This window comes from Priestia sp. MDV22-iso46 (assembly GCF_058629175.1).
On the sequence record NZ_JBZVWT010000001.1, the window covers coordinates 1,783,666 to 1,899,008 of the forward strand.

At 38.3% G+C, this 115,343-nt stretch carries 101 protein-coding genes, 2 pseudogenes and 1 riboswitch (2 of these 104 only partly in view); of the genes and pseudogenes, 22 read left to right on the forward strand and 81 right to left on the reverse strand.

What is annotated here, in order from left to right:
• Nucleotides 1-133, reverse strand: partial view of a DUF554 domain-containing protein gene (locus tag AC4NPH_RS09165; protein ID WP_013055884.1) — the 5' portion only. The gene continues 587 nt to the left of window position 1, outside the view; 133 of the gene's 720 nt are visible here — the first part of the coding sequence; it begins with the start codon at nt 131-133; its stop codon lies off the left edge, out of view.
• Nucleotides 134-296: 163 nt separating this feature from the next.
• On the reverse strand, nt 297-2,174 hold the full coding sequence (gene nagE, locus AC4NPH_RS09170; protein ID WP_053486989.1) for an N-acetylglucosamine-specific PTS transporter subunit IIBC: 1,878 nt from the start codon (nt 2,172-2,174) through the stop codon (nt 297-299).
• Nucleotides 2,175-2,501: 327 nt separating this feature from the next.
• On the opposite strand from nagE, the gene nagA reads away from it, so the two are divergent.
• The 4 genes from nagA (at nt 2,502) to AC4NPH_RS09190 (ending at nt 6,031) form a co-directional block, all read left to right on the forward strand.
• Nucleotides 2,502-3,686 (forward strand): N-acetylglucosamine-6-phosphate deacetylase, encoded by a 1,185-nt coding sequence (gene nagA, locus AC4NPH_RS09175; RefSeq protein WP_013055882.1) that lies wholly within the window; start codon nt 2,502-2,504, stop codon nt 3,684-3,686.
• 2 nt (nt 3,687-3,688) lie between these two features.
• Nucleotides 3,689-4,420: a glucosamine-6-phosphate deaminase gene (nagB, locus tag AC4NPH_RS09180; RefSeq protein ID WP_029325042.1), complete on the forward strand. Its 732-nt coding sequence runs from the start codon at nt 3,689-3,691 to the stop codon at nt 4,418-4,420.
• A gap of 144 nt (nt 4,421-4,564) precedes the next feature.
• Nucleotides 4,565-5,290 carry a GntR family transcriptional regulator gene (locus AC4NPH_RS09185; RefSeq protein WP_013055880.1) on the forward strand — a complete coding sequence of 242 codons (726 nt, stop codon included), beginning with the start codon at nt 4,565-4,567 and terminating at the stop codon, nt 5,288-5,290.
• A 15-nt stretch (nt 5,291-5,305) separates the two neighbouring features.
• Entirely contained in the window at nt 5,306-6,031 is a 726-nt protein-coding gene (locus tag AC4NPH_RS09190; protein ID WP_053486988.1) for an SIS domain-containing protein, read from the forward strand.
• A gap of 215 nt (nt 6,032-6,246) precedes the next feature.
• On the opposite strand, the gene AC4NPH_RS09195 is transcribed toward AC4NPH_RS09190, so the two are convergent.
• From AC4NPH_RS09195 to AC4NPH_RS09210, 4 genes are all read right to left on the reverse strand, one after another.
• Complete coding sequence (locus tag AC4NPH_RS09195) at nt 6,247-6,732, reverse strand: hypothetical protein (protein ID WP_063670910.1); 486 nt, start codon at nt 6,730-6,732, stop codon at nt 6,247-6,249.
• Between the two features lie 476 nt (nt 6,733-7,208).
• Complete coding sequence (locus tag AC4NPH_RS09200; protein ID WP_013055878.1) at nt 7,209-7,667, reverse strand: GNAT family N-acetyltransferase; 459 nt, start codon at nt 7,665-7,667, stop codon at nt 7,209-7,211.
• A gap of 1 nt (nt 7,668) precedes the next feature.
• A complete protein-coding gene (locus AC4NPH_RS09205) occupies nt 7,669-7,947 on the reverse strand; it encodes a YesK family protein (protein ID WP_013055877.1) in 279 nt (92 codons plus the stop codon).
• 132 nt (nt 7,948-8,079) lie between these two features.
• The gene (locus AC4NPH_RS09210; protein WP_231101795.1) at nt 8,080-8,589 is read right to left on the reverse strand and encodes an SUKH-4 family immunity protein; all 510 of its coding nucleotides are present in this window, start codon (nt 8,587-8,589) and stop codon (nt 8,080-8,082) included.
• Between the two features lie 452 nt (nt 8,590-9,041).
• Here AC4NPH_RS09210 and AC4NPH_RS09215 point away from each other — a divergent pair, with 452 nt between their 5' ends.
• Nucleotides 9,042-12,233: a S8 family peptidase gene (locus tag AC4NPH_RS09215; protein ID WP_098197089.1), complete on the forward strand. Its 3,192-nt coding sequence runs from the start codon at nt 9,042-9,044 to the stop codon at nt 12,231-12,233.
• Nucleotides 12,234-12,272: 39 nt separating this feature from the next.
• Here AC4NPH_RS09215 and corA read toward each other — a convergent pair whose 3' ends face one another.
• A complete protein-coding gene (gene corA, locus AC4NPH_RS09220; protein ID WP_013055874.1) occupies nt 12,273-13,244 on the reverse strand; it encodes a magnesium/cobalt transporter CorA in 972 nt (323 codons plus the stop codon).
• A gap of 549 nt (nt 13,245-13,793) precedes the next feature.
• Between corA and AC4NPH_RS09225 the strand changes: the two genes are divergently transcribed.
• Both AC4NPH_RS09225 and AC4NPH_RS09230 read left to right on the forward strand, forming a co-directional pair.
• Complete coding sequence (locus AC4NPH_RS09225) at nt 13,794-14,165, forward strand: PilZ domain-containing protein (RefSeq protein ID WP_013055873.1); 372 nt, start codon at nt 13,794-13,796, stop codon at nt 14,163-14,165.
• A 76-nt stretch (nt 14,166-14,241) separates the two neighbouring features.
• On the forward strand, nt 14,242-15,072 hold the full coding sequence (locus AC4NPH_RS09230) for an LCP family glycopolymer transferase (RefSeq protein ID WP_098197088.1): 831 nt from the start codon (nt 14,242-14,244) through the stop codon (nt 15,070-15,072).
• Between the two features lie 50 nt (nt 15,073-15,122).
• Here AC4NPH_RS09230 and AC4NPH_RS09235 read toward each other — a convergent pair whose 3' ends face one another.
• The 7 genes from AC4NPH_RS09235 to AC4NPH_RS09265 all read right to left on the reverse strand — a co-directional run bounded on the left by AC4NPH_RS09235 (nt 15,123) and on the right by AC4NPH_RS09265 (nt 21,769).
• Nucleotides 15,123-15,758, reverse strand: a complete 636-nt coding sequence (locus tag AC4NPH_RS09235; protein WP_029325035.1) for a cupin domain-containing protein — start codon at nt 15,756-15,758, stop codon at nt 15,123-15,125.
• A gap of 110 nt (nt 15,759-15,868) precedes the next feature.
• Nucleotides 15,869-17,191, reverse strand: coding sequence for an MATE family efflux transporter (locus AC4NPH_RS09240; RefSeq protein WP_199866500.1), 1,323 nt, complete (start codon nt 17,189-17,191; stop codon nt 15,869-15,871).
• Between the two features lie 62 nt (nt 17,192-17,253).
• On the reverse strand, nt 17,254-18,387 hold the full coding sequence (locus AC4NPH_RS09245) for a DUF2087 domain-containing protein (protein ID WP_098197086.1): 1,134 nt from the start codon (nt 18,385-18,387) through the stop codon (nt 17,254-17,256).
• Nucleotides 18,388-18,553: 166 nt separating this feature from the next.
• Nucleotides 18,554-18,691, reverse strand: coding sequence for a hypothetical protein (locus AC4NPH_RS09250; RefSeq protein WP_170959564.1), 138 nt, complete (start codon nt 18,689-18,691; stop codon nt 18,554-18,556).
• A gap of 99 nt (nt 18,692-18,790) precedes the next feature.
• Entirely contained in the window at nt 18,791-19,249 is a 459-nt protein-coding gene (locus AC4NPH_RS09255) for a VOC family protein (RefSeq protein ID WP_491938691.1), read from the reverse strand.
• Nucleotides 19,250-19,512: 263 nt separating this feature from the next.
• Nucleotides 19,513-20,376: a GRP family sugar transporter gene (locus AC4NPH_RS09260; RefSeq protein WP_013055866.1), complete on the reverse strand. Its 864-nt coding sequence runs from the start codon at nt 20,374-20,376 to the stop codon at nt 19,513-19,515.
• Nucleotides 20,377-20,791: 415 nt separating this feature from the next.
• Entirely contained in the window at nt 20,792-21,769 is a 978-nt protein-coding gene (locus AC4NPH_RS09265; protein WP_013055865.1) for a carbohydrate kinase family protein, read from the reverse strand.
• 461 nt (nt 21,770-22,230) lie between these two features.
• Here AC4NPH_RS09265 and AC4NPH_RS09270 point away from each other — a divergent pair, with 461 nt between their 5' ends.
• Nucleotides 22,231-22,557: a cyclic-phosphate processing receiver domain-containing protein gene (locus AC4NPH_RS09270; protein WP_025749520.1), complete on the forward strand. Its 327-nt coding sequence runs from the start codon at nt 22,231-22,233 to the stop codon at nt 22,555-22,557.
• Nucleotides 22,558-22,772: 215 nt separating this feature from the next.
• Here the strand turns inward: AC4NPH_RS09270 and AC4NPH_RS09275 are convergent, their stop codons facing one another.
• The 5 genes from AC4NPH_RS09275 to AC4NPH_RS09295 all read right to left on the reverse strand — a co-directional run bounded on the left by AC4NPH_RS09275 (nt 22,773) and on the right by AC4NPH_RS09295 (nt 28,590).
• Entirely contained in the window at nt 22,773-23,609 is an 837-nt protein-coding gene (locus AC4NPH_RS09275) for a formate/nitrite transporter family protein (protein ID WP_098598498.1), read from the reverse strand.
• A gap of 24 nt (nt 23,610-23,633) precedes the next feature.
• Nucleotides 23,634-24,404, reverse strand: a complete 771-nt coding sequence (gene cobA / locus AC4NPH_RS09280; RefSeq protein WP_098197083.1) for a uroporphyrinogen-III C-methyltransferase — start codon at nt 24,402-24,404, stop codon at nt 23,634-23,636.
• A gap of 71 nt (nt 24,405-24,475) precedes the next feature.
• On the reverse strand, nt 24,476-24,802 hold the full coding sequence (gene nirD / locus AC4NPH_RS09285; RefSeq protein ID WP_013055862.1) for a nitrite reductase small subunit NirD: 327 nt from the start codon (nt 24,800-24,802) through the stop codon (nt 24,476-24,478).
• An 18-nt stretch (nt 24,803-24,820) separates the two neighbouring features.
• Nucleotides 24,821-27,235 carry a nitrite reductase large subunit NirB gene (gene nirB / locus AC4NPH_RS09290; RefSeq protein WP_061859637.1) on the reverse strand — a complete coding sequence of 805 codons (2,415 nt, stop codon included), beginning with the start codon at nt 27,233-27,235 and terminating at the stop codon, nt 24,821-24,823.
• A 608-nt stretch (nt 27,236-27,843) separates the two neighbouring features.
• On the reverse strand, nt 27,844-28,590 hold the full coding sequence (locus tag AC4NPH_RS09295) for an SGNH/GDSL hydrolase family protein (protein ID WP_061859635.1): 747 nt from the start codon (nt 28,588-28,590) through the stop codon (nt 27,844-27,846).
• A gap of 469 nt (nt 28,591-29,059) precedes the next feature.
• Here AC4NPH_RS09295 and AC4NPH_RS09300 point away from each other — a divergent pair, with 469 nt between their 5' ends.
• Entirely contained in the window at nt 29,060-29,551 is a 492-nt protein-coding gene (locus AC4NPH_RS09300) for a sigma-70 family RNA polymerase sigma factor (protein ID WP_098197082.1), read from the forward strand.
• A 101-nt stretch (nt 29,552-29,652) separates the two neighbouring features.
• On the opposite strand, the gene AC4NPH_RS09305 is transcribed toward AC4NPH_RS09300, so the two are convergent.
• From AC4NPH_RS09305 to garR, 4 genes are all read right to left on the reverse strand, one after another.
• On the reverse strand, nt 29,653-30,132 hold the full coding sequence (locus AC4NPH_RS09305; protein ID WP_098197081.1) for a competence protein ComK: 480 nt from the start codon (nt 30,130-30,132) through the stop codon (nt 29,653-29,655).
• A gap of 140 nt (nt 30,133-30,272) precedes the next feature.
• Nucleotides 30,273-31,631, reverse strand: a complete 1,359-nt coding sequence (locus AC4NPH_RS09310; RefSeq protein WP_013055857.1) for a GntT/GntP/DsdX family permease — start codon at nt 31,629-31,631, stop codon at nt 30,273-30,275.
• 106 nt (nt 31,632-31,737) lie between these two features.
• On the reverse strand, nt 31,738-33,177 hold the full coding sequence (locus AC4NPH_RS09315; protein WP_053486975.1) for a four-carbon acid sugar kinase family protein: 1,440 nt from the start codon (nt 33,175-33,177) through the stop codon (nt 31,738-31,740).
• Complete coding sequence (gene garR / locus AC4NPH_RS09320; RefSeq protein WP_491938692.1) at nt 33,174-34,076, reverse strand: 2-hydroxy-3-oxopropionate reductase; 903 nt, start codon at nt 34,074-34,076, stop codon at nt 33,174-33,176. The genes AC4NPH_RS09315 and garR overlap by 4 nt, the downstream gene beginning before the upstream one ends.
• Before the next feature lie 292 nt (nt 34,077-34,368).
• On the opposite strand from garR, the gene AC4NPH_RS09325 reads away from it, so the two are divergent.
• Nucleotides 34,369-34,995, forward strand: a complete 627-nt coding sequence (locus AC4NPH_RS09325; RefSeq protein WP_029325019.1) for a GntR family transcriptional regulator — start codon at nt 34,369-34,371, stop codon at nt 34,993-34,995.
• Between the two features lie 24 nt (nt 34,996-35,019).
• Here AC4NPH_RS09325 and AC4NPH_RS09330 read toward each other — a convergent pair whose 3' ends face one another.
• From AC4NPH_RS09330 to AC4NPH_RS09350, 5 genes are all read right to left on the reverse strand, one after another.
• Nucleotides 35,020-36,600 carry an FMN-binding glutamate synthase family protein gene (locus AC4NPH_RS09330; protein WP_491938693.1) on the reverse strand — a complete coding sequence of 527 codons (1,581 nt, stop codon included), beginning with the start codon at nt 36,598-36,600 and terminating at the stop codon, nt 35,020-35,022.
• A 43-nt stretch (nt 36,601-36,643) separates the two neighbouring features.
• Complete coding sequence (locus AC4NPH_RS09335; RefSeq protein ID WP_491938694.1) at nt 36,644-38,365, reverse strand: pyruvate oxidase; 1,722 nt, start codon at nt 38,363-38,365, stop codon at nt 36,644-36,646.
• A 100-nt stretch (nt 38,366-38,465) separates the two neighbouring features.
• Nucleotides 38,466-39,233, reverse strand: a complete 768-nt coding sequence (locus AC4NPH_RS09340; RefSeq protein WP_098896601.1) for a tyrosine-protein phosphatase — start codon at nt 39,231-39,233, stop codon at nt 38,466-38,468.
• Nucleotides 39,234-39,512: 279 nt separating this feature from the next.
• Nucleotides 39,513-40,265, reverse strand: a complete 753-nt coding sequence (locus tag AC4NPH_RS09345; protein WP_308334301.1) for a CpsB/CapC family capsule biosynthesis tyrosine phosphatase — start codon at nt 40,263-40,265, stop codon at nt 39,513-39,515.
• Between the two features lie 210 nt (nt 40,266-40,475).
• The gene (locus AC4NPH_RS09350; RefSeq protein ID WP_308334302.1) at nt 40,476-41,264 is read right to left on the reverse strand and encodes an SGNH/GDSL hydrolase family protein; all 789 of its coding nucleotides are present in this window, start codon (nt 41,262-41,264) and stop codon (nt 40,476-40,478) included.
• A gap of 196 nt (nt 41,265-41,460) precedes the next feature.
• Between AC4NPH_RS09350 and tagU the strand changes: the two genes are divergently transcribed.
• Nucleotides 41,461-42,411 carry a polyisoprenyl-teichoic acid--peptidoglycan teichoic acid transferase TagU gene (tagU, locus tag AC4NPH_RS09355; protein WP_491938741.1) on the forward strand — a complete coding sequence of 317 codons (951 nt, stop codon included), beginning with the start codon at nt 41,461-41,463 and terminating at the stop codon, nt 42,409-42,411.
• 37 nt (nt 42,412-42,448) lie between these two features.
• Here the strand turns inward: tagU and tagH are convergent, their stop codons facing one another.
• The 21 genes from tagH to AC4NPH_RS09460 all read right to left on the reverse strand — a co-directional run bounded on the left by tagH (nt 42,449) and on the right by AC4NPH_RS09460 (nt 69,163).
• On the reverse strand, nt 42,449-44,161 hold the full coding sequence (tagH, locus tag AC4NPH_RS09360) for a teichoic acids export ABC transporter ATP-binding subunit TagH (protein ID WP_308334303.1): 1,713 nt from the start codon (nt 44,159-44,161) through the stop codon (nt 42,449-42,451).
• Nucleotides 44,162-44,177: 16 nt separating this feature from the next.
• Nucleotides 44,178-44,984: an ABC transporter permease gene (locus AC4NPH_RS09365; protein ID WP_491938695.1), complete on the reverse strand. Its 807-nt coding sequence runs from the start codon at nt 44,982-44,984 to the stop codon at nt 44,178-44,180.
• Nucleotides 44,985-45,037: 53 nt separating this feature from the next.
• On the reverse strand, nt 45,038-46,603 hold the full coding sequence (locus AC4NPH_RS09370) for a DUF6270 domain-containing protein (protein ID WP_491938696.1): 1,566 nt from the start codon (nt 46,601-46,603) through the stop codon (nt 45,038-45,040).
• Between the two features lie 120 nt (nt 46,604-46,723).
• Nucleotides 46,724-48,886 (reverse strand): CDP-glycerol glycerophosphotransferase family protein, encoded by a 2,163-nt coding sequence (locus AC4NPH_RS09375; protein ID WP_491938697.1) that lies wholly within the window; start codon nt 48,884-48,886, stop codon nt 46,724-46,726.
• The gene (locus AC4NPH_RS09380) at nt 48,849-50,036 is read right to left on the reverse strand and encodes a glycosyltransferase family 2 protein (RefSeq protein WP_328253358.1); all 1,188 of its coding nucleotides are present in this window, start codon (nt 50,034-50,036) and stop codon (nt 48,849-48,851) included. Before AC4NPH_RS09380 ends, AC4NPH_RS09375 begins: the two co-directional genes overlap by 38 nt.
• Nucleotides 50,033-52,759, reverse strand: a complete 2,727-nt coding sequence (locus tag AC4NPH_RS09385) for a bifunctional glycosyltransferase/CDP-glycerol:glycerophosphate glycerophosphotransferase (RefSeq protein ID WP_491938698.1) — start codon at nt 52,757-52,759, stop codon at nt 50,033-50,035. The genes AC4NPH_RS09380 and AC4NPH_RS09385 overlap by 4 nt, the downstream gene beginning before the upstream one ends.
• A 76-nt stretch (nt 52,760-52,835) precedes the next feature.
• Nucleotides 52,836-54,119, reverse strand: a complete 1,284-nt coding sequence (locus AC4NPH_RS09390; protein WP_491938699.1) for a glycosyltransferase — start codon at nt 54,117-54,119, stop codon at nt 52,836-52,838.
• A 52-nt stretch (nt 54,120-54,171) separates the two neighbouring features.
• Nucleotides 54,172-55,425 carry a glycosyltransferase family 4 protein gene (locus tag AC4NPH_RS09395; protein WP_340597874.1) on the reverse strand — a complete coding sequence of 418 codons (1,254 nt, stop codon included), beginning with the start codon at nt 55,423-55,425 and terminating at the stop codon, nt 54,172-54,174.
• 66 nt (nt 55,426-55,491) lie between these two features.
• On the reverse strand, nt 55,492-56,373 hold the full coding sequence (galU, locus tag AC4NPH_RS09400; RefSeq protein ID WP_013055839.1) for a UTP--glucose-1-phosphate uridylyltransferase GalU: 882 nt from the start codon (nt 56,371-56,373) through the stop codon (nt 55,492-55,494).
• Nucleotides 56,374-57,039: 666 nt separating this feature from the next.
• Nucleotides 57,040-57,714 carry a CpsD/CapB family tyrosine-protein kinase gene (locus AC4NPH_RS09405; RefSeq protein WP_491938742.1) on the reverse strand — a complete coding sequence of 225 codons (675 nt, stop codon included), beginning with the start codon at nt 57,712-57,714 and terminating at the stop codon, nt 57,040-57,042.
• 25 nt (nt 57,715-57,739) lie between these two features.
• Complete coding sequence (locus AC4NPH_RS09410) at nt 57,740-58,492, reverse strand: YveK family protein (RefSeq protein WP_491938700.1); 753 nt, start codon at nt 58,490-58,492, stop codon at nt 57,740-57,742.
• Between the two features lie 201 nt (nt 58,493-58,693).
• Nucleotides 58,694-59,707, reverse strand: coding sequence for an endo-1,4-beta-xylanase (locus tag AC4NPH_RS09415; RefSeq protein WP_491938701.1), 1,014 nt, complete (start codon nt 59,705-59,707; stop codon nt 58,694-58,696).
• Between the two features lie 196 nt (nt 59,708-59,903).
• The gene (locus AC4NPH_RS09420) at nt 59,904-60,965 is read right to left on the reverse strand and encodes a glycosyltransferase family 4 protein (protein ID WP_491938702.1); all 1,062 of its coding nucleotides are present in this window, start codon (nt 60,963-60,965) and stop codon (nt 59,904-59,906) included.
• 24 nt (nt 60,966-60,989) lie between these two features.
• Complete coding sequence (pssE, locus tag AC4NPH_RS09425) at nt 60,990-61,469, reverse strand: PssE/Cps14G family polysaccharide biosynthesis glycosyltransferase (RefSeq protein ID WP_491938703.1); 480 nt, start codon at nt 61,467-61,469, stop codon at nt 60,990-60,992.
• Nucleotides 61,466-61,924: a PssD/Cps14F family polysaccharide biosynthesis glycosyltransferase gene (gene pssD, locus AC4NPH_RS09430; RefSeq protein WP_074894150.1), complete on the reverse strand. Its 459-nt coding sequence runs from the start codon at nt 61,922-61,924 to the stop codon at nt 61,466-61,468. The genes pssE and pssD overlap by 4 nt, the downstream gene beginning before the upstream one ends.
• 60 nt (nt 61,925-61,984) lie before the next feature.
• Entirely contained in the window at nt 61,985-63,214 is a 1,230-nt protein-coding gene (locus AC4NPH_RS09435) for a polysaccharide pyruvyl transferase family protein (RefSeq protein ID WP_491938704.1), read from the reverse strand.
• Nucleotides 63,215-63,220: 6 nt separating this feature from the next.
• Nucleotides 63,221-64,765, reverse strand: coding sequence for a murein biosynthesis integral membrane protein MurJ (gene murJ, locus AC4NPH_RS09440; RefSeq protein ID WP_491938705.1), 1,545 nt, complete (start codon nt 64,763-64,765; stop codon nt 63,221-63,223).
• A 117-nt stretch (nt 64,766-64,882) separates the two neighbouring features.
• A complete protein-coding gene (locus tag AC4NPH_RS09445; RefSeq protein WP_491938706.1) occupies nt 64,883-66,097 on the reverse strand; it encodes a hypothetical protein in 1,215 nt (404 codons plus the stop codon).
• A gap of 233 nt (nt 66,098-66,330) precedes the next feature.
• The gene (locus AC4NPH_RS09450) at nt 66,331-66,966 is read right to left on the reverse strand and encodes a sugar transferase (protein ID WP_074894564.1); all 636 of its coding nucleotides are present in this window, start codon (nt 66,964-66,966) and stop codon (nt 66,331-66,333) included.
• Between the two features lie 220 nt (nt 66,967-67,186).
• On the reverse strand, nt 67,187-68,080 hold the full coding sequence (gene galU, locus AC4NPH_RS09455) for a UTP--glucose-1-phosphate uridylyltransferase GalU (RefSeq protein WP_491938744.1): 894 nt from the start codon (nt 68,078-68,080) through the stop codon (nt 67,187-67,189).
• 315 nt (nt 68,081-68,395) lie between these two features.
• Nucleotides 68,396-69,163 (reverse strand): tyrosine-protein phosphatase, encoded by a 768-nt coding sequence (locus tag AC4NPH_RS09460; protein WP_491938707.1) that lies wholly within the window; start codon nt 69,161-69,163, stop codon nt 68,396-68,398.
• A gap of 542 nt (nt 69,164-69,705) precedes the next feature.
• On the opposite strand from AC4NPH_RS09460, the gene AC4NPH_RS09465 reads away from it, so the two are divergent.
• Complete coding sequence (locus AC4NPH_RS09465; protein ID WP_080967549.1) at nt 69,706-70,164, forward strand: VanZ family protein; 459 nt, start codon at nt 69,706-69,708, stop codon at nt 70,162-70,164.
• Between the two features lie 53 nt (nt 70,165-70,217).
• Here the strand turns inward: AC4NPH_RS09465 and AC4NPH_RS09470 are convergent, their stop codons facing one another.
• From AC4NPH_RS09470 to AC4NPH_RS09520, 11 genes are all read right to left on the reverse strand, one after another.
• The gene (locus AC4NPH_RS09470; RefSeq protein ID WP_098597976.1) at nt 70,218-72,260 is read right to left on the reverse strand and encodes a SpoIID/LytB domain-containing protein; all 2,043 of its coding nucleotides are present in this window, start codon (nt 72,258-72,260) and stop codon (nt 70,218-70,220) included.
• Between the two features lie 244 nt (nt 72,261-72,504).
• The gene (locus AC4NPH_RS09475) at nt 72,505-74,037 is read right to left on the reverse strand and encodes a pectate lyase family protein (RefSeq protein WP_491938708.1); all 1,533 of its coding nucleotides are present in this window, start codon (nt 74,035-74,037) and stop codon (nt 72,505-72,507) included.
• 99 nt (nt 74,038-74,136) lie between these two features.
• A complete protein-coding gene (locus AC4NPH_RS09480) occupies nt 74,137-75,204 on the reverse strand; it encodes a glycosyltransferase family 4 protein (RefSeq protein WP_491938709.1) in 1,068 nt (355 codons plus the stop codon).
• A gap of 13 nt (nt 75,205-75,217) precedes the next feature.
• The gene (locus AC4NPH_RS09485) at nt 75,218-76,003 is read right to left on the reverse strand and encodes a glycosyltransferase family 2 protein (RefSeq protein WP_013055818.1); all 786 of its coding nucleotides are present in this window, start codon (nt 76,001-76,003) and stop codon (nt 75,218-75,220) included.
• Nucleotides 76,000-77,202, reverse strand: a complete 1,203-nt coding sequence (locus tag AC4NPH_RS09490) for an O-antigen ligase family protein (protein WP_491938710.1) — start codon at nt 77,200-77,202, stop codon at nt 76,000-76,002. The genes AC4NPH_RS09485 and AC4NPH_RS09490 overlap by 4 nt, the downstream gene beginning before the upstream one ends.
• Nucleotides 77,195-78,640: a lipopolysaccharide biosynthesis protein gene (locus AC4NPH_RS09495; RefSeq protein WP_013055816.1), complete on the reverse strand. Its 1,446-nt coding sequence runs from the start codon at nt 78,638-78,640 to the stop codon at nt 77,195-77,197. The genes AC4NPH_RS09490 and AC4NPH_RS09495 overlap by 8 nt, the downstream gene beginning before the upstream one ends.
• A gap of 9 nt (nt 78,641-78,649) precedes the next feature.
• The gene (locus AC4NPH_RS09500; RefSeq protein ID WP_098325821.1) at nt 78,650-79,600 is read right to left on the reverse strand and encodes an NAD-dependent epimerase/dehydratase family protein; all 951 of its coding nucleotides are present in this window, start codon (nt 79,598-79,600) and stop codon (nt 78,650-78,652) included.
• Between the two features lie 12 nt (nt 79,601-79,612).
• Entirely contained in the window at nt 79,613-80,251 is a 639-nt protein-coding gene (locus tag AC4NPH_RS09505) for a sugar transferase (protein WP_013055814.1), read from the reverse strand.
• 31 nt (nt 80,252-80,282) lie between these two features.
• Nucleotides 80,283-80,915: a CpsD/CapB family tyrosine-protein kinase gene (locus AC4NPH_RS09510; protein WP_013055813.1), complete on the reverse strand. Its 633-nt coding sequence runs from the start codon at nt 80,913-80,915 to the stop codon at nt 80,283-80,285.
• A complete protein-coding gene (locus AC4NPH_RS09515) occupies nt 80,905-81,639 on the reverse strand; it encodes a YveK family protein (RefSeq protein WP_013055812.1) in 735 nt (244 codons plus the stop codon). The genes AC4NPH_RS09510 and AC4NPH_RS09515 overlap by 11 nt, the downstream gene beginning before the upstream one ends.
• Before the next feature lie 41 nt (nt 81,640-81,680).
• The gene (locus AC4NPH_RS09520; protein WP_013055811.1) at nt 81,681-82,853 is read right to left on the reverse strand and encodes an acyltransferase family protein; all 1,173 of its coding nucleotides are present in this window, start codon (nt 82,851-82,853) and stop codon (nt 81,681-81,683) included.
• A gap of 321 nt (nt 82,854-83,174) precedes the next feature.
• Between AC4NPH_RS09520 and AC4NPH_RS09525 the strand changes: the two genes are divergently transcribed.
• Nucleotides 83,175-83,510 (forward strand): helix-turn-helix domain-containing protein, encoded by a 336-nt coding sequence (locus AC4NPH_RS09525; RefSeq protein WP_013055810.1) that lies wholly within the window; start codon nt 83,175-83,177, stop codon nt 83,508-83,510.
• Between the two features lie 111 nt (nt 83,511-83,621).
• A riboswitch (cyclic di-GMP riboswitch) is annotated at nt 83,622-83,708 on the forward strand.
• Between the two features lie 20 nt (nt 83,709-83,728).
• On the forward strand, nt 83,729-83,851 hold the full coding sequence (locus AC4NPH_RS09530; protein ID WP_013055809.1) for an anti-repressor SinI family protein: 123 nt from the start codon (nt 83,729-83,731) through the stop codon (nt 83,849-83,851).
• Nucleotides 83,852-83,928: 77 nt separating this feature from the next.
• Here AC4NPH_RS09530 and AC4NPH_RS09535 read toward each other — a convergent pair whose 3' ends face one another.
• A complete protein-coding gene (locus AC4NPH_RS09535) occupies nt 83,929-84,720 on the reverse strand; it encodes a histidinol-phosphatase HisJ family protein (protein ID WP_075421423.1) in 792 nt (263 codons plus the stop codon).
• Between the two features lie 232 nt (nt 84,721-84,952).
• Between AC4NPH_RS09535 and AC4NPH_RS09540 the strand changes: the two genes are divergently transcribed.
• A complete protein-coding gene (locus AC4NPH_RS09540) occupies nt 84,953-85,510 on the forward strand; it encodes an HPP family protein (protein ID WP_097813316.1) in 558 nt (185 codons plus the stop codon).
• A gap of 107 nt (nt 85,511-85,617) precedes the next feature.
• Here the strand turns inward: AC4NPH_RS09540 and AC4NPH_RS09545 are convergent, their stop codons facing one another.
• Nucleotides 85,618-87,087 carry a zinc ribbon domain-containing protein gene (locus AC4NPH_RS09545; protein ID WP_097813317.1) on the reverse strand — a complete coding sequence of 490 codons (1,470 nt, stop codon included), beginning with the start codon at nt 87,085-87,087 and terminating at the stop codon, nt 85,618-85,620.
• 64 nt (nt 87,088-87,151) lie between these two features.
• The gene (locus AC4NPH_RS09550) at nt 87,152-88,063 is read right to left on the reverse strand and encodes a zinc ribbon domain-containing protein (RefSeq protein WP_055989198.1); all 912 of its coding nucleotides are present in this window, start codon (nt 88,061-88,063) and stop codon (nt 87,152-87,154) included.
• A 376-nt stretch (nt 88,064-88,439) separates the two neighbouring features.
• On the opposite strand from AC4NPH_RS09550, the gene AC4NPH_RS09555 reads away from it, so the two are divergent.
• The 5 genes and pseudogenes from AC4NPH_RS09555 to AC4NPH_RS09575 form a co-directional block, all read left to right on the forward strand.
• Nucleotides 88,440-89,144: a DUF969 domain-containing protein gene (locus AC4NPH_RS09555; protein WP_013055804.1), complete on the forward strand. Its 705-nt coding sequence runs from the start codon at nt 88,440-88,442 to the stop codon at nt 89,142-89,144.
• Nucleotides 89,145-90,110 carry a DUF979 domain-containing protein gene (locus AC4NPH_RS09560; protein WP_055989202.1) on the forward strand — a complete coding sequence of 322 codons (966 nt, stop codon included), beginning with the start codon at nt 89,145-89,147 and terminating at the stop codon, nt 90,108-90,110.
• Nucleotides 90,111-90,124: 14 nt separating this feature from the next.
• Nucleotides 90,125-90,766: a pyroglutamyl-peptidase I gene (gene pcp / locus AC4NPH_RS09565; protein WP_013055802.1), complete on the forward strand. Its 642-nt coding sequence runs from the start codon at nt 90,125-90,127 to the stop codon at nt 90,764-90,766.
• A gap of 229 nt (nt 90,767-90,995) precedes the next feature.
• Nucleotides 90,996-91,724, forward strand: coding sequence for a flagellin N-terminal helical domain-containing protein (locus AC4NPH_RS09570; protein ID WP_061859612.1), 729 nt, complete (start codon nt 90,996-90,998; stop codon nt 91,722-91,724).
• Between the two features lie 346 nt (nt 91,725-92,070).
• Nucleotides 92,071-92,184, forward strand: a pseudogene (locus tag AC4NPH_RS09575) (flagellin); the annotation flags it as partial.
• Nucleotides 92,185-92,290: 106 nt separating this feature from the next.
• On the opposite strand, the gene AC4NPH_RS09580 reads toward AC4NPH_RS09575, so the two are convergent.
• The 4 genes from AC4NPH_RS09580 to AC4NPH_RS09595 all read right to left on the reverse strand — a co-directional run bounded on the left by AC4NPH_RS09580 (nt 92,291) and on the right by AC4NPH_RS09595 (nt 98,707).
• Nucleotides 92,291-93,412, reverse strand: coding sequence for a class II histone deacetylase (locus AC4NPH_RS09580; protein ID WP_098197039.1), 1,122 nt, complete (start codon nt 93,410-93,412; stop codon nt 92,291-92,293).
• 38 nt (nt 93,413-93,450) lie between these two features.
• Nucleotides 93,451-94,323 (reverse strand): carbon-nitrogen hydrolase, encoded by an 873-nt coding sequence (locus AC4NPH_RS09585; RefSeq protein WP_097813319.1) that lies wholly within the window; start codon nt 94,321-94,323, stop codon nt 93,451-93,453.
• A gap of 52 nt (nt 94,324-94,375) precedes the next feature.
• A complete protein-coding gene (locus tag AC4NPH_RS09590) occupies nt 94,376-95,755 on the reverse strand; it encodes an APC family permease (protein ID WP_013055797.1) in 1,380 nt (459 codons plus the stop codon).
• Nucleotides 95,756-96,262: 507 nt separating this feature from the next.
• Nucleotides 96,263-98,707: a sensor domain-containing protein gene (locus AC4NPH_RS09595; RefSeq protein ID WP_013055796.1), complete on the reverse strand. Its 2,445-nt coding sequence runs from the start codon at nt 98,705-98,707 to the stop codon at nt 96,263-96,265.
• A gap of 206 nt (nt 98,708-98,913) precedes the next feature.
• Here AC4NPH_RS09595 and AC4NPH_RS09600 point away from each other — a divergent pair, with 206 nt between their 5' ends.
• Nucleotides 98,914-99,192, forward strand: coding sequence for a hypothetical protein (locus AC4NPH_RS09600; protein ID WP_013055795.1), 279 nt, complete (start codon nt 98,914-98,916; stop codon nt 99,190-99,192).
• A 36-nt stretch (nt 99,193-99,228) separates the two neighbouring features.
• Here the strand turns inward: AC4NPH_RS09600 and AC4NPH_RS09605 are convergent, their stop codons facing one another.
• From AC4NPH_RS09605 to AC4NPH_RS09625, 5 genes are all read right to left on the reverse strand, one after another.
• Entirely contained in the window at nt 99,229-100,158 is a 930-nt protein-coding gene (locus tag AC4NPH_RS09605) for an NAD(P)/FAD-dependent oxidoreductase (protein WP_097813321.1), read from the reverse strand.
• Between the two features lie 48 nt (nt 100,159-100,206).
• On the reverse strand, nt 100,207-100,851 hold the full coding sequence (folE, locus tag AC4NPH_RS09610; protein WP_013055793.1) for a GTP cyclohydrolase I FolE: 645 nt from the start codon (nt 100,849-100,851) through the stop codon (nt 100,207-100,209).
• Between the two features lie 57 nt (nt 100,852-100,908).
• Entirely contained in the window at nt 100,909-103,440 is a 2,532-nt protein-coding gene (locus AC4NPH_RS09615; RefSeq protein ID WP_098780564.1) for an EAL domain-containing protein, read from the reverse strand.
• A gap of 267 nt (nt 103,441-103,707) precedes the next feature.
• Nucleotides 103,708-103,977, reverse strand: coding sequence for a hypothetical protein (locus tag AC4NPH_RS09620; RefSeq protein ID WP_097813323.1), 270 nt, complete (start codon nt 103,975-103,977; stop codon nt 103,708-103,710).
• On the reverse strand, nt 103,974-104,192 hold the full coding sequence (locus AC4NPH_RS09625; protein ID WP_041816506.1) for a hypothetical protein: 219 nt from the start codon (nt 104,190-104,192) through the stop codon (nt 103,974-103,976). Before AC4NPH_RS09625 ends, AC4NPH_RS09620 begins: the two co-directional genes overlap by 4 nt.
• A gap of 321 nt (nt 104,193-104,513) precedes the next feature.
• On the opposite strand from AC4NPH_RS09625, the gene AC4NPH_RS09630 reads away from it, so the two are divergent.
• A complete protein-coding gene (locus tag AC4NPH_RS09630) occupies nt 104,514-105,506 on the forward strand; it encodes a DUF3231 family protein (protein WP_013055790.1) in 993 nt (330 codons plus the stop codon).
• A gap of 149 nt (nt 105,507-105,655) precedes the next feature.
• Here the strand turns inward: AC4NPH_RS09630 and AC4NPH_RS09635 are convergent, their stop codons facing one another.
• From AC4NPH_RS09635 to AC4NPH_RS09675, 9 genes and pseudogenes are all read right to left on the reverse strand, one after another.
• On the reverse strand, nt 105,656-106,294 hold the full coding sequence (locus AC4NPH_RS09635) for an SdpI family protein (RefSeq protein ID WP_098197036.1): 639 nt from the start codon (nt 106,292-106,294) through the stop codon (nt 105,656-105,658).
• Nucleotides 106,295-106,558: an autorepressor SdpR family transcription factor gene (locus AC4NPH_RS09640; protein ID WP_013082079.1), complete on the reverse strand. Its 264-nt coding sequence runs from the start codon at nt 106,556-106,558 to the stop codon at nt 106,295-106,297.
• A gap of 105 nt (nt 106,559-106,663) precedes the next feature.
• A complete protein-coding gene (locus tag AC4NPH_RS09645) occupies nt 106,664-106,837 on the reverse strand; it encodes a Fe3+ hydroxamate ABC transporter substrate-binding protein (RefSeq protein WP_097813325.1) in 174 nt (57 codons plus the stop codon).
• 17 nt (nt 106,838-106,854) lie between these two features.
• A pseudogene (locus tag AC4NPH_RS09650) lies at nt 106,855-107,082 on the reverse strand (hypothetical protein); the annotation flags it as partial.
• 141 nt (nt 107,083-107,223) lie between these two features.
• A complete protein-coding gene (locus AC4NPH_RS09655) occupies nt 107,224-110,253 on the reverse strand; it encodes an efflux RND transporter permease subunit (protein WP_098597934.1) in 3,030 nt (1,009 codons plus the stop codon).
• Between the two features lie 331 nt (nt 110,254-110,584).
• Nucleotides 110,585-111,922, reverse strand: coding sequence for an MFS transporter (locus AC4NPH_RS09660; protein WP_053486926.1), 1,338 nt, complete (start codon nt 111,920-111,922; stop codon nt 110,585-110,587).
• Between the two features lie 99 nt (nt 111,923-112,021).
• On the reverse strand, nt 112,022-112,486 hold the full coding sequence (locus tag AC4NPH_RS09665) for a CBO0543 family protein (protein WP_053486925.1): 465 nt from the start codon (nt 112,484-112,486) through the stop codon (nt 112,022-112,024).
• A 110-nt stretch (nt 112,487-112,596) separates the two neighbouring features.
• The gene (locus AC4NPH_RS09670) at nt 112,597-114,006 is read right to left on the reverse strand and encodes a sodium:solute symporter family protein (protein ID WP_029324969.1); all 1,410 of its coding nucleotides are present in this window, start codon (nt 114,004-114,006) and stop codon (nt 112,597-112,599) included.
• A 64-nt stretch (nt 114,007-114,070) separates the two neighbouring features.
• Nucleotides 114,071-115,343, reverse strand: the 3' portion of a protein-coding gene (locus tag AC4NPH_RS09675) for an aspartate aminotransferase family protein (RefSeq protein ID WP_098597935.1). It continues 44 nt past the right edge of the window; only the last 1,273 of its 1,317 coding nucleotides appear in the window; its start codon lies off the right edge, out of view; it ends in the stop codon at nt 114,071-114,073.

Genomic DNA, 115,343 nt, shown 5'->3' on the forward strand with positions numbered 1-115,343 from the left:
GCGTGATAACCGATAAACCCATCACTTGCATCACCGTCACGCTTACCTTTTCAGGAATGCGGTGAGCAAGCTTGCCCATTAATGTTCCTACAACAATCGCTAATCCATTCACTAATGCTCCTATAATAAACATGTTGTCACCTTTACTGCAAATAATACCGCTTCTTTTTTCATTTGCTCTACTTCCTCTCTGCTCCGCACTAGCTGTATCAAACACACTAAATTTTAACACAAAATTCTTTCAATTATGAAAAAAAGAAAAAAAGCATAAGCTCAGACGAGCTTATGCTTTTTTATTAAAATGTAATAACGTCTTTTGTGCCTTGCTTTTGGTAGCCTGTTTTTAACAGCTTCACTTCTTTATCTGCAGGCAAATTGGTAAATACAACTGGTGTCACAATCGACGGTGCATGCTTTTTAACATACTCTAAATCCACTTTTAAAAGAGGCGTTCCTTGTTGAACGCTGTCCCCTTCTTGAACAAGCGCTTCGAATCCTTCTCCTTTTAAATTCACCGTATCTAATCCAACGTGAATCAGGATTTCAATTCCTTCTGCTGTTTTTAATCCAATCGCATGTTTTGTTGGGAATACGGTCATCACTTTACCGTCAATCGGTGATACGAGCGTTCCTTCAATAGGTTCAATCGCAAAACCGTCGCCCATCATTTTTTGTGAAAACACTTGATCTTCTACTTCACTAAGCGGCTTTACAACGCCTTCAAACGGTAACACAAACTCTGTGTGTGCGTCTGCTTGGACAGCCTGTTGTTCAACAGGTGCAGCGGTTGACGCTGTGCCGTATTTAACTAATTGATTCATTGCGTCTGCAACAAACTCTACTTCTGTTCCGACAATTACTTGAACATTTGTTTTGCTGAGCTTCATGATTCCTCTCGCTCCGTGACGCTTTAAGGCAGCTTCGTTAATGTTGCCGGCATCAGCTACTTGTAAACGAAGACGAGTCGCACAGTTATCAATTACGGTTAAGTTTTCTTTTCCGCCTAAATCTTCAATAAAATAAGACGCCATATCCACATATTTATCGCCTGTTGCAACAATTGTTTCGTTTGATGTGTCTACTTCTTCATCATCTTCACGTCCCGGTGTTTTTAAATTTAATGCTTTGATCAGCGTGTAGAAAATGACAAAGTAAATGACTGCATACACAATTCCAATTCCTGCTAACAGCAGCGGTTTTTGTGAAATTCCGTAGTTTAAGAAGAAATCAATGGCCCCTGCTGAAAATCCAAATCCAGCGTGAATACCAAGTGCAACGGCTAAAGCCATCGAAATTCCCGTTAAAACGGCATGAATAACGTATAATAGCGGTGCTACGAACATAAATAGAAATTCAATTGGTTCCGTAATTCCCGTTAAAAAAGAAGTAACAGCAAGTCCGATTAACATACCGCTGACTTGTTTGCGTTTTTCTTTTTTAGCTGCTGCAACCATCGCAAGCGCAGCTGCCGGTAAACCAAACATCATAACCGGGAAGAATCCAGACATAAATGTTCCTGCCGTTGGATCGCCTTTAAAGAAGCGGTTCAAATCTCCCGTTACGCCGTGATAGTCTCCGAATACAAACCATACTAAGCTGTTTAACACGTGATGCAGTCCAATTGGAATCAACAGACGGTTTAAAAATCCGTATATACCTGCACCAAGCGCTCCTGCTCCTGTAATCCACGTTCCTAAGTTGTTAATTTGATCTTGAATCGGCGGCCAGATAACCCCAAAGATTCCTGCAAGCGCGAGCATAACGACTGACGTAATAATCGGTACAAACCGCTTTCCTGCAAAGAAGCCGAGCCACTCTGGCAGCTTAATGGCTGAGAAACGATTGTATAGTAAACCAGCCGTTACCCCCGAGACAATCCCGCCGAGTACACCCATGTTAATATCTTTATCAATAGCTACAGTCCCTTTTGTTAACACAAAATAACCGACCACTCCGGCAAGTGCTGCTGCACCGCTTCCATCTTTTGAAAGCCCTACAGCAATTCCGAGTGCAAACAGTAGTGCTAAATTCGCAAAAATCGCATCTCCGGCTTGAGCCATAAATGGAATATCCAATAAGTCCTTTTGACCCAAACGAAGAAGCAATGCCGCAGCAGGTAATACTGCGATTGGCAGCATAAGCGATTTACCAATACGTTGTAAAAAATTCAGCATGTTTCTATCCCCTTTGTATAACGTATTTAACCCGATGTTACGAGCAAGGATTTTCGTAACAATATTTATCGGATGACAAGTTACCGCATTCATCCCGGCCTATGATTACATCATCAGCTGACATAACGGCGGTTTTACTGCATGGACTCATACTAGCACATAAAATATATAGTTGTCTATACCAATTTTCTTTTTAAAAACCTTTCTATATCAATGTTAAAAGCCCTTACAAAACTTTCTAGTTCACAAAAAAAAATCAACTGGTCTAGACAACTATTCCAAAAAGCGTTACACTTAAATCAATACAACGAGCAAAGGAGTGTATGTATGGATACACATTCATCCATCATTATTTATAATGTAACCGTTTATAGTGAAAATCAGACATTAAAAAATGGGTATATTAAACTAACGAACAAAAAAATCACTGAAATCGGAGAGATACATCAATACGTACGTCAGCCAAAAGACCATGTAATTGAACTTTCTCCTTCCTATAAAGTGATTCCGGGTGCCATTGATGTGCATATTCATGGCGTTAACAATGCCGATGCGATGGACGGTACAGCAGAAGCATTAAAAACAATGGCGCGCACGCTCCCAAAAGAAGGTACAACAAGCTTTTTAGCAACCACTATGACGCAGTCGAATGAAGCGGTTGAAAAAGCGCTTCGCAATGCCGGCACTTATATCGAAGAGCAAACAGATGCGGATGCTGAAGTAGTTGGTATTCACTTAGAAGGTCCGTTTATTTCACCGAAACGTGCGGGCGCACAGCCGCCTACTCACATTCAAGATCCGAATGTGACACTGTTTCAAGAGTGGCAAAAAGCAGCCGGAGGACATATTAAACTTGTTACATTAGCTCCGGAGCAGCCAAACGGCTTAGCGCTTACTTCTTATTTAAAAGAAACAAACGTCGTCGCTTCTATTGGCCATTCCGACAGCACATACGATCAAGTTGGTGAAGCCATCGAAGCAGGAGCGTCTCATATTACGCACTTATATAACGGCATGCGCGGTCTTCACCATAGAGAGCCGGGCGTATTAGGGGCCGCGTATTTGAGAGATGAATTATTTGTAGAGCTGATTACAGACGGCATCCACTGCCGACCTGAAATGGTCAAGCTTGCGTACGATCAAATTACAAGTGAACGCATGATTCTTATCACGGATTCTCTTCGTGCCAAATGGCTAAAAAACGGTACGTATGATTTAGGAGGGCAGCCTGTTCACGTAAACGACACAACCGCTACACTTGCAGATGGAACATTAGCAGGAAGCATCTTAAAGATGAACGATGCGATTAAAAACACGATGAGCTTTACGAACTGTTCATTAGAAGACATCGTAAAAATGACTGCTGAAAACCCAGCAAAACAGCTTAATCTATTCGATACAAAAGGAAGCATCAAAATTGGAAAAGATGCGGATATCGTGGTGTTAAATGAAAACTTAGATGTTGAAATGACATTTTGCCGAGGCACATTGAGCTTTAAAAAGGAGGACTAACAATGAATATCATCCAAGTGAAAAATTACAGTGAAATGAGCGCAAAAGCAGCTGATATGCTGATTAGCAAACTTCATGAAAAACCAAATATGAATCTGGGACTTGCAACGGGAGGCACGCCGAAAGGATTATATGATCGTTTAATTCAAGATCATAAGGAGCACGGCACGTCTTACAAACACGTTACTTCATTTAACTTAGATGAATATGTCGGAATGAAGCCGCAAGATCCAAACAGCTATCACTACTATATGGCAGATGCGTTATTTAATCATATTGATATTGACGTAAGCAACACGCACGTTCCTAACGGCCTAGCTGATACGCCTGAAGAAGAATGCCGCCGCTACGATGAAATGATTCAAAATCACGGAGGCATTGACCTTCAGATTCTTGGAATCGGCCAAAACGGACATATTGGCTTTAACGAACCTGGTACGTCATTCAACTCTCCTACTCATATTGTGACGTTAGAAGAGTCAACGCGAAAAGCGAATGCGCGCTACTTTAATTCTCTTGACGAAGTGCCTACTCAGGCTATTACAATGGGAATTGAATCGATTATGAAAAGTAAAGAAATTTTACTGCTTATCTCCGGGGAAGCCAAAGCAGAAGCGATGTATCAGCTGCTTAACGGAGAAATCACAGAAGACTTTCCTGCTTCTATTTTAAAGAAGCATCACTGTGTTACAATTATTGCGGACCAAGAAGCTTTAGCTAAAGTGAGCCTTTGAAAGAATAGTCAAGTAGGCTGTCCCGACTATAATCAATCCGTCTTTATGAAAGAAAGGTGTCTGGCTATTAGTTAGAGTATATATAGATAACATACCTCCTCGTCTTTTTTAGATGAGGAGGTTTACATAAAGGAGAGAACTTAAGTGATTGATAAAAGCTCACCTCTTCCGATTTATTATCAAATTGAAGAACAGTTGAAAAAACAAATTGAAAACGGAGAGTTAAAACCAAATGATTCGCTTCCTTCTGAACGAGAGTTTGCAGAACGATTTGAAATCAGCAGAATGACCGTTCGCCAAGCGATTAACAATTTAGTAAACGACGGTTATTTATACCGTCAAAAAGGCCGGGGCACCTTTGTGTCTGAAAAAAAACTGGAGCAGCAGCTCGTTGGATTAACGAGTTTTACAGAAGATATGAAAGCGCGCGGAATGGTGCCAAGCAGTAAGCTGCTGAGCTTTGAAATTATTGCGGCTTCAGAAAAAATTGCCGAGCAGCTGCAAATTTCTCTTCATGCACCTGTTTATGAAATCAAGCGTATTCGTTTAGCTGACGACGTGCCAATGGCGCTTGAAAGCGTGTATGTATCCGCTAACTTAGTCAAAGGCTTAACAGAATCCATTGTTAATGACTCGCTCTATCGCTATATTGAAGAAGAGCTCGGGCTGAAAATTGGCGAAGCCAATCAAACGTTAGAATCCATTTTAGCTTCTGAAACCGAAGTGAAGCATCTTGGAATCAGCTCATATTCACCCGTTCTATTGATTCAAAGAAATACGTATTTGCAAGACGGCACGCCGCTTGAAGTGGTGAAGTCTTCGTACCGAGCAGACCGCTATAAGTTTACGATTAACATGACACGATCTTAACTAAGGAGTTTTTTTATGTCTAGTTTATATCTACAGGAACTAACAAAACTGCTTGCCAAAGTGGAGGCGCATGAACAGCAGGCAATAGAATCCGCAGCCGAGAAAATTTCACAGCAATTAGCTTCTCATCACCTCATTCATTTATTTGGGTGCGGTCATTCTCATATTTTAACGGAAGAAGTGTTTTACCGGTCCGGAGGGCTTGCACCGATTCATCCTATTTTTGCAGAAGAACTGATGCTTCATAAAGGAGCTTCGCGCTCTTCACAGCTAGAGCGTAAAAACGACTATGCCTCCACCTTTATGGAAAAAGAAGATATCGTACCAGGCGATATCATGATTGTGATTTCTACGTCGGGCGTAAATCCCGTTCCGATTGATGTGGCTTTAATTGCAAAAGAAAAAGGCGCCTTTGTTATCGGGCTTACCTCTCCTTCTTATGCCACGAGTCGGGCTTCGCGACATAAAAGCGGAAAATACCTTCATGATGTCGTGGATCTTGTAATCAATAATCACATTCCAAAAGGAGACGTTCTTCTTCATCAGCAAGACATTTCCTTCGCTTCTGGTTCTACTGTAATTGGAGGCGCTATCTTAAACGATATCCTATCTAGAACCATTCAAAAACTGCTCAGCCGCGGCATCACGCCTCCTGTCTTTTTAAGCGGAAACATGGAAGGTTCAGATGAACATAACCAGCGGTTGATTGATGCTTACAAAGGAAGAATTACTGCCCTATAACAGCCCCTGCGGCTGTTTTTTTGCAAAAAAAAAGATGCTTGAAAGCATCTCATCAAAGTCGGACTGTACGATTTGGACTAGATCTCCTCTTTATCAGTAGAAGTCTTGTTCACAGCACCATAACCTACTTATCCGACATAATTACTATGTTTAACACAAGTATACTCTTTTATACCTTAGGTGTCAAATAAGTTATAAGAAATTTTGTAATGCCTTCATTTGAGGATTTTCTTACGGTAATGTTCCAGCTGGCTTTTAGCTTCTTTCATAATTGTTGTATGTATGATTTCATCCGTGATGTTAAAATAATTGTCTCCGTACTGATAGTCATCTATCATATCACTAATTTCAAGCCAACCTACTAACTCAGTCGGACAGTCGAGCTGAATGAACATGGTGTATAAGTGGTTGGCTTCTGTTAGCGCCATTTCTTCATGCTGCACAATTGTTTGAAGCCGCATATAGATCAGGTAATCTGTACATTCCTGTTCACTCGGTTCCGATAAGGAAAGCTCTTTTAAAGTACGCTGAAAATAATCTTCTATTTCAAAGAGATTATAAGGTGGGCGGAGAGAAGCTAAAATAGAAAGAGACAAAGAATCCTGTTCATGTTCCAGCATAGAAAGTGCCCATGGCAAATAATGTTTTTCCGCTGTGACACTCTTTTGATAAATGTAATAAAAGAGCTCGCGTGTATCCATAGAACTCCTCCTTCCTTTTTCGTGCCGATACAATTTCAAATAGTTTATCATATCTATAAATTCTATCTATAAATTCCTTCCAAAATTTTGTATAAGATTTCCTGCCGCATCTCACAAAAAAGAACCTGCATCAAAACTGATGCAGGTTCTTCCCTTCATATCATGCTACTTATTTCATGTTCATTTGCCCTTGTGAGGCCCTTTCGCTACGTATATCGGTTCATAACGAGAGTGCCAATTGTCAGATCAGAATATCTGCTTTTCATGTGAGGTAATACGTTTGCTGAAGTTGCTGTTAAGTATTCCAAAACGAAACCAGTCCCTTCATGAAGCTAAGTATTTACCTTTCACAGTAGCCTTAGAAAAATTTCTATCGGCTCTGTACTATTTGTATACCACGTTTCAATTGAACTAAACTAAAAAATTCATTTTAATCAAAAAATTCTTACCACAGGGATACAACCATTAACAGCGAATTACAAATGAAGCTTTAATCCTTCGTGAGAAGCTGTGAATCCAAGCTTTTGATAAAAACGCAAAGCCTCTGACCGTTCCTTGTCAGTTGTTAATTGTACTAACTGACAGTTACGTTCTTTCGCTCGTTCAATCGCCCATGTAATCAGCTGATATCCAACCCCTTTTCCGCGCTGTGACGAAGCGGTTCGAACTCCTTCAATCGTTGCTCTCCACCCGCCTTGTCGTGCAATGTGGGGCGTAAAGGTTATTTGTTGAACACCTATTACTTCACTATCTTTACATGCGACAATCAGTTCATTGTTTGGGTCCGCATCAATTGCCTGAAATGCTTGAACATAACAGTCTGGAAGCGGTAATTCGTAGCGCTCTCGTTTGCTTCCAAGCATATCATCAGCGAGCATTCCAACAATTTGATCTAAATCTTCCCGCACTGCTTCTCTAAAGGTTATTTCTCCCATTTCAAACAGCACCTTTCCCGTGTCTATTTATGATATTAAAAAGAACACTGACGAACAAGCTCAGAACCGACGCCAAGAACAAAGCAGCCGCTAAAGCACCAAGACCCATTCCTTCAAAGCCGCCAACTCCAAATATGCTATATAGAAATAGAAATATGCTTATTAGCATGCTGCTAAGTGAAATTCCGTACTGCACGGGCGAGTTCCTTCTATAGAAGAAATACGACGCACCAGCAAGCAGCACAAAGAAAGCACCCATTAATCCAAATAAAGAAATCATTTACACCTTCCTCCCTCTTCAAAAAAGGAATTTATATCCATTATATACTATCATTTTTATTTATTCTATCTAGCCCTGCAGCCACAACTAAATAGACATGACCAAAACGGCCATGTCTATTTTTCTACTATATTAAAAAGAAAGTTCTTTGAACCAAAAAGAATAAGGGGCTAAGCAAGCTTCATCAATTTCATTCATACGTTTTTTGCATCGCTGCAGCACCTCAGCAGGAATGTGTCTCTCTAAGTATGCAGATTCTCCGTTAGCTTGAATCGTTTCTTCTACTAGCTCTTCAAACACATCTAAGCATGCTAAAAACTGCGGAAAAGTTGTATTAATAAAACGCTCACAGTCATCGTTGGACGTATCGAGCAGCACAACCGAACCGTTTTTTTGATGAAGACAAATTGGATCTCCAGCGCCTGTTGTTCCTAAAAACCAATAGTGCTGGTAGCGAGATGATAACTCAAATGTTTCGCATAGCGTTGTTAGCTTTCCTTTGGATGAAACGAACTCTAGAAATGGTGAAGCTTCTTTGGGCAATCCTTTTTCTGTTAGCAACTTCTTTGTCTCTTTATCAATATCAAGGGGTGCAAGCTGTTCGGCATCAAACTTCATTCGTTTTTCCTGTCGTTGCATCACATTTGACAACTTCTTTCACTCCTTTTCACCATTTGCTCTTTCTTTGCTTTTGTTTATTATAAAAGAAATCCAGCTCGTATTATATGCTACAAATGAACTTAATTAGACTGAAAATTCTTCCAATCTTTATTTATATAGCCCGATCTCCTCTTTATAAACACAGGTAAAAAGAAACCGATCAAATTTTCTCCGCTGAATGCTGTTTTTAAAAATAATCCTCATTCCCTTCTTTCCTTTTAAGCGTGCCCTCGCCTTTTATAGACAGGTCACTCTTTATTCTGCCAATTTTTTCTACCTTTTGCAACTAGGACTTATCTCACTATTTATTTTACGAGATTAATAACTTTACAGAATTTCAAAATAAGAAACAGTAATTATTTACATTTTTTCAAACTTTATGGTTTAATAGGTATGTAATTCCTATTTTTTACTATATTTTTTGGAGGTTTAACATGAAAAAAGGGTCAATTTATCGTTTTATTGCTTTTGCTTTAATGTTCACCTTGTGTTTTAGCCAATTAGGCTTACTGAAAACACAAGCAGCAGGCAATCCCCCTGCTAATGAAAAAACATTAAGCATTGGTAAAGCAGCAAAAGGAACATTTACAGAACCAGAACAAGCACATTGGTACAAGATTAATCCTTCTAAACAAGATGTAGCAAAGTTTTCACACTACCGAATTAAGCTGCAAAGTGATGATGAAGTAAACATCACGGTTTACTCTAGTCTTGAAGATGCCAAAAACAACGTGGCATTTGACCGTTATATGGGATACTCTTACAAAGATGAGCCTGCTCAGCTTGATTTCCCAATCGCTTGGACTGGCCCTTATTATGTGAAAGTTGAGTATTACGGAGATGGAGATCTTATTGTTGAAGATGATACCGAAGAAGGTGGACAAACTCCTTCTGAACCTCAGCCGGAATTAAAAACAGAAGTTCCTTACACAATCAGCTATGAAGGCGCTTCACTTCCTCCTTCTCAAATGATGGAAGAAGAATGCCCGGCTGAATTAAGTACAAGCCAAAAAGAAAACGGAAAAGGTATTTTAAAAGATTTGCGTACAATTCGCGACGCTGTGCTTTCAAAAACAGCAAGCGGAAAAGACCTTTCTTCTCTTTATTACAAAGCCGCTCCGTTTATCAGCTCTAAAATGATTATTGATAAATCGATGCGCGAACAAGTATACAAAGATTTAGTTCAGCTAAAAGGTTTATTTACAGATGTGGCAAAAAACGGCGCATCAAGCACATACATGATTACAAGTGCTGACCAAAAAGCAATCAATGATTTATATAACATCGCGTACAAATCTGTTCCAGCTGCTTTAAAGAAAGACTTAGAAAAAGTAGCAGCACAGACAAAATTAAAAGACGTAACGGACTTAAACGTATCGTCTGTATTAGTAAGAGCTAAATTAGTCAGCGCAAACAGCGTTTCAACAAAAGCTGAAACTCGCTATATTGTTAAATTAAAAGATGGTGCAAATGCTAAATCATTCAAAACAAAAGCACAGTCAAAATCAGCAGGCATTGAATCTATTAATCCATTAAAACAATCAGCTGCTTCTTTTGATAATATGTTTGTTATTCAATTAGATGACAGCAATGCAAAAAGCTTCAGCACGTCGTCTGCTCAAGGTAAAATGACGGCAAAACAAATTCAGGCACTTCCTGAAACTGAATTTATCGAGCCGGTTCAAGAGTACCACGCTCTTTCAATGGATTCACAATATCCGTATCAATGGTCATTAAACAATACGGGTAAAAATGACGGTACGCAACATGCCGATATTCAATACGAATCGCTTGAAAAATTACTGAACGGTCAAAAATTAAAAGATACGGTTATTGCCGTTGCGGATACGGGCGTCGATTCATCACTAGCTGATTTAAAAGGCGTGGTGGATACAAAAACAGGCTATAACTACGTGGATCGTTCGTCGAATGCAACAGACGACAACGGACACGGAACTCACGTAGCAGGTATTATCGCAGCCTCTGCAAACAATAACTATTCAATGGCTGGCATTAATTCTCATGCAAAAATTTTACCGGTTAAAATTCTAGACGCATCTGGAAGCGGAGATACAGAACAAATTGCGTACGGTATTAAATACGCGGTTGATCACGGTGCAAAAGTCATTAACTTAAGCCTTGGCGGATCTTACAGCCGCGTGCTTGAATATTCGTTAAAATACGCATACGATCATAACGTAACGGTTGTAGCTGCAAGTGGAAACGACGGTATGGAAGAGCTCTCTTACCCTGCTTCATCTGCCTATGCGATTTCAGTAGGCGCATCAAACCGTTTAGATATCGTATCTGACTACTCAAACTATGGAAAAGGATTAGATATTACAGCTCCTGGCTCTGATATTCCAAGTCTTGTTCCAGACGGGAACGTCACTTATTTAAGCGGAACATCAATGGCAACACCTCACGTGGCAGCCGTTGCGGGATTATTACTATCACAAAACCCAGGCTTAAAGCCAAAAGACGTTGAAAAACGCCTAACGGATACAGCTAAAGATATTAAATTCGATGAAAAAGATGCTCCTGTATACGATGATGAAGAAAGTCCGTTAGAGCCCCCTGCTCCAGGCTACGATTACGTATCAGGATGGGGACGTTTAAATGCGTACAGCGCGGTAAGTGCACAGCAGCTGCAAGCGCAGGTAAATACATTTGTCAGCACGCAAAAAATTGTTACAGGTAAAGCTCAAAGCGGTTCAACTGTTAAAGTAATGAACGGCTCAAAAACACTTGGCACAGTTAAAGCTGATGCAAAAAATACGTTCTCTGTGAACATTCCAGCTCAAAAAGCTGATACCGTTTTACAAGTGGTTGTCACAAATGGAAAAGCAAGTACGAGCATTCGTGCAGTTGTTCAAAAAGCACCTGCCAAACCAGCGGTAAAAGCCGTAACGAATAAAGATGAGTACGTAACAGGAACGTCTAAAGCGAATTTTACGGTAAATGTTAAAAACAGCGCTAAGAAAGTGATTGCTTCAGCAAAAGCTGATGCAAAAGGCGCGTTCAAAGTGAAAATTCCAAAACAAAAAGAAAACACAGTCTTGTACATCACGGCTACAAACAGCCAAAAACAAGAAAGTGAAGAAGTAAAAGTAACGGTGCGTGACGTTATTGCTCCAAATGCCCCTAAAGTAAATCCAGTCAGCGACGCGGATACAACTATTAAAGGAACAGCTGAAGCAAATGCATCTGTTGTAGCGAAAGTGAACAACAAAGAAATCGGCAAAGCAAAAGCCAATGCAAAAGGTCAGTACAGCATAACAATTAAAAAACAAAAAGCAGGTACAGCAATCAGCGTAACAGCAGCAGACGCAGCCAACAACACAAGTAAAGCTACGACTGTAAAAGTGAGCGATAAAACTCCCCCTGCCGCACCAAGCGTAAATGCTGTCACAACAAAAAGCACGGCTGTAACAGGTAAAGCAGAAGCAAATGCTACCGTAACGGTAACAGTAAACAAAAAAAGCATTGGCTCTGCTGCTGCTAACAGCAAAGGACAATACTCAGTAAAAATTAAAAAGCAAAAAGAAAAAACAGTCTTAAGCGTAACCGCAAAAGACAAAGCGAACAATACGAGTAAAGCAACAGCAAAAACGGTGACAAAATAAAGAAAAAAGGCGCTTGGCTTATGGCCAAGTGCCTTTTGGTTATAAAAGCTGTTTGTTTTTAAAGTATTTCCACATTCCCCACGTTAACACAATTAACATAACGATAATAACAGCAGTAGCCCAGTGGGAATTTTGATATGGAATCGGTACGTTCATCCCAAAAAATCCGGTTACGAACGTCAGCGGAAGCATAATCGTTGAAATCAGCGTTAAGACGTTCAGCTTTTCAGATGAAGTTGCATTGGTAATAGAATAATACGTATCAAGTGCACTGTTTACGAGGTCTCTAAATGTTTCAGCAGAGTCTACAATACGCTCTAAGTGGTCAAGCAAGTCAATGTAGAAAGGAACATTTTCTTCTCGTATGTCGAATTTCCACTTTCCATTAACCGTTAAGAAAATTCGGCGCTGAGGCAGAATAACGCGACGGATTAAGATAATCGTTCTTTTTAACGCCAAGAACTCTTCCGTCACTCCGCGCACTTCTTTGTTGTAGATTTCATCTTCTAATTCATCAATACGCATGTCAATTCGGTCTAAAATCGGAAAGTATTCGTCCGTGATGCCATCAATCAAAGCATACAGTAAAAAGTCGGCGCCGCGGTTCATAAACTTTGGATAGCGTGAGCACACAGCATCCATTTTGCGAAGCCAGCCCATTTTATGTTTATGAATCGTCACTACGTAATTTGATCCGACAAAGGCATTTAACTCAAGCGTCGTAATCTCGTCATCACTTTCTTCGTTATAGCGAAGCGCGTGAAAAACGAAAAATTTATAGTCTTCGTAATCATCCATTTTAGCGCGAGGACTGTCGTGTAAGCAGTCTTCAATTGCCAATGGGTGAAAATCGAATAATTTAGCAATTTGAGCAAGCTCTTGTCCGTGGACATCATACAAATCAATCCACAGCAAATTATCAGGATTGCGCAATTTTTCATGCACGTCTCCTAAATCAAGATTCGTTACCATTTCTTTTGTTTCATCATCATATAAGTATGTTTTAATCATTGATTTTTCACCTCACATCATTGAGGCATTAAGGAGTATTTTCCTTCGTTGAAATGAGAGGAACATATACACCTTTGTTGCCCCTATCTTGTTTTGCAGTAACCTTCATCGAAATGGGGTCATCAGTGCCCATTCATCTCACCTCCTAATTAGTTGAAGGAACGCTGACTTGTAATACAGCTACTTCACAAAGTTTAATTTTAACATACAATCTAACTCTAGCGTAGCGCTTTTTTCAAAACCTTTCCCTCTCTATTTAAAGTTTCAAACAAAACTTCCGATACTATAAAAGCAGTTATAAACGGCAATCGATAACTAAGACCGCTTGAATCCTCCCACAAAGGTTCACCTAATCGTAGGCGATCAACCCCGCAAGGGGGATCGCCTACGATTAGGTCTAGAAAATCTCACATGACCGGTCTGTGGTCATATGAGATTTTCTACACCAATAAACATTATATGGGTGATGTGGAAAAACGTGTAGGAATTTTTAGACTTTCATCGAATACTTACTTAACAAACTTAGATTACGAAAAGGACTGATAATACATGCATTTTAAACGTGAAGAACCGTTTCGCTTTTTATTTGAGACCCCCATTGTTGGAACGTTTTCCATTGCTAAATACGACAACAAAGAAATCGATTCTAAGCCAGGTCCTTTGTCTGTTATCGACCTTTCACCGAAAGGAATCAAAATAATTACGCCGCTTGATTTACCTATTTTCAACCATCAAATTCAGCTAAAAATCAGCTTTTATTTAAATGAAAAACCCATCCATATTACCGGACTTTGCGTGTGGAAAGAAAAACGGCACACCGAATACCTTTATGGCATCGAAGCGTTTAACGATGTGGAAGAACAAGCGATTTTAATTACAGAGCTCAAAACTTACGCCAAGAAAAAGCGAGATACGCAATAAAAATAGCGCTCATTTGTTTTACTACCCTTTTAAGATGGCAATACTACGAACGACTTCGATAGAAAAAGGTGATACGATGAGCAGCAAAGCAAAAAAAGAGTGGATTGGCGGTCTCGTACTATTTTTACTCGTCAGTTTTGTCAGCATCACATTTGTAGGCTATCATACGGTGAAAGCTGCCGTTGATCAAACATATGTACCGCTTGAGCATGGTAACAAAACACACGTCAATTTAAAAAAAGGGCAACCGTTTTCCCTGCTTTTAATTCAAGAAAACCATCAAAATACGTCATTTGTGTATATGACTGTTAATAAACAGCATGAATCAATAAAAATGACCCACTTGCCAGGGTCAACTCAGCTCGGCAATGAAACACTGCGAACCATTTATCACCGAGGAAATATGAATGCTGTCGTAAAGAACGTCGAAACGTGCGCAAAGCTTCCTGTTGATTATTATGTCAAAATGGATCAGCAGTCAGTCGTCGATGCTGTAAATAAATTAGGCGGCATTATCGTCACAAACAAACGTGCTTTTGAACATAGCAACATTGTTTTTCCAAAAGGATCGATTCGCCTTAACGGAGAAGAAGCGCTTGTTTTTTTAAAGGAGCGTAATGAGCAAGACATCTTTACTGCGCATGAAAGACAGCTGTCCGTCGCGAAAGCCATTTTCAGCCAAGCAGCTACGATTCCCAATGTTGCAAAGCTGCACTCTCTTGTATTTACGCTCGCTGATCACATTGAAACCAACGCAACCTTTAATGATATCAAACGGATTCAAAAAACCTACAAACCGGCCGTTTCTCACGTAGACAAGCAGCAGTTTCCGCAAAACGAATGGAACCAAAAACAAGTCACAACGCGGCTGTATAAGCATTTAGAACGCAACGAGCTGTTTTTATAAAAAAAGCCTCACGAAAAAACCATTGACCATAGGCTCAATGGTTTTTTATGCTACTTATCTTCAGCAGGCACTACTTTTTCATTTATTTTAATAACAACTTTTTCATCACGTTCATAGCCCTTCTTATAAGAAGAATGATCATTAGGCGGCCCAATCACAACCGTATCCGTAATTGGCGCTACGGCTTCTGCTACTTCGCCTGCGCTTACTCCGTATGCTTTTTGAAACACGATCGGAGGCGTTAAGCGCAGCACGTCGGATCCTTCTGTAGATTCGAATTGATCATTGTTAAAAAAGAGATGAAGATGCGCTTCTTCCGATAAGGGCTCAATCCAATGCCACCAGCCCATCGGTATAAACACAACTTCCCCTTGTTTTATCCGGTAATTGTGCATGCTGCTTGTATCAGGATCCAAGACAGACACCTGCACTTCACCTGAAACGACGACATCTAATTCCCACGCGTTTGGATGCCAGTGGGGTTCTCTCATATGCCCTTTCGTCATATATAAATCAACAAAAGCACCTCCAAGCATAGCAGGCAGCTGAGTTGAGGTTAGTTGATACGCTATATTTTGATCATTTCGTTTGAACAGGACGTTTTGCTTATAGTTCACTGACAGATTAGGCGTTCCTGAGCTTTTTTTAATATTTGAATTATCCGGCACAAATCCAGATTTACTCATAGTGTCATACCCTCTTTTCATCAAAAAGTTATATGCACTATCCTATTAAAACTCTTAGCTAAGGGTGTTTTAATTAGGAAAAATAAAAAACGAGCGTTTCCACTCGTTTTTTATCCGACAAGACGTTCAATTTTCTTTTTCTTCCATACAAATTGATAATAGCTGTACTGCAGGATTAAGCTGACAACAAACGCCGCTGGATATCCAATCCAAATCCCTTTGATTTCAAGAGGTGTAAACTGCGATAACACGTAGGCTACGGGTACTTCTACACACCAAATAGCCATAATACTAAATACCGTAGGCCAAAGCACCGTACCGCTTGCTCGCATTGTAGCGGTAATAATTTGCGCATGACCGAAAATCAAATAGCTCCAAAGTGTTATCACTAACAGCTCTTCGGCAATATGGAGCGTGTGCTGACTTGTTAAAAACAAAGCTAAAATTTGATTAGAAAAGAGATAAATAAGTAAAATTAATACGCTGCCAATAACGTAATTCAGCATAATTCCAGAGCGAATAACTTCTTTTAAACGCTCAAATTTATTAGCACCAATCGACTGCGCCGCAAAAATAGAAACCGCAATTCCTAAGCTGATTGCCGGCATTTGTACATAGCTTGCCACTTGGTTCACCGCTCCGTACGCCGCTGTAGCGTCTGAGCCAAATCCGTTTACAAACGTAATAACCGCAATTTCAGAAAGAGAAACTAAAATCATATTGATACTAGCTGGAATCCCTAAACGCATAAGCAGCTTTAAAAGCGTTCCGTCCATTTTTAATGAAATAGATGAGTCAAACTTTAACGGATGATTTTTCTTGCGTAAATAAACGATCATAATAATGAACGTTAATACGGTTGAAAACACCGTTGCGTACGCAGCGCCGTACACTCCAAGCTTCGGCACTCCTATCCATCCAAAAATTAAAATTGGAAGGAAAATGATGTTTAAGACCGTACTCACAACTAAAAAGTAAAAAGGCGTTTTAGAGTCTCCGGTTCCGCGCATAAACGTCGTATAAACAAAGTATAAAAACAAAACAGGAATTGCCACAAACAAAATGCGCGCATAGTGAACCGTTACATCAATAATATTAACCGGCGTTCCCATAATCCGAAGAATATCCGGAGCAAATATGCTTCCCAAAACAGCAAGCACAATTCCCACTAAAAATGTAAACGTGAGCGTGGTACCGATAATTTCTTTGACTCGTTTTTCATTTTGTGCCCCGTACGCTTGCCCGATTAAAATGGAACTTCCTGACCCAATTCCAATTGAAAACGACACAAGCAGAAAAAACAGAGGAAAAAACGCGGAAATAGCGGCTAACGCATCAACTCCAAGCGCTCTTCCGACAATAATACTTCCCGCCAGCTGCCCAACGGACTGCATGGCGTTACTTAACATGAGCGGAATCAAAAACACAAGCATCAGCTTACTGACGGACTTTTCTGATTCCACTACTTCACTTTTAGCATCTTGATTCTTCACACCTATTTCTCCTTTGTATCAGCTTTCGGCGAATGATAGCCTTTTTCGCCGTAAGGCTGCAGCTTCTCTAACCATTTCGCTTCCAGTTTCAGCAAATCCTTTTTTGAAAGTGCTTTTTCTTCTTCTCTTTTAATCGTTTCCAGCATCTCAATTAAAAAAGCATCCGCCCCGTACGTATTCCACTCGTTTTGAAGCTCTTTATTTTGATGAGTGTTCGTCTTTAACGTGAACTTTACGCCGTTTAACGTTTTGATGTTAGGCGTAGAGCCAATGTAAATCTTATCGTTGTGAAGGTTTTTAATTTGATATACGCCGCCTTCTGTTTTTACTTCTTTCGCTAGCTGCTTCATTTGCTTTTTATAGTCTTTTGAGTCCATACTCATCCCTGTCTCTCCTTTTCTCCAGTAGCTGCTTCCATCTGCGCTGCGCTCTAAAAAACCGTACTCAATTAAATAACGTCGCAGCACCGCATAGTCGTCATAAAAAGGTGCTAACCTATCATTTACTTCTTTTTCGGTATATGTGCTACCGAAATCAAAATGCCCGCTTAATTCTTCAAGAACAACAAGACGGTGTTTTTCTTGCAAATGAAAAGTACGAAGAGGTCCGTTTAAACCTTGCGGAAAATTCTTCGCTAAAATCTTTTCACGTTCTTCATCACTGACGCTGTAGCGCTGACTTCTTCTAGGCGCAGTATTTGTTACGGGTACCGCCTTCTCTTCTTCCCCGTCGTTTAACAGTTCCATCAGCGTTAAAAACACTTTTGCCTGACGCTCTTTTTTCTTTAACGTAAAACGGTGATTCCGAATGGTCGATGAACTGCCGATTCCCATTTCTTTTTGAATATCACTATCACTTTTTCCTTCTTTAAAAAACTTCACTAAATTTTTTTGATGATCAGAAAGACCGGTTACATCTTTATCTAGCTCTATTAAATGATGAAACACAGACCCGTGCTGCTGTTCAACATGAAGCTTCATATAACGTTTTGCTTCATAAAAAACACCTTCCAGTGGATAAATAATGCCTTTTTCAATACTTTCACCGCACAGTAAGCAGTGATAGTGCTCTTCGCTTTCCCCGTACCCTTTCTTCATATCTTCAAAAGATGATTCCCAAAACAAGTCATTTACCATTTAAATAGACACCTTTCTATTTTGTTTATTAATTTATAAACAAATATATTATATGTTTATTATTATGTCAAATTTTCGTTTATGATACACAAAACAGGTTGAGACATAACGAAATGAACCCAATCTAAAGACGAACAAATGGGATACATGAGCTCATATAGATCGCTTATGACACCGCAGTTGATTTCCGTGCAAGGCTTCGCTTTCCGCGGGCGGCCGGTGAGCCTCCTCGTCGCTTGCGCTCCTGCGGGGTCTCACCTGTTCCGCTTTTCCCGCAGGAGTCTTCGCCTTGCCCTCCAATCAACTGCTAGAAAGACCTACACACATGAAACCTATGTTAACCATAACAAAAAAAACGAACCACTAATCAAACACTTTGATCAATGGTTCGTTTTCACTTCGGCTAAAATAATCCCCTCCGGTTCTCTTTGTTCCATTCACTTAAATATGGAAAATCCTTAGATACAACGGGCTTATCATCCAAAAGCGTAATTAATTCCAAGCGGTTACCGTCAGGGTCATTAAAATACACGCACGCTGCCGGCATCCACGTATGAACAATCGGCTCTGTTTGCGGCTTTCCAAACGACGTTTCTTCAGGTTCAATGCCTTTTGAACGCAGCCACGTTAACGCTTCATGAATATCTACTGCTTCAATTCCAAAAGCAAAATGACTCCTTTTCAACTCTTTTTCATCTGTTTCCCAAAGCCCGAGCATCTGCTTTTGTTCCCCAACAAAGAAAAAAGCACAGCGCCTCTCTTCAATTTTATGAACAAACGTCAGCCCAAGACATCTATAAAATTCAATCGAATCCTCCAAATTCCGAACCTGCACATGCGCCTCATAAATACTCTTAATCATAGCCTTCCCTCCATTCTTTTCTACTACTATAAGCCTTTTCACACCAAACAGCTTCCTAACAAAGAACGAAAAACATTCAGCCTTAAGAATGAGAAACACTCAACAGGAACATACAGCTTTGAAATTCAGAAGAGCACTAAGGTTTTGATCTTGACTTTGACTATGGGTTTGAGGCTACCCCGCAAGGGGTGCCTCAAACCCTTAGGTCTAGAAAAACCCCCATGACTGCACTCTAGCCATGGGGGTTTTTCTACATCGATAAATTAAGCGTGGGCTTTTGCGAGGCCGATACAGATACCGCCTGAAATAATCAGTACACTCGCAAGAGATACATAAAATAATTGACGCTTTGTTTTCTTTTCTCCCAAGAAGACAATACCGCCAAAAATTGAAATAACGATACCCATTTGCGATAATGAAAAGCTTGTTGCTACGCCTAATCTTGATTGAGATAAGAATAAGAACATATTTCCAGATGCCCAGATTAGCCCTGGTAAGATATTACGAATCGTATATTTGTTAAATGGCTTATGTTTGTATGTAATGATTAAACCGCCAATTAACATACCGATTGCTTGCGGGAATAAAGCTGCCCATGCGTCTACGTTGAAGATACGTGCGATAACTACGTAAACTAAGAATCCAAGACTTGAAATGATAAGAGTGATAACTCCTTTTTTCGTTTGTCCCGGAGCACCTTGTGCCCCTTCTTTTTTACCGTCTAATGAAGAAAGCACAACGCCTGCTAGTATTAAAAGAATCGCAATAGACCCAAGTACAATCGTTTGAAGCGTTGACCATTCTTTAAATACAATAACACCAAAAAGAGCTGTTGATACTAATTGCATACCCGTTGAAATCGGCATTGACTTTGAAACGCCAAGGTATGGAACACTTTTAAACTGATTGCTTTGACCTACTGACCAGAACAAACCTGAAACAATTCCGACAATAACGAGCGTTGGCGTTAACACCGGCTGCACAATCATAAACTGAACAAATGAAAGAATCAAAGCTCCAATAATTGTTCCCAGCGTTTGACTGTAAGGTCCACCGCCCATCTTCATACTAACTAAAATCATGCTTCCCCACGCAACGGAAGGAAGAACACCTAGCAAAATATCCATCTTTCTCTTAACCTACTTTCCTATTTCTAATCTATGTACGTGATACGTAATAACCTGCTGCTTTTCTTTTATCAAGGGCTAAGGGCCAAGCACTTATACTCCCTTGAATATTCCCCAAAAGGTCTAGGTCTAGAAAATTTAATAGGATCGCTCTTTGATCCTATTAAATTTTCTACATCGATAAATATATAACGTTTTCATAAATAGTGGTAAAACTGCTATTTCTTGCTGCTCGTATTATACTAACACGAACATTTATTATTTAGCTAGAAATTTTTTTGATTATTTTTTTAAAAACAGAAAAAATTTTTTTCTTCTTACTCCACAGCTCGCTTCTCCCTCTTATGTGATCTGCAATCAGCAGAAACGGACGCCTCTGCTGATTGAAAATAAGAAGAGATAAAGCCTTTTCATTTTAGTTAGCTACAGGCTTACAAAATTGCTCTACTACTTCTTTGGCTGGAATTGAACTGATCGCACCTTTTCCAGTTGTCGTTAAGGCACCGCTTGCATTTGCAAAGCGCAAAATAGCATCGTGGTCGCGGTCAAGGATAGCCGTTAAGTTTTCTTGTGACACATCGCGGCTTAATAGCTGATAAAGAAATCCGCCAATAAACGCATCTCCTGCACCTGTTGTATCAACAACCGCTACTTTGTAACCGTTTGATTCATAGACAGCTTGTTTTGTATAAAGCGTTGCGCCTTCTGCTCCTTTTGTGAACACAACTACTTGAACGTCACCTGTAAATAGAGACTGAATCGCTTTCTGTTCATCTTCAATGCCGGTGATAAACGACAGCTCGTCGTCTGAAATTTTGACAATGTGCGCTTGAGGAATAAATTCTAAAATCGTTTGACGGCATAGCTCATGATCTTTCCACAGTGGAAGACGTACATTTGGATCAAAGCTGATAACCCCGCCTTTTTCTTTCATGCTTTTAATCGCTTTCATATGAGCGTATTTCATAGGGCTTTCAACTAAATCAACTGAACAGAAATGAAGAAGATCGTTACTTGCAAACCAATCAGGGTTAATTTCGTCTTCTGTTAGTAATAAATCTGCTGAAGGATTACGATAGAAGCTGAAATCTCTTTCTCCGTCTTCACGCAGGGAAACAAAAGCTAAAGCTGTGTTTGCTTCTTCTGTACGATAGACCATATCAGTACCTACTCCTACTTCACGAAGCGTATCTACTAGAAAGTCTCCAAACGCATCTTCTCCAACTTTTGTAATAAGCGCTGACTCATTACCGTATGTAGCAACAACTGCCGCAACGTTTGCCGGCGCTCCCCCTGGCACACGCGTAAACGATTCCACTTCTTTCAATTGAAGACCTTTTTGAGCTGGAATCATATCAATTAATACTTCACCGATACTAAATAACTTACCCATTCTATTCACCTTACTTTTCTTTTTTGTCATATTGTCATACTGTCATACTATGTTCCAAAAAATCCTTAAATCAAATTATACGTCCCAACCATCTTTTTCGTAAAGAGAAATTTCCAATTTATTTAAAAAAAATCGTAAATGATAGTTTTTTTCTGACAATCTTTTATTGTTAATCCCCTTCCATCCCTTGTAAAATATGGGATTAAAATGACCTTCTTACATAAAGATAGAGGGATAAAAAAAGCAATGTCCAGTTTTAACTGTTTATTTATTCATTTTTCGTTCGACATCTCTTTCCTTATTCCCTCTTTATTCGCCGCGAATATGCAAATAATGATAAAGATTCGTGTTTTTACCCCTATTTAAGAAGGAGTGCAGTAAAATGTGTCGAATAGACTTAGGTAGGTATATGACATTATGTATGTTACACTAAATACAAGGCAAGGAAGGGAGAATCAGTCATGAAAATCAATGTTTTTCTAGACGACTATCGCAAATGCCCTGACGGTCATGTTTTAGCCGAAACGATTGATGAATGTATTGATCTGCTAAGATCATTCGATGTTGAACATTTATCACTCGATCACGATTTACTGAGTAAGACACGGAATGGATTAATGCTCGTGCATTTTATGGTAAAGCATCATTTATATGCCGATCGAATTACGATTCACTCCGCTAATCATTCAGGCAGCAAAGCAATGTACAACTGCTTTAAGGACGCTCAAAAAGAGCATAAAATGCCAAACAACATTAAAATTCTAAGATGCCCTCTGCCTCTTCGATGATACCTGCACCCTCACACATTCATTTCAACAGAATCTGTCCGATTCAATTCTCACAGACATCCTGTTTCTATAAAATGAAGAACGATACTGCTTGTTCGATACGTATAGATGTGAATACGCTTTAAGCAGTTTATATTATATAGAAGAAACCGCTCTAAAATACCGTGATGATAGCTTTAAAAAGCAGACTATATGGTACAAAGAGCGGTTTTTTGCTATTTAGACAGTTTAGCAGAATCCAAGTCAGCTGAGAGAGCAGCCGGCTGTTTTTTAGCTTCTTTTAGCTGCCTAGCGTTCACGAACCAGTAGAGGCTTCCTACAAACAGTCCTCCCCCTGCGATGTTTCCGAGCGTAACAGGAATTAAATTATGAAATAGTCCAGCAGCCGAAATCGCATCAGAATGCGGAAGCAATAAAGCTAGACCAAGAAACGTCATATTTGCCACGCTGTGCTCGTATCCTGAAGCAACAAATGCAAACAGCATCCAAAAAATAAGCATGATCTTTGCCGCATCGCTTTTAGTACGCGCAGCCGTCCAAATTGCCAGGCAAACAAGCCAGTTGCAAAGGATGCCGCGAAAAAATAATTCACTGACCGGCAAATGCATTTTTTTAGCTGCCAGCGTCATAAGTAAATGATCCGGTTCAATTCCTTTAAACAAACCGGTTCCGGTAATTAACAAACAAAGCCCAAACGCACCTATCGCATTTCCGATAAAACACCACGTCCAGTTTTTAAACGTATCTTTCCATGTGGTGATTCCCGATAGCGTACTCACCGTATACACCATGTGATTTCCGGTAAACAATTCCGCTCCTGCAAATACGACAAGCAGTAAAGCAACAGTAAAAGATAACCCCATCACAAGAGAAACGACCGGTAAAGAAGCAGAGGCTAAAGGCGCTCCTACCGATAGAGCTAATATAACGCCAATTCCTACATAAGCACCCGCTAGCACAGCTAACAGCAAGTAACTCGGCAAATGATCATTCACAAGGTTCGTTTTTTCGCGGGCTAACTCATTCATTGACTGCAGTGAATTCTTAAACAAAAGTGTTTCCTCCTTTTATTTATCTTAGACGCATACTTTTTCTTCTGTTTTTTCCAAAAACCAAGAAAGAGCAGAAGCTTGCTTCACCACTTCACCAATCACAATCATCGCGGGATTGCTCACTTGCTGCTCGGCAGCCGTGTCTACGATAGCGCCAAGCGTACCTGTAACCGTGCGCTGATAAAGCGACGTGCCTTGTTCAATAAGAGCGACCGGCGTATCCGCGCTTTTTCCCGCGTCTAAAAGCTGACGGCAAATATACGGTAAGTTTTTAACGCCCATATAAATCGCAAGCGTATCAACTCCTTTTGCTAAATGCTCCCAGCGAATACTTTCCGGCTTGCCGCTCAAGCAGTGTCCCGTCACAACGGCAAACGACCGGCTCAGCTCACGATGCGTCACAGGAATTCCAGCATAGGCCGGCGCCGCAATTCCCGCTGTAATACCTGGAACGATTTCAAATGGAATTCTATGCTGAACAAGGACTTCTGCTTCTTCACCGCCTCTTCCGAAAATAAACGGATCTCCGCCTTTTAACCGGACGACGGTATTTCCTTTTCTTGCGTAGAATACAAGCAAATCATGAATATCATCTTGAGAAACGCAGTGATCACCAGGCTTTTTCCCGCAGTAGACGAGTTCGGCTCCTTCTTTTGCATACTGAAGAAGAACAGGGTTCACTAATCGGTCATATAAAATAACATCTGCTTTTTCTAAACATTTGGCTGCTTTTATCGTTAGTAAATCTGGATCTCCTGGTCCGGCTCCTACAATGTACACTTTTCCTGTTCTCATTTTTGCTTCGCTCCTTTTAGTGTGTCCCCTTGAATTTTTGTGGCGCGTTGAAAATCAACGCGCCACGGTACTTATTCTTCAATTAAAAGATACAGTAAATCTCCTTCAACAGACGCTTCGTACGTGTCTACACATCCGCTGTCAGGCTCTTGCACGTTGCCGTCATGCAAGCAAATCTTCCAGTCGTGCATCGGACAGAACACCGAGTCGCCGCTCACGATTCCTTCACTTAACACCCCGCCTTTATGCGGACAGCGATTTTCAATTGCCCGGATTTTTCCGCTTGATAGCTTAAACACCGCAATTTCTTTTCCGTTTACTTTCACTGTTTTACCTAGGCTTACCGGAAAATCATGAATCGATCCTACGCATACTTTTGTAATGTTTTTATTCACCATCTTTATTTCCCCCCAGCTTTATGATGTGACAACTGTTTCAAACAGCTCTTTTTTTGTCTTTTTACTTTCGACGATTTCTTTCCAAGGATCACGGTACGTAGATAACGCTTCGTCCATACGCATATTCAGCTCTCTTCTCGTTTCAGCGTCATCAAGCACTGACTGAATGTGCGAAAGTCCCATACGCTCAATCCATGCAGACGTACGCTCTAAATAATTAGCCGTTTCTCGGTAATACTGCAAATAAGCTCCTGTAATGTCCATCAATTCTTCATCTGTTTTTACTTTATACAACAAATCTCCTCCGCGAAGATGCGTACCTCCATTTCCGCCCACGTAAATTTCCCAGCCGCCGTCAATTCCAATAAAGCCAATATCTTTAATACCTGACTCAGCACAGCTTCTTGGACAAGCGGATACAGCCATTTTCACTTTATGAGGCGTCCATAATCCTTCAAATTTTTTCTCAAGCGCAATGCCAACGCCCATTGAATCCTGCGTACCAAAACGGCAAAACTGTTCGCCGACGCATGTTTTCACCGTCCGCAGCGACTTGCCGTAGGCGTAGCCAGAAGGCATATCTAACTCTTCCCATACGCTAGGCAAATCTTCTTTTTTAACACCAAACAAATCAAGACGCTGACCACCCGTCACTTTTACGAGCGGAATTTCATATTTATCAACAACATCTGCAATTTTTCGTAAATCTTCTGCATTTGTAACGCCTCCGTACATGCGAGGAACAACAGAATACGTGCCGTCTTTTTGAATATTTGCGTGCATGCGTTCATTCACAAATCTTGATTCGCGTTCATCAACGTATCCGGTTGGATTCACCATACCTAAATAATAGTTTAGCGCCGGACGGCATTTCGAACAGCCTTCTTCATTATTCCAGCCAAGTACATTCATCACTTCACGCGTATGCGAAAGTCCTTTTGCTTTGATTTCTTCGACAACTTCATCTCGTGACAGAGTCGTACAGCCGCAAATTGCTTCTTTTTGAGCCGCCGCGTCAAAGTCAGCACCAAGAGTATGCTGAAGCACTTCCGCTACAAGCGGCTTACATCCTCCGCAGGAGCGAGAGGCACTTGTACAAGCTTTGATTTCATCAACCGATGAGCATCCTTGCTTTTGAATAGCTTCCACAATCGTACCTTTTGTTACGCCGTTACAGCCGCAAATAATATCATCCGCGCTCATGCTTGCTACTAAGCTTTCACCGGCGTTACCGCCAGACGGCTGTAAAATCGAAACTTTCGCGACATCCGATACATCTTCTTGCTTTTGAATCATTGAAAACAGTCGATTTCCGTCGCTGCTGTCTCCAAAAAGAACGGCTCCTACAATTTGATTGCCTCGCAGAACAAGCTTTTTATAAATGCCGTCTTGTTCATCGAACACTTTGATCGCTTTTTTCTCTTCATCTTCCGTGAAGTCTCCTGCTGAGAACACTTCAACACCTGATACTTTTAGCTGGGTGGATAAAACCGATCCTTCATAAGGCACTTTTTCTGCCCCGCAAATCGCTTTTGCTAATGCTTTTCCTTGTTCATACAGAGGTGCCACTAGTCCGTATACCATTCCTCTATGCTCTGCACATTCTCCAACGGCGTAGATGTTTGGGATGTCCGTTTGCATATAGTCATTCACGACAATTCCTCGGTTTACGTTAAGTCCCGCTTCTTTTGCAAGCTGAACGTTTGGCTTAATTCCAACGGCCATCACGACTAAATCAGCTTCTAAAAACGTCCCGTCTTTAAAAGATAATCCTTCAACTCGCTCATCCCCAACGATTTCCGCCGTTTGTTTTTCAAGCAAAAACTTCATGCCTTGTTTTTCTAATTCGTTTTGAAGCAATTTGCCGGCTGTTGGATCAAGCTGACGTTCCATTAAATACGGAGCTAAATGAATCACAGATACGTCCATTCCCAGATTTAACAGTCCGCGCGCTGCTTCTAATCCAAGCAGTCCTCCTCCAATAACCGCTGCTTTTTTATACTGCTGAGATGCCTGCAGCATTTCGTCCGTGTCTTTTATATCTCGAAAAGCCGTAACTCCTTTTTTATCTGATCCCGGAATTGGAAGAATAAAAGGAAGAGAGCCCGTTGCTAAAATTAATTCATCATACGATTCTACTCTGCCGCTGTTTGTCGCTACTTCTTTTTTTATGGAATCGATACTAGTAACCGTTTCGCCCGTATATAATGTAATATTGTTTTCTTGATACCAGTTCCAATCGTTTAACGTAATGTCTTCAACATTCGTATCTCCTTGCAGCACTTTTGATAGTAAAATACGATTATAGTTCGGATGCGGCTCGCTTCCGAAAATCGTAATTTCAAACGCTTCGTTTGAAACCTTCAATACTTCTTCAATCGCTCGAACTCCAGCCATTCCATTTCCAATCAATACGAGTTTCTTTTTTTGCATCTTCCATTCCTCCCCTGGCGTATATACCTGCTTGTTTCAAAGATATATTTTCTATGCATCTTTAAAGATATATTTAAGATATATGAATTTTCTGAATCGTTCAACTTGTGTGTTAGATTATCTAACACAGTTATGGTATGTATGCGATTCCATTGCTTTAACAGCAAGCAAAAAAAATAAGTGGTCTAATTACGTTTTAATTTGGATCATCCTTTGCATTTTATTTTGTGATATTTTTCACAACATTAATTTAGCAAGAATAAATAACCTGAGCTATGATAAAAATCACTACTAAATGTTGATAAGCCAAAAATAAAAATCTCAAAAGTTCTTTATAAAGAATTTTTAAATTAAACCGTTCTTTATAGTATTTACTATTACTCTCATATTCTTTATAATGAATATATAGACCTTTATAAAGAACAGAACGGAGAATTAGAATGCCACTCGTAAACATTAAAAAACTTTGGACTCCTTTAGAGATCTTTGGCTTTAAGCTTTATAAGTGTAGAGATACAAAAAGCTACTACTATAAAACGAGGAAAAATCATAATCTAATAAAATTATAGAAAACAAGCCCTATTCCTTTTGAAATAGGGCTTGTCTTTTTATTTTCCTGTAAACCAATTCACAACGTACTCTCCCCACACTTCATTTCCTTTTTTCGTTAAATTACCGCTGTCTTTATTTATATACTCTCCTAAATGAAACGGCCAAATGAGTGAGTGGTTCATATAATACACCCAGTTTGCTTCAGAAACTCCCCTAATCGCTTCTACTCCTTCTTCATAGGACTCCGTTTGTGAAATATATGGCTGTGACGGCTGAATCATAAGCGTTTTTTTCAAGTCTTTGAGCTGATGAATCAGCTTGTCTGTATTTTCAAGCGTCTCATCTAGCGTAAGGTGCTGATAGTCATTTTTAAGAGGTGCTTCAAACAGAATAATGTTTGGTTGAAGTTGATCAATTTGATCTGCAATATGTGAGGATAAAAGCTCATCCGTTGTTTGACTGCCGTATGAAAGTGTTTTAACTGTAAATACATCACTTCCATATGTAGCTGCTAGCTCTTTTTTTAATTGCTGAGGCCACCCTGCTTCCTTCGCAGATGTGGCAATTACAAGAGTCAGAGGTTTTTTGTTTGCGATAGATGACTGGATTTGCTTTGTAATAAAGTCTGGAAGATTTTTTGTATAAGCAGATACATCAGAAAACTGTTTTTCTTTATGTACAACAGCAGTTTTTACTTCACTTGCCTGCGCTTCCGTTTGCTCCTGCCAGTGCTGTGTTCCCGCATACATCACCGCCCCGCACAAAACAGCCGCCGCCACATTTACCCCAACCATCGCCTTCATTCAATCTCCCCTTTACCCGTTTTAAAAAAACAACTATATTCTCTCCACCAAACTTACATTCAATAGAATAAACAAATGGACAATAAGAAAATACTTCACTGAATGTACCCTAGAAGGTTCACCTATGCGGCAGGCGCAAGTCCGCAAGGGAGGGTGACTGCCGCTTAGGTCTAGCAACTCTACCATCACCGCTCTTCCCTGATGGTAGAGTTGCTACATCGATAATAGATATATAAATAGTATAGATTAGTAGAATTTGGAATGGGTGACCTTTCGTACGTAAAATCTCTACAAATACATATATACTTCGCATATTTCCTAGCGAAACGTGAAGTTTCCGGGGAAATTACGTCACGTTTCTTAAAAAGAAAACATAATGTACGTTCATTCGCACATGTGATCTTCCCCTTGTACAGTAGAGATACCGGCGGAATACAGCAAAAACGCGTTTTTGAAAAAGGAATGCTGCATGCAAAAAAGCTCGTTTGATCAAATCGCTTCATCTTTTCATCCATTAATTGTGTCGATGATTAAAAAATTTCATATTTATAAAGACTACGACGAATATTATCAAATTGCGTTGATTGGTTTATGGAGAGCGTATCAAAAATTTGATGAAAGCAAAGGATCTTTTTCTGCTTATGCCTACACAACCGTGCGCGGTACGATCCTTTCTCATTTAAAAGGCACCATTTTATACGAAGAACGTGAAACACCGGCTGAGCAGAACCTGCTTTCACTAAACGAAGATCCCGCTCTACCCGTTCCTCTAGAAAGTGAAATCATCAAGCAGCATATCGAACACTTAACGGGAAGAGAAAAAATCTATGTAATCGAACATCTGCTAGAAGGCTACTCGTATAAAGACATTGCTTACAAATACGGAGTCTCCACGGGAGCCGTTAAAAACTGGGGAAAAGCAGCCCGCAAAAAGCTAAAGACCTCACTTCTTAGGGAGTAAGAAAAGGAGGAAGCTTATGATAAGCTTCCTCCTTCCGTTCATATGGGTAGTCCAAACGATTGTTCATATGTAAGACAAGTTTGTTCAATAAATCGAACGCATTATGCCAAGACAACCGGATTTTCTAAACAGTAATTGCGAATAACAGCCGCTCTGGCCAGCTTTTTTTCTAAACTATAATAAGAAAGCTTCACTGGAATGAACGTTCCGTCTTTGAAGTGAATCAGCATAGAGGGTGAATGAACTGAAGCAAGCGTGTGTGAAGTATGAACATGAGAGGCAAAAATCCAGGCGCAGCCATAGTCATTTGGCGAAGATGTCGGAAACGCAATGATCGCTTGTGAACGATTAATAACAAGCGGCGTAAGCTGTTTGTACGGAAACATTTTTCGAACGGCGGCAATGGACCCCTTAAACGTACTTAATTCCCGAATGCACGCTTCTTCTAATAATTGCTTACACGTCTTGCTTAGCATGTATTCTCCTGCTGCATCCAGTACCTTTGTGCGGTGAATAGGATCATTCACTGGAATTAATGCTTTTGTCGTCAAACCAATTTGATAATTTTCAACATTTGTCATACATCTACCCCCTTTTGCTACTTTATAACTATTCTATACTATCGAAAAGGGGAAAATCTAGTCTTTTTTTCTCATTATTTGAAATATTTTGAATTTATTTTATATCCAAAGAAAAAGGCGCTGAAACCAGCGCTTTTCTTTTAAATAAAAATGTCTAAAATAAGAACCATTGCAAACGCCGCAAACGATAGAATCGTTTCCATTACTGTCCACGTTTTTAGCGTTTGAGCCACTGACATATTGAAGAATTCTTTGATTAACCAGAAGCCAGAATCATTTACGTGTGATAGCATCACAGAACCTGCGCCTGTTGCTAGTACTAGCAGCTCCGGGCTTACGTTTGGCATTGTTGCTGCAATTGGTGCTACAATACCTGCTGCTGTTGTCATTGCTACTGTTGCTGAACCAACTGCTGCACGAATTAACCCTGCAATCACAAACGCTAGCACGATAGGAGAAAGATGCGCATCTTGAGCAAATCCTGCAATCGCGTCACCTACACCGCTTGCTGTTAAAATTTTATTAAAACCGCCGCCTGCACCAATGATTAGAATGATCGAAGCAACGGGTCCAAGACATTCGTTTGTGAATTTTAATAAATCATCTTTATTGTACCCTCTTGCAAAACCGAACGAATAAAAAGCAAACACTAGCGAAATTAACAGCGCAACGATTGGACTTCCGATAAAGTTTGTTACGTAGCGAATCGTACTTGTTTCTGGATAAACAAACCCAGTAATTGTTGCTAAAAGCATTAATAGGACCGGAAGTAAAATCGTAAATAACGTAATGCCGAAGCCAGGAAGATCTTTATGCTTCGACTCTGTGAACTGCTCCATAATTTCACCCGTTGGCTCGACGTGAACACGGCGTGAAATGAACGATCCGTAAATCGGACCTGCCACGGCTGCAGCTGGAAATGCCACAACTAATGAATACAAAATCGTTTTACCTAAATCTGCTTTAAAGATATCCACTGCTAGCATCGCTGCCGGATGCGGAGGTACTAAACTGTGAACAACGGCTAAACCCGCAATTAATGATAAACCAATTTTAATAAGTGACGTACCCGTATGCTTGGCAATTACAAACACAAGCGGAATTAATAACACAACACCAACTTGGAAAAAGACCGGGATACCGCAAATAACGGCTACAACCATCATTGCCCAGTGTACGTTCTTTTCACCGAATACTTTAATTAACGTGCGGGCAATACGCTCGGCTCCGCCTGACTCTGCCATCATTTTACCTAACATCGTTCCAAGACCAAGAACAATCGCAATAAATCCTAAGACGCTCGCTACTCCTTCTTGGAAAGCCGTTACGATATCAGGCAGCTTCATTCCTGAAATAAGACCCATAAACAAAGCCGCAACAATTAGCGCTACGAACGGATTTGTTTTAAATTTGGCAATTAAAAAGATAAGTCCGACAATCGATACAATCGCATACAGCAAAAGACTTGCTTCATGACTTAATCCGAATACTGAATTCATATGTTCATCCCCTTAGTGTGACCATTTTTCATGTACGTACATCCAAATAATGTATACGCTTTCAAATAATTTCTAAAGTGAACGCACCTCGTACGTTCACTTCTGCTTATTTACTTAATAACTCAACCGTTTCACGAAGCGTTGTTTTGGCTCCGACGTTTCCAGGGAAAATGATGTACGCAATGCCCGGAAACTTGCTTTCCTCTCCCGTTACCCATACCGGAATGCCCGGCTTGATTTGTCCAGCAACCGTCGCACGCTTTACGGATAAGCCGTTTACGCCAATATCACTTGACGTAATGCCGCCTTTTGCAACGATAAAGTTTGGACGAACATTTAAGCGGCGAACAATGCTTGTAACCGCATCTGAAATTTTTACCGATAATTTAAGCTCTTCTTCTTTTTTGCCTTCGCCAAGATCTAAGCGCTCGCGTCTTGTATACACAGCTACCGTTTGACCTTGTGAAATAAGCTGCTCTGCTTCATTGATAATACGATTCACTTCTTCTTCAAACTTTTCAGGTTCTAAGACAAGATGACAGTCAAATTCAATAAATTCAATGAAGCTGCATTTCTTCAATTCTTCTAACTGCTCTGTCGTTTTTTTAACATGCGAACCAACCATAATTAATCCGCCGTTTGACGACTTTTCTTTAATGAGCTCTTCTTTTGTTAAAAGGTCTTTGTCGCTCACGCCGCCCATCACTTTTGTTAGAGCCGCAGCGCTGCGATACATAAAGTGCTTTCCAAGCTTCATCGCGCGAAGAAGCGCAATTGTCACAACTTTCACGTCTACATAATCCACTGCGTTCACGATCACTTTGTTAAAGTCTTTCACTTCCATTAACTGATTTGTAATCGTCACTAAATCAAGTGAGCGAATGCTCCCGAGCGAAATATATGTCGTATGACTTGCTTTAAATTTCCCTTCTGACTTTTCTTCTACCCACTCGCCTAAATGAGACTTACTGTAGCCAAACGTACGGTCTTTTGCAAACTCCGTTTCTCCTGCCGGCACTAAGTAGTCTTCATCTTGCACGTAGTGAATGTTATCAACTGTGAATCGTCCGCCTTCTTTAAAGAAAGGAAAGATAACTTCGCCGTCAAGCACTTGATTGGAATGCTGTTCAACCGTTTTCTTTAACACTTCTGTTTCTAACGGATAGTGACCGCGAAGAGTCGAATCACCTCTGCTGATAATTAAAAATTCTTTATTCAGTTCACCTGCTACCTCTGTAATAACAGCGGCAATGTCCGCGTGGGCTTTTTCCGTTTCAGAAGCGGTGAATCCACGTGAATTTGTTAGAATAAAAAACATTGAATTTTCTTCTAAAAACCCTTGCTTGATGCTGTCTTTGCTCCAGTCTGTATAGACCGAAATGCCGTTAACGGTTTGAACACCCGTTGGATCATCATCCAGTACGATGATTTTTTGATTGAACGTCAGAAGCTCTTCGTCGAGCATTTTTTGCACAAGTGCTTCATCGACCGCTGGAATGTTTTTAAACACATCGCTTACAAGACGTTTTTCCTGCTGTTTAATCATGCTTCCACCTTCTTTTTCACTTCAACGTTTGCTAATTTTTCATAGTACTGCACAATTCCGCCGTGATCATCGCTTGCTTTTCCGTCTACTTTTAACGCATGGAAAATTTCAACAAGCTGACTTGAAAGCGGAAGCGGTACGCCAATGTCATGAGCCGTTTCCATCACGTTTGTCATATCTTTTAAGTTAATATCAATGCGTCCCCCTGCTACAAAGTTGCGGTCTAAAATAAGTGGTACCTTTGCATCTAATACAGCGCTTCCTGCTAATCCGCCGCGAATCGCTTGATACATTTTTTCAACGTCAATGCCTGCTTTGGCTGCTAATACAAGTGCTTCAGACATTGCTGCGATGTTTAAGTTTACAATCACTTGGTTTGCAAGCTTAGCCGTTACGCCGCTTCCGTTGTCTCCAACAAGCGTTACTTCTGCTCCCATCGCATGAAGAATAGGTGAAGCGCTTTCAAACACGTGCTCATTTCCCCCGACCATAATTGCAAGCGTGCCGTCAATTGCTTTTGGCTCTCCGCCGCTAACCGGAGCGTCTAGCATGTAAATTCCTCTTTGTGCAAGCTCAGCCGCAATTTCTTTTGATGCTACCGGAGAAATGGAGCTCATATCAATAACAACGCTTCCTTCTTTGGCGCTATGAATTAACCCTTCTTCTCCAAGTACCACGCTTTTTACATGATGTGAAGCCGGAAGCATCGTGATCATCACGTCGCTGTTCACTGCAACTTCAGCAAGGCTTTCTGCTCCAAATCCTCCTGCTGCTTTTACTTCTTCTACTGCTGCTTTATTAATATCGTAAACCGTTACCTCAAAACCTGCTTTTAATAAATTGAGTGTCATCGGTTTTCCCATAATTCCAAGTCCAATAAATCCAACGCGTTTTGTCATTTTCGTTTCCTCCCCTTGTTGTATACGTTTTCAAATACGTTTTAAAAAAGAATGTATACGTTGAAATATTTTCTGTATACATTTCTGATAATTTTGTATACACTCATCATATTCGCATTCTATTTATTTGTCTAGACTTTTTTTAAATGAAATTTATTTCCAAAACCGAAACTTTTCGCCCCAACTCTTCACAAGTTATAGTATGATTTGGGTATACGCGTACAAAATGATAAAAATAAAGAGAGAAAGAGACGAGATTTCCTCGTGTCGAATGCTAGAGGTGAAGTAAAGTATGTTAAGAAATCAAGGTTCTCGTTCGTCTCATCACCCTTCTTATGAGATGATTCGAGATAAAATTTTAAACGGTGAGCTTGAAGGCGGTACAAAAATCGTCGAAGAAAAATTAGCGAGCGAACTTGGATTCAGCCGAACGCCGATTCGTGATTCCATCAGACGCTTAGAATATGAAGGACTGATTGTTCGAAAAAAAGTAGTGTCCCCGACAGAAAAAGACTTACGCAACTTGTTTGAAGTGCGAATGCTGCTAGAAGGCTCAGCATCTAAAGCTGCCGCAACTTTTTTGTCTGATAACGAATTAGAAGAATTAAAGGAATGCGTAGACATCGGAAGAAACGGATCGTTTGAAGAAATTATGAGCGCAAATGAACGTTTCCACGCTATTATTGTGAACGCAAGCAACAATGACGTAATGATTAATATCATCGACCGCATGCAGTCGATCATTTACTTATTCCGTCATACGGTCGTATTTTACAACCGCCCGTTTTTAATTGACGAACACGAAGACATTTATAACGCTATTAAAGAACGCAATGCTGAAAAAGCACAAGCATTAATGCAAGAGCATCTTCAAAAAGATTTAGAGTTTTGCCTGCATTTGCTTCAGCGAAGACAATAGAAAAGCTGCCAATCGGCAGCTTTTTTATACGTACATCTTTTCCTTTGTAGAAATATCAGCTAACTGTCCGCTGCTGTTTTTGAACACCACGTGTTTCCTTGAAAACTTCGTTGGCGAATCAATACCGGCTGCTGCTGCTAAATTAAACAATCCTTCACGAAGCGACAGCACATAGTTACACACACGGTATGACTTTTCTTCAATGATAAGTGCTTTTTGCAGCTTTGGATCTGTTGTGGCTACACCGACTGGGCACCTATTGTTGTGGCAAACCTCCGCTTGAATACAGCCAACAGAAAACATAAAGCCTCTGGCAATATTGACGCAGTCGGCACCTAGTGCTAAAGCAGTCGCAATTTTATCAGCCGTTAACAACTTACCCGATGCAAAAAGCTTCACTTCATCGCGAACGCCATACTTTTTAAGCAGTTCATCCACAAACGGCAGTCCTGAAAACAGCGGTACGCCCGCTCCGTCTGCTAATTCTTGAAACGATGCCCCTGTTCCTCCTTCTGCTCCGTCAATCGTAATAAAGTCAGGACCACTTCCCGTCTCTTTCATATACGCCGCCATTTCTTCAAGATCATTTGTGTTTCCGACAACCATTTTAATGCCTACTGGCTTGCCGCCCACATCTCGAAGTTTTTCAATAAACTTAAACATTTCAGGATACGACGCGAACTCTTTAAAACGGTTTGGACTGTCTACAGATTCTCCTGGCTTCAAGTTACGGATTTCAGCGATTTCTTCCGTTACTTTTGAACCGTCCACGTGACCGCCTCGCGTTTTGGCTCCTTGGGCGAGCTTAATTTCAAACGCTTTGATTTGCTTCATTTCACTTTTCTTTTTAAATTCTTCCCATGAAAATTCGCCTTCTTTTGTCCGAACACCAAAAAGCCCTGGACCAATTTGAAAAATAATATCGACGTTTCCTTTTAAATGATACGGTGACAGTCCGCCTTCTCCCGTGTTCATCCACGTGCCGCCTGCTCGTCCTAATCCTAGTGATAAAGCGGTAATCGCATGGTCACCAAGTGCTCCAAAGCTCATGCCTGATTGACCGATTAATCCTTTTACAACAAACGGATCTTTGCATGAAGGACCTATCACAATCGCATCTTCATCCCGCAAATAAAACGGATCTGCTTCTTTTTCTTCTCGGTGCTCTCTTCGGCTGAATAAGTTATCGGCATCCATTTTATATACTTTCGTTTTAATTTTTTGCGTATTATCCGCTTTCATTTCGTCGCGCTGCTTTGGAAATACCGCGTTTCGAATATAATAGCCCGGTTCGTTAAAATCACGTTCTGAGCCAAACCCCATCATTCGGTTCAAGTATTTACCTGACTTAACGGTTTGTTCATATTGATTTCTAGAAAACGGCTTGCCTTCGTTATTATTTAAAAATAAATACTGACGCAGTTCAGGCCCCATTTTCTCAGAAATATAGCGCATTTTACCGAGCAGCGGATAGTTTCTCAAAACCGAATGCTCTTCTTGTTTTTCATCTTTTATCCAAAGAATAATAGCGATAATAACCGGGACTATAATCACAAGCATCATTACCCCGCCAAAAATAAGTAAAATAATTTCAAACACTCCCATGATATCCCTCCTAAAAAGACTCTCCTGTAAGGAGAGTCACTGATTAAAGCATTCTGCTTAGTCCTTTACGAAGCGGCGGCATTTCAAGCTCATGTTCTTTAAAGAATTTTTTCATGATATGCTTTGAATAATTGGCTGCTTGTCCGAACGAAATTTTGCCTGGAAGCGGCGGTTCATCCGCAACAACGACATCAATCACAACAGGAACAGTCGCAAGCGCAGCTTTTTCAAAAGCTGTTTCGAGCTCCTCGTATTTTTCAACGCGGTAGCCAATTCCTCCGCACGATTCAGCGAACTTCGCAAAATTCATTTCACCAAGCTGCGTTTGGTAATCCAGGTGACCTTGAAGCGCTTGTTCATATTTAATCATCCCGATTTCACTGTTATTAAGGACGACGACAACAATCGGCAGCTTATACTTCACAGCCGTCACAAAATCTTGCATGACCATCGTAAAGCCTCCGTCACCGCATACGGCCACCGATTGTTTTTCAGGATGCGCAAGCTTTCCTGCAATCGCAGCCGGAAGTCCGCAGCCCATTGTTGCCAGCCAGCTTGAAACCACAAATTTTTGATTCGTCATGCGGAAATGTCTCGCCATCCATACCGTAACGTTCCCAACATCAACAGATACAATCGCATCATCTTCAACGATTTTTTGCAGCTTAGAAATGACTTGCTGCGGCTTGATTGGCGTACTCACTTCATTTTCTTCTTTTTCTACGTGCTTCCACCAGTTTTCCATATTAACTTGACACTCTTCTAAGAACCGGCGGTTTTCTTGATAATCCAAATTATGCGTAAGCTGTGAAAGCGTCGTTTTAGAGTCTCCGACTAATCCAATCGATACAGGATAGCGTCTGCCGATTTGTGTGGCATCTGAGTCCAGCTGGATTGCTTCGGCTCCATCTGGTAAAAATTCACGGTATGGATACGAAGTCCCAACCATAATTAACAAATCGGTTTCTTCCATTGCTTCATACGCAGGCTTCGTCCCGAGCTGGCCGAGCTGTCCTAGATTATAAGGGTGACGGTCAGGCAGTATTCCTTTAGCGGGAAGCGTAAAAACAACCGGCGCTGCGATTTTCTCCGCAAACTGCGCTAGTTCGAGCTTCGCATGCTTTGCACCTGTTCCTGCTAAAATAACCGGTTTTTTTGCATATTTAATCGCTAGAAGCGCTTTAGCTACATCTTCTGGGTCACTGTGAGAAATGGATTTTGATACATTCGCAATTGGCGTTTTTTCGTCAATTTTAATTGTTGAAGACGGAATATCATCTGGAATAACTAAGACAGCGACACCTTTTTTAGCATAGGCTGTTCGAATCGCTTGCTGCAGCAAATGCGGAAACGATTCAGGCGAGTCTACTCGGTGATTAAACACCGACACATCATCAAAAACACGTTCTAAGTTCACTTCTTGAAACGACTCGTTGCCAAGCTTCGCACGGGGCACCTGTCCGGCTAGCACTAGCACCGGTGCACCGTCTGCTTTGGCATCATATAAGCCGTTTAGCAAATGAATCGCACCCGGTCCTCCAATCGACAGACACACACCGATTTTGCCCGTGATTTTTGCGTAAGAAGATGCCGCAAGTGCACCTACTTCCTCGTGACGGACTTGAATAAATTCAATTTCGTCTTTTTCACTGCGCAAGTTATCCATGAAATGATTGATGGAGTCTCCCGGCATACCGAAAATGTGATCAATATTCCATTCTTTTAATACCGACATAGCTGCTTTTCCAGCTGTAGTTTTTATCATATTCAGCCTTCCTTTCTTTAACGTTGTTTCTATTCCATACCACAATGAAAGAAAGACAAAACAAGGGACTTTCCCGTTTTTATGGAAAAGTCCCTTGTTTTCAGCTGAATAATTTAAATAAACTAAATTTTTTCATCGGCTCAGGCTCTAATTGATGAACCGGACGACCGTCGATAATCGCTTCTGCATTTTCAATAAAAAAATAAAGCTCTGAAGCACCGTACATATCGGAAATATAATCATACGCTTTTGAAAGTGAATAGTCGTGGTAATTGCGGGCATGAACGCCAGAGGCAATCACGTGGGCTAAGCGGTATTTAATAAGGGTAAGCGCCGCTTTTCTTTCTTTTTTTCCGTTTAAACCGAGAATACTAGCGGCGCTTAGCTGAACGAGTACGCCTTTTTTAACAAGCTCATACAAACGCTCAGGGTGATCTCGGAAAATCGGATGACATTCTGGTGAACGAAGAATAGGCACAATGCCTTTTGTTAGAAGATCAGACAGTATCTTTTCAAAATAAGGTGAGATATCGTATTCAGGCAGTGAAAGAAACAAATATTTATCGGTGTGATTAAGTGTAAGAAGCTGATTCCGCTCATAGTTTCGCAGAAGCTGAGGTGATAAAGGGACAAGCTGACCTGGTAATACTTGTAGAGGAATATATGAATTTGTAAGCCATTCATTAGCTGCATTCACATAGAGAAATAAATGGTGTTTCATAAACTCTTGATCGCTGTCATAAAGCGGCGTCGCCACAACGGACTGAACGCCTTGATCCGCTAAGGAGCGTGCCATCTTCAAAAAGCCGTCTACTTCCTCAGGTCCGCTATCGATATTAGGCAATATGTACGTATGAATATCAATCACTTTATTTCCCTCCCTGCGTTTTGTATAGCTCTATTCTACGACGATTTCTCGTGTGAAACTATGTATTCTTCTCGACATTTACCACCACGAACCCCGGAAAACCGCGTACTTTCCTGTTACCTACTTAACTAACAATATTTTACTATCACTCTATGTGAAAACGCAAACAATATTTGTAAAATAACTCCAAATAATAATGATAAAAGAAGGGATTTAAATAGGTCTTTGTATGCAAATACCCTGATTAAACAGAAGTTAATCAGGGTACAAAGGGAAAATTTAAAAGATTCCTAGGAATTTTGTTTTTTTGATGCGTTCAGGCTCTTGTTTATAAACAGCCTTCCCGCTCGCAATAGCCTCAGCATTTTCCATGAAATGATAAAGCTTGCTGTTGCCGTATTTTTTAGAAACAGCTGAATAGGCTTTTTGCAGGCCGTACTGCTGGTAATTTTCACGGTTTACACCTGATGCAATAACGTGTGCTAATCCGTGATCAATGAACTGATAAGCTGCTTTTTTAGCTTTACTGCCGTTGCCGCTCAGCACACTTTGTGCAGACAGCTGAACGACTGCTCCATTTTTTACAAGCTTGTACAAATGCGCGGGATTCTCTACAAATAATGAATGGCACTCAGGCTCATTTAAAACAGGCACGATTCCTTTTAACTGAAGCTCGTATGCAATATTTTCTAACACTTCAATTTCCACATCTTGTGGAATTTCTAAAAACATATATTTTTCATTTTCATTTATTGTCATCATATAATACTCTTCGTTTAATAAAATCATCTGGGTAGAGGCAACTATTTTCTGACCTGGTAAAACTCTTAACGAAATAGAAGATTTTCTTAACCATTCATTTGCAAGATCAACACTTTCTCTATAGCTGGAATCTTTTCCGTCATAAAGAGGTGCTGCTACGACTTCTGTTACTCCTTGTTTCACTAATACATTTGCCATTTCTAAAAACTCTTCTACACTTTTGGGACCACTGTTCACATTTGGCAAGATATTGGTATATATATCTATCATTTTTTTCTCCTCTTTCTATGCCTCAGATCATGGATAGTATTCCATGAATCATATTATATCATAGACCCCTACCGACTTTTCTATATAAAGGAAAATTGTTTCTTATGTATAAATTTTATGTCCTACAAGCTCCCATTTTGTCTTGAAATGCATTTTACAAGTATTTTTCTTTTAAAAGAACAAGCCTAACCGAATGGTTAGGCTTGTTCTTTACTGGCTAGACTTAGAATCTGTAAAATAGTGTTCTAAATACTGTGCCCATAGCTGTTCTCCCTTGTCATTAGGCTGACCAGGCGCTTGAGTTAAATACGCTGAAATCTTTTCTGACTGATAGTCTGGCCATGCTTTCCAGTGATTGATATATTCATAGCCATTTTCTTTTGCAAAATCTTCTAACGCCTTGGCATCAGATGGGTAATTATTTGCTTTATAAACAGGAGCTGACGGCTGAAGAATCGTAATCAGCTGTTCATTTTGGCGTTTCAAGTACGTCAGGATAATATCTATATTGTCTAGCGTATTCTCAATACCTACTACGCCGTTATCATTTAAAAGAAACGGTTCAAACAGCAAAACATCTGGACTTGCCTTGGCAATTTCTTTATATGTATCGCTTTTGATGAATTGTAAGGTTGTCATATTCTTATATTCACGGACTTCAACCTGGATTAAGGAAGAACCATATGTATCTTCAATTTTTTTCTTCAACAGCTCGGCCCAAGTAGCTTTTACTTCTTCTTGCGGTGCTGATCCAACAATAACTAGCTTCAACGGCGTTTTGGTTTGCATAGCTTTTTGAATTTTATTTTGAATAGATTCTGGAAGGTTCTGAGCGTTCTCTTTCCAATTAGTTTCTGCATTACTTGCATCACTAGAAGCTTCAACTTTGGTTGGTCTGGAAACAGATTGTTCTGATACCCTGTTGTTCCAATACACTTTTCCGGCTGAAATTGCGGCAATAAAAACGATGACTGCTAGAATATTAATCCAAATTTTCATATATTGTCTCCCTTACTATATCTTTCTTTTTTGTTCTTATTATAATATAATTTGTAAGTAAGTGCAGGAAAATGATTAAATTTGTCATTTTTTCAGTAATTTTGATGCAGAAATTTTTTTCAAGATAAGAATAATGACTTACATAGGTACTTCATTTATTTTATCAATATATTAAGCAAAGGAAGAGACAATGAATATGGAAGAATCTCAAACTCGCAAGCGTAAAAGGAAAAAGCCGAAGAAAAAAAGAGCATTTAAAATTATTATGGGTATTATTGTATTATTAATCCTTGGTGTAGGTGCTTACGCCTACAGTGTTTGGCATTCTGTCGAAAAAACGTTCACGCAAACTCATGAGCCTTTAAAACGTGATGTATCGGAGAAAAGATCTGAGAAAGTTTCATTCAGTGACAAAGATCCTATTTCAATATTACTTTTAGGAGTGGATCAGCGTGCAGGAGACCGCGGGCGTTCTGACTCATTAATTTTAATGACGGTGAACCCAAAAGATCAATCGATGAAGATGGTCAGCATTCCTCGTGATACGCGCACAGAGATTGTTGGAAAAGGAACGACTGACAAAATCAATCACGCCTATGCATTCGGCGGTGTCGATATGGCTGTCAATACAGTTGAAAAGTTCTTAGATGTACCGGTTGACTACTATGTACAAGTTAATATGGAAAGCTTTAAAGACATTGTTGACGCAGTTGGAGGCGTGACGGTGAATAACGACTTGGATTTTAATTATGATGGATACAACTTTAAAAAAGGAAAGCTTACGCTAGACGGAAAAGAAGCTCTTGCTTACTCTCGTATGCGTAAAGAAGATCCTCGCGGAGATTTTGGACGTCAACTGCGCCAGCGTCAAATTATTGAAGGTGTTATTGAAGAAGGAGCAAGCGTTCAATCACTAGCAAACTACGGCAATATCTTAGACGCCATTGGAACAAATGTTAGAACAAACCTTACATTCGACGATATGAAGCAAATTCAATCAAACTATAAAGCTGCTCGCCATAACGTAGAGCAGCTACAAGTAGACGGTCAAGGTGAAAAAATTAACGGCATTTACTACTATGCAGTTTCAGATGCAACGCGCCAAGAGTTGTCTACTAAGTTAAAAGATCATTTAAATGTAAAATAAAAATAAAGCCGTCTTTCTTAGGAAAGACGGCTTTATTTTATTTATCTTCTGCATTCTCTCGTGATACAAAAGATATAATCTTAATTTTGTTCGTTTTTAAATTTGTATATATCTTAATATAATAATTCTTGGATTGATAGAAATACAGACCTTCTTTGTCATTAATAAACAATGGCTTCTTCTTTATCAATGACAGAATTTCTTCTGTATCTTCATCCACGTTTCTTAACGATACTTCTGTAACCACATTATTTAGTGCTACATATTGAACAGATCCGTAATTCAATAACGTTCCATCATTTGATTCATACTGATTTGTTAAAGATAAAGCTTGATTTCCCATTAAGTTTTGCTGAGTTTCACTTAACGGACTTAGCAGCTTACTTATACTGATATTATATTTTGATCGTACAAGCGAGTCCAGCGAATCAATATTTTTATTTGTTAGCGTTGACTGCGGTTCAGTATACGGGGTTAAAAGAGCTGAACTAACCCAGCCTTCCTTGCCTTGTCCTGCATTCAATTTTACCCATTTTATATCTTCAGCAGGATCTTTTTTCTCTTGGAGAACTTGATATATTTCTCCAAACGACAGAACCGCTTTTTGGTTACTCTCTAAATCTGGATCTTCCCTGACAAAAGCAGTTTTTGTATTAATAACTACTTTCTCAGCTTGTTGTTTCGCTTGAGTAGTGCCGCTGGCAGAAGACTGTGTTTTACTCTCTGTCTGTTTCGCTGCGTGGCTGGCACTTTGTGCTGCATAAACAGCGTATCCCGCACTTCCTAATAGAATAACGGCTGCTGCTGGCAACAATACTTTTTTAGCAAAGCTTTTTTTGCCAGAGACACTCTTCCGCTTAGTTCCTATTCTTTTTGAACGCGATAGACTAAGTGATTCAGCAGCTTTTTCTTTCGAATGTTCACCTGTGTCTTCTGAAACCGAGGTGCCGTTGTTTAATAATCCGTGTGAAAATTCATTAAGCTGTTTTTCACGGAACTGTTCCCGCTCTTCTTTAGACATCTTATTATATTCTTTTAAAAACTGACCGTATTGGTCCGCTACTTCGTTAATGTCCCCATACTCTTTTACATGTCCGTAATGGATCCAAAGAGCCTTTGTACAAAAACTTTTCACCTGAGACAATGAGTGACTGATAAAGAAAATGGTTTTGCCGTTTTCCTTAAATTCATTCATTTTTTCTAAGCATTTATTTGTAAACGTTTGATCTCCAACAGACAGCGCTTCGTCAATAACAAGGATGTCCGGGTCAATATTAACCGATATAGCAAAGCCCAAACGAGATTTCATACCGCTTGAATAGGTTTTGACAGGCTGATTAATAAATTTCCCAATATCAGCAAACTCTATAACTTTTGGCGTAATCTCTTGAATTTGCTTTTTGGTTAGCCCCATCATTAATCCTTTAAGTTCAATGTTTTCTAGGCCTGTTAACTTATTGTTTAACCCTGCGCCAATAGCAATCAGCGATGCGCTCCCTTTAATATCAACCGTTCCTTCATTTGGCATTGTAACGCCTGCAATTAAATTAGATAAGGTACTTTTTCCGGATCCGTTTAATCCTATAACGCCTACGATTTCCCCTTCATCTACGGTAAAGGAGATATTATTTAGCGCATAGTGATACTCTCCTTTGCCGCGATTCCAAAACAAATCTTTTACTTTCTCTATTTGCTTATTATACATTTTGTACTTTTTTGTTACTTGCTGAAACTTTACTTTATAACTCATATACCTGATTCACCTTTTATAAATAGTCAACAAACTGCTTTCTGAATTTTACATGAATCGCCGAACCTAATATAAGCAACAACAGAATGACACTCCAAAATATAATCGTATACGGAGAGTGAATAAAATTCCAGCTGCCTTTTAACAGAGATTCACGATAACCATCTACAATATAATAAAAAGGGTTCATCGTAAAAATCTCTTTTAGCAACTGCGGCGTGTTGTCACTCGGCAACCATAAAATAGGAGTTACATAAAACAACATACGTGTAGCTGTCTGAATAAGCAAGTGAATATCCCTTACCATTGTAGATAAAGTAGATGTTACGAACGATAAAGAAAGCAAAAAGCAAAATGACGACAGCATAAAATACAATAGACTAATAATATTTATGTGGTGGATCCCTTGAGACGTAATCACAATAATCGTTAGCATAGCTACAAGTATTAAGTGCGTGTAAAGCTGTGCAACCACTACATATGTAGGTATGACACTCAGAGGAAAATTCATTTTCGAAACTGAATTTAACCTCGCATAGACTGAGTTAGAGCCTTGAAGAATAGCAGCACTAATAAAAAACCAAGGGATTAAGCCACAAATTAACCAAACAAAGAAAGGGATTCCGTCAACATCTTGACCTCCGCGTACTCCTAGACCGAACACAACCCAATAAACCCCAATTTGAAATAAAGGATTCAAAATAATCCAAAGTCCACCTAATAGGTTGTCCGCATACGATTTTTTTAACTCGTAAGCTGATAGTCTACCGATCATGTAGAGATTTTGAATTTGTTCTTGTATTACGATTTTAATTGATTTCATATCATAATTCCTTTTGTACAATTTATTGAGAAATACACTTTACTTCTCAATGATTAAGCCTGCTCTAAATCTTGATAAATTGTTGCAAAGACATTTTCTGCTTCAAGATAGTTCTTTACAACAATACGATGTAATTTCTTTAAAAACTGCTGATAATAGTTCATTTCAAAATGAACGTGGAAGACTCCCCAAGGGTGACCTTCATAAGACATATACTTCTCTTGTGTTAAATCGATTGCATCTACTTGATAATTTTCTTGAATATAACCATCCAGGAGGTCCCAATATTGATTTAATGCCTGAACATTGACAGAAGAAGCTATGGTTTTGACCTGGCCTTCATTGTCATAATAAGAATCTGTAAAGCGCGCTTTATGAAGAACTACTTTGCAAGTAGGCAATTCTGCTTGAAGAAAAGCAAATAGATCGTTAACCGCTTTTTTCCAAATTTCCATATATTCATTCTGGTTGTTTTGCAGGGTAATCGCATCATGATTTTTTAATTCCTTGAAATAACTAGTTTTAGCTAACTTCCAGTAATTATTAGTTAAAAAACTATCCGTCACACGAAGGCATCCAAAGAAGATGTCTCCAAACAAATCAATGATTAAATAATCAGGCTGCTGCTTTTTTAAATCCTCTAAAAACTGCTTCTGAAAATCAGTTTTAACATTCCATGTGTCCCAATCATTTAAGTTATCAATTTTGTCCTTCGGAAACGCTAAAGGAGGAGCCATTAAACTGATAATAGAAGATTGATTTTGCAAAGAAACACACTCGTAATTTTTTTTGTAGTCAGGATTAAATTTGCTGTTAAAATTATCACGTGTAACACATGAACCCAATACTGCTACTTTTACTGTGTCATTCTTTTTTCTTTCAATCCACATGGCTGCATAAGGTTCGCTGCTGTTTAGCTGAATAGTATATAATTCATTATTTAACTGCGCAGGGTTGTCCACATGTACATTCGTTACCACTACCGTACCGTTCATGATGTACTGCATAGAGACGTCTTCTTTAGATATAGTCTTATACAAGTGTACACTATTTTGAAGAGGTATACGAAATACAATTGTATTTAAATTCGGCCTGCTCTCAATGGCATATCTTTTTCCACTTATAGTCGCATAGCAATCCTGTGGAAGAACCGTTGCCTTCATTTCAACAGTAAGAATCAAATCTGATTTTTCTAAAGAGCGTTCAATGACTTTTGCCGCAAAGTCTGTTTTAGTGTAAATGGCAACTGTTTTTTTATTTGTGCTATACGGTTTGATCCAATGAGTTCCCCATACTTTTTCATTCATATATTTGATTTTAGTTACATTAAAATCAGCTAGACTCAACTCATAAACTTGCTCTTCTGCTTTAATAGCAACATCTACAATCTCTTCAACAGATACTGACTCACCTTTTAAGTGATATAAATCATTCAAGTTAATAGTGACTGAGTTATCCAACGAGATTTTTTGCGAATAAGTTATGCTTTTATTTCTATGTTTAGCACGTCTTGTTAACAATAACTCAGCTGGTTTTGACTTGAGTTCTTTCGGAATGTTCAAGGCTATTTCTATGATAGCACTATCTCTATATTTAATGTTTTCTACTAGTAAATTCATGACCCACCTATAATTAAGTATGACTTCTCTTCGTATAAAAAGAGCTTCTTATATGAAGAAAATGCAACATAACTATTGCATTTTCTTCATCATGATTAGGACTTTTTCTTTTATAAATCATTAAGATGTTTTTTGCTTAATAACGTTATAAATACGCTGACAATTATTTTGGTCTTTGTATTTAAAAATTCGCTGTGAATTTTTAAGATATTGCTTGTTTGCTTTAAAATCGTTGTTTACCACTGATCCAATAGCTGACATTAATTGATTTTCATTTGAAACAATCATTCCCAGATGGTTGTATTGGATTTCTTTTACTTGTGTATGGTGGTTATTGTGCGGATCAAACTGATACATAATAACCGGTTTATCCATATACAAGAAATCGCTTGATACCGAAGAATAATCCGTAATTAACAGCGAACTTTCTTTTAAGAGCTCTGAAACAGTAGCCGTACTTTTTACTAAAAACTCGATGTTCGGATGATCAATGACAAACTGATCCATAAATTTTTGCATTTGACTGTGAATATAAAACTTCACAGGAATGTTATGGCGCTCAATCATTTCTAAAAATTCTTGATTGGTAATGAGGTTTTTGTAAGCTTTATAATAATCCGATTTTAAGAAGCTATTTTTATTAATTTTGAATAAATGTCTTCTCCATGTTGGCATAATTAAAATTTGTTTTTTGACATCCAGTTCATGAAGATTATCAAAACGAGCTAAACCTGTTACAGCAACTTCATTCTCACTGTAGCCCAGCGTGTTTTGAATAATTTTCTTTTCATATTCAGAGCTCGAAATAATAAGGTTTTGATTGTATCGCTCTTTATGTAAATAAGGAGAGATATTATGAATAATAACACCATGCTGTAAGCAGATATTGTATTTTTTAGCCAGCTGCTTTTTAAATAACTTTTTAAATGTTTCTTTCGGCCTTGGATATGAACACTCCTCAAACGTCCATGCGCTAATGTAAGTGCTAGCCACCAGCATATATAGCTGATGCTTAAAAGAAGAATGATGAATGACATTTCCATGTTTCTTTACTTTGTCAAGATGAGGAGAATCCTCGTTAATAATATAATAGACTTTTTGATTTGGGTAATGTTCTCGGCAGTACTTAAAGAAAAAATAACCATTGTCTTCTGCTTGATCTTCACGTTCTCCTACAAGCCATACTTTACGGTTAAATAACGATGCCTTAACCAGACTAGCGGCAGCTAGTAAAACCCCTTTGTATAGAGATTGTTTTAAACTGCGAAGCATGCTGCTGGCTTTTCTAAAAGGCTTTGTTACTTTCCATGAAAGCGACTCTTCTAAGCTGTATGGGTTCTTTTTAAAATACTGCTTATATTTATTTGTTTGCTCATACCAATGACGCTTACTTCTTAGTAATTTAATATACTCAGTAGCTTCTTCGTCCAGGTTCTTATCGAGCATCTTAAAAATCGGGATATATCCGTCTATACCGCAGCTTTTGATCTCTTGAGAGCTAAATAAAGCTAACAGACTTCTTAGCTCATTATAAGCAATCGTTTGCTTTTCTTCTGTTAAGTTATTCGTAAACGTATTTTTATCAATTAAATAAAGCATATGCGTTAAAAGCTGAAATTTAATGGCTTCGTTTAATTCCTTAGGTGCCTGCATTTGCAACGCCCGGTTAACCTCGCCAATGTGTCCAATCGATGAGCTGATATAATCTTCATCAAAAGTAAACCCATTTTTATATTTTAATTTACTGTTGTAGTTAAAAGAAAGCTCTTTTGTATAGACAAGAAAATGAAAAGCTTCAACGGCTGGACTTGTGACAGATTTAGATACTAACTGAGGATGTTGAAGCAGCGTATCTTTTTTTATTAATTTTAAAGACGTTAACGCATTAAATCCTCTTTTTATAACATCAGCTGATGCATCCATAGTTGTTTTCACCGTTGAATCTGCATTAGCTGATACAAAATCCAGTCCTTTTTTTTCTGCTGTATTGTATAGCTCCTTGTACAAATGAGATGAAATACTATAATTAAAATCAAAGAAGCTGATATACTTTCCTTTTAAAGAAGCAAAGTTTACCTCGCTTTCTTTTTGTACATGTATATTGGCCTCCTGAGACAATTTAGAAAGCTCAATTACTTCCTGAGACGTTTTTTCAACGGCTTGATCAAGAATCATCAATTCAATGTTTTCAAACCCAATCGTTTGTTCTCTTAATCTATTAAGAGTATCAATAAAATTAGTAAGATTACTTTCCTGCAAGAGTGCTACTATGCTGACTTTCATTTACATATCTCCTCTTAATTAGTTGTTTCAATTTAAAGTTACGGCTGCGTAAGATTTTTGTCATTTTCCATGAATAGCTTTTTCTGATTTTAGCGTGTTTTTTGTATTCTGCCTGTAGCTCAATACCTTGCTTGTACCACCAGCGTCTCGAAACAAGCATTTTATTATACTCTAGCGCTTCATCTATATATCCTTTATCAATTAAGCTGATAAAAGGACCTTCAAGCTTTAAATATTTTTCAATTAACTTTTTATCATACCCTTTAATAACGTCTTTAACTAAGTTAATCAAATAAAGTTTTGTATCCATTTGCAGACGGTTAAAGTCTGGGTCACACAGCTTCCATAATAGAGATCTCAGCGCGTTAATTTGAAAATAGGTGTATTCTTCACTGCCAAGCATCGGTTTTACGAGCTTTGCTGCTTTCACATCATTTTCAACTGTACTCACGATATCTCGCTGCGTTAATGATAAGTTTTTTGCATCATTTCTTGCTCGGTACATATAAATAACCTTCGGGATATAGCTGAATTTAGCTGCTTTAGTGAAAAGCTGCATGTCATAGTATTTGTCTTCGCCGTTTTTCATGCCTTCTACAAATGAAATGTTATGCTTTTTAATAAATGCTGTTTTAACAAGCTTTAAATAAACGGCTGTTTTCACTTGCAAAAAGAAAGGCACGCTTTTTATATCTACATTCAAGTACTGCTTATGTAACAAATAGTTTTTAAATGTAATATGCTCATACTCTCTGCCATCTTCATCATCAAAGCTCACCATTTTCCCCATTACAAAGTCTGATTTATTTTCATTAGCGACCTTGTAAAGAGCTTCGTACGCATCATGTGGAATATAATCATCGGGATCTAAAAAGATTAAGTATTCACCAGTTGCTTTTTCAATACCAATATTTCTTGGCTTCCCAGGAGCGCCCGTATTTTCCTCTAAATGAATCGATTTAAAATGAGGGTATTTCTGAGAATATTGATTCATGATCTCAGCTGTGTTATCCGTAGAACAATCATTAACCATAAGGACTTCCAATTTTTCATGGCCAATTGTTTGATTCAACAAGGAGTTTAAGCACTCTTCGATATAACTTTCTACATTGTAGATAGGTAGAATAACTGTAATTAATGGTTTATTCATTCATAATTCCCTCCACTCAATTGTTTGAATAGTAAATTGCTATGAGAATGTTCTTTTACAACATAATTTTGAATTTTATTAGCTTTATGAATAGAAAAGTGAGGAAATTGCTTTAATAGCTGAATCACTTCTTTTTCCGTTTCTACTCTCTCTCCAAATAAATCTTTTTTATGATTAATAGGACCTTCATTATAATGTTTTGAATAAAAGTCATCATAATCGAACTGATAGAATAAAACTGGTTTATTCATATAAGCAAAATCGAACGATACAGTCGAATAATCAGTAAGCAGCATACTGTGACTTCTTAATAAATTTTGAACAGTTTCTTCTCCTTGCTTCACGACCATGATTCTAGGATGGAAAGCAGGAAATTTTCCAATTAACTTCTGCATTTGATAATGCGGAAAGAACGTAACTGTTAAATCTTTTTGTTCAAGAAAACGGTGAAATTCTTCGTTTTCAAGGAGAGACAAATAGCGTCTCCAGTAATCAGATGCAAACAGCTGCTGCTCTGTTTTAATCCAGCTTCTCCATGTTGGCATGATGAGAATTTCTTTGCCTGTACTTGTATCTTTGAGCGCATCCCAGCGTGCAAGCCCCGTCTCAATTACCTCGTTTTCGCTATAACCAAATTCTTTCATTACGTGTTTTTTTTCGAACGGTGAAGAAACAACAAACTGACTATAATTCATTCTATTTTTATGAAGAACATGATTAACCCGGCTAACACCGATTACGCCATGCTGAATAAAAATCTTTTCATTTTGCTGCCACTCTGGATAATACTTCATAATTTTTTTATACGATTCCGTATGCATGTTAGATGTTTCAACGTAGCTGTTAATGGTTTTATGGGATATGAGTAAATAAAACGTGTGCTTCAGACTATTAAAATGAATAATATTTCCTAAATGCTTGATAAATTGATAATCTGGAGATTTCTTATCAATTACATAATAAATATTAACGTTTGGATGATGCTTGCGAATATATTGATACAAATGATAAGAATTATCTTGAGCCGTATCTTTTCGCTCACCAATCAGCCAAATTTGTTTTTTTACATAAAATAAACGAAACATTCTATATAATAGAATCGCTAAAAACGTATGGTAATCCTTAGCCTTCAAAAAGCTTCCATCATATCGAATATCTCTTTTTACTTGAACAGCAAAAGACTTTAATTTCCCTAGCATATTTACTTTTTTTAAGCTAATCTTCATTTGTGAGCGTGTGTTAAATGCTGTTTTGATTTGAATATTGTTCACCACATGGGTTTTCGTACGATTTCGCAGCTGAGCTAGCATCACTTTTATTGGTTCTTCCACTGTTACATCATTTACAGTCAAACGAATATATACCTGCCACTCACCTTGCTCAAGAAAATCCACTACGTTGAGAGAAATCGTTTTAAAGCCAGCGTCTTGGTAATCAATTTGATTATGTGAAAATAAATAACTCACGTCTGTTCGTAAATCCTGCTGCAAAGAAACTGCTTTCTCTTTTCCTCCACGTTTAAACACCAAGTCTTTTTGCATTCCTTTAGCAGGCAAGCCTTTAATAAACACATAGCCGCCAAGCGTAAGCTGTCCGTCTTTTAATTCGATAAGCTCAATTCGCTGGTCAACTTCTACGTGCTTCACTTCTAAGTACTGCTTATATCTAGGAAATGTTTTGGCCAAAGAGCTGTAAAACAGACCTTCTTCCAAAAAAATCTCGTTTATAAATTCATCTTTACAAAAAGAAAACATTAAGTTCATAAACTCTTCATAATCTCTTTGTACAATCATTTGTGTGAGCAGCTGACTTTTGCTGTCTAAGCTGGACGTTACTTCACGATGAACAAGCGTACCTAAAAAGCTGCTGCTTATATCTAACAGCTCATTCAAATGATCATTCGGCAGCTTAGGGCCCTTTGTAAAAAGAGAGTTAAAGAAAAATTCTGCCTGTCTCTTTTCGATTTCGTGAAGCAGAGACCGTTCATTGAGAGTACCGTATAAACTCTTTAATTTTTGCTGTACCATTACTAGCTGTTTAAAAAACGAAAGAGTACTATTTTTTGATAGTGTCATTTCATTGTCATTAACTCGGTAATACAAAACGTCACTATTTTCTACTACCGTTTTACGCGAGCAGTAGAGACTTTTTTGAGTGAATAACAGATCTTCACCAACATGTAAATCTTCATCAAAAGAAATATTATGCTGAATAAGAAGATCTTTTTTAAATAATTTATTGCTTGCTGAAGGCGTGAGATGCAGTTCTTTGTGGGTAGAAATATGCCGTACGGCAGGAAGGCCTTTCGCAAAGACTTTCTTCATATAAGCCAAATGCCAAGTGCGATACTCGTTAAAACATTCAAAGTTTCCTATAGCGGTATCTGCATCTGATTGTACTGCGGCTTTATACAGCCTTTCATAGGCATCAGCGGGTACATAATCATCTGCATCTAAAAAGGCAACATACTCGCCTTGTGCGTAAGATAAGCCTTTGTTTCTGGCCGAGCTTACTCCATTATTTTCTTGAGTGAGATAACGAACATGAGGATGTGCTGCAGCATATCGGCTCGAAATGATGCCGCTGTTATCTGTTGACCCATCGTCTACAATGATGATTTCAATTGGCTGCAGAGACTGATTGATAACAGACTCAATACATTGAGAAATATAGGGTTCTTTATTATAGTTTACAATCACGACGGTGACTTTATATTTACTCAAGTTGCTCATTCCTATTCTTGTAAAAATTAGTGATCATGCTGCACACATTTAGAAGGTTAAAATTCTAGCTGACATACTATGCCAGCTTTTTGTAGATATCAATAAAAATTTCTTTTTCATTATTCCAGTTGTATTTCTCGCGAGCCTGGTAGCAATTAAGGCTCATTCGTTCACGTTCTTCAGGATGATCAAGCAAGTAGTTAACGCCATTGGCAATCGACACTGGATCATGCGAGTCAACGCATACTCCAACTTTCTCTGTTTCTACTACTTTTTGAATTTCAGGGAAGCTGCAGGCGATAACGGGAACCGCACTCATCATATACTCAAATAATTTGTTTGAAGACGCAGAATAATGGTTAAAACAAATGTTATTTAATACTTGGAAACCAAGATACGCATTTTTCGTATAATGCATAAGATCTTCCACCGGTACTTTTGCTAAGAACTTAACACGATCTTCAAGTCCTTGCTCTTTCACCATTTTTTGAAGCTGAGGTTTAATACGACCGTCACCGATGAAGACAAGCACGCCTCGTTTGAACAGCGGTGCTGCTTCTACTAGCTTATCAAGTCCTCTTCCAACTTGAACACCGCCTTGATATAAAAGGATTGGTTCAGTAGAAGGAATATTCAGCTTCTCATGAAGATTAACAGATTGACTCAACTCTGGCTTCACAACAAACGGATAATTATGAACAACCTGCGGATACAGCTTGTACAAGTCTTCTGTATATTTAGCACGCGTATGATTTTCTGCAATCATCACATCCGTAAACTTAATATAAAGTTTTTCCATTATTCCGTAAATAGGACTGTTGTACCCAGTGCGGCTTGTTTGCACTTCGTGGGAATCATAGACTAGCTTTTTCCGGCGCAAAATTTTTGCACATGTAATGCCTTGAGGAAGCGTGTTTAAATCATTCGAATGATAAATATCATATTTCTTTTTTAATCCGTACTTTACCATTTGACTTGCAATATAGCCTCTAACCATAAATGTTCGAGCTTTTGGCGTCACAAACAGTCCAAGGAGAACAGCTACTAGTAACGTGATAACTGTCAGCTTCCATAATCCTAAGCCAAGTATAACTAAAGCAAGCAGTTGTAAAGGAATGCTTTTTTTCAAACGTCGAGCAGCTCCAAGAAGCATTTGTAATAACGGAAACTGGTTATTTACACGAATAACGGTAAACCCTTCCTTGCGCTCTTCTTTCTTTTTAAGCTGTGGATTTTTCCGGTCGTGAATCGCAATAAGATCCACATTATAGCCGGCTTCTACCAATGAAGAACATTCTCTTAAGACACGGGCATCATTGGTAAAATGATTCCACACAAACATACATACGTTCTTAGACATCTTTATCCTCCGTCGTTACTGTTAAGATATTCATAGTGAAGATTCTATGTAATTATAAAACTTCGGCTTTTTCTCTGGTTTCTACAGGAGCCATCTCTTCATATGTAGATACTCTGTTTTCAATTAAGTTGATTAACACATTGATATTTCGTTCCCACAGAAAATGTTGCTGAACATACTTTCGGCTGTTTACTGCCATTTCACTTCGAAGAGAAGGACGCTGATACAGATATAAAATGTGTGTTAACATTTCTTCTGCGTCATGAGAGTTGGCTACAATTCCAGCTTCTGTTGTTTCAATGATCGTTTTAGCATAACCTGATACGGCTCCAACAATAGGAAGACTGCACGTCATATAGTCGATAATTTTCCCAGGCAATACCGTTTCAAATACTTCCTTGCCGTTAAGAGTAACAATTCCAATATGATGAGTTGAAATCGTCTTTAAACATTCTTTACGCGTAGAAGGCTTCATAAAATTCACGTTAGAAAGATTATGTTCTTTCGCAAACTTAACGAATTCCCGCTTTTTAAATCCGTAACCCATCACCGTGAGCTGAATATCATACTCATTTAGTTCTTTCGCTAATTCCATTAAGATGGTGACATCTTGAGCCAAGCCGATGTTTCCTGCATACATGACTTTGAATGGCCCGTCACCTGATTCAATCGGAGAGATTTCTTCTTGTCGAGCGGCATTTGGCATAAAAGAGATTTTCTTTAGGGGAATATGATAATTACCGATGATAAAATCTTTGAAGCGCTGACTATTTACGATAATTTTATCGGCTTTTATATACAGAAGCTTTTCTAACCTGCTGAAAATATAAATAATAAACCGATAATTAAATACTCCGACTCCCTTTAGTGATTCCGGCCACAAATCTCTTATATCGAGAATCATTTTTGTTCGGTACCGATACTTCGCTACTAACCCGACAACCGCAATAAAAATAGGCGGCGACGTCACAAAAATAACATCGTATTTTTTACGATCAAATAAAATAAATAAAATCATTCGAAACGCAATTTCTAAGTAGTACCATAAGCGGTTAATAATGCTTCTAGAGTATTTGCGATTGGCTACTTTTACTCGTGTAACATCATTTTCTTCGTCTAATGAATCATCGTCCCAAAACTGTTCATCGCTATAGATTTTCTTATTTGGATACGTTGGTTCAGTTGTCAAAACATTTACATCATAATCATTTTCTTTTAAGAGCTTATATACGTTTTTCATCCGATTTCCGGCGCTTCCGATTTCCGGATAAAAATGTTGAGAAATCACAAGTACTTTTTTTGTCATTAAGCTTCACCCCAATACTACTTAACCGGTAACCTACTCAAATAAGCTACCGGCAGGTTTCTCTGTTTAAGCTTTGATTTGCTGCTCTTTTAACAGCTGCTCCATAAATACAAGAAGATCTTTACGCAAATCTTCGTGCTGAAGAGCAAACTCCAGTGATGTTTGGATAAAGCCTAATTTTTCTCCTACGTCATAACGTTTGCCTTCAAAATCATACGCAAACACGCGCTGAATTTCATTTAGCTTTTGAATCGCATCGGTTAATTGAATTTCCCCGCCCGCTCCAATTTCTTGCTCTTCTAAAAATTTAAAAATCTCAGGAGTGAATACGTAACGGCCCATAATCGCTAAATTTGAAGGTGCTGTACCTGCTGCTGGCTTTTCAACAAATGACTCTACTTGGTAACGGCGGCCTTTGTTTGAAGAAGGATCTACGATACCATAGCGATGCGTTTCATTTTCAGGAACAGTCTGAACACCAATAACCGAAGATAACGTTTGCTCATACTCATTCATTAATTGGCGCAGACAAGGTGTTTCTGCCTGTACAATATCGTCTCCTAAAAGAACAGCGAACGGCTCGTTGCCAATAAAGTTACGTGCACACCACACCGCATGCCCTAATCCTTTTGGTTCTTTTTGGCGAATATAGTGAATTTCAACATTTGAAGACTGGCGAACTTTCTCCAGCAGCTCAAATTTGCCTTTTTCAGCTAAGTTTTGTTCTAGCTCAGGAGCGTTGTCAAAGTGATCTTCAATCGCACGCTTGCCTTTACCCGTTACGATAATAATATCTTCAATGCCTGATTCAATTGCTTCTTCAATAATATATTGAATAGTAGGCTTGTCTACAATCGGAAGCATTTCCTTTGGCATTGCTTTTGTAGCAGGTAAAAAACGTGTGCCTAACCCTGCTGCTGGAATAATCGCTTTTCTTACTTTTTGCATGTTATGTTCTCCTTTATTATGTAGTTGTGTCTGTACGAGCTTTTTCGCTAAAAACTGCGTCCATTACCCGTGTTTTGACTTCATTAGATAAATTTTGCACTAAAAGAAAAAAAGAAGGATGGGCTGGTTTGCACTTATAATTCTGTCCAAACTAGCTATCTTTTCTTTTAAAAACGTTCTTTTTTCTACACATATAGTAATATATCTTTTTCCTCAGTACGCTATTACGTATATTAAAACGCAAAATAACACGTTTCACTATGTCAGACCTTCTGACATAGCTGTTTTAAGCGTAATTTCATCCATCTTATCAAGTAATAAGTCTGGATGCATATAGGAAAAAGGTGTCAAATTAAAATAGCAATGAAATTTTCATCTTTCTTTTGTATGCCTTAAGACCTAACAAAAGCAATATTCATATTAGCACATTACAGTAAGTATTTCTATGTCTTTTTTTGTCGAAATTTCTACCTCAGTAAATGTAACACTCTCTTTCCTTATATAAATTACTAAGGGAAAATTAGGAACAGAACACCTTTTAAGCCGAAAAAGAAGCTTTTCAAAACTTAAAAGGGGCCTGAAAAACAGCAAACAAAAATAAGGCGCCGAAACCGCTTTGGTTTCGACGCCTTATAAGAAAGCCTGCCTGTTATTTAAGAAAATAGGTTAATTACTTCCATAATAGTAGTAATAATTTCCTTCTTCCATTTTACGGTTATTCAGAACCGCTCCAAGCAATTTTGACTTTGCCTGCGTTAGCAACTCTTTTGCTTTTAACGCTGCATCTTTTTCCGTTTTCGAGCTGCTTACAATTAAAAGAGAAGCATCTACTTGATTCGCTAAAATTTGAGCATCCGCTACAGCTAAAATAGGCGGTGTATCAAAAATAACCATATCAAATCGCTCCTTCATTTCAGCAAGAACCTCTGTCATTTGCTTAGACGTAAGAAGTTCAGAAGGGTTCGGAGGGATTGGGCCGCTCGTTAACACATAAAGGTTCGGAACTTCCGTTTGTTGAACCGCTTGTCCAAGCGACGATTGTCTTGTTAATACATTGGTAAGACCCGTATGATTTTCAAGACGAAACGTATAGTGAGCCGTTGGCTTTCGTAAATCTCCATCAATGAGGAGCACGTTCAAACCTTGCTGTGCATAAACAGTGGCTAAATTAGCAGCCGTTGTAGACTTTCCTTCTGACGGTCCGCTAGAAGTTAGCACAAGAGATTTAATTTCTTCGTCCGCGCCTGAAAACTGAATGTTTGTACGAATCGTACGATACTGCTCGGCAACAGGATCTTTCGGACTGTTATGAGACAGCAGACGTCTTTTTAACGTCAGCATTTTATCATCTTTTTGATTTTTCTTGTTACGAGCCAAACGTCTCACCTCTTTGCGGTACGCGAGCAGTTAAATCCGGACGCTGTACGTTGGTTGCTTTTGGTACATCTTTAATTGTTGTCACAACTCCCATAACGGGCAATTCTAAAAGATTTTCAATATCTTGTTCTGTTTTTAGCGTATTGTCTAAGTATTCTAGTAAAAATGATAAACCGACACCTACCATTAATCCAACCACGATGGCAATTGCAATATTTATCAAAGGTTGAGGTTTAACTGGACTGGCACTTTGACCAAGCATTGCTTTTGCCAGCACTTTTACGTTATCCACGTTCATAATTTCAGGCACTTCTTTTTTGAAAACAGAAGCGGTTGTATTCGCAATATCAGTCGCACGCTTCGCACTTGTATCTTGTACGACAATCTGCGCTACCTGAGAATTTTGAGCACTGGTCACTTGAATTTGATCGCTTAAGTTTTGAGCAGATCCATCAAGTTTTAATTCTTTAATAACTTTGTCCAAAATAGCCGGACTTTTAATAATATCGTTATACGTGTTAATAAGCTGTACGTTCGTTTGAACAGTTTGTGTATTATATAACTGTTCATCGCTTTTTGCTTGATTGACTAAAATCTGCGTTTTCGCTTCATACACAGGCGTTAAAACAAAAAAGCTAATTACCGCACTTACAGTTGCTGCGATAATTGTAATCAGTATAATAAGCCAAAGACGCTTACTTAACACTTGAAACAAATTTCGTAAACTAATTGTCTCTTCCATGGTTAACCTCCGAACTTAATAACTCAATAGTATGATTTCCACCCTACTACTACCTAGCATATAACTTATTTATGCGTGAGTAAACTTAAGAAGTAGCAATCAATAGCCTACTTCCTCTACAAATTAATTAGATTTATTTAAAATTAATCATAGTAGTAAGAAAAGTGTACTTTAATTCATTAAACTTAAGTAAAAGGTTTACTATTTACTTGTTTTACTTCTAAGCTCATTATAAATTGATTCGTGACTTGGCTTAGGATTATATTCATTGTCAAAAAGAAGTGGAGCATCTTTATTACCTGTAAAGCCAGGGATCCACGAATATTTGTCTATTATGCCCCATGTAATAAACGCATTACAGTTTGAAGACGAAAGACATACATTTAAAGTTTTAGCATACATATTAGCTTGTTGTTCTAGCTTTTTATGATACGGTTCATGACTATGTTGAATTTTCACATCCATCTCTGTTACCTGAACTTCCACTCCAATTTTTTTATACCTATCAAAATTCTCTTTGATTTTCTCATAATTCTTGCTATAAGTAATGCTTGAATGCATTTGTAACCCTACCCCATTGATTGGTACCTTACGTTCTTTTAAATCTTTCACCATCTCGAAAATAGCATTAGATTTGGCATCAATTCCCTCGTTACTATAATCGTTATAGAAAAGTAGTGCATCAGGATCTGCTTCATGAGCCCATTTAAAAGCAAGTTCAATATATTTTGGTCCTATAGTTTGTAACCATATATTTTGCCTGAGGGTACCGTCATCATTGTAAGCTTCGTTAACTACGTCCCATGCGTATATTTTCCCTTTATAATGTTTAACAACTGTTTGGATATGATTTTTTAATATTATTGTAAGATCTTTTTTAGAAAATTTTTGATTCATAATCCAATCAGGTAATGTCGCATGCCAAACTAATGTATGCCCTCTAACCTTCATATCATTTTCAAGTGCAAACTCTACTATAAGGTCTGGAATAACAAAATTATAGGTATCTCTTTGCGGATGTATTTTAGCAAATTTCATATCATTTTCGATTGTTAATAAATTAAATTCATCTTTTAATAACTGTCTATATTTTTCATCCTTCAGGAAAGGAACTGAAGACACAGACGCTCCTATAAGAAAATCGTTTTCTTTTGCCGCGTCCCTTAAAGAATGCGTATTATAAAAACTTTCGTACACAAAAAATGATATAAACACTACTATAATTATTGGAATTAAAAAAAAGATTCTTTTTTTTTCAAAAAATCCCGTCCTCCTCAATTAATTAAAAAATACTATCTACTTGTTCACTTTTTAAAAATTGAAATTTTCACTCAATAATTAAACATCGGTTTTAATTATATAAAAACAAATATTTTACTTCTTCATCTAACTCTCTTTAAGTTTTATAAAACTAATTTTTTATTAGCCCACTATATATATTCGATAAATTATTCATCAATGACTGGATATCGAACCTTTCGAGGATAATATTTCTATTTTTCATACCCATTTCCGTTCTCAGATCTGCATTATTTATTAAGGATGTCAATGCCTTTGTCAACTCATCTATTTCACCAGGTGTTATTAGGTAACCATTATCACTGTTCGTTATGACTTCAGGGATACCGCCAACATAGGTTGAAATAATAGGAAGACCAAAGTTCATCGCTTCCAAAATGGCCATAGGAAGCCCTTCGTTATATGAAGGAAGAACAAGAAAGTCTACTTGTTTTAATAAATCATTAATCTGTTTGGAATTTACCCAGCCAAGAACTGTTACCATTTCTTCTATTTCATATTCTTTTATTAATTGTTTTACCTGCTCTATCTCTCCGTCGCCAGCAAAATAAAACTTCCCTGTAACTCCACTTTCTTTGAGTTTCTTTATAGAACTTAGTAAATCATAAGTACCTTTTCTCTCGCCTAACCGTCCAAGAAAAAGCCCTATTGGAATAGGATGTTCTCTTTTAAATTCTTTCTCCATTTTATAAACTCCGTTATACAAAACAGCAATTTTATTCTTAGGAACAATATTTGAATAATATTTCTCCCATTGTTTAGATAGAACGATAAGTTTATCAGCTTTGTTTAAAATAAATTTAATCACTTTCTTTTGAATTTCATTAGAATTGTAAAATTCATCAAAGCTTGCAGAATGGATATGCAAAATCACTGGCTTATTAAATAATTTCGAAATTAGCAAAATAATTGTCTTCCGATAAAAACTTCCTTTTTCAGACATATGTATATGGACTACATTTGGTCTAAAAAACATTAGCGAAGAAATTAATTTAAATAATGCTAACATAAAAATAAAGATTCTATTTAAAGTACTACCTGTTATATAGGTTTCAATACGTTTAATTTTATAGTGGTCATTAATAGAAGACTGTTCTATATTTTTAATAACAGTTACAATCCCTCCTTTATCTTTTAAGGAGGAACCTACAACTAATACCTTTGGTTTTTTCATTAAACTTCTCCTTTATAAAAAATACTATATATTAGCAATATAATCCTGAATTGAACTTAATATTGTAGAATTTGCCGGAGTATATTTCTGAAAATTTAACTTATTTATATTATTTAATAAATAAGTTAATTCTTCTTTATTCTGTGCTAACTGAATATACTCTTTTTGTCGATAAGCTTGAGCGATTTCAAGCTGATGATTATCTACATGTTCCCCATACTGACTTAACCTTGGAACAACAATTACTTTTTTTTGCAGCTGTAACGCAGTAGTAATAGTTCCAACTCCTGCATGCGTGACTATAATATCAGCACACTCTATTAGTCTAGTCATTTCTTTTTCAGGTTTAAAATCAAATCCTTCGTAGTAAATAGGCTGATAAGTAGAGTATCCTAGTTGGCCTAAGACATTATCAGTGATAACTTTATCTTCTATAAGTTCATCAACTATTTTTAATAACCTATTAAAAGAAAAATTCTGTGTCCCCACTGCTACTAATATCAATATAGAGACCCCCTATATTTAGCTTTTGGATAAAACGATTTAAGACTTTCCCATTGTATATAAAATTCATCCGCAAACTTGTATACTAATTTACCAGTCAAGCTCGGAGAATTCACTTTGGCAAAACTCTCAATGTAAATAATTTTCTTACCAAACATTTTCCCAAATAAGCAAAGTGGAAATACGGCTCCAGCGCCTGTCGAAATAATTACATCTGGTGCCTCCTTAAATAAGATATTAAATGATTTAAAAATATTGGCTAATAGATTTTTGATGATATGAATATTTTTCCTTTCTTGTTGCACAAGGTAATAAACTTTAAATTCATCTTTTAATTCATTGCTCATTTCACTTTTCTCCGTTACAAAAAAAAAGTCATAGTTTTTTATAGCTGGAACTATTTTTTTTAATTCTATTAAATGCCCCCCCGTAGAACTAACTAGACAAACTTTCATAAAACGAACCTCCCTTTATTCATCATTTTATTTAAAAAGTATTTTTCTTTTGATTTTTAATTAACTATATGCGACAGCCTGATTTATACTAGCTATATACTTCGCTGGAGTTTCCGCACTATTTAATACTTCAGGAATTTCCTTTTTTAACTTTTCTTTTAGATTTTCTCTATTTCTCCAACATTGTTCAGTTACTGAAATTAAGTCATCCGGGGTGATATGATTTATTTCTAAAACATAATCTTCTAGCTCAAGAAGTTCCATTATTCCTCTTGTTTTATGCTCATAATTAATTGCTACAGTAGGTACATAACTAGAGAGAGCAAAAATATTTGAATGCATTCTCGTACCAATAAACATATCTAATTTAGAATAAAAATATTTTAATTCTCTTGGGTTAAAGTCATAGTTTATTAACTGACTAGACTTACTATTAATACCATCTAATATTTCCCTACTGATAATTCGGTCATCATTAAAATCATTGGGTCCTAATACTTGTGGCATCAGTAATAATTTCGCATTATATTTTTCTTCAAAATGTAAAATTATTTTTTGCATACTCTCAATGTACCTTGCACGACGTTGATTTTTATCCTCCATCTCTGGAAAATTCCAATCTCTGGCCGTTAGCCCTAAAATTGGACCTTCATGATTACTTTTTAATTCTAAAAATAACTCGTCTACGTAATTAGATTGCTGCTCATTCATGCAAAATGCTGAATCGGAAACCACTACCACATTCTTATTATTACAACCAATTTTTTCTAACCACTGTTTTGAAATATTCTCTCTAATGAAGATTCTATTTACCCTGTCTAATATTCTCTTACTGACTTTCTGCATAATATTATTATAAAATGGGCCAATAGATTGAGCATAAATGACAACTGGTTTATCATAATCAAATGCAATCTTCAATTGTAGTAAATGTTGAAGTAAGGCTGGACTAAAACGATGAGATAATAAAAAACCACCTCCACAACTCACAACAACATCTGCCCATTTATAGTCATCATCAATATTCTGATTTTTGCTATAAAGGCGTCTTAGCATGGTTAAAGCTGAGATTATTTTAGTTACTTTTGATTCGTCGGGATCAACAGAGATATTACAAGCACATTCTTTTACAAGTACATCGTATGTATCTTTATCTATCTCAGGAAATCTTGTTTTAATCTTTATATTAGCGTTTGGCATATTCTTCTGTATAGAATCAATCATTGATAAAATAATACCTGCATCTCCTTTGTTTCTAGAAGAATGCGCATTAACAATAAGAATATTCAACTATAATCACCTATTCCTTAAGTTTTTAAATGTTTTTTCAATTAAATTGGATGTAGTTTTTTCTTTCAAAAACAGCAAAATAAATATATATATAATTATATAAAGAATAAAATAGCTAATTAAACGTATACAACTTAATTCAAAATCACTCAAGAAAGACAATGTAAACGTATGAAGACTCTCTCTCATGAAATAAATTAAACTACCAGCAGCTATAATGGAAAGAGTAATTTTTGCACTACCCCAAATAAATTTTTTCGACCATATATTCGGCAGTATAGAATTTAATTTTGTATTTAGTAATATAATACTTAATAAAATTCCTAATGTTGAAGAAAGACCCAAACCATTAAGTCCCATCATGTTAACTAGAACAAAGCTTAGAATTATATTAATAAACAAACTAGCTATAATAATGATTGTAGGTGACTTCGTATCTCCTAATGCATAAAAATTCCTCACTACCACGTCTCTTATACCAATAAATATTAGACCAAGTGAATAGTAAAAGAATACTCCGGATGTAGCAATTGTAGCCTCATGGCTAAACTCTCCTCTTTCAAATAACAATTTTATAATATCAGTGCTGAAGAGCATTAAATAAGCACTGATAGGACCAACTATTAATAAAATCATTTTCAAACTATCTTGTGTTAAGTTCACTAATTCTTCTTTGTTAAGCTTTAAGGCTAGTTTTGAGATTTTAGGAAATGTCACAGTTATAATAGCTGTCACAAATATTCCAGTTATCATGGATCTCAACCTAAAAGAATACATTAGTGCAGAAATACTTCCTTCAGAAAGGTTTGATGCAATAAATCGATCTACAATTGCATTGACTTGACTAAAAGCACTACTTATAATAACTGGAAAAACTAGTATTAAGAACTCTTTTGTTTTTATATCAAAAACCTTTTGTGATAATCTGAATTGATATTGTTCTTTTCTTAATAAAGAATATAGAATTATTAACTGTATTAGGAAGGCAGCAAGTGTAATATACGCCACCCCTCCTATACCGAAATCTTTTCCCACTATCACCAGATAAAAAATTATCAACAAGTTATTTGGTAAAAGGCTCATAGCAGACGCAGAGAATCTTTCATAACTATTTAGCATATCTGTATACATTTGAATAGCAATAGATACAAATACTAAGGGAAATAAAATCTTTAACATTTGAATTGACAATGTTTCTGCATAGTCTGGTAAGCCTGGAGCAATCAGGCTTATAAAAGCTTTGCCATTTAAGAATAAGCATAAATATAAACCAATACAGACTAGAAAGAATATGATTATAATATTATTAGCAAACCTATGGGCTTCTTGCCTATCATACATATTTTTCACAAATAAAGGTATGAAGACACTACTTACACTTAATGCAAACGTTATAGCCAGTGTCGAAGGAGTCAAAGCGACAAAATAAGCATCAGTTTCAAATGACGTACCAAATTGGTAAGCTAGGAAGGTTTCCCTTAAGAAACCTAATACTTTACTAAGCGCTGTAATTACAAAAACTATTATTCCTGATTTAACTAACTTAGACATTTTTTACTACCTTTCACTTTTCACGATTGTTTTATTCCTTATTATTCTTCAATAATTATGCAACTTTAAGGAATAAAAATTTAATAAAAACAAATATGTATTCCATTGAGCTATATATTACACATTCTCGTTATTAGATTCTGTCAATCTTAAAGAGATTAACAAGGCGGCTATAAACATTAATGGTAAGGAGCTATTTGCTACAATTGTAGTGTCTACTGGAGTATTTATCACTATATATAATATAGGCAAGAAAACTACAACTCCAAATATTCCCTTAGAGATATAATAAGAATTTACAAGTAACAATATCAGCGCAACCAGGTTTATAAAGGAGGCTATTAGACCATATTCGCCAATCATCATAGCCCAATAAGAATCAGTTAAAAAGACATCGTGCCATGGAGCCAGCCCCCAGATTTTCTCGAAGCCATACTCATAATACAATGCAGAATAATTAGTTCTTGACGCATTTGATCCAAATGTCCCTAGCCCACTACCAAAAGGAAAAAACCTTTTTGCTATATCTAAACTTGTAACCATTAAGATACCTCTAGGTTCCTGTACATTAATAAAAGTTTCCTTGAATTTATTAAAGGTAAATAGTATAGCACTTGTAAAGCTCACCACTACACCCATGAAAACATACCTTCTAAAATATCTAAAAAATAATATTAAAAGGATTATGGTTATATAGAAAGCTATAGCTGTGACTCTACCTGCTGTAAATAGTAATAATAAATTTAAAATGATGTATATATAATTGATTTTATGTTTAAATTTCAAACTAAAAAATAAATTAAGAGCTGTTAGCAAGATAATGCATAATGAAAATTCCGCGGGATGTCCAAATCCATAAGCTACATTTTTCAAACCAAAACGATTACTATATCCTTGCAAAAAATTAAAAATCAAATCTAAGAAAAATACACTTAGAGAAAGTAAAGAGAAAAGATAAGAAAGCTTCACTATAAACCTATATAGCTCTTGGCTATTAGGTAAATAGTATTTTAGAAGCACTCTAGCGCCAAAATATATTAAGATATACTTGACATCTGCAAACAGTGTATATATTTGTAAGAAAAATGTATTATCAACATTTGAAAATATGCTTGATATCACACCTAAAAAAGAAACTATGCTAATTAGAATAAATACTAATACCTCTAAATTGGTAAAAACCTTTTCATGCTTTTTAACAGTCACTAGCTTAACTAATCCTAGGATTGGTAAGACTAACGCTAAAATTTCATCGGAAAAAGTAAATAGAGGAATCCATTCTTCCAGCCAATTAGAAAACAAAACAATAATTAATAATAGCCGCAGAAACATTATAGATTTCCTCCATTTTTTTGTTAATATATATACATAATTCTAATCCTGTATATAAACTATATTCTTCATTCTGACAATAAATAGTTCAAATAAAACATCTTAAGCCTTCTATTTCAAAAATATTTTTAACATATCAGATGAATAATATTTCTATTCATTCTAAAACAAAATCAGTTTTACTAATTGCCTTACCTCTTTAAATTTGCGTAATGTCTTAAGTAGTGCTTATTTTAAAAGGCATTTTTTGAACCTAAAAATACTGTTATAGTTTTCAAAATAATTTTAAAATCTAAGAACAAACTTCGATTGCGAATATAATATAGATCCATTTCCACCATTTCTTCAAAACCCACACTACTTCTAGCACTTGCCTGCCAAATGCCTGTACATCCTGGTGTTACTAATAAGCGCTGCATTTGATAATTTGTATATTCTTTAACCTCTCTCGACAATGGAGGCCTTGGTCCCACTAGGCTCATTTCTCCCTTTAACACGTTCAATAGCTGAGGTAGCTCATCTATGCTTGTCTTCCGTATGAACCTACCTATTTTTGTAACCCTTGGATCATTCTTCATCTTAAACATTGCACCTGATACTTGATTTAAAGATAATAACTCAGCTAGTTTCTCCTCTGCATCAGTGACCATAGATCTAAATTTATACATATTAAATTCAGAACCATCTTTTCCAACCCTAACCTGCTTGAAAAATACCGGACCTTTTGGATCTTCAATTTTTATTAAAATTCCTACAATAAAAAAGATAGGTAAAAGTATAAGTAAACCTAATATTGCTCCAATAACATCTATTAACCTTTTTGTTTTTGAATACCCTAGCTTATTATTAACTTTGTTTTCTAATAATATGGAGTTAGAACCCACAGATTCTTGTTCAACTGAAGGAATTTTCAATTTAATTACTCCTTTACAATCCTTATTGTTTAATTAAGGAAACTTTATTGAAAAAATTTTAAATTTATTGTCTAGTTTAGAATATTGACTGTTGAATATAAGGCTAACCTAATACTCTTTCTGCTTTAAAATCTAATATAGATTCTTAGAACTTTATTGTTATTAAACTTTCTACTTATTTTATCTCTACTACTTTTTTAGCTTGGGCTTCTACTAAATTTTTCATTATATAAAATAAGTCTTCTTTTAGGTCACCATGTTGTAAGGCAAATTCAATCGTCGTTTCAATAAATCCTAACTTTTCTCCAACATCATAACGCTTACCTTCAAAATCATAAGCAAACACACGCTGAAATTCATTTAACTTTTGAATGGCATCCGTTAATTGAATTTCACCGCCAGCTCCTACTTCTTGCTCTTCTAAAAACTTAAAGATTTCAGGTGTAAATACGTAGCGGCCCATGATTGCTAGATTTGAAGGAGCCGTACCTGCTGCTGGCTTTTCAACAAATGTATTCACCTGATGACGACGACCTTCGTTTGAAATTGGATCAACGATTCCGTATCGATGCGTTTGATTATCAGGTACCGTTTGAACGCCTATTACTGAAGATAATGTTTGTTCGTATTCATTCATCAGCTGACGAAGACATGGTGTTTCCGCTTGTACAATGTCATCACCAAGCAGCACAGCAAAAGGTTCGTCACCAATAAATTTACGTGCACACCATACCGCGTGTCCTAATCCTTTTGGTTCTTTTTGGCGAATGTAATGAATTTCTACGTTCGATGATTGCTGTACTTTTTCTAAAATATCGAACTTCTCTTTTGAAACTAGATTATTTTCCAGCTCAGGCGCAAAATCGAAATGATCTTCAATTGCTCTTTTGCCTTTACCAGTTACGATAATAATATCTTCGATTCCTGAAGCAATCGCTTCTTCAACGATGTATTGAATCGTTGGCTTATCAACAATTGGAAGCATTTCTTTTGGCATCGCTTTTGTAGCTGGGAGGAAGCGTGTTCCTAGTCCTGCTGCTGGAATAATTGCTTTTTTTACTTTTTTCATCATTTTTCATCCCTCATTTTCTCTTTTTATTTACTCGTTTAGGTATGTACAAGATGTAAATACTTATGGAAAACCTGTACATATACAGCTCTTTCATAAGTATTTACCTAATTAAATTTTGCTATTTAACCTGCCCTCACACCATATGTTTGACAACAACCTCCCTCTAAGGTGCTTGATTACCCACAGTAAAGACTAGTATCTCCTTTGATAGCACTTAGGAGATATCATCATTTTTTTCATCTTTTTAACTTTTATTGAATATTAAACCATTAACATTCAATAAGAGAAGTAAGTTGTCAGGAATTCTGCCTATCAAAAAATTCCTAAAAACTTTTTTTTCTTCACTTGGTGAGGCGTATCTTGAAAACAAACGTAGCCTTTTATAACAGCTTCTGCATTTTCATGAAACATGTATAACGTGTCAATTCCATATTCAGATGAAATCAACTCGCTTGCTTCTTGCATGTAGAAGTTTCTTCCTGATAGATTGTGTGCATCAGAAGCAATCATATGAGTTAAGTTTGCTTGGATTAAATCCATAGAAAATTTCTTAATTTTTTTACCGAATCTTCCTGTTAAGCTGGATGCTGTAACTTGAGTGAGAACTCCTTTGTTCACCAGGCTGTATAAAATATCTGGATCTTCTATAAGACGGCTGTTTCGCTCAGGATGAACAATAATAGGTGTCAGTCCTTCCGACTGGATGTCGTAGACTAATTTTTCTGTGAATTTCGGCACTTGGCTGGACGGCAGTTCTAAAAATAGGTATTTATCTGTTTGATTTAAGGTGAGTATTTTACCATCTTGATAGTCTTTAATAATTTCTCCATATATACGAGACTCTTGACCCGGTAATATCGTAAGAGGGATATTTTCTTGATGCAGATGCGTGTTTAATCGTTCCACTCGCTGTATAATTTCATTTTTTTCATTTATGTATTGACCATTTTGGTGGTGAGGAGTTGCAACAATGGTATGGATCCCTTCACTTACTGCTTGCTTTGCCATTTGTAAGCTGTCTTCTATGGTTTTAGCACCGTCGTCAATACCGTGCAAAATATGACAGTGAAGATCAATCATTTTTTATAACCTCCTTCTCCTCCAAATAAGCTATATGAACTAGTTTATACTTATGAAATACTACCATAGGCATATTAACCCTTCAACGTCTTATTTTGTCGAAAATTATCAAATGGCTCAATTTATTCTTATTATGACGTTTTTTGTATCTGAAATAGTCTTTTCTTATCATGATAAACGTTATAACTGTATACTAATTTTTTATAATAATTAGATCTATTTTCATTTAAAAGAATTTTATTCCAATTAACTCTACAAAACCTATTTTATCAGTGAAACCCTTACATTTATTGAGCCTAGAGAATTATTTATTTTTAAATTTCTGATAAAAATAAGAATTTTTGTTTGTTATATTGAAAACGCAACCATTGCCTTCTTTATTGCTTTTTCATTGAAAAAAATCCCGACAAATAGTAAATTTTACCTAATTAAAATATAACCAATAAGACCCAATTGAGTTATATACTCTAACTAATTCCTTGCATTTTTCACCATCTTTTTTTATCATTAAGTGAAAATTTTGTAGAGAAAAGAGTTTTTTTATGATTCTAAAACGTGTGTTATTAGTTCTTTTACTATTATCTATTTCAAAGTTCTCCCACACTCCCCATTTAGAAGTAACGGATCCTTCCAGCTGGACAAATCCATCCGCTTGGGATCACAACGCTACGCTTTGGTCTGTACTGCACCCTGGCAGTGAATTTTTCACAGCCTACAGCTACGGTTTTAACGTTGAGTTCATTGTGCGAAAAATTGCCCACCTTTCTTTTTTCGGCATGCTAGGCTTACTTTTTTACTGGAATTTAAAAAAGCAGAGCTATCGTTACATAAAAGCATGGCTGTGTGTAGCTGCGTTTGCATTTATAGATGAAGTGCATCAGGCGTTTATTATCGGCCGAGATGGTCGGATTATAGATGTAGCTGTTGATTCACTAGGTGCAGCCATTGCTTTATATTTGTTATATCGGGCGAGAAGAACGAATGTAAGAGTACCAAAGTAAAAAAAAAGCATGCCGCTGGCATGCTTTTTTTATGCTGAAAATCTCGTATTCTTTTATTTTACCGTCACTTTCGTATACGTGCTGTAGCCTCCTTGCCCTTTCACTAACACGTGCAGAAGTGTCCCGGATTTTTGCTTTGGCACGGTGATAGAAAAGTTTCCTGCATTATTCGTTTTTCCCGTCGCAATGATATCTGGCCACACTTTTACATAGATGGTCGAGTTTGGCTCTGCACTTCCTGTAATTTTGGTATCCTGGCTTGAAATAGCATTAACTTTTGCTGCTGCCGGAGCCAGATCCGTTTGCACAAATAGTTTTGTATAAGTACTATAGCCGCCTTGGCCTTTCACTAATACGTGAAGCTGTTTGCCCGCCGGCTGCTTTGGAATCGTAATTGAAAAATTTCCTGCATTATCCGTTTTTCCCGTCGCAATCGTATCCGGCCATACTTTTACGTAAATAGTCGAATTTGGCTCCGCTGTTCCCGTTAGGTTTGTATCGCCTTCATTTAACTCATTTACTTTTGCTGCTTCAGGGGCTGTATCAGACTGCACATAAATTTTTGTGTACGTACTGTAGCCGCCTTGACCTTTGACTAGTACGTGAAGCATCGTTCCCGCTTGTTGTTCTGGCACGTCGAATGAAAAATTCCCTGCAGCGTCTGCTTTTCCTGTTGCAATTGTATTCGGCCATACTTTTACGTAGATAGTCGAATTAGGTTCAGCTGTTCCTGATAGTTTGCTATCGCCAGCCTTGATTGGATCTACTTGAGCTGGATCTGGAATAGTAACTCTAGGGTATTTGTCCGCGTAATGAGAGACTAGGCTTACACCTGGATAGTAAAAGTCTAGAATGTCGGTATATGATTTTCCTTGAGCAGCCATGGCATTTGCTCCGAATTGACTTAAACCGACTCCATGCCCGTTTCCTTTTCCTTCAATAGTAATTGTGTCCCCCAAAGGATCTTGCTTAGTAAGCATCAGGCTTTTAAACCGCGTTCCGTCCAGCATAAATCGAATGTTATCTGCTTTATCTCCAGTTCGACTCCATGTTTTAACTGCAAGCTTATTGTCTTGATCTACTTCGCCTTTCATCACGTAGGTTACGCTGATATCTCCTTTGCTCATACGCTGACCTGACGTTGGCTGATAAAGGCTAATTTTAGAAATGCCTACAATTTTAATGTCTTTTCCTTTAAATTGAGTCGCTGTTTGCATTTGTGCTTTAATTTTGCCTGCGATTTTTTCATCCGCTTCTTTTGTTTGACTCCACCACGCGTCTGGGTTTTTCAAATCTTTTGTAGATAGGTCAATTTGCTGTTTTTGAACTGTTAATGACCATTTTGTTTGAGGATCATACGGATCAGTTTTTACTTGAAAGTAAGGATGAGAAGCCTTTCCCCACGCATTATAATCAGATTCAATGATTCCGCCGTTGCTTGAAGAAAACACAGAGTTAATTAACGCACCGTTGTACTTTAATACTTTTCCAAACGTTTCATCAACTGCGCTGTTGGTACTGTTGTACCATTCATATCCTCCGTATACTTGAAAACTTGTTGTATCATCAATGATTTTACTTGCATAGCTTAATGCGTATGTTCTCGCAGCAACAGCCTGAGATTTTAATGCGTCAGCATGCCAAGACGTATACACTTCTTTTGGAACAACGCCTTTTAAATAATCTTCCATTGGAATTGTATTGATGGGTCTGACATATTTGCTGCTTTCGTTGGTAAACTGTACGTTTCCTAAGTAGTTTCGGTTATTAATAGAAAGGAAGGCTTCGTATGTAGATGGTTTAGCAGTGAAGCTATCGAATTCACCAAGGACTTCTTGGTTATGCAGGAGTTTGACTTTGCTCCCCGCTACTTTTACTTCGTACTCTGTATTAGCTTGAAGCGTTACTTTGCTGTCTGCAATCGTATAGGACTGCGATGGCTTAATTTTAATACTGGATTGATTGCCTAAATAATTTTTTAATTTTACGGATACCGTCGGCTCTGTTTCGGCTGCCTGTACAGGCTTAATTGCAGCACTATAGCTAAACGTAACCAGTAAACTTAGCATGAATAAAACGGGTAAAATCTTTCTCATTCTGTCTACTTGTCTCCTTGTCTATTTTTCTGTTTTCCTTCGTTATATCGGCAGACTTTCGACAATTTCCAACCTTTTTAGCTAAGTTTAATTAAAATATTTCTTTATTTGAGACTAGGCAACAAATAAACCAGATAACTTACGGTTTTGAGGCTTGTTCTATCCATAGTACGCTCGTGACTTTTTATCGACATAAAAAATAGCTTCTCATAAAAAGAAGCTGGTTTAAAAGTAATTTCTCTACTTAGATTTTTGTCCCGGAGACTTTCCCAGTGTTATCAACGCTTAGCTTCCAGCTTTGTCCGTCAGGAGATTTAAGAATCAGGCTGTTTCCTTGCTGAAACTCGAGGTTTCCATACATTTTGCTTCCGGACGTTGCCACCCAAGAAGAACCTGGCATCATAGAAGACGTACCGAATATACGGTTAATTCGAAAACGTTTGTGGTCTTTTGTATATTCGCTTAGTGTAAGTCTCATTTTATACAGCGTATTGGCTCGCACTTCTGCCGTTACGGTGTTTCCTAAGTTGTTTTTTACGTCTTTGGCTGTTGTCCACGCACCGTCTAGTGCTGTTAGATATTCAAATTTAATATTTTTAGGTGACTCACCCCATCCAAATGAAGCGCCGGCCATATTCAGCATTTTAATTGGATTTGCAGTAAAGTCCATTTCAATCACAACGGGAGCTGAAGCCGGCACGTCAAGGTAATTCATGCTTTGTTCATCAATTAAGCTGAAGCAGTTGCTGATGCTTCCTCCGTACGGGGCTTTTCCAGCGATTTGCTTGACGGTATATTTTTTATCAGCTTGTACGAAAATATCGTCTTGATTGCCGATTATATCAGGCTTTCCGGGAAGACCTGGAGCAAATATATTCCGGGTTTGTTCAAAAGGAGAAGTAATATCATTATACTGTCCGTTGTTTAAAATAACTGTGGATAAAAGATTAGAGGCAAGCTGATTTCGACGTGAGATACTCGTGAATTCTACGGGTGGTTGGCCGCCATTCATCAAATACGTATCCCAAATATGACCTTCAAAGGTGTTGTAAGCGCCTGAACATTTAATTGCTCGTTTCGTTTGGCTGCGGCACTGCATTTGAAAATGACTAAAGCTGTTTCCTGACGTTTCATACGGCACGTCGCTAATGCCAGCTACGTCAATTCCATACTGACAGCCGTCAATTGATAAATAGCTAAAGTTATTCGCGTTAATCCATGCAGGCGTATTGATGTTGGTGATTTTTTCGGTTTGCAGCAGCACGCCCCTTTCAAAGTTGCGAAGGTGTACAAATGATACGTTCACAAAGCTAATAAAATCCCATGCCTTTTGGCAGTAAAAATAAATGCCTTTTCCGTTATAAGCACCAGACGTATTAATCATACTGATGTTGCTTATCGTCGTTTTGTTTCCTGTTTCTAATTGCTGCGATCCGTGAAGGTAAATGACCGAAGAGGTAAATGATGGGTCGGTCACTTCAACTGTTCCACCTGAAATCGACGCATCTTTTTGCAGCGTAAAAACATGATAATTTCCCGTTACTTTAAGTTTGGTTCCGCTGTCCATTTCAAACGAAATAGACGGTTTAATCACAAGGGGTGATGCGATGGCATACGTATAGTTTCCTGTTAGTAGTACGCGTGATAAATTGTTGCTAGCTGCGTAATTAATTGCTTGCTGTATCGCAGGTGCATCATCCGTCACGCCGTCTCTTGTCACGCCAAAACAAGCGGCGTCGACTATTCTTTCTTCACTGCAGTTTTCCATTAAACTCATCTCGCTTTCTCAGCAGGTGTAAAGCATGTACTGCTTGTATTACTTTATGCGTTTTGGCTACCTGTGGTTCACTGTTTTCATAGAAAAAAAGCTTCCGGTTTAGAAGCTTTTTCCGCTCACGTTTACGTATTGATTAGCAGTCGATGCAATCATTTGACTCGACGTAAAGTGCTGTTCGACTTTTTTTCTAGCACCTTTGGCAAAACGCTGCTTTTGTTCTTGCTCGGCGTACAGTTCCGTTATTTTTTCGGCAAATGCTTGAGGTGAATAAGTCGGGATTAAATAGCCCGTATCTCCATCTGCTATCGCTTCTTTCACGCCTCCTACATCAATTGAAATCATCGGTGTACCGACAGCCATTGCTTCTAAAACAACCATTGGGAATACTTCACGGTGAGAAGTTAACAGAAGCATATCCATTTTCGTAATAAATGCTTCAGGGTCTTGTACTTCTCCCCATATCTTTATCTTTTCAGATAAGCCTTGCTGCTGGATAAGCTCTTGAATTCGCTGCAGCTCGGGCCCTCCTCCTCCGATATGAAACTTCATATGCTCATGATCTCGAAGCAGCGAGGCAATTTCGATAAACAGCTCGTGATTTTTTTCTTTTGAAGCTCTTGCTAACAGGCCAATATGACAGTCGAGTGAAGCAGCTTTTTCTTTAAACACAAACTGATCTAAATCCACCCCGTTATAAATCGTTGTCACTTTACCGCTATTCACGCCAAGGTGCATTAACTGCTCTTGTTCAAAGCGGCTCACGGTAATTACTTGATGCACAAAAGAGTTTACGAGTTTACAAAATAGACCCTTCGCTTTTTGTTCCAGCACCGTTACATTATGCTTTGTATAAAGTATTTTTACTTTTTTTCGCAGCAGCCGATTCACGCATACTGCATACATCACCATACGCAGGCTGTTGGCATGAATGATATCAATTTTACAAGTTCGCACTTTTTTCCAAAGCACATAAAGGTTGTGAAGATGATTTTTCCTGCTTAAAGGCGTGAACCGTTTTTTATATTGAATTTTATTGTACAGTTCTCCCATTGCAGCTGCTGTATATACGGTAATATCCGGATGATTCAATTGATTTTCGAGCTTGCAAAAATACGTTTCTGCTCCGCCTGTAATCAATTTATCCGTAATTAAAAGTACGTTTTTCAAGACTTCACATCCTTTACGATTTTGAGAGATTTTTACTTTTGGCATACGCATTCACGCTGTACTGCACAAAATAAGTCGTGCTTTTCCATAGAGGCAGCCGCTCTTGCTTACGAAGAAGGTTCCAATACCTCGTCGCTGCTTTAAGCTTGTTTCTAGAAACCGAGTGAGATACAAGACGGTAATAAGCAAGTGACTCTTGAAGACCGTACGCAGTATAGCCTTTTCTCAGCAGCGACAGCCACAGTGCCGTGTCTTCTGGCTGAATGCTTGGCATTGAAATTGCGGAAATTTGTTTTTTATCAAGCATCACCGTCAAACAGCCGATAATGGTGTTTCCCACAAGCGTCTTGTAATCAACGCTTTTAGGAACGTTCACTTCAACGCCTGTTTTTTCACCTTTTTCATTGATGATGCTGTAGCCTGTATAGGAAAAAGCGCAATTTTTTTCAAGCATAAATGCCACTTGTTTTGTAAGTTTTTCTGCGTGCCATACATCATCGCTGTCTAAAAAGGCAAGAAAACGTCCGTTTGCTGCATTTATACCTTCATTACGTGCCGCTGCGGCTCCTGAATTTTTTGTAAGCTGAAGCAGCTGAATACGTTGATCTTTTCTACTGAATTTCTTTACTACTTCAGCCGTTTCATCTGTTGAACAGTCGTCAATCACCAGCAGCTCCCAGTTGAGGTAGGTTTGCTGCTGCACGGATTTGATGGTGGATGAAATGAAGGCTGCGCAGTTATAGGCAGGTGTAACGATTGAAACGAGGGGCTGATTTTGTTGAAAGTTTAAAAGATTCATCTCGCACTCTCCTCACTTTGATGATTTCGTAAATAGCCTGACAGCAGCGCTAAGTATAAAAAGAACAGCTCATTTACAATTAACGAAAGTGACATCATTTGAAGCAAAAAACCAACAAACGTTAAAAATAAGTAAGGTTCTTGTTTATGAATTTTTTGTTTCAAAAGCTGAAGCAACACAAGAAGTAAAAAGCTGAAATATAAGCAAAAACCAATCATACCCGTCTCTGATAAAATCTCTAAAAACGTGTTATGAACGTACAGCGCCTCACCGTAGTAAAACAAGTTATACTCTAAAAAGTTAAAAGCGCCGATTCCGGCAAACGGATGCGATGAAAAAAACTCAAATGCCCGGTTCCACAGCGAAAACCTCCCGCTTCCTCCGTCATGTAAAAAATCATCGGCTCGTTCGGTTAGAATTGTAAACACGTTAAAATTCGTCATAAAATGGGCGATAAGAGCAAGCAAACCAAATAAAAACACAAACGAAAGAACTGTTTTGAGACTGTTAAGCGATCGAGTAATGAGCAAATACAGAATCAACACAGCGACCATGGCAATTAATCCGCCTCGCGAGAACGTTAAAACGCTTGCTAATGTGCTAAGTAAAAGTCCGACTTTATTTTTAGTACTACCGCTATTCGTTAAAAAATAAGTAAAAAACAGCGTATTATAAAATACATAAATATTAGGATCATCCAGCACGCCAATCAAACGCGGATAGCTGCGGTCAATCATCACGCCCCATTTGATAATTTCTACATCGGAGGCAAATTGAAAATGAACAGCTTGAAGACCCGCCATATAAAGCAGCAAACTCACGCCGTTAAAAAGAATGCCAGCTCCGGTTAACGCACGTTTGATGCTGCCGCTATGAAACTCTGCTATGACATATTTCATTAAAAAGTAGCAAACGAGAATAAGCAAAACTCCTAGCATAATACGAAGACTCGCTTCTGGATACAGAGAAAACGCTCCGGTCATACAGTAAAAAAGATAAAATAAAAGCAGCAGCACTTCATATGCTTGAAGCTTATAGACGTAAAAAGAAGCAAAGCTAAGCAGCAGAAGTGCAAATAAAAAAATCATGTACGGTTTTAATGCAAAACCAATATTGACGTTATATTTGCTTAGCGTGACAAGAACAAAAAGGCAAAACAAAACGGTCGATTTTCGATTCTGTACATATACACTATCCATTTTGTGCCTCCTTTCTGTTCTCTACGTTTACTGGTTTGTTTTTTTGCAGGTAGCCTAGCGCTTGATTTCTAATCTCTTTATCTAGCAGCGTCAGCAGTAACACAAGCAGTATGTTTACGCACAGCGCAATAAACGGGTGCTGTGAAAATAGCAGCGTGGTAATTGCAAGCGTGCTTCCAAATAAGCAAACAAAAATCGGAAAGGTTTTACGCATGATAATGACTCTTTCAGGGTTGCATAGCCAGCAGCCGAGAAACAGGATTCCTTCAATCAGCAACGCAGCATACACGGCTCCCATCACAGAATAAGCAGAGCTTAAAAAATAGTAAAAAGCAATTCCCGATACAACAGCAATGAGCTGAACGCCCGTTCTTCTTCCTTGAAGTCCTTTTGTTGTTAAACCGTCTGCTAGTGCTACGCTTAAGCCTTGAAAAATCAGCATCAGCGACAGCCACTTTAACGCATCTCCGGCCGCAGCCCATTTCTCTCCAAACAATAAAGACACGGCAAGATCGGATAAATGATAAAAAGGTAGCGTCGTTATCATTCCTACTAAGCTCATAAGCTTCACTTGAAGAATATTTAACTGTAAATGTTTGTCTGTCTTCTGATGATTATAATGGCGAAATAATACTGGATAAAACGCACCTGCTACAATTCCTGGAACTTGATACAGCGCCGATGGAATGCGGTACGCAACGGCAAACACACCAACGGCTGCAAGCGGAATTGTATTTTCTAATACGATTGGACCAAGCTGCGGCAGCAGCATAATCAGCAGTCCGCTTACAATAAAGGACCCGATATTCTTCAGCAGTCCCCGTTGAATTCGCTTTTTAAAATTAAACGATACTCTTTTCCCAACCATCCACAGACCGTACACTCCTGCTAAAAAGTAGGAAAAGCCAAACAAAAACGAAATAAAAAACGGGCTTGTATGCATCAGCATTCCAACCGTCAGCAGAACCACCAGCAACAGAGCTGAATAAATCCGAATGGCTCCTAAATGATGCATTTGTTCAGTAAGCTGAAAATACGTAATCCCGATGCTTTGCATCGCAAGTCCTGTCACCATCGGCACAATCAAGTAATACATCATCTTTACAAGTGATGCTTCGTGATAAAACAAGGAAATCACTATATACGCTCCTGCAAACGTCGCAAGCAAAAGCAGAATTCTCATTTTCACATACGATGACAAAAGATGATCCACGTCCGCCTGTTTTTTAGAGCCTTCGCGAAGAACCGTATTGCTTAAGCCAACGTCAGTAAAGTAGCCTAATATCATCGCAAAAGCTAGCGCTACGCTGAATCTCCCGTAACTAGCTGCGCTTAAATACTGTGCCAGTACGATAAGCGCAGCTGCATTTAACAAACGTGATACAACGGTACTAATAAATAAGTGAACAATGTTTTTCCAAATGGAATTTTTCTTCATACATCCCTCTTACTCCATCGTTTTAGCAAATCGCTGAGCTAGCGTTTCATGATAATAGTCATACGTTTTGGCCAAGCCTTTTTCAAGCGTAAAAGCAGGCGACCACTTCAGCGCTTTGATGCTTTCTTTATTGCACAGTCTGCTGTCTGCAATATCACCTTCACGCACGCTGTGATAAGCAGGTGTTAAGTGACTGCCGGATATGCTTTTCATCGTAAAAAAGAGTTCGTTGATGCTGATGCTGCTGTTATTGGAAATATTAAACGTGCCGCATCCTTCATACTGAATTGCTTGTAAACACGCCTGGCTCACGTCTTCTACGTAAATAAAATCTCTTGTTTGACGGCCGCTTCCGTAAATAATCGGCTGCTGGTTCGTAACAAACCGGTCAAAAAAGATTGAAATTACGCCGCCTTCCCCCTGTGAATTTTGCCGTGGACCGTATACGTTGCTGTAGCGAAGAATAACGTAGTCAATATCATACAGCTGTTTGGCAAGCTTCAAATATTCTTCAGACGTAAACTTTGACAGTCCGTAAGGTGAAGCTGGACTCGTTGGATGAGTAAGCGTAATTGGAGTAACGTTCGTATTTCCGTACACGGCAGCTGATGAAGCAAAAATGATTTTTTCAGCTCCGTGTTTTTTGCATGCATTAATAATGTTGATCGTTCCTTGAATATTAACATTGGCGTCATGATGAAAATTAGTAACGGAATGAGCCACGCTCACTTGAGCCGCTTGGTGAACAACATAATGAGGTTTAAACTCGGCAAATACTTTATCTAATTCTTCACTCACAATATCTCCGTAGTGAAAAGAAATGCCTCGATTTTCTAAGTTTGCTATTTTTCCCGTTGATAGATTGTCGATTACCTTTACTTCAAATCCGTTTTGATAAAGAAGCTCTGCCATATGTGACCCAATAAAACCGCATCCGCCTGTAACTAATACTCTTTTCATGTTATCCCTCTCCTATCTTGATCCGTCTCCTGTTACAATGACTCTTAGCGTTTTTATCATAATCTTCACGTCAAACCGTATATTCGTATGTTGAATATAGTAAAGATCGAGCTCCAGCTTTTCTGCTGGCGTTAACTCATATCCTCCGTTAATTTGCGCCCAGCCTGTTAGTCCAGGCTTAACAGCAAGCCGCTGACTAAACGAAGGAAGTGTTTTTTGAAATTCTTCTATAAATACTGCTCTTTCAGGTCTTGGACCGACAATCGACATATCGCCTTTTAATACATTCCACAGCTGAGGCAGTTCATCAATTCGCGTTTGGCGAATCAGCTTTCCTACTCTGGTAACGCGGCTGTCATTTTTAACGGCCCACTGCGCTCCGTTTTTTTCCGCGTCACTGTACATCGAACGCAGCTTCATGATGGTAAATGGCCTGCCGCTTTGACCCAGACGCTCTTGAAGAAAGAAAGGTGAACCCGGTGTTTCAATCATCACAATAAGCGCAAACAACAAAATAACAGGTAGCAAAACCACAAGAGCTATAAACGAAATCACAATATCAAACATGCGTTTACACAGTGAGTAAAAAAGTGTAAATTCTTTTTTTAGCACGTCGGAATCACTAATCGTTTTCGAGACAATTTGATTCATCGTTTCACTTCCTTCTATATAAACTGAGGAGCTAGTGAGATGGACTCCAAATAACGCCTAGTACATGAATCCGCGCTTTTTCCAGCATATTTTTTGTTTTGACAACGGCATCTGCTTTTGTTTTGCGTTCTTCCACAACAAGCATGGTGGCATCACATTTTGCTGCAAGAATATGAGAATCTGTCTCTTCTAAAAACTGAGGTGTTTCAAAAAGAATCAAATCGTATTCTTCTTTCCATCCTTTTATGAGCTCATCAAAATACTTGGAAACAAACAGTGTGGATGCGTTTCGAAAGTGAGATCCGGCCGGAAGCACGTCCAGTCCTTTGTATGATGTTTGTTTAATGGGTACATGTCGGCCTTTCCCATTTACTAACACATCCGTTAACCCTTCTGAACTTCCAAGGTCAAAGAGCTGATGAAGAGAAGGACAATGTACGTTTCCGTCAATAAGCAGAACGTTTTTCTCTTGTTCAGCAAATGAAATCCCTAGCTTTGCCGTCATAAGCGGCTTTTTATCGTTCACTTCCGCTGATGTGATTGTCAGGCATTTGGCTTCACTATTCAGCAGAACCTCAACATTTTTTCGAATCATATTTGTTTGGTTGATGGTTTTAGCATCTTGATACAGTGAAAATGGGTACTTTCTTCGTTTAAAACTCAAGGTTCTCCCTCCTAGTCTTTGCCTGATCACTGCCTTGCTTTTGGTTTCTCTTCATCTTTCGAGGTTGGAGTTCGATATGCCCAATGACAGGGAGACCGATAAGCTTCTCAATTTCATCTTCATTTCGAAGTGAGTCATCTGCGTATTCACGAAGAACAGCAATCGCTACTCCAAGCATGAAGCTTACGACAATTGCTATAGCTGCTACAGGAAGCGGTTTCGGAAAGATTTGTTCACTATCAGAAGGATCTGTCAGCACTTGAATATTGCTTCCTTTCATTAGCTTCTCAGCTTGATTTTTTGATAGAAAAGCGACTCTGTTTGCAATTTCACTTACTTGTTTAGAATCGTGATCTCTGACTGTAATATTAATAAACTGAGAGTTTTCATTGTGCTGAACGGTGATTTCATCACTTAAATCTTTTATTGAACTTTTTAAGCTCAATTCATCTTTTACTCCTTTTAATACAATAGGATTTTTAATAAAATCGATGTAAGAAGAAATCAATTGTGTGTTCAGCTGTGTAATATTTGCGATTTCATCTACATTTTTAGAAGTTGCTTGATTTACCAGCACTTGAGCTGACGCTTGATATGTTGGCTTTAACACATAGAAACTTACCGCAGCAATACTTGTGCTGGCTAACAGCATAGTGGCTAAAACAGTCAGCCACCTTTTTTTTAAGATGTAAAAGAAGTCCTTAAGCTGAAGCTTATCTTGCATAATAATGTCCCTCCAACTAATCATTTATGGCTCAAAATGCCTTAATAGCGGCTAATTGTACGTCTATTATTTTTTAAAGCTATATTCTTATTTTTAACTAACATCTTTCCAAATTTGCATGAAGGTTTCTCAACAAAACGGTTAACTCCAATAGCCAAACAAAATGATGCAAAGAAACAAAGACATAAAATTATTTCATACGGCAACCGTCCATGCAGAAGATAAATAAACGAAAATAAGACAATTAAATGGACTAAATATAAGCTATATGAAATTTCCCCCAACAAAGTAAACAGCTTTTTTTTCAACATTTTAGAAGCAGCTGGTGATGCTAATGCGAGAACGATTAGAATACAGCTTCCTGCCATTGCTAATACATTTCGGCATAAAAAGTTATTTGTAATATCATAGTTTGTTAGTACGCCTTCAGAAAGATAGAGTGCAAAGCCAATAGTGATAATCCCTATTTTTTGCATCCAGCTTCTTGCACGGTATACATGAATTAAAGTATCTCTGTACTTAGCTGTTATGGCACCAGCCATAAAAAGAAGCAAATAATGAAATGAAAGTAAATAACTCGTAGGTGTTAATGAAGATTGATTTACCAATAACAACAGAGATGACACTACAAAAATGAAAAAGAAAAGCCTCATTACTTTTTGACCAGATAGCTTGACTAATACCAACAAAATTAAAGGAAACAAAAGAGAAATTCTCATTTCATGAACAAGTGACCAAATCACATTGTTGTAGGCATCAGTATTGTATGTCCCGATTAAAAAGAAATGTTCAATTAGTAATCTTGGCGATTCTCTCATGTTCCAAGAATTGTTAAACCATAGACTTAATTCATTGATCCCTCCTTGAGCGAAAAGTAATTTACACCCAATCGCAAGACAAACGGAAAACAAATATGGAAGATAGATCCGGCACACTCGCCTAATTACATATTCTCCGTAACGAAAAGAACTGCTTTCATAAAACGGAAGAGCTAATACAAAACCGCTTAAAACAAAAAACAAAACAACCGACTCGTTGCCGCTGCTAAAAAATAACCGTAGCGGACTTTCTTTTAACACGTACATCAGGAAAGAAGAATGAATTTGATAGCTGTATTCACTGAAACTTGGGAAAATCATGAGGTAATGATTAATAACAACAAATAAAGCGGCCAATCCCCTTACAGAGTCAAGTTCTACGTAACGCTGTTTCATACAATCCCCTGTCTAAAATGTAGTAGCACAACGCGATTATTCTTTTAGATCACGTAATTCGGCTCGTTCATTCTCTTTCTGTACACTCGGCAAAACGTTCATTATAATGAATGAAAAATATGATAAATCGACAAATATTCTTAATAAAGAACAATTTGTAAGTGAAGTATAGCATGATATACCTGCATCAAGAATAGGTATTTTAACCTATTTATTCTTTATAAAGAACAAAATATTATTAGTTTTATATTTTTATGTACACAAGATGCACAAATATGCGTTATAATGAACAAAAACCTATAAGAAGAGGATGAACTGAATGTGATAGGGGAAAAGATTAAGAATTTGCGACTAAAAAAAGGCTATTCTATTACACGCTTGGCTGAAGAAGCCAATATTTCAAAATCGTATTTGTCTCATTTAGAAAAAGGGTTAAATAATAATCCTTCTCTTCAAATGCTTGATAAAATCGCGTCTTCTCTTCACACAACGATTGATGAATTAATTGAGGGAGATATCAGCTGTCCAGCTCTAACTTCAAAGCCAGCCCTTAATCTAGAGTGGCTTCAATTAATTGAACGAGCCGTTCAAGACGGCATGACCAAAGAAGAATTTATTGAATTTCAGTATTATTTAAAGTTCCGAAAAACAAACTGATACATCCATTTACTAACGTTTAATTTTTTTGTGATAATCGACCTATTTCGACATCTTTTACAAATATTATTTTGTAAAATAACTGTATACTAAGAATACTATTACAAATTATCCAGATAAGGGCAAAACTATTGAAAAATAGTGACGCAAAGCTTCAGGTCTAAGGCCATTTTTGGCTACGACAGCTGGGTTCCCTGGCAAAGGGTGGATGAATCGTAATGAAAAAAGAAAATGTACTGTCAATCGATCAAGAGTGGGTAAGTCTTATGGAAGCAGCTCGCACGCTGGGGCTGACTATCGAAGAAGTCCGGAGATTTTTATCGGATCTTAAGCGGAACTAAATTAAAAAAGCACGCTCAAATTAGAGCGTGCTTTTTACAGTTATTATTATTCTAGAAGAAAGTGAAACCCACTCCTGTTAAATACGAATTCCTTTTGGCTTGCGTTGATCAAATGTATAAATCTCCGTAAACCCGCACTCTCTCGCCATTTCAACCGCTTCTTTCATATGCGCTCCTACCGTTTCAGCAAAGTGTGAATCAGAGCCAATCGTTAAGATTTCTCCGCCCAAATCGCGGTAGAGCCCAACAACTTCAAGTGCCGGCAGCGCTTCGCCCAGCTTCCCTCTCATGCCTGAAGTATTAATTTCAATTCCGATATTGCGATCAATTGCTTTTTTCAAAATATCCGCAAGAATATCTTTGAATTGATGAAAGTCGTAAATGCCGTACTGTTCAAACGCATAGCGCTTCATTAAATCTAAATGAGCCAACACGTCAATATCCGCTTCGCTTACTAGCTTATACATTTCGTTAAAATAAGTGCGGTAAATTGCTTCTTTGTCATTCAGCTCCAAATGTTTACGAAGCTTGATGTTATTAATGTTATGAACCGATCCTAAAATAAAATCAAAGTTCTCCTGCTGCATGGTTTTTTGATACTTCTCTTTTAGATAGTGCGGCTCACAAATTTCAATTCCCTTTTTAATCACTAGCTGGCCTTGAAATTGATCTCTGCATTCCGCTAGTTCTCGTTCATATTTATCAAAATCCATATGACCGTATGTTGGCGCTAATGGATTTAATGAAAAGTGCTCGGTAAAACAAATTTCGTTTATGCCGTTTTTTACAGCTTGTTCGCACACTTCTTTCATGACTGCCTGTGAGTCAAATGAATTGTTCGTGTGATGATGGTAGTCTACTAGATACATAATTTAGTCACCTCTAGATTTATTATACATGTCTCCTTCCCTTCCTGCACATAGAGACCCTTTATGCCGCTTATCCTGCCTTTTTTCGTTCATAAAAAGAATTTCCATTAAAAAAAGACGTTTTTCCTCTTCCAGTAATCCTTGTTTTCTTATAAACTAACTTAATATAGCAGATGTTCTGACATACAACTTGACAAACAACTTTTACTTACAAAGGAGAAAGGAATAAGAAATGGAGATTGAAAAAAGCTTTCCTCAAACAAAAAGCCCCTTTCTGTCTTACTTAAGCTCTTATGCTAAAAAGATGAAAGGAGAACTAAAAGAAGAACCGAAAATCAATTATAGAGATGCGGTCGTTTCTTCTATCGGAGGTTTAATTGCGATTATCATCAGCAGTGCGATTGCACTCGCGCTTGGGTATCCAATGGCACTCGCTCCGATTGGCGCAAGCTGCGTACTTGTCTTCGGGGCACACAAAGGTCCTTTATCACAGCCGCGCCACGTGCTTGGAGGGCATTTGCTCGCAACGGTTTCCGCACTTATTATTTGGAGCTTATTTCATCGAAGTCTAATCACCATAGCGATTGTACTTGCGTTTGTTCTTATTTTAATGATTCTTACCAAAACCGTTCATCCTCCCGCTGCAGCTAGCGCGATTGTCGCAATTAATACTCAAGCAGGCTGGGGATACTTAGGTATTATTATGATTTGTGCTTGTGTGGTCGTATTGATTTCTACCGTGTATAATAATTTATTTCAAGATCGGCAGTATCCCAGGTATTGGGTTTGATATCGGGATTCATTCATAAAAAAAGACGTCTTTTCATAGAAGACGTCTTTTTTTATTTGTTTTCACCTACCATGTTATTTGCTGTTTCAGGGGTGATTTATTAGCTATTACTTTACTTCAGTTGAACTAATAAGCTGATAAACACCTAAACTTCCATCAGATAACTCTTTTACTTTATGAATACTGTTGAATTTTTTATATTTCACAGATCCGTCTCCATACGAAATATCATACTCTTCTGTTGTATATACTTTATACATAGAGTCATCGAGTTTTGTTACTCTATTTACGTTAAAGCTTAATAAATCCTCTGTTATGCCTTTTTTGATTAGGTAAGCTGTATAATCTTTTTGTTCCTTGTATTTTGGTCCGTTAGTATCGATATAAGGCTCTGCAATAGAAAAGTCTCCACTGTTAATTGATGAAATTGTAGCGTACATATATTGTTCGATAAAACTAGAAACTTCACTAGTAGATACTCCAGAATTAACTTCTGAACCTTTGTCCGTCGTCTCTTGATTCTTAGAAGGAGCCGATGCTTTTGCCATAGCTTCTGTCGTATTTTCTTCATCAAAATTAAGCGCAACATCTTCCATGCCTTTTTTAATTGATACTTCTTCCGTTTTCTTTTCTCCAGAATCAAATTTACGTTTTGCATATATTTTTATAGAACCATCCATTGGCAGTGGGCCTAAATAATCAATATCGCCAATTTCTGTTTTTGTGTCTTTACCATTAACGAACAGCGTCGCATCATCATAATCTGAAGAAATGTACACCGCATGATCTGACCAATCAAACTCAACGTCCACATCTTCTCCGTTAGTAGCTTCAATCTCTTGTTCGTTTTCAACTTTTCCATAATCGTTTTGCACTTCACCTTTTACAATATGCGTACCAGGTAAAAATGGACCAACCTTTTTAGAAGAGTCACTGCTTACCGTTCCAGCTTTTTGACCGTCAATATATACTACTGTCGCATCTTCTGTAGACTGAGCTTTTGCATATACAGGGTTTATTTGTACCGTGTAATGATCAAAGATTCCCCACTTCTTTCCGTCTTGTTCTAGCTTAGCGTATGAAGAGTGATCTTCGCTTGGAACTCCTGCTTCAAGCGCTCTGCTATCTGCCGCTAGTCCTTCAGAGATTGATTTCATTACATCCGGATTTTCGTGCAAATATGTAATAAATGATTTTGTTTGTTCATCGTTGGCTTCTAGTTGAATTTGACCATCATTTACATATTTTTTTACTTTGTCAACATCATTGCCCTTTACTGAAGCAATAAATTTTTCTGACACGGCTTTAGGCGCCATCATTGTTTTATCTATTCCGTAATAAGCACCGCCAAGTATAGCAGCTGCTGCTATAACTGAAATGGTTATAACCTTTGTTTTTTTGTTTGAAGGCTTTACCGATTGTCTTCCTTCCTCTACTGAAGATGATGCAGGTTCTGCGTAACGCTGTGATGCTGCTCCTTCACTAGAAGCCGCTTTCCTTTCGACGGGATGTCCACACTCCGGGCAAAATTCATGCTCATTTGTTAACTGATGGCCACACTCTCTGCAATATCCCAATTTCTACACTCCTTTTTTATAATGGTATGAAAAAGCACCGCTGTATACGATGCTTTCTGTCGACTTAAAATAGATCATTCAATTCACTGCTGTTTCCCATTCTCGTAATAATGGTTTTGGCTTCTTCTCCTAAACCATTCGCAATAAACGTCAGCACAATCGTAATTACTACATACACAATAAGAGTGCTATAGATACGATCAAGCCCATTTGTTCCGTTTTGCTTAAAGCTAGCAATCGTAAATGGAACGACAAGGAAAATACTCAATAAACCAAAATTCATAAAATAAGAGAAGTATTCCACATGAAGAAATGCAAGTACAAGTCCAATTAGAAGAAGCGCTGTTGGAATAATCATAAACGTGCCAAAGCGTGAGAAAAATTCTTTAAAGGAAACGTCTACTTTTCCAAACTTTGCTGCAACATATGTTGCTCCAATAATAACCGCGAGTCCGATAAAAATGAAAATCCCTTGCTTAAAGACAAAATCGGTAAAATTAAAATGAATAATGCTATTGATATCTGTGGCTTTTATTAAATCAGTGCCCGTATTAAAATCCTCCATGTCGGATGGAGCCAGCTCTTCACTGATAATAGGAAGTTTGAACATGCTTCGAACAAATTGAATCAATAATAGCTTCCAGCCTACATACAGCATAATAGGTATACTAAGAGCATAAAGAATGACCGTGATAAGAGCATTAACGAATTGACTTTCACCTGCTGCGTGCGCTGTAGCTGTTGGATTTTTAATTCCTTCTGTAAAATAACTAAAAAATGATTTTGACACTTTTTTCGCCTGACGAACACGCTGATTAGGTTGTTGAGGCACATACGCTGTTTGCGGCTGAGATTGAGACTGATATTCGGATGCTGCTGCCGTCTGGCTTACAGCTGCCTCTTCTTGTAATTTATGACCGCATTTCACGCAAAACTTCCCTCCATCATTAAGATGGCCGCAATTTGAACAATTCAAATGCTCCTTCCCCCTTCAATAAATTGTTTAAAACATAGTCATATAGATTCACCTATATGTAATCTATATAATTCTATATTCTTACCTTTTAGCATTATACACCATTTTTGGTATTTCAGGAGAGGTGTTTTCAGCAGATCAGCTTAAAAAGTTTCTGCCCAAACTTCTTGGCAAAATTCTCTCTTTTATTTCTACATGCATGTTGTGTATAAACCTTCTTTTTATGCTTTTAGTTCACCAATATAACTATTTTATGTCTTAACTATCTTGTTTTAATTTTCAGAATTGTTTATACTCAAAACATCTTTGTTTTTTTAGAAAAGCAATGGAGGTGAATTTACAGCACGATTTATACATACTCAGGGGGGATTTTTTTATGTTGAAATTAATTGGGGTTTTGTTAGTGGCAGTGGGATTTTTATTTCGTTTAAACACGCTGCTTGTGGTAACTGTTGCAGGCATCGTGACGGGCCTTGTATCAGGCTTGTCGCTGCATGAAGTAATCACGATGTTTGGACAGTTCTTTGTAGATAACCGCTATATGTCTATGGCTATTTTACTTACTCTTCCTATCTTCGGCGTGTTAGAAAAATACGGGTTAAAAGAACAAGCAGAAGTGCTGATCAAAAAAGCCAAAAACGCTTCTTCTGGAAATGTTTTACTTATATACCTTTTCATCCGTGAAATCTCAGCCGCAGTCGGCTTAAATATCGGCGGACACGCTCAATCCGTGCGTCCGTTAGTTGCACCTATGTCTGAAGGGGCAGCTCGTGCAAAATACGGAGAGCTTCCTCCTAAAGTAAAAGAAGATATTCGCGCCCACGCAGCGGCAGCTGAAAATACAGGCTGGTTTTTCGGAGAAGATATCTTTATTGCAACGGGTGGAATTCTCTTAATGAAAGGTTTCTTTGACTCAGTAGGCATTCACGTAGACGTCTGGGATATGGCGCTTTGGGGTATTCCCACTGCAATATCAGCTCTAGTAATCAGCGCTATTCGTTTCCGTCAATTAGACCGACGTATTCACAAAAAAATGACGAAGCACAAACCAACATCATCTTCAAAGACGGAGGCGAGTTAAATGAAAAGCATCCTGACACTTGATACGATTTACTACTTACTCGGTATTATTGTCGCTTTTATCGCGATTCGAATTGCGCGTGACCCTAACCATCCTAACCGTTTAGGATCTTCCCTATTCTGGGCGCTGTTTTCCATTACGTTTTTATTTGGCAACGTGATTCCGCCTTTTTATGTAGGGTGCTTAGTTATTATCATGGTGCTGCTTGCTTCATTTAACCGCGTGACTAAATCCAATGAAGCGGAAACACCTGCTGAAGAACGAGTGGCTCACGCACAAAGATTAAAGAATAAAATCTTTTTACCAGCTTTATTTATTCCTATTTTTACGATTATCGGTACCCTTCTTTTTGGCAAAATTAAATTTGGAAACTGGGCGTTAATTGATCCAGAAAAGGTCACGTTAATTTCACTGGCAATCGCTGCTGTCATTGCTTTTATCGCTTCAATGGGCGTCACAAAAGCGAAAATGGACGTGCCTGTTAAAGAAGGAAGCCGCTTGCTTCAAGCAGTCGGCTGGGCAGTTATTTTACCGCAAATGCTGGCAGCACTTGGCGGTATCTTTTCAAAATCAGGCGTTGGAACAGTAGTCTCGGATATTGTAAGTGATGTACTGCCGACTAACTATGCATTTGTTGCTGTACTTGCATACTGCTTGGGGATGCTGTTATTTACGATTGTAATGGGAAATGCATTTGCAGCGTTTGCCGTTATTACTGGAGGCATTGGACTTCCGCTGATTGTACATATGCACGGAGGGAACCCTGCTATTATGGCCGCGTTAGGGATGTTTGCGGGTTACTGCGGAACGCTTTTAACACCGATGGCAGCGAACTTTAACGTCGTGCCTGCCATGCTGCTTGAATTGAAAGACAAAAACGCAGTCATTAAAGCACAAGTACCAATTGCTCTTTCAGTTTTTGTGATTAATACGTTGCTGATGTACTACCTTGTATATCACTTTTAAAGGAGATTAATAGAATGACAACTGTATTATTAACCGGGTTTGAACCATTTGAAGGCGAAAGCATTAATCCATCGTTAGAAGCTGTAAAAACTTTAGACGGTGTTGCTGTTGAAGACTACCGAATTATTGCTAAGCCTCTCCCTACTGTTTTTGGTGAATCACTCTCAAAGCTTCATACTTATATAGAAGAAATAAGCCCCTCCATCGTCATTTGCGTTGGACAAGCAGGCGGCAGAGAAGGAATTACGGTCGAACGCGTTGCTATTAACGTAGACGACGCTCGAATCCCTGACAATATTGGCCAGCAGCCCATTGATCGCCCTATTATTGAAAACGGCCCTGCCGCATACTTTTCGACACTGCCCATCAAAGCAGCTGTCGAAAACCTGCGCCAAGCAGGCATTCCAAGCAGCGTCTCTCAAACTGCTGGAACCTTTGTCTGTAACCACGTGTTTTACGGACTCATGAACATGATTCAAAACTGTTGTATTAAAGGTGGATTTGTTCATATCCCTTACCTTCCTGAACAAGCCGTGAATCATCCAGGGAAAGCGAGTATGTCGTTGGATTTGATTGTGCAAGGGTTGCTTTCCATCGCAAAAACCACAATTGTAACGGAAGATGATATTTTAGTTTCAGGCGGAGCTACTCATTAATGCTAAAGACCAGTTCATATAGAGAACTGGTTTTTCTTTTTAGATACGCACAAATTTTTTATTTAATAAATTAATGGAAAGTATAAACAACCTCACCTCTCAGTCGATATATAGTATGAACATATTTTCCAAAGATGTTCGATTGCTTTTATCCCGGCTCAAAGCGGGACACTTCTTGCATACAAGGATGTAAACCAAGAAGTAAAACCATTATACGGAGGTAAGGAAAATGAGAATTAATCACAACATTACAGCTTTAAACACGTACCGTCAGTACAACACAGCTAACAATGCACAAGCAAAATCCATGGAGAAATTATCTTCTGGCCAGCGTATTAACAATGCCGCTGATGATGCAGCAGGTCTTGCAATTTCTGAGAAGATGCGCGGGCAGATTCGCGGATTGGATCAAGCTTCTCGTAATGCTCAAGATGGAGTATCAATGATCCAAACTGGGGAAGGTGCATTAAACGAAACGCATTCTATTTTGCAACGTGTTCGTGAATTGGCTGTTCAATCAAGTAGTGATACAAATACTACAGATGATAGAGCTGAAATTCAAAAAGAAGTGACTGACCTAATAAGTGAAGTAGATAGAATTGCTACCGACACAGAATTTAACACTCAGAAGTTATTAGACGGTACAGGTGGAAATGCTGGGAAGTTCACTTTTCAGATTGGGGCGAATAAAGATCAAAAAATTGATGTAACGTTTGCTAAAATGGACTCAACTAGTTTAGGAGTTAAAGATATTGATTTAAGTGTAGATGCTGCTACATCTACTGCTGCAATCGATACAATCGATACAGCAATTAAAAATGTTTCAGATGAGCGTTCTCAACTTGGTGCTAAACAAAATCGTTTAGAACACACGATTAACAACCTAAGCACATCATCTGAAAACCTAACAGCTGCGGAATCACGTATCCGTGACGTAGATTATGCTTTAGCTGCCTAAGCAGCAACAAGCACAGTCGTCCTAGCTGGTAACGGCTAGTGATTATAATTGGGTGAATTGCTGGAAACCCCTAAGAGCTTTTCTTACCACAGCGTAGTTGGAAACAACAGGCGCAACGGTTTAAAAAAAGAAAAGATTGGGCAATCAGCAGCTAAGCTCCTGTGAGGAAACTCTGGAGAAAGTTCAACGACTAAGATAGACCGTCTAAGGCAGCCTGCTATGACGATGAAATCTGTAGGATAAAAATCTGCTGTTCCGCTTATTTATATCCGAAGTGCCCAACCCCTACTTTTTTTGAGAGGGTGAAGATATAGTCTAGTCATTTGTAAAAGCAAATGTTCGCGCGATGGCGAAAGAAATGATGGAACAAACAAAGAATTCAATTTTATCTCAGGCTTCTCAAGCTATGTTAAGTCAAGCTAACCAGCAGCCGCAAAACGTACTTCAATTGTTACGTTAATTGGTATTTTAAAAGAGTCTCCGTTACGGAGACTCTTTTTTGTCATGTGATTTCATTTATTTGTTTCTAACATATCGACGCTATTAATTGCTTTAATAACCTTACCTCAACAAAAGCTTTCCTTCTCAGCAAACTTCCAAAACCTTTTCTGATAGTTTACAACGTTATCTACTGCTTGGAATAGAGCAGTCGGTGTTGTTCTGTGCGGCAAAACGTGCGGATCTTTCCAGTTCACATCTACCCCGGTAAGTCCTTCAATAACCCCCATGGTGGCGATAGGAAGATATGCTAGGTTATACCCTCCTTCTTGTGCTACAATGAGCCTTCCTTCGCAATATGATTCTGCTAATTCTCTTATTTGGTTTGCCATATATTTAAACCCTTCTCTTGTCACCATTAAACGAGAAATAGGATCCAATGCATTTGCATCTTGTCCGGCTGATATTATGATAAGCTCAGGCTGAAATTGTTTAATGACTGGTGCAATGATAGATTCAAATACATATTGATAGCCTTCATCTCCAGTCAGGGGAGGTACTGGTATATTTATATTGTATCCTTCACCTTTTCCTTGTCCGGCTTCATGTACCTGACCGGATTCTAATGGAAAATAGTCTTCTTCATGAACCGAAATAACAAGTACATCGTCACGTTCATAAAAAATGTCTTGTGTTCCATTTCCATGATGAACATCCCAATCCAAGATGACGATTCTTTTTAACCCGTAATGTTCAATTGCATAGGCAGCGCCTACAGCTACATTGTTATAAAAACAAAAGCCCATTGCTTGGTCTGAAGACGCATGATGCCCTGGCGGACGTATTTGAGCATAGACTTTACTTATTGTTTCACTTTCCATCACCGTATCTACTGCTTTCATAACGGCACCTGCAGATAGCCTCGCGATCCCTTCCGTTTCAGCAGATGCATAGGCCTCAGGTCCAACCTCCCTTGTTCCCGCTTCACATGCTTTTTGAACATGCCGGATATGGTTTTTAGTATGAACCCGAAGTAAATCTTCATCCGATGCTTCATAAGGTGATTGTCTAACTAAGTAATGTACTAAGCCGCTTTTTTCAATCATTTCTTTGATCACATTCATTCGATGCTTGTTTTCAAACTCGTCACAAGGCTCTAATGTTCCTCCACCTTCAAATACATACTGAATCTTGCCCGTGTCATGGCGTAAAAATCGTTCATCCCAAATCCAGCTTGTTTTATGTACCATTCTGTTTGGCTCCTTTCTTTTTATACTAGAAATTAAGCTTATACATTTGAAGGCGTGCGGAACGCTTCTTTTTTTAATAATAATTCGTACGTATCTGGTCTTCTGTCACGCATAAACTGAAGCAAATTACGCGTCGAATCGATTTCTTTTAAATCAACTTCTTGAATCAAAATTCCTTCTTCATCCGTTAAAGATTGTAGAATTTCTCCCATTGGATTGCTTACAAAGCTTCCTCCGTAAAAGGTCATCTCTTTTTCAGTTCCTACCCGGTTCACCGCAGCCACAAAAACGCCGTTTGAAATCCCATGTGCTGAAATAGCTTTTTCCCATGCGGGACGAGTTGAAAGCTCAGGATGATCAGGCTCTGAACCAATCGCAGAAGGATAGAATAGAATATCCGCTCCTTGCAGTGATAATATTCGTGCTACTTCTGGGAACCATTCATCCCAGCAAATTCCTACTCCGATTGTTCCATATTGCGTTTCATATACAGGATATCCCGTATTTCCTGGAACAAAATAATATTTTTCATGATAGTTCGGACCATCAGGAATGTGGTTCTTTCTTGTAATTCCTAAGCAAGTTCCGTCTGCGTCGAATACGGCTGCACTATTAAAATAAACGCCTCTAGCTGCTTTTTCATAAAAAGGAACAATTAATACAACTTTCAGCTCTTCTGCGAGGTCTGCCATTTCTTTTAATACGGAGCTCTCTGCTGGTATAGCCAGCTCATATCCTGCCGGTGAAACACTTTGAGGGAAGTATTGAGCATTAAATAGTTCTTGTAGACAAATAATTTGAGCTCCATTCGCTGCGGCGTCTTTAATTTTTGTGAACGTATAGTTAATATTAGCTTCAACGCTTTCTTCACACTCAACTTGAATAAGACCAACTTTTACTGTTTCTTTCATTTTAACCTCTCCTTTTGTGTTAGAAATTTCAGATAATTAATAATGTACTTTATCAAGATATATGTTCGGTTTTGAGCTGGTTAGGCTCTGTTTTTTCATCAAAGGCAAATTGCGGCGGTGCTTTTGTAAAAAACGACGTCTTGTATACTAGATAAATAAAGCCTATAACAACCCAAATGCTCCCTAACGAAATAGATTTTATATCTAAGCTTGTCCATAGCCAAACTGTAAAGACCGCTCCAATAATGGGGCTGATTAAATAACGGCATGTGCCTTTAAAATCTCTTTGTTTTCCACGGATATAATAGTGAAAGATAACAGAGATATTTACAAATGTGAATGCAATCAACGCGCCAAAATTGATAAAGGAAGCGGCTGTAACTACGTCCATTGCAAGTGCACTTAATGAGAGTACCCCAATAAAAATAACGTTTCGTGATGGTGTTTTATATTTGGGATGTATATAGGCAAATAATCTTTTAGGCAGCATTGATTCTCTGCCCATTGCATAAAGCAGCCGTGAAGCACTGGCGTGTGAAGAAATTCCTGATGCAATCGTTGAAGTGATAATTCCGGCAAGAAAGACGGATGAAAAGAGCGTTCCTCCAATATAGGCTGCTATTTCAAACGAAGCTGAATCTACAACTTTAAATGAATGATAGTTTGGATAAACAAGCTGGGTAATGTACGAAACGAGTATAAAGAGTATTCCTCCTATAAATGCTACAAGAAAAATAGCCTTTGGTACATTTTTCTTTGGATCAACTGTTTCTTCAGAAAGCGTAGTCACAGCATCAAAACCAAGGAAAGATAAGCAAAGAATTGAAGCTCCTGAAAGAACAAAAGAAAAAGAATCCTTTGAGTCAAAGAGCTGTAAAGAAGAAAAGAACAAAAGATCACTTTCTCCTTCTATCATTTTCTTAATCGATAAGATAACAAATAGAGCTGTTACAAAAAATTGAAAAAGAACAAGTATTCCATTCACTTTTGCTGTCATTTGAATACCAAACACGTTTATACAAGTAATAATAACAATAAAAAGTAAAATCCAAAGAGACGATGGAATAGACGGAAACGCAGCTGATAAAAAAGTTCCCGCTAACAAAAAATTAATCATTGGTAAAAAAAGATAATCTAAAAGCACAGACCAGCCGACAAGAAATCCTATGTGAGGACTTATAGATTTTTGCGTATACGTATAGGCCGAGCCTGATAAAGGATATTCTTTAGCCATATGCCCGTAGCTGTATGCGGTAAATAGCATCGCTGCAAGGGCAAGGACATATGCCATAGAAACCATGCCATGCGTAGTTTGAGCTACAACTCCATATGTAGTAAAAACCGTCATTGGAGCCATATATGCAAGACCTAAAATGACGAGTGATCGAAGCGTTAGCGTACGAACAAATGTAGCACTTGGCTTACCTTCCATCTTGTTTCCTCCATTCAACTAATATAATTCTCATACACACCCCCTTCTATTTTGATGCGCATAAATGAATGACTATCATTCATTTATGATTAATGTGATGGAAATTTATAAACAGCAAGAAGAATAATGAATGACTATCATTCATTATTCTTCTATTATAATCGATAACGTTTTCTTTGTCTTTGGTTTTGTCAGAATTTTTAACATATTTAAAGCAATTTACCTATAGTACTTCCATAAGATTCTGCTATAACTTACTTCATTTTCTTCTTCAGCTAGCTTAACAATCATTTCTGAACCTCCCTCTCTTGACCCCTCCCAGTTTACATGCCTTATCAGTAATCTACTCCGTATAGCAAGCCATTTATCCGTACTTAATGAACGGCTGGATCTTGCTGACGTATTTGACCATCTATCAGTCTCTTTATATGTTTTACCAAATTTGGACGCTTCGAAAACCTATTCAAGCGTAAAAAAAGTGATGTCTCCGTCGAGACATCACTTTTTTTATAGAAATGGTTTCTTTAAATATTCGGCGATTTTTTGAGGAGCAGCTGGCTGACTAACAATGTAGCCTTGAATAAAGGAACATTCATGCTTTTGTAAAAAGGCGAGCTGCTCTTTTGTTTCAACGCCTTCTGCGATTACTTTCATGTTAAGAGCATGAGCTAAGTATAAAATGCTTTTTGTGATCGCCTGCTGCTTTCCTTTATCGGTCGCGTGTTGAATAAATGTTTTATCGATTTTGAGCGTGTTAAATTCGAAGTCTTTTAAATGTGATAACGAAGAAAAACCGGTGCCAAAATCATCTAATGCAAACGTTACGCCAATTTTCTTTAATTCATCCATGACTTTTTTTACGTGTTCTTCATACTGAATAATGGAGCTTTCCGTCACTTCAAATTCAATGAATGAAGGATCGATGTTGTAATGAGCTAACGTTTGTTGAACGTGCTCTACAAATCCGCTTTTCAGCAAATGTTTAGACGAGACATTAATCGAAACGGGCACGATTTGTAATCCTTGATTCTTCCACTGCTGCAGCTGCTTGCACACATGCTGGATTACCCAGTCGCCGAGTTCAATAATTAAATGAGTTTCTTCTGCTAATGGAATAAAGTCTTCCGGTGATACGCGTCCCCATTCCGGATGATTCCAGCGAATTAATGCTTCGATACTATCAATCTCTCTGCTGTTTGTATGAACCTTTGGCTGATATTCAATAAAAAACTCATCTTGAAGAAGTGCGTTGCGCAATCCTTTTTCCAGGTGATAGCTTTTATACGTCTCGCTGTCCATTAACGGAGAGTACAGCTGCCAGTCGCTTCGTCCGACTTCTTTTGCACGCCTCATAGCAAGGTTGGCATTCGTTAGTAGCATCTTCGCATCTTCACCGTCATGCGGGTAGATGCTGATTCCTATACTGGCTGTAACGCACAGAGAAAAGTCGTCAATGGTAATTTCTTTTTCGATTTCTTGTAAAAGAGCAGCAGCTAGCTTTTGACATTCATGGATATGTGCAAGAGATAAAAAACAAATCGCAAGCTCGTCTTCTCCTGCTCTAGCTAGCATCACATCTAGCGTAACGCACTTTTTTAACCGATTGGCGATACGCCGCAGCAGGCGATCGCCTACGTCATGGCCTAATGTGTCATTAATATGCTTGAAGCGATTCAGTCCTAGATAAAAAACCGCTAATAAATCTCTTTCTTTTTTCATTTGTCGAATGAAATTTTTTAATTCTCTTTCAAACTTTCTTCGATTCGGTAAGTTTGTCACATGATCATGAGTTGCAAGATATTCAACATGATCCATGTACTTTTTTTCTGCGGTAATATCTTCAACAATGCCGTCTATGCGCATCAGCTTGCCGTTTTCGTCAAGCGTGGGAATGCATCGATCTTTTACCCATTTCATCTCACCTGTTTTTGTGTAGATTCGATACTGCTGACGAATCATTTTTCCTTTTTGTAATTGATGCTGCCCTTTTGCCACAGCTGGTTTATCTTCTGGATGAATAAAGCTTTCCCACAGATCTCTATTTCCTAAAAATTTAGCCGCATCTTCTCCGTAAATGTTACTAACACCACTAGAGCAGACAATCATTTCATTGCTCTGCACATCAACGGACCATATTCCAGCATCCAAATTGTTGTAAATCGTTTGAAACTGCTGTTCTTTTTGCTTTAATTCATTCGTAATTACTTTTGATTCGGTAATATCGTGCACAACGCCAATCAGCTGTACGATGTTTCCTTGCTCATCTACTAGTGCATCCGCTTGCTCAAACACCGTACGTTCTTCACCGCTCGGCCGCAGCAGTGTATATTCAATCGTGTAGCTTCCTCCCGTCGAAAGTGCCTCCATAACGGCTTTTTCTAATCTTTTTTGGCCACAGCGATTGACGAATTGAAGAACGTTCTTTAAAGAAGGAGTAAAGTGCTGATTAGGATTTAATCCGTAAATATTATACAGCTGAGGCGACCAATAGCTTTTATCTTCCCGCACATCGTAATACCAGCTTCCTACATTCGCAAGCTTTTGCTCCATTTTTAAATGCGTTTCTAATTTAGAAATGTGATTAGAGCGCTCTTGTTCTTTTGAATCATCTCGGCACACGGCGTAGACTCCTGCTACTTGCTCACTTACGATAATAGGAATGAGAGTAATATCCAAATGAAGTTCTTTTTTTGTGTTGTGATTAATCGTCGTCGAAAACTGAACTTTTTCCCCTTGTAAAGCACGTTGAAAGAAATCTTGTGCCTGCTGTTGTTTCGACGTATGTATAAGAGCTGTCAGCTGCTGGCTTTTTTCTTTGTGTTCATTTCCCGTTAGCTTGAAGGCTGCTTCGTTGCTAAACATGATATCGCCTTCACAGTTGATAAAAAAAATACCTTCACTGTATTCTTTTAAAAGCTGCGTATTCAAACGATCAAGACGTTTCATGATCATGATCGACTGCTCCTTCTCCGTGTTTTTATCCGGCAAGATCTCATGGCGCCTCCTTTTATCTATTTCTTTTATATTATTATAAGCTATATTTGACATATACTTTACCTTACTTTTCCCAATTGAGGAACATCTCAGGTAAAGATAGCTGAAAACGTTTTTAAAGTCTTTTTAGTTTGGTAAAATAAAACATATAAAGGAGGGATAGCGTGACTCAAAGTCCTAAAAAATATGACTTATTTTCTAGAGGTTCCTTTCAAACCGCTGCTTTTCTACTTCTTTTCTCGCCTCTTTTTACTCGTTTGTTTCAGCAGAACGTCTGGGCGTATATAACGGTCGCTTCTATCATTATTCTTTTTAATTTCATTACCGAGTGTATTCTAGTAAAAAGAATCAGCGCTGTGCCTAAAAACTACATTGCTTTTTTCCAAACGATTTGTCTGCCTGTGAATATACTTCTGCTATGTTTTTTCTACTACGTTACGTAAAAAAAGCATCTATCGATTCGATAGATGCTTTTGATCTCATGACTTTTTCAAAAGGCTCGATACATACTTGGCTACAATCGCTCCTTGACCGGCTGAAGAGCTGATACTAGAAAACAAAGGAGTCGTGCACGCGTCTCCAATTGCATAAATAGCTGGGTCGCTGCTTTGATGCACTTCATTGATGACGATGAGCCCGCTTTGTGTAGTGGTGACTTTTTCTTTAATAAGTTCAACATTGGGTGCTATGCCTAGCCTAATCAGCACTGCGTCTACCGATAGGTTCTTACATTCACTGTTTTTACTTTTTAAATCGATCGATGTGACGTGATGCTTTCCGTGGATAGCCGTCACTTCGGTATCTGTCATTACCTTAACACCGGGGTCGGAAAGAACTTTTTCAACGTATTGCTCTCTTGCTTTGAAATGCGTAGAACGATGAATCAAATATACTTGTTTTGCTTGTGATGCTAAAAGATGTGCTCCTTCAAAAGCCCGGTCTCCTCCGCCAATGAGAGCAACCCTTTTGCCTTTTAACCGTTCTCCGTCTGCTGAAGCTGAATATACTTCTCCTCGGTCAATCATTTGCTGCTCACCAGGCACTCCGAGCTTTCGCTGACTAGAGCCCGTTGCTAAAATAAGATACGTATAGCTAATTTCCTTTTCTGTTTCTTGCTGCTTTACTTTTACTGTTTTAGAACGTTCATCAATGGAATTTACTTTTGTATTCACTTCATATAGGCAGTCCATATCCATAAAATGCTGAACCATTTTACGCTGCATTTCGATTCCATTTTCCGCTTGTATTCCGGGATAATCAATAATCTCATTATAAATAGTAAACAGCTGTCCGCCTAACTGTGCCTGCTCTTCAAGAAGCAAGCACTCAACGCCTAGCCTTTTACACCACACGGCAGCAGAGATACCAGCGGGTCCTCCGCCAATAATCAGTACGTCAACATGTTGCATACAGCTCACCTCGCTTCTGCTTCTCAGCTTATATGGCTTTTTGTTTCTTTACATTTGTCGCTGTAAAAGAGATAAAAATTCTCCTCGAACCTCTGGTTTTTCCATAAATGTGCCTCGAACGGATGAAGTGGCTGTAGAAGCTGAAGACTTTTTAATTCCTCTTCCGCACATGCACATATGCTTTGCTTCAATAATCACCATGACTCCTTTCGGCTCTAACACTTCTTCGATTGCATCTGCAATTTCATTTGTTAGACGTTCTTGAACTTGGAATCTCTTTGCGTATCCTTCTACCGTACGAGCGATTTTAGATAAACCTGTAATTTTTTTATCCGGTATATACCCAACGTGAGCAACGCCAAAGAACGGTGCAAAGTGATGTTCACACATTGAGTGAAATTCAATGTCTCGTATTAACACCAATTCATTGTGATTCACATCAAATGTTTTTTCCAAATGAGCTTTCGGATCTTCTCGGTAGCCTTCCGTGTATTCTAAAAACGCCTTTAGCACGCGGTACGGCGTCTCTTCAAGGCCGTCTCTTTCCGGATTGTCTCCGCATAAATCAATCAGCTCTTTCACCGCATTCATAAATGTGTCAGCTTGACCTATTTTTTTATCTATTTCAGTTGAATTCGTGCCTAGTGTTTCTAAAAATTTTTGAGCAATTAAATTTTGTGTACTTAGTGCCATCTTTTTATGTCCTCTTCCCTTTTCTTAGTAAGTTTATTTTTAAATGATGGTTTTGCTTCAGCTATTTAAAAACGCTTCTTCAAAATCTTCTGCAGCAAGAGGCTTGCTAAACAAGTATCCCTGCATGTGATCACAGCCATTTTTCATTAAAAACGCTTTTTGATATTCTTCTTCTACACCTTCTGCGATTACCTCCAGCTTTAAGCTTTGAGATAAGCTGATAATCGCCTGGGCAATTTCACTGTTGCTGTAATCTTCTTGAATATCTTGGATAAAAGACCGGTCGATTTTCAAACAATCGATTGGTAATTTTTTTAAATAACTCAACGAAGAATATCCGGTTCCAAAATCATCGATAGAAATTGATATACCATATTTCTTTAACAGATGTAAAGCTTTAATCGTTTCTTCCGCGTTCATAAGCAGTGTACTTTCTGTAATTTCCATTTCAAACCAAGCGGGATCAAATCTATGCAGCGAAAGAAAGTGTTTAATTTCATTAACCAACACAATCGGATCTTGAAATTGCCGCGGGGAAAAATTGACCGCTAGCGTCATTTTTTCGTCTGAGACCTTATTCCATTCGCTGACTTGAGAACAAGCTTTCTTCATCACAACTTCCCATAAGTATTGAATCAAACCAGCTTCTTCTGCTATAGGGATAAACGCTTCTGGAGAAACAAATCCAAGCTCTGCGTCATTCCAGCGAACTAATGCTTCTACGCCGGTGATTACATTGCGCTTTGCTTCTATTTTCGGCTGATAGTAAACGTCAATGTCGCCTTTTTGAATTGCTTTTCGCAAGCGCGTTTCGATGTGAACTTTTTCAGCTTGTTTTTTATTTAACGAGTCATGATAGATACTTACTTTACTGCCGCCTTGTCTTTTTGAAGCATACATGGCAACATCTGCATACGTAATAAGCGTATCTAAATTCGTAGAATGCTCGGGATAAAAGCTTAATCCGCTGCTTATACTGACGAACACTTCATCGTTGTCAATGTAGCAGGGCTGTTGAACATACGCCATGATCTTCTCGGTGATACCTTTAACTTCTTCCGGTGTAAAATCACTGAATAAAATGACAAACTCGTCTCCTCCTTGCCTTGTAAGAAAGCTGTTAGCAGAAGGAAGACATTCTTTAATTCGGTTAGCTATCAGCTGTATAAGCTGATCTCCTTTTGAATGCCCTAGCGTATCATTAATATCTTTAAACCGGTCTATATCCATAAATAACACGGCTACGTGACGAATGGACTTTTCCTTCGACTCAATTAAGCGCCTGTTTAATTGTTCTTTAAAATATCTTCTGTTCGGCAATCCTGTCAAAAAATCGTGGTACGCATGATACTCACTTTCTTCCTGACTTTTCTTTAAATCATCTACATATGTTTTTAAAAAGTGAGAAAGGTGGTTGATGTTTGCTACAAGTCCTCCCAGCTCATCTTTTCTTCTTGTATTCAGCACCTTGCCGAAATTACCTTTAGCGATTTGGTTCACGTGCTCCATAATATGTTTAATCGGCCGCGTAATGGATGTAGAGAAGATAAAGCTTATAATAAGGACAATAAAGATAAACGGAAGAGACAATAATAAATGTTTAATTAATTCTTGCTGCAGTTCTTTTTCAATAAGTCCGTAGTCATACACTACGCCTATTACATAAGCTGGAGTATTTTTTTCTTTAATCGGTACCAATGTCTTTAATACTTTTTTATGGTTAATTTCAGCAAGATAGCTTTGTGATTTTCCCGTTTTTAAGACCTCTTGTATGGATTTTTTATCCCGTTCGGTATTTCGGTACGTGTATGTTCCGTACCAAATCGGCTGATCTTTTATTTTAATATATTTATTGCCGTTTAAGTATACGTTTTGATTTCTTTTCCCAAAATTTTTGGGGTTAAAAACGGTTAGTTCAAGAACGCCTTCCAGATTTTCTGTGAAGCGGTTCATCACGTTCGTAGGACCGAACCTTTTTTCAAAATCCAGTACGTGCCGATCACGGAAATAAGGATCAATAATATAATTAGTAGACCCGTCGTAATAATAGCCCCACTTGTCAATGTGATTAGGGTTGCTGGAGGCTACTTCAATCGGACCGCTCCAAAAGTGAGGTAGAGTCACTCCTTTTTTGGTAGTAATCGTCTGCTGAGAAAGCAGCTGCCGAAAAGATGTATACCAATAGCCCCACTCTTTTGTAGACATATTGATTTCCTTAGGATCAGAAGATTTTACGCCTATAATATCATCTCCCGCAGGAGCTAATAATGTAATGTGAGATATCATCAGTTTTTTAGCCAGTCGCTTTAACTGGTCATTGCTGACGTCATGGTAATCAGCAGGCAAAGAATCCTGAATCGCAACCGAAGCCGTTCTTAATTCTTGTGCCATTCGATTTTCCATATAGGAAGCACTATTTTTTGAGTTTTCGACTTCGTACGCAATTTCCTCTGTTACCAGCGTGATTTCTTTTTTGTTAAATTCTATTAATCTATTTTTTGATCGAATGTAGTGCAAGGTATTATTCGCTAGTAGAATACACAATACCAGCAAAGTAAAGAATACGGATAACTTTTTCTTTATCGACACTAGTTGGCTGCCTCCTGTTTAAAGAACGGATCCGACAGTTTTAACACTTGTTTATGTTCTCTAGATTTACATCGGATACTATTCTTTAATTTCCACAAAAAAAGAATGAACTCATACAAAAAACCAACCGATTTGGTTGGCTCTATTCATAGCTAGTATAAAACATATTAAATACATACTTTTATTTACACGGATAGAACAAATTTGTATTCCTATAATATTTTAACTCTTTTTTTCAAAATATCAATGCGTAAATTTTAACTTTCTTTATCTATGCTGCTTTTTAAACTTCTTCACTATTCGTTGATACCAGTAGATTCCGGCTCCCGTTAATAAAATAATCGTTCCCCACTGATGAGGTAAAAACTTCAGCAGCCATATGGACATTATAATAGTAGCTACCGTTAAGTTACTCAGCCACAGTTCTCGGCTTAGCTTTTTCTTATTCATCACCACCGCTACATAACCAATAGGCGGTGCAAAAAAGCATAGCAGCAGCAGAAATTTTTCTGAACGGTGCCAAGGCTGTTTATTCATTTTTTCTCACTTTTTCTATTTAAAATAAACTGATAGCCAAACGTCACAACGATCCCTGTCCAAAACATAGAAGATGACGACACTAACTCGGCACCTTTATAGGTATACATTATTATGTTCACAAACAGCAGCAATAAAAGTATATAAAAACCTGCCGACACAGCTTTATTCCAATTTTGATGCTCCCGTTTAGAAGCATCCTTAAAAAACTTCATCAAAAAACTTCATCGAAACTCTCCTTTTACATCTTATCCATCACTTGTCCATTTAGGGGTTCTATCTTTATGTTAGCATATTGGGTAGTTTTGGAAAATAGATAGAGGAAATTGTTAGAGTACAGAGTTGAGAAAAATTCTTTTGATAGTTCCTATTCATAACAGTAAAACGAAAAAACAATGTTTCTCTAGACGTATACCCTAGCCGTTATTTTCTTTTTCCAAATTGACCTATGGAATAACTTAACACACCCTTGCCCACACTATACTTATCTGTTTTTTATAAATACGTATCATTTTTATAGATAGGAGGAAAGCTCATTGAACGCAGAAAGCAAGCGTTTGACTTCAACTGAAATAACAAGTCTATGCGCGCAGTACCATCAGGATACGCTGGCGGTTTGTGTCGCGAAACACGTTCTTGCAACGGTGACGGATGCCGAGATTCGGTCGCTGTTTGGCTTTTCGCTAAAGTTATCTGAAAAGCATATTGAGCTGCTGACTGCCATTTTTCGGGCCGAACATTTTCCGCTGCCGAACGGATTTACAGATGAAGATGTGGACTTGCACGCACCTCCGCTTTTTACAGACTCGTTTTGGCTGAAATATCTTCACGACATGACGATTCACGGCTTGTCAGGGTACGGCATTTCGTTTAGCGTGTCGATTCGCCGAGATATTCGAGATTATTATCATCAATGTAATTTAGATGCGATGGAAATCTACAATCGGTCGCTCGATTTGCTTTTAGCAAAAAACCTTTATGTGCCGGCTCCTTATTTTTTAAATCCGAAAAAACAAGAGTCGATCACAGATTTGTCTTACGCTCTTGATTTTGTCGGAAAGCAGCGTCTTTTAAACGCAAATGAAGCCGGAAATATTTATTTTAATTTACGTAAAAGCATGGTAACCAAAGCTCTTTTAATTGCGTTTAAACAAGTAAGTAAACGAAAAGACGTGCGAAAAGTCATGGAGACGGGGCTTGATGTGGCCCACAAGCATATTGAACTTTATTCTTCCATCATGCACGAAGAAAACCTTCATACGCCTCCGCTTTTGGATAATGAAATCACAACGTCCACACACGCGCCTTTTTCAGAAAAGCTGATGACGTTTCACGCAGGCGCAATGTTCAAGGTAGCCATTACCTATTACGCAACGGCAATGACTACTAGCATGAGGCTTGATATTGTCGGTCACTGTGAAGCATGTATTTTACGAGACTTAAAAGTAGCGGGGCGCTGCAGCGAAGTGATGATTAAAAACGGGTGGATTGAAAAGCCGCCTGAAGCAAGCGATCGTAAACAAATGTAAGTTTTTTCATAGCAGCTCTTGACCTGAAACGCGTTTCATACTTTATGCTTTAGTTATTCCCATCAGCCGGCGTGACACGAACGGTGGCGTTACGGCTGATATGTTATCCATAAAAAAATCCGGTGTATTCACCGGATTTTTTGGTATGCTTACATATTCATTTCTTTTTTATACGCCAGGTACGAATACAGATAAGGAATCGCCACGCACAGAACGATACTCCCCCACATGATAACTGACTTGTATCCATCAGGTAAAAAAGCGCTAATAAGAATTAGCAGTCCGCCGATAAAAAAGAGCTTTCCAGATAAACGATGCGTCTTTTTCCATACGGTTTCATTGCTCAATGTCCACGGTGTACGAATCCCCATAAAATAGTTAGAGCGCACGCGCTGCAAGTAGTTTCCGATAATGATAAAAACGAGTCCAGCCATAATTGGAGCAATGTACGACATTGGCACGTTATAGCCAAGCCCCTGTAAAATAGTGCTCATATTTACAAAAAAGAATAATAGCAGTACGGCATTTAACAGGATGTTATACGTTTTTGAAAAGTACTTATAATTTTCTTTACGCGGGTCAATTCGTGGAACAAATGCAATGATAAAATAAATCAGTGCCATGATGCCTACTGTTAAGATCATTGCGTTTATCTTCGTTGCAAATCCGTCTGCTTCTCCATTTGCTCCCCAGTGAATGGGCATCGTAGCCGGAAGATGCGGCAGTGCAATCAGCCATGCAACCAGTGTTAAAAGGGTAATGCCTAAAGGAAATACGTGCTTTTTCATTTAACTCTCTCCTTTCTGAAAGCTGAAAAACCAGCCGATTAAATCTTGAAAAACGGTTGTATTTAGCGAATAAATCACAAACTGCCCTCTTTTTTCATCTTGAACGAGGTCCGCTTGCTTCAAGATTTTTAAATGATTTGAGATGCTTGGTTTGGTCATATTAAAATACTCGGAAATTTCTCCTGCGGTTAAATCCCGCTCTTTTAGCAGCTCTAAAATCTTTCTGCGAGTGGGATCCGCTAAGGCTTTAAATGTTTCATTCAATTGAAGTTCATCTCCATCATATTTAAGTATTTAGATAATTATCTAAATATTAAACTATAAAATATACTATGTCAATATTTTGAAAAGAGAACATCTGCATTTGACTCATTTTTTTGTTTTTTCAAAGCAGTCCATGCATACAAACTGCGCTTCTTGATGTAAAAAAGCTTTAATTTCAGTCATGCCTCTTTTACTTGGATACTTCATCCGTATCCATACTTCTTCACCAGGCTGAATTTCTTTTTGACAAACAGAGCACAGCTCTTTTATTCCAAACACACTATCCCTCCATTTCTTTATATAACTATACGTTTGACTAGCCAAAGGGTTTCATAAAAAAGAGCCTGAGACATATCCAAATCAATTCCACCTAAAGACAAACAAATGGGAGGAATGAATTGAACCGCTTGTGACACCGCTGGTGATTTCCATGCGAGACTTCGCTTTCCGCGGGCGGCCGGTGAGCCTCCTCGTCGCTTGCGCTCCTGCGGGGTCTCACCTGTTCCGCTTTTCCCGCAGGAGTCTTAGTCTTACCCTCCAATCACCAGCTAGAAGCAACTACAGACATGAAACCTACGTTCATTCTACCAATAAAAAAATCCGAACGATTTATCGTTCGGATCTTCCTTCACCTAACATACTTATGTCCTAACCTCTTTTAAACATTATAGTGGCGTTACGTCTTCCTGCTGTTTTTGCTGTATTCTTTGCTTTTTCGATTTTCTGAAATGAAGCAGTTCATATACAACGGGAATGACTACAAGTGTAAGCAGAGTCGCAACGGCCAATCCTCCGATTACAACGACTGCTAGACTTTGAGAAACAAGGCTTCCGCTTTCGCTTTGTTTGAATAACAGCGGCAGCATCGCACAAATCGTAGCGGCAGACGTCATGACAATTGGACGCATACGCGTAGCGGCTGCTTCAACAATCGCATCGCGCATAATCATTTTCTTTTCATTTTGCTTCACTCGGTCTAGAAGTACAATTGCATTGGTCACAACGATACCAATCAGCATTAGTGCTCCAAGTAGAGCCGTTACGTCTACTGGAATGCGGCTGATTAATAAACCTAACACAGCACCAATCGCTGCAAGCGGAAGCGAAAATAAAATCGCAAACGGCGTGCGGATTGTTTTAAACGTAATCACCATAATTAAGAACACAATACCAATCGACACAAGCATTGTAATGAACAAGTCAGAGAAGTCTTCTCCTTGCTGAGTGCTTGCTCCGCCGATTACAACGTCAACATCTTTTGAAATGGACAGTCCTTTATTCTTACCGTCTCCAAAAATTGTTGTTTGAATGTCTTTATTAATCTCTGAAAGCTTTTCTGGATTGACATCCGCTGTTACTTGAATATACGGGTCTCCATTTTTATGAAACTGATTTGTCGGCTTTTCAGCTTGCGTTAGTGAAGCCACTTTTGAAACAGGTGACGGTCCTGTCTCTGTCATAATAGAAATATCTTTTAACTCTTTTGATGATGTTGGATTTAATACAGATTCAAGAAGTACGTTTGCTTGCTTGCCTTCTAAATCTATCGCCCCAATCGGCGTTTTATTCAGCATAACGCCAAGCTGCTGCGCTACTTGCTGCGTATTCGCTTTTGTTGGATCTACGTCTAAAGAGTAAATTGTTTTCTTTTCGTCTTGGTTCGTAGAAACTTTGTCTACTCCTTTTATATCGCTAATTTCTTTCTTAATGCTGCTTGCCGTTTTTTCTAACTTGTTCATGTCGTTTCCAATCACATCAACGGTAATGGAAGTAGTGGAAGCTCCCATTAGTGAAGCAGCACTTACGCTAAGATCCCCTCCGTCATAGAGTTTCTTTTGATTTTGGATTCGTTTCATTAGCGAATCCGTGTTTCCACTGTCTTTTACGGTAATCGTATACGTAGCTTCAGTAGGCGAACCAACGTCTCCCCACTTGGCTCCTTCGTCCGTATTACCAAGCTGCATGTATACCTCTTTTACTTCTTTTTGAGCTAAAATATAGCGTTCAAGCTGCAGTGATTTTTCTTCTACGGTTTTAATTGGCGTGTTATTTGGATAGCTTAACGTTGTGCCTACAAAGTCAGATGAAGAGTTATCAACCGCTCCTTTAGGCATCATCGTGTACGCGCCAATAGATCCCACAAATAAAAGCAGCGAAAGCAGCAGCACAACCCATTTATGATTCAGCGACCACGTAATGACCTTTGTAAAACGAACCGGCTGCTTGTGCTTACGAAGTTTTTCATTTTTTAATAATCCTGCACTCATTAACGGCACAACGGTAAGCGCCACAATTAATGAAGACAGCAGCGAATACGTCAGCGTTAGAGCGAACGGAAGCATAAAGTCCTGGAGCCCTCCGTTTACAAGGCCGATTGGTAAAAAGACGGCTACTGTCGTTAACGTAGAAGCGGTAATAGCAGAGCCTACTTCTTTTGTTGCATCAATAATTAACCCAAGCGAAAATTCTTCTTTTTGCATTTTCCGGAAAATGTTTTCAATAACAACGATACTATCATCTACCAATCTCCCAATCGCTACCGCTACCCCTCCAAGCGTTAAAATATTGAGCGTAACGCCTGATTTGGATAATAGGAAAAGCGTAAAGCAAAGCGATAGCGGAATGGATACAATTGTAATAAACGTAGAGCGAACGCTGCGTAAAAACAGCATGATTACAACGGTCGCAAAAAGTGCGCCCAGCAACACTTCTTTCATCATGGAATGAACAGAGTTTTGTACGCTGTCCCCTGTTGCAAAAAATACAGAAGCATTTACAGTGTTATAGTCTTTGTTAATTTGCTGAGACAGTTTTTTTACTTCTTTTGTAATGCTAACGGCGTTTGAGTGACTGTCTTTTGTAACAATAAGTAAAAGTGCATCTTTTCCGTTAATATGCGTCACGACGCCTTCAGGCTTTTTCACCTCTACTTTTGCAAGGTCCCCTAGCGTTACATTGGGTGCAACCGGCAGCTTTTTCACTTTATCCAAGCTGTCAATTTTACCAGTTACGTTGATGTTGCTCGACTTGTTATTAATGACTTTTTCTCCAACTGCAAGCGACGTGTTTTTTCCTTCTAACACGCTGATGACTTTATCAATGGTCACGTTCTTTTGTGACAATTTTTTATTATCAACTTTAATAGACACGTAGGAATCCGCTGTTCCATACGTTTGAACACTCGCAATGCCTTTAACGTCTTTATATTTAGGGATCAGTTTTTTCTCTGCAAGATCCAGATTGTCTCTTGTTAATCCTTCTTTAAATGTGAGTGAAATATCTGCGATGGGAATCATTGAGGTATTTAATTGAATAACATTAGGCTTTGATACGCTGGCTGGAAGCTGCACCGAAGACAGCGCTTCTTGGACGTTTGTTTTTGCTTCTTTCATATCCGTTTTGGATTCAAATGAAATATCGATTTTGGAATAGCCGTCTCCCGTCGTCGAATACACGTTGTTTTTTCCTTTAACACCGGCTACCGCTTCTTCAATCGGTGACGTAACTTGTTTTTCCATAGAGTCCGCATCCGTTCCTTGCCCCATAACCACTACTGACACTTGAGGCTGATCAGCGGTCGGCAGGAATTCCATCGGAAGTGTAAAATAACTAATGACTCCTAAAGCTAAAATTAAAATAGACATAATGGTGATAGCCGCTTTATTTTTAAACGACCATTTGGTGAGCCAAGACATGAAATTTCCCCTTTCACTTTTTCGTACAAACTTAGCCAAACATTTCTAGAATATGCTAAATAACTACTAAATTATACCTAATCTATCTTACCATTTAAAGACTTATTTTTGTAAAAAGTCCCATTATTTGAACAAAACCCTTTATGTATATGCTTTTAGTTATGTAATCAGTCTCTTTACAGCACAAAAAAAAGACGCCGATGCCCGGCGTCCCACATGTAGTAAGTGAAAGAAGAAGAAGAATATGCCTACGATTTCTTAGGCAATTCCATGACCTTATTTGGTTTCTTCCCGTTTTTTTATGAAATAAACATATTTAGCACAAATTCCCTTAACTAGCAGCTCGATTGTGCTTTGATTCGGCCTCGTTTTGAATCTTTAATGACGTTAATAAAGCCACTATGCTTCCTGCAAAGCCAAATAAAAACAAGTGATGAATGCCTGCCATAAAGCTTCCGCCCGAAGTCAGCAAAGCACCCATAATGGTAACGCCGATTGCTGTTCCCATGTTTCTGCAAAACATAAAAAATGACGTAGAAATACCTCTTTCATGTCCTCCTACTAATTGCTGCACACCAATGACTCCAACCGTAGAGAGCAGTCCAAACGATAGTCCTTGGACAATCATGACGCAAAACACATAGAAGAAACCGTGACTTTCATTTAGCAGCAGCAGCAGCGTTCCTGATCCAACCAGCAGCACATTCCCAATTAACAAAAGCTTTCTGTAGCCGTGTTTTAAAATCCATTTACCTGCAGGAACGGACACAGACATCCAGCCGACCGCTGTTCCTAACAGCGCAACTCCGCTCATAAACAGTGACAAATGCGCCACTCGCTGTAAAAATAACGGAATGTAGCTCGACGTACCGAATAAAGCTACTGTCCCAATGAACGCATTGATATTAATCCATGACAGCGTTTTGTTTTGGAACATGGACAGCGGTACAATCGGAGAAGCATGTTTTCGTTCATGCAGATAAAAAATGACTAGTAAAATAAGTCCAACGACTGTATACACAACTCGGTTTTGTTCCACTACCGTAACGAGCAAGAGTGACGTAACACCCGCTCCAAATAAAATGGCACCGATGTAATCGACTTTTGCTCTTTTCGGCTCATAGCTTTCTTGGTACGGCATTAACGTAAGAAATGACACGATACATACCGGTAAATTAATAAAGAAAATCCACCTCCACGTTAAGTAATCCACAAAAAAAGCGCCTAAAAGCGGAGCTAACACAGCTGATAATCCCCACATTGTTGTAAACAGCGCCTGAATTTTCCCTCGCTTCTCTACAGGAAATAAATCTCCGGCAATAATAGCGGGAAACGCCACCATAAACCCGGCTCCTATTCCTTGAACCGCACGGAAAAGAACAAGCTGAATCATCGTATTTGCCACGCCGCAAAGCATCGAACCAATTAAAAAAGCAATAATTCCAAACCCAAATACTTTTTTGCGGCCAAATAAATCCGATAATCTCCCTGCTACTGGAGATAAAATCGTACTTGCAATCATGTACGAAGCAAACGACCACGCGTACAAATCAAACCTTCCCAGCTCTTTTGCAATAACGGGCATCGTCGTATTCATAATCGTTGAATCAAGCGAAGCCACTAGCATTGCCAGAACAATACTAAACATTACGGACGTTCTGCTTTTCATTTGACAATCTCCTTACCTCTATAATCTGAGCATTTAGTTTACTCCTGCTTGATAGATGTTGTCTAGATTTGTGCATAAAAAAACAGATAAAAAGCTGAACTATAGCTTTTCATCTGCTTTTTTGACAAGACCAGCTAACCCCCTGATTGTCAGCAATGTAAAACTAACACTTGCAAATGTATGAAAGATGGTCCACTTTTTCCATTTAAACAGATTGCTATTTCTCTCTAAATACCACTGACTGATACTCATCGGCACACTCCACACTAAGCTTTTTAGTAAGATTGCAGGAAGCTTGTCTTCATAAGATTGTCTAACCCAAATCATACTTAGCAAAGGGAAAAACAGCAGATCGTATAAAATATTAGTTGAAAAAATGCGAGGATACGGCCGAACAGGATATTTGATTCGATTCGTGTTTACAGCATAAGCATCAATAAGCGTGGCCAAAATCCCTTTTGCAAAAAAGACAATCAGCATTTCTTTAAATTTCGGTTTTTTTACAACAAAAGGAAAAAGAACTGCACACAACACAGTTAGCCCTTTTAGCATTGTTCGTTCCATTTGTAACACTCTTTTCTTTGGGAATATCCATTAGTATGTACGATTACTGGCTAAAATAATAAGCAGGAATATAAAAAGCTTCTCACCGTAAAGGAGAAGCCTTTCTTTTCTTATTTTACATCTTCGCTTACCGGCTCTTGGTCAGACAGTTCTTTGTTTCGAGCCATAACCGCAAATCCAGCCATTATAATAATGCTGCTTGAAATTCCGTATAGGATTGGCGTGGTAGAAGAAAGTCCTTCAATCAATAGACCTCCAAGTACTACTAGTGTACTGACAACAATCGCTGAAACTCCGGCTTTTGGATGAATGTCTTTCCAAAACAGCGACACAACAAACGGAACAAAAATCGCTCCTGATAAAATAGCATACGCAACATCTAAAGCGACAAGCACATCTTGAATCCAAAGAGCAAACACAATAGCAAGGACGCCGACAATAAGCGTATTAACACGCGTTAAAATTAAATAATTTTTCTCCGAAATATTTTTAAGCCACACTTTTTTAATAATATCATTACTAATCAGCGTAGAAGATGCAAGCAGCGTTCCTGAAGCCGTTGACATCAGCGCTGAACAAACGCCTGCCAGTACGAGACCTAATAATCCTTGAGGCAGGATTTGAACTGCAAGCGTCGCAAAAATGCTTTGACTGCTTTCTGCGTTTGGCAGCAGCAAATACGCACACATTCCAATTACACTTCCGGCAATCGCGTAGGCAATACTGTACACACCTGCAAAAATGGAGCCGTTTCGCGCAATTTTTTCTGTTCGCGCCGTGAATACTCGCTGCCAAATATCTTGAGATACTGCCATACCAAGCGTATATAGAAGGAAATACTGAAAGATTTGACCATATCCAATGGATGAAAAATCAAAATAAGATGATGGCAAATCTCCGGCAAGTGCTTTAAAACCTCCGGCTTCTGAGACACTCATTGGAAGCATAAATCCAAAAATCGCCACCGTCATCACAACAAATTGAATAATATCAGTAACCGTTACGCTCCACATTCCGCCTAGAATCGTATAGAACAGAACAATCGAACCGCCAATTAACATCGAGGCCGTCATGTTCCATCCAAGCAGCGCATGAATGATCGTTCCCATTCCAATCACTTGAGTGACTGATACCATGAGTGTATAAATAGCGGCAACAACGGCGCTGATAATTTGCGCTTGAGCGTTATATCTTTTTCCTAGCAGTTCGCTGATAGTCGTCACTTTCAACGACGAGATCCGCTTAATAAAAATCGTGCCAAGCGTAATGATTCCAAGTCCAATCATCGTCACAAACCAAATGCCAGACAGCCCGTGCTCATAGCCAAGCTGAGCCGTTCCAATCGTCGACGCTCCGCCTAAAATAACGGCAGACAAACACCCTAAATACATAAACATCCCTAAGTTTCGTCCGGCTAAAATAAAATCTTCTGATGACTTTGCTTTTAACGAGCCAATAATACCAGCTACAACCAATACGCCAAAATAGACAAACATAACCGTCATATCCAGTCCGTTCATAACAGATTCCTCCTTATTATGGGTCAATCTATCTTTCAGTGAAACAAAGAGCTTCCTAAAAGCTTTAGATCACGTGAAGACTTGTGATTTCTGTCAGTGCTTCGTCTAGCACGCGAAGCCCGGCGTCAATTTCTTCTTTTGTAATCGTTAAAGGAGGAATCATTCGAATCACTTCTCCGCTATTTCCGCAAAGGTAAAACAGCACGCCTTTTTCCAAACATTTGTCTAAAATCTCAAGAAGAAGACTTCCGTCACCTTGCTTTGTTTTCGGATTAATAATTTCAATTCCAATCATTAGTCCTACTGAACGAATGCTTCCGATAACTTCATGCTTCGCCTTTAAATGCTGAAGCTGATCCGCTGCATATTTCCCCATTGCTTTTGAATTTTCAATCAGCTTTTCTTCTTTTAATACGTCCAACGTCGCAAGCGCTGCTGAACAAGCAATGGGATTGCCTCCAAAAGTGGTTCCGTGTGTACCAATCGGCCACTTTTCCATTAGCTGTTTGGAAGCTACGGTAGCACTTAACGGAAGTCCTGATGCTATGCCTTTTGCGATTGCCATAATATCAGGCGTCACGTCAAACGTTTGAGCTGCAAACCACTCGCCGGTGCGTCCGAATCCTGTTTGCACTTCGTCAAAAATAAGCAGAATGCCGTGTCTGTCACACACTTCTCTTATTTTTTGCAGCCACGCTTTCGGAGGGATCACGTAGCCTCCTTCTCCAAGAACCGGCTCTACAATCATGCACGCTACTTCTTCCGGCGTGACTTGATGCTTAAACAAAGTGGCAAAATCTCTTTCCAGCTTTTCTACGCAGTAGATTTCCGGATCTTCTCCTTTTGGACACTGAGTCACATCTGCATAAGGCACTTGATACGTTAAGCCTGATGGCTGAAGAAATTTTCGGTATTTGCTTTTTGATGTTGTCACACTAAGCGCTCCGAGAGAACGGCCGTGAAAACAGCCCATAAACGAAACCGTATAAGGTCTTTGCGTAACGTACTTTGCCAGCTTTAACGCTCCTTCAATTGCTTCAGTTCCGCTGTTGGCAAAGAAAAAGCAGTCCAATCCTCTTGGCAATACTGTTTTTAATTCTTCAGCAAGCTGTAAAATAGATTCATACATAATCACACCCGACGGACCGTGCATAAGATGATCAACGCTATTTTTAATCGCTTGTACAACTTTAGGGTGACGATGACCTGTATTCGCTGTTGCAATACCTGATGTAAAATCTAAATACGTTTTTCCGTCAGCTCCGTAGTAGTAGCAGCCTTCTGCTTTTACCACGGGTAAATTAGGGTGATCTTTCGCCATGCTTGGTGCTAGTAAA

Bases quoted from the DNA above. Each gene is read 5' to 3' on its own strand.
- AC4NPH_RS09195 (WP_063670910.1), bottom strand. From the start codon at position 6,732: ATGGATACACGCGAGCTCTTTTATTACATTTATCAAAAGAGTGTCACA.
- AC4NPH_RS09620 (WP_097813323.1), bottom strand. From the start codon at position 103,977: ATGAATAAACAGCCTTGGCACCGTTCAGAAAAATTTCTGCTGCTGCTA.
- AC4NPH_RS09245 (WP_098197086.1), bottom strand. From the start codon at position 18,387: ATGGTAAATGACTTGTTTTGGGAATCATCTTTTGAAGATATGAAGAAA.
- AC4NPH_RS09475 (WP_491938708.1), bottom strand. From the start codon at position 74,037: ATGAGTTTAATGGAAAACTGCAGTGAAGAAAGAATAGTCGACGCCGCT.
- AC4NPH_RS09580 (WP_098197039.1), bottom strand. From the start codon at position 93,412: ATGGTACATAAAACAAGCTGGATTTGGGATGAACGATTTTTACGCCAT.
- AC4NPH_RS09330 (WP_491938693.1), bottom strand. From the start codon at position 36,600: ATGGGAGTGTTTGAAATTATTTTACTTATTTTTGGCGGGGTAATGATG.
- AC4NPH_RS09570 (WP_061859612.1), top strand. From the start codon at position 90,996: ATGAGAATTAATCACAACATTACAGCTTTAAACACGTACCGTCAGTAC.
- AC4NPH_RS09390 (WP_491938699.1), bottom strand. From the start codon at position 54,119: ATGTCTAAGAACGTATGTATGTTTGTGTGGAATCATTTTACCAATGAT.
- AC4NPH_RS09500 (WP_098325821.1), bottom strand. From the start codon at position 79,600: ATGAAAAGAGTATTAGTTACAGGCGGATGCGGTTTTATTGGGTCACAT.
- nagE (WP_053486989.1), bottom strand. From the start codon at position 2,174: ATGCTGAATTTTTTACAACGTATTGGTAAATCGCTTATGCTGCCAATC.
- AC4NPH_RS09335 (WP_491938694.1), bottom strand. From the start codon at position 38,365: ATGATAAAAACTACAGCTGGAAAAGCAGCTATGTCGGTATTAAAAGAA.
- folE (WP_013055793.1), bottom strand. From the start codon at position 100,851: ATGGCACTAAGTACACAAAATTTAATTGCTCAAAAATTTTTAGAAACA.
- AC4NPH_RS09190 (WP_053486988.1), top strand. From the start codon at position 5,306: ATGTCTAGTTTATATCTACAGGAACTAACAAAACTGCTTGCCAAAGTG.
- AC4NPH_RS09395 (WP_340597874.1), bottom strand. From the start codon at position 55,425: ATGACAAAAAAAGTACTTGTGATTTCTCAACATTTTTATCCGGAAATC.
- AC4NPH_RS09345 (WP_308334301.1), bottom strand. From the start codon at position 40,265: ATGATAGATATATATACCAATATCTTGCCAAATGTGAACAGTGGTCCC.
- nirD (WP_013055862.1), bottom strand. From the start codon at position 24,802: ATGGTGAATAAAAACATTACAAAAGTATGCGTAGGATCGATTCATGAT.
- AC4NPH_RS09595 (WP_013055796.1), bottom strand. From the start codon at position 98,707: ATGATCATGAAACGTCTTGATCGTTTGAATACGCAGCTTTTAAAAGAA.
- AC4NPH_RS09410 (WP_491938700.1), bottom strand. From the start codon at position 58,492: ATGGAAGAGACAATTAGTTTACGAAATTTGTTTCAAGTGTTAAGTAAG.
- AC4NPH_RS09265 (WP_013055865.1), bottom strand. From the start codon at position 21,769: ATGGGTAAGTTATTTAGTATCGGTGAAGTATTAATTGATATGATTCCA.
- AC4NPH_RS09465 (WP_080967549.1), top strand. From the start codon at position 69,706: ATGATTCTAAAACGTGTGTTATTAGTTCTTTTACTATTATCTATTTCA.
- AC4NPH_RS09235 (WP_029325035.1), bottom strand. From the start codon at position 15,758: ATGAGTAAATCTGGATTTGTGCCGGATAATTCAAATATTAAAAAAAGC.
- AC4NPH_RS09530 (WP_013055809.1), top strand. From the start codon at position 83,729: ATGAAAAAAGAAAATGTACTGTCAATCGATCAAGAGTGGGTAAGTCTT.
- tagH (WP_308334303.1), bottom strand. From the start codon at position 44,161: ATGAGTTATAAAGTAAAGTTTCAGCAAGTAACAAAAAAGTACAAAATG.
- pssD (WP_074894150.1), bottom strand. From the start codon at position 61,924: ATGAAAGTTTGTCTAGTTAGTTCTACGGGGGGGCATTTAATAGAATTA.
- cobA (WP_098197083.1), bottom strand. From the start codon at position 24,404: ATGAGAACAGGAAAAGTGTACATTGTAGGAGCCGGACCAGGAGATCCA.
- pcp (WP_013055802.1), top strand. From the start codon at position 90,125: ATGACAACTGTATTATTAACCGGGTTTGAACCATTTGAAGGCGAAAGC.
- AC4NPH_RS09240 (WP_199866500.1), bottom strand. From the start codon at position 17,191: ATGCTTGTGTTTTTGATTCCGCTCATGTTAAGTAACGCCATGCAGTCC.
- AC4NPH_RS09305 (WP_098197081.1), bottom strand. From the start codon at position 30,132: ATGACAAATGTTGAAAATTATCAAATTGGTTTGACGACAAAAGCATTA.
- AC4NPH_RS09555 (WP_013055804.1), top strand. From the start codon at position 88,440: ATGTTGAAATTAATTGGGGTTTTGTTAGTGGCAGTGGGATTTTTATTT.
- AC4NPH_RS09445 (WP_491938706.1), bottom strand. From the start codon at position 66,097: ATGTTTCTGCGGCTATTATTAATTATTGTTTTGTTTTCTAATTGGCTG.
- AC4NPH_RS09295 (WP_061859635.1), bottom strand. From the start codon at position 28,590: ATGAAGGCGATGGTTGGGGTAAATGTGGCGGCGGCTGTTTTGTGCGGG.
- murJ (WP_491938705.1), bottom strand. From the start codon at position 64,765: ATGTCTAAGTTAGTTAAATCAGGAATAATAGTTTTTGTAATTACAGCG.
- AC4NPH_RS09540 (WP_097813316.1), top strand. From the start codon at position 84,953: ATGGAGATTGAAAAAAGCTTTCCTCAAACAAAAAGCCCCTTTCTGTCT.
- nirB (WP_061859637.1), bottom strand. From the start codon at position 27,235: ATGCAAAAAAAGAAACTCGTATTGATTGGAAATGGAATGGCTGGAGTT.
- AC4NPH_RS09585 (WP_097813319.1), bottom strand. From the start codon at position 94,323: ATGAAAGAAACAGTAAAAGTTGGTCTTATTCAAGTTGAGTGTGAAGAA.
- AC4NPH_RS09625 (WP_041816506.1), bottom strand. From the start codon at position 104,192: ATGAAGTTTTTTAAGGATGCTTCTAAACGGGAGCATCAAAATTGGAAT.
- AC4NPH_RS09350 (WP_308334302.1), bottom strand. From the start codon at position 41,264: ATGAAAATTTGGATTAATATTCTAGCAGTCATCGTTTTTATTGCCGCA.
- garR (WP_491938692.1), bottom strand. From the start codon at position 34,076: ATGACAAAACGCGTTGGATTTATTGGACTTGGAATTATGGGAAAACCG.
- AC4NPH_RS09405 (WP_491938742.1), bottom strand. From the start codon at position 57,714: ATGCTGACGTTAAAAAGACGTCTGCTGTCTCATAACAGTCCGAAAGAT.
- AC4NPH_RS09470 (WP_098597976.1), bottom strand. From the start codon at position 72,260: ATGAGAAAGATTTTACCCGTTTTATTCATGCTAAGTTTACTGGTTACG.
- AC4NPH_RS09270 (WP_025749520.1), top strand. From the start codon at position 22,231: ATGAAAATCAATGTTTTTCTAGACGACTATCGCAAATGCCCTGACGGT.
- AC4NPH_RS09370 (WP_491938696.1), bottom strand. From the start codon at position 46,603: ATGAATTTACTAGTAGAAAACATTAAATATAGAGATAGTGCTATCATA.
- AC4NPH_RS09380 (WP_328253358.1), bottom strand. From the start codon at position 50,036: ATGAATAAACCATTAATTACAGTTATTCTACCTATCTACAATGTAGAA.
- AC4NPH_RS09205 (WP_013055877.1), bottom strand. From the start codon at position 7,947: ATGATTTCTTTATTTGGATTAATGGGTGCTTTCTTTGTGCTGCTTGCT.
- AC4NPH_RS09315 (WP_053486975.1), bottom strand. From the start codon at position 33,177: ATGATTAAACAGCAGGAAAAACGTCTTGTAAGCGATGTGTTTAAAAAC.
- AC4NPH_RS09485 (WP_013055818.1), bottom strand. From the start codon at position 76,003: ATGAATCTTTTAAACTTTCAACAAAATCAGCCCCTCGTTTCAATCGTT.
- AC4NPH_RS09255 (WP_491938691.1), bottom strand. From the start codon at position 19,249: ATGATTAAGAGTATTTATGAGGCGCATGTGCAGGTTCGGAATTTGGAG.
- AC4NPH_RS09375 (WP_491938697.1), bottom strand. From the start codon at position 48,886: ATGAAAGTCAGCATAGTAGCACTCTTGCAGGAAAGTAATCTTACTAAT.
- AC4NPH_RS09460 (WP_491938707.1), bottom strand. From the start codon at position 69,163: ATGATTGATCTTCACTGTCATATTTTGCACGGTATTGACGACGGTGCT.
- AC4NPH_RS09230 (WP_098197088.1), top strand. From the start codon at position 14,242: ATGAGCAGCAAAGCAAAAAAAGAGTGGATTGGCGGTCTCGTACTATTT.
- AC4NPH_RS09590 (WP_013055797.1), bottom strand. From the start codon at position 95,755: ATGGAAGGTAAGCCAAGTGCTACATTTGTTCGTACGCTAACGCTTCGA.
- nagB (WP_029325042.1), top strand. From the start codon at position 3,689: ATGAATATCATCCAAGTGAAAAATTACAGTGAAATGAGCGCAAAAGCA.
- AC4NPH_RS09200 (WP_013055878.1), bottom strand. From the start codon at position 7,667: ATGGGAGAAATAACCTTTAGAGAAGCAGTGCGGGAAGATTTAGATCAA.
- tagU (WP_491938741.1), top strand. From the start codon at position 41,461: ATGGAAGAATCTCAAACTCGCAAGCGTAAAAGGAAAAAGCCGAAGAAA.
- AC4NPH_RS09670 (WP_029324969.1), bottom strand. From the start codon at position 114,006: ATGAACGGACTGGATATGACGGTTATGTTTGTCTATTTTGGCGTATTG.
- AC4NPH_RS09660 (WP_053486926.1), bottom strand. From the start codon at position 111,922: ATGAAAAGCAGAACGTCCGTAATGTTTAGTATTGTTCTGGCAATGCTA.
- AC4NPH_RS09495 (WP_013055816.1), bottom strand. From the start codon at position 78,640: ATGAAGAAAAATTCCATTTGGAAAAACATTGTTCACTTATTTATTAGT.
- AC4NPH_RS09300 (WP_098197082.1), top strand. From the start codon at position 29,060: ATGCAAAAAAGCTCGTTTGATCAAATCGCTTCATCTTTTCATCCATTA.
- AC4NPH_RS09535 (WP_075421423.1), bottom strand. From the start codon at position 84,720: ATGTATCTAGTAGACTACCATCATCACACGAACAATTCATTTGACTCA.
- nagA (WP_013055882.1), top strand. From the start codon at position 2,502: ATGGATACACATTCATCCATCATTATTTATAATGTAACCGTTTATAGT.
- galU (WP_013055839.1), bottom strand. From the start codon at position 56,373: ATGCAAAAAGTAAGAAAAGCGATTATTCCAGCAGCAGGGTTAGGCACA.
- AC4NPH_RS09225 (WP_013055873.1), top strand. From the start codon at position 13,794: ATGCATTTTAAACGTGAAGAACCGTTTCGCTTTTTATTTGAGACCCCC.
- AC4NPH_RS09420 (WP_491938702.1), bottom strand. From the start codon at position 60,965: ATGAAAAAACCAAAGGTATTAGTTGTAGGTTCCTCCTTAAAAGATAAA.
- AC4NPH_RS09310 (WP_013055857.1), bottom strand. From the start codon at position 31,631: ATGAATTCAGTATTCGGATTAAGTCATGAAGCAAGTCTTTTGCTGTAT.
- AC4NPH_RS09325 (WP_029325019.1), top strand. From the start codon at position 34,369: ATGTTAAGAAATCAAGGTTCTCGTTCGTCTCATCACCCTTCTTATGAG.
- galU (WP_491938744.1), bottom strand. From the start codon at position 68,080: ATGAAAAAAGTAAAAAAAGCAATTATTCCAGCAGCAGGACTAGGAACA.
- AC4NPH_RS09215 (WP_098197089.1), top strand. From the start codon at position 9,042: ATGAAAAAAGGGTCAATTTATCGTTTTATTGCTTTTGCTTTAATGTTC.
- AC4NPH_RS09560 (WP_055989202.1), top strand. From the start codon at position 89,145: ATGAAAAGCATCCTGACACTTGATACGATTTACTACTTACTCGGTATT.
- AC4NPH_RS09490 (WP_491938710.1), bottom strand. From the start codon at position 77,202: ATGGATAGTGTATATGTACAGAATCGAAAATCGACCGTTTTGTTTTGC.
- AC4NPH_RS09520 (WP_013055811.1), bottom strand. From the start codon at position 82,853: ATGAAACAGCGTTACGTAGAACTTGACTCTGTAAGGGGATTGGCCGCT.
- AC4NPH_RS09365 (WP_491938695.1), bottom strand. From the start codon at position 44,984: ATGAAATCAATTAAAATCGTAATACAAGAACAAATTCAAAATCTCTAC.
- AC4NPH_RS09505 (WP_013055814.1), bottom strand. From the start codon at position 80,251: ATGAATCAAATTGTCTCGAAAACGATTAGTGATTCCGACGTGCTAAAA.
- AC4NPH_RS09635 (WP_098197036.1), bottom strand. From the start codon at position 106,294: ATGAAAAAGCACGTATTTCCTTTAGGCATTACCCTTTTAACACTGGTT.
- AC4NPH_RS09655 (WP_098597934.1), bottom strand. From the start codon at position 110,253: ATGTCTTGGCTCACCAAATGGTCGTTTAAAAATAAAGCGGCTATCACC.
- AC4NPH_RS09665 (WP_053486925.1), bottom strand. From the start codon at position 112,486: ATGGAACGAACAATGCTAAAAGGGCTAACTGTGTTGTGTGCAGTTCTT.
- corA (WP_013055874.1), bottom strand. From the start codon at position 13,244: ATGATTAAAACATACTTATATGATGATGAAACAAAAGAAATGGTAACG.
- AC4NPH_RS09605 (WP_097813321.1), bottom strand. From the start codon at position 100,158: ATGCAACATGTTGACGTACTGATTATTGGCGGAGGACCCGCTGGTATC.
- AC4NPH_RS09260 (WP_013055866.1), bottom strand. From the start codon at position 20,376: ATGGATATTTTGCTAGGTGTTCTTCCTTCCGTTGCGTGGGGAAGCATG.
- AC4NPH_RS09515 (WP_013055812.1), bottom strand. From the start codon at position 81,639: ATGCAAGATAAGCTTCAGCTTAAGGACTTCTTTTACATCTTAAAAAAA.